Origin of the sequence: Variovorax sp. NFACC27, from assembly GCF_048301545.1 — a bacterium.
In the GTDB taxonomy this organism is placed as follows: Bacteria; Pseudomonadota; Gammaproteobacteria; order Burkholderiales; family Burkholderiaceae_C; genus Variovorax; species Variovorax gossypii.
This window is the reverse complement of the sequence record NZ_CP157613.1, coordinates 6736585-6847028: the sequence shown is the minus strand read 5'-3', so window position 1 is coordinate 6847028 and position 110444 is coordinate 6736585. Positions and strand designations below refer to the sequence as shown.

Genomic DNA, 110444 nt, shown 5'->3' with positions numbered 1-110444 from the left:
CCCGGCATGCCGGCCGGGGACATCGAGCGCATCTTCGAGCCCTTCGCGCGCGGCAACGCCACGGGCACGGCCGCCGCGCCGGGCGCGGGGCTGGGCCTCACCATCGCCAAGATGCTCACCGACCTGATGGGTGGCGAGATGAAGGTGAGCAGCACGCCGGGCGTGGGTTCGCTCTTCTGCGTGCGCCTGTTCCTGCCGCGCGTGCACGACACGGCGACGGGCAGCGGACGCGCGCTGCCCGTTCCGCGCGCGCGACGCGGCTACGAGGGCCCGCGCCGCCGCCTGCTGGTGGTCGACAACGAGGAGGCCGACCGCGACCTGCTGGGCCACCTGCTCGCGCCGCTGGGCTTCGAGCTGCGCAGCGCGGCCAGCGGGCACGACGCGCTCGACCTGGTCGCGGCCGGCTACCGGCCCGACGCGATGTTCGTCGACCTCGCGATGCCCGGCATCGACGGCTGGGAGACCATCCGCCGCGCGCGCAAGCTGGGGCTGACCGAAGCCTCGGTGGCCATCGTCTCGGCCAATGCCTTCGACAAGGGGCTCGACAACGACGTGGGCATCGCGCCCGAGGATTTCTTCGTCAAGCCCGTGCGCCACACCGAGCTGCTCGACTGGCTCGAGCGCAGGCTGGGCCTGCAGTGGACGGACACCGCCGCCAAGCCTGCACCCGCAGCCGCGCCGCGCGCGATGCTGGCGCCCTCGCTGGCCCGGCTGCGCGCGCTGGAGGAGGCCGTGGGCCTGGGTTACTTCCGGGGCATCATGAACCAGCTCGACGACATCGACGCAGCGCAGCCCGAGTGCGCGGCATGGACCGAGGCGCAGCGCGTGCTCGCCCGGCAGTTCCAGTTCGAGGCCATGAGCCGCGCGCTGGCCGAGGCCGTCGAGAGCGCCGCATGATCTCGACCGCGAAGCCATCTCCCGCCATGGAAACCTCATCGCTCGCCAAGACCCTGCGCGAACAGCAGGGCGCCAACAGCGACCTCGTGCTGATCGTGGACGACGTGCCCGACAACCTCGCGGTGCTGCACGATGCCCTCGACGAATCGGGCTACACCGTGCTCATCGCCACCAACGGCGAGCAGGCGCTGCAGCGCGCCGTGCAGGCCAAGCCCGACATCGTGCTGCTCGACGCGATGATGCCGGGCATCGACGGCTTCGAGGTCGCGCGCAGGCTCAAGGCCGATGCCGCGACGGCGCACATTCCCATCGTGTTCATGACGGGGCTCACCGAGACCGAGCACCTCGTGGCCGCGCTGGAGGCGGGTGGCGTCGACTACGTCACCAAGCCGATCAAGCCGAAGGAAGTGCTGGCGCGCATGAACGTGCACCTGCAGGGCGCGCGCCGCGCGAGGCAGGATGCGCGGCAGGCCGGTCAGGCGCGCAACGCGCTCGATGCCTTCGGCTACGCGAGCATCACGGTGCGGCTGCCCGAGGGGCGGCTGATTTGGCAGACGGCGCTCGCGCGCGACCTGCTGCATCGCTACTGCGAGACGCGCGCCCCCGAGACGCCGCCGGCGGTGCTCGAATGGCTGCGCAGCCACACGCCCGCCGCGCGCGAACGGGGCATCGAGCCGCCGGCGCTGTCCATCGTGCAGGGCGCGGGCAGCCTCACGCTGCGGCTGCACCAGCAGACAGGCGGCGACGACGACGGCGACGAGTGGATGATCATCATGAGAGAGGTGTCCGACACGGCGGTGATCGAGGCCATGAGCCTGAGCCTGAAGCTCACGGCGCGCGAGGCCGAGGTGCTCTACTGGGTGGTCAAGGGCAAGACCAACAAGGACATCGGCGAGATCCTCGGCAGCAGCCCGGCCACGGCCAAGAAGCACCTGGAGCGGGTGTACGTGAAGCTGGGCGTCGAGACGCGCACGGCCGCGGCCGGCGTGGCCATCAAGCGCATCCGCGAGCTGCAGCCCCAGTTCGAGATCTGAAGGGTACCCACCGTGCGGCGCCGCGTCATTGCGCCTACTTTCCGCGTCCCTAGAATGGTTCGAGGGCCCACGGGACGCGAGCGATGAACAACAGCAACAGATACGGCAGAGCAACACCCCAGCCACCATGGCGCGGCTGGATGCTCGCGGCCTCCGGCTTGTTCACGGGCCTGGGCGCGCAGGCGGCCGGGCATTTCGACGTGGACGACGCCAGCACGCTCGACCCGGGCCAGTGCCAGTACGAGACCTGGTGGGGCCGCACGGGCGTCGAGCCCGTCACGGGTTTCCACTTCGGGCCGGCCTGCCGCGTCGGTCCCGTCGAGCTGGGCCTGAACTTCGACCGCACCTCGGTCGGCGGCGTGCATTCGGTCACCGGCGGGCCGCAGCTCAAGTGGAACTTCTACGGGCAGGCGGCCGATGCGCCTTTCAGCGCCGCCGTGTCGATGGGCGCGGTCTTCGACTTCAAGCGCGGCGGCCGCGCGGGCGGGCAGTTCGTCGTTCCGCTCACCTGGCGGCCGCTCGACAGCCTGCAGATCCATGCGAACGTCGGCGCCGACTGGGCCACCGGAACCGGCGCCCGCACGCCGCGCGGCGGCGTCGGCGTCGAATGGGCGCTGAACGACACCGTGTCGCTCATCGCCGAGCGCAGCCGGGCGTCGAACGTCTGGACCTCGCGCGTCGGCGGCCGCTTCAGCATCACGCCGCTGATCAGCGTGGACGTGAGCGCGTCGCGCACCGGGCCGCAGGGCGTGCGCGGCTTCGTGATCGGGCTGAACCACGAGTTCACCTGGAAGTAGGCGACCAGCCCTGGCCGGCTAGCGCAGGTGGCGCTGGATGCGCTTCTCGTCCTCGGCCAGCTGCTGGCGCATGAGCGAGATGAAGTCCCGCGCGGTGGCCGAAAGCACCTTGCCCGCCGGCAGCGCCAGCAGGCAGGTGAAGTACACGTCGACCGAGAACCGGCGCACCACCAGTCCGCGCTCCACGTAGTCGAGCGCGGTGATCGGGTTGACCAGCCCCACGCCCAGGCCGCAAAGCGCCATCTCGCACACGCTGGCCGCGTAGGGCGTCTGCACCAGCACGCGCAGGGCCACGCCGTGCGGCGCCAGTGCCGCCTCGAGCCGCTGGTGCGAGGGGTCTTCGGGGTTGAGCGAGAGGAAGGGGGCTTCGGCCAGCTGCTCGGGCTTGATGGTCTTGAAGCGGGCCAGCGCGTGGTTGGGCGGCATCACCACCACGCCGGGAAAGCGCGAGAAGGTGGAGTGGTCGATGCCCTCCAGCGAGAGCTCGTCGGCCATCAGCCCGAAGTCGGAGATGCCCATGGCCACGCGGTCGCGCACGTCCTTGGAGCTCAGCACCTGCAGCGACACCTGCGGCCAGGGGCTTGCGCCCCGATGCGCCTTCAGCCGCGCCAGCGCTCGCGGCATGAAGCCCAGGCCGTAGGCGGGAAAGCTGCTGAGCTCCAGCTGGCTGACGCCGAAGTCGCGCAGGCTGCGCACCTTGTGCTCGATGGCGTCCATGCCGATGAACACCCGCTCCACCTCCACCCACAGCGCGCGCGCCTCGGGCGTGGGCACCAGCCGCCCGCCGGCGCGCTGGAACAGCAGCATGCCGGCCTGCGCCTCGAGCCGCTTGAGCGACTGGCTGATGGCGGGCTGCGTCACATGCAGCAGGGCAGCGGCCTTGCGGGTGGAGCTGCTGCGCATGAGGGCCCGGAAGGTTTCGATCTCGCCGAATCGCATCGATAAGTCTTGTTATCGGTTGAGTATCTGAGGCTGCATAATTTTATTTCCGATTGCATAAGATTTAGTCACAACTTCATCAAACGCGTGACCCCGTGACGACATCGCCCGTTCTGGACTTCAAGTTCGCCGCTCCCCCGCAGGATCCGCTGGCGCATTCCTCCGGCAATCCCCTGGGACTGGTGGTGCGCGACCGCACTCCCAAACCCCTGCGCAACCCGAACCTGCGCGGCCTGCAGTGCCTGCGATGCGACTCGCTCTACCCGGTCACGCTGACGCACGACGGCTGCCCGGCTTGCAAGCGCGCGGGCTTCCACGTGGCGCTGCGCGCCAGCTACCTGCCCGACAGCGCCGAGGTCATGCCGATGCCGTACACCTCCGGCTTCGCGCTGGGCGAGGGGCAGACGCCGCTGCAGGACATGCCCGAGCTGGCGCAGCAGTTCGGCGTGGCGCGCCTCGCGATCAAGGACGAGTCGTGCAACCCCACGGGCTCGCACAAGGACCGCATGACGGCGGTGGGCGTGGCGCAGGCGCTCGACTTCGACGCCCACACGCTGGTGCTGGCCTCCTCGGGCAACGCGGCCGTCTCGGCGGCGCACTATGCATGGGCCGCGGGCCTGGGCTGCGAGGTTGCGACCTACGAGGGCATGCCGGCCACCTACGCGCGGCAGCTCGACGCGCTGGGCGCGCGCCGCTACGTGTTCTCCGACAACGCCGGCCGCTGGGCCTTCGTGCGCGAGCGCTCGCAGCATCCCGGCTACTTCGCGCTGACCAACTACCGCCTGCCCGCACTGGGCAGCGCGCCGCTGGCGATCGAGGGCTACAAGCCCATCGCGCTCGAATGCCTGAACGACGGCGGCCTGCCGGACCACGTGGTGATTCCCACCGCGCGCGGCGACCTGGCGTGGGGCATTTACGCGGGCTTTCGCGACCTGCTGGCGGCCGGGCGCATCGCGCGCCTGCCCAGGCTCTGGCTGGTGGAACCGTTCCCGCGCCTCACGCGCGTGTTCGCGGGCGGCGCCATCAACGGCAGCTACCCGGGGCACACGGCGCAGTTCTCCACGGCGGGGGCCACGGTGACCTATCTGCAATGGCAGGCCGCGACGGCCACGGGCGGCGGTGCCGTGGTCGTGGACGATGAAGAAGCGCGCGCCGCGCGGCGCGTGCTCACGGCAGCCGGCGTGAGCGCCGAGCTGTGCGCGGCCGGCGGCCTCGCCGCGCTGCGGCAACTGCGCGAGAGCAACTCCATCGCTGCGGACGCGCACGTGGTGCTGATGCTGACCGCCAATGCGACCGGCGACCCGAGCTGGCCCGATCGCCCGATCTAAACCTCTTCAGGAATCAGATATGCCGACGATGAATCGCCGGGCCTTCGTGGCCTCCGGCTCTGCAGTCCTGCTCGCTTCTTCCGTCAGCCCCGCGTGGGCGGCCTACCCCGACAAGCCCGTGAAGCTCGTCGTGCCGTGGGCGGCCGGCGGCAGCACCGACGCCATCGCGCGCGCCATGGCGCAGCGCATGAGCCAGACCATCGGCAGCCCGGTGATCGTGGACAACAAGCCCGGCGCCGCCGGCATGATCGGCACCGACGCGGCGGCCAAGGCCGCGCCCGACGGCTACACCATCGCCATCGTCGAACTGCCGCATGCGATCGCGCCGGCGGTGACGGCGAAGCTGCCCTACGACCTGCTGCGCGACTTCACGCCGGTGACCATGATCGGCACCTCGCCGCTGGTGTTCTTCGCGGGCATGGGCGACGACAGCAAGGACTTCAAGACCTTCCTGAAGACCGCGGCGGCGGCCGCGGCGAAGGGCGCGCCGCCGGCCATCGCGCACAGCGGCGCGGGCACGGTGAGCCACCTGGCGGGGGAACTGCTGGCGAACCGCACGAAGATCCCGTTCAACATGGTTCCGTACCGTGGCTCCGCGCCCGCGCTCACCGACGTGGCGGCGGGCACCGTGGCGGGCCACTTCGCGACGCTGGCCAGCGGCTCCAGCCTGCTGGGCGCCAACCGCATCCGCCCGCTGCTGGTGACGAGCACGCAGCGCGTGAAGCTGCCCGGCCTGCAGGACGTGCCGGCGCTCGCTGAGAACGGACTCAGGGGCCTGGAGATCGACCAGTGGTGGGCCATGGTGGCGCCGGCCACCACGCCGCTGGACGTGATCGAGAAGCTGCGCCGCGAGGCCATCGCCGCGCTGGAGCATCCGTCGGTGAAGGAACGGCTGTCGGTGCTCGGCGTGCAGATGAAGGGATCGACGCCGGCCGAGCTGCGCGCCTTCCTGCGTTCGGAGGCCGATCGCTGGCAGAAGGCGGCGCACGAGATCGGGCTGCAGCCGCAATAGGCTTCGGCCGGGCTACTTCGCGTCGCTGTAGACAGTGGCGCGCGACACGCCCATGTGCGCCGCGGCGATCTCGGCGCCGCGGCGGACTTCCAGCATTCCGGCCTTCTTCAGCTCCTGCACCAGCTGCTTGCGGTCGGCCGGCTTCAGCGAGCGCGGCGTGGTTGCGCGCGCGGCCGCGAATTCGTCGATGCGCGCGTGGATCCGGTCCGAATGGTTGCCGCCGGCCTCGAGGTGCTCGTGCACTTCCTTGTCGTCGATGCGCGTGAACTGCGAGATCGCGCCCTGGAAGCTCTGGAACAGCGTGAGGTCGACGTTCAGGCACAGCGCCGCAACGTATTCGCCGCTCTCGTCCTTGATGCCGATGGAGGTGCTCTTGACCTTGCGGCCGTCGGGAAAGGTGTTGGCGTAGTTCGCGATCACCGCCGGGAACTCCGGGTCGCGGATGCGCGCGAGGCCGAGCTCGGTGACCGAATCGCCGACCTCGCGGCCGCTCAGGCTGTTCTCGATCGCGTGGATCGCGTTCTTCGGGTTGCTGAGGTCGTGCACCACCACCTCGCAGAAGGGCGCGAAGGTCTGGCCCAGGCCCTCGGCCATGTTGCTGAGCATGTCGAGCAGTTGCTTGTTCGGCTTCTTCTTCATACCGGGGAATGTATCCAGCTCTGGACGAACAATCTAATTTGTACAAAAAGTACAGTGTTGGATGTATTATCCAGTCTTGTTCGGTTTGATCCAGGAGCCACGAATGACAGAACGCGCACGCTACGTCGATCCCCGCACCGGCAGGCACCACGAGCTGTCCGAGCGCCGCTGGCGTTCGGACGACGGCAATCCCATGCTGGTCACGCCGCTGCCGGGCATCGGGCGTGACGACATCGATTCGCGCACGCGCTCGCTGTGGCGCTACCGCGCGGCGTTGCCCGTGGCCATCGACAGGCCCGCGAGCATGGGCGAGGGCTGCACGCCGCTGGTGCAGAAGCGCTGGGGCGACTTCGAGCCGCATTTCAAGCTCGAATGGTTCAACCCGACCTGCAGCTTCAAGGACCGCGGCGCGGCGGTGATGATGTCCTTCCTGCGCCAGATCGGCGTCGACGCGGTGCTGGAAGACAGCTCGGGCAACGGCGGCGCGGCCATCGCAGCCGCAGGCGCGGCGGCCGGCATGCGCGTGAAGGTGCTCGCGCCGGGCTACACGCCCGCGCCGAAGGTGGCGCAGATCCGCGCCTTCGGCGCCGAGGTGCAACTGGTGCCCGGGCCGCGCGAGGAGTCGGAATACGAGGCCGTGCGGCAGTCGGAATCGATCTTCTACGCGAGCCACAACTGGCATCCGTTCTTCCTGCAGGGCACGAAGACGCTGGCGTACGAGCTGTGGGAAGACCTGGGCTTCGTAGCGCCGGACAACGTGGTGATTCCGACCGGAGCGGGCAGCAACGTGCTCGGCTGCTGGATCGGCTTCAAGGAGCTGCTGGCGGCGGGGCAGATAGCGAAGCTGCCGCGCATCTTCGTCGCGCAGCCGTTGAACTGCTCGCCGATCGACGCGAGCTTCATGGCGGGTGTCGACACGCTGGTGGAGCGCGCCGTGCAGCCGACCATTGCCGAAGGCACGGCGATCAAACGGCCGGTGCGGCTCACGGAGATCATGCAGGCGCTGCGCGAGACGAACGGCAGGACCGTGGCGTTGACCGAAGAGCAGATCGCGGGGGCGGTGCGCCGGCTCGCGGCCTGCGGCCTCTACACGGAGCCGACTTCCGCGTCGGCCGCGGCGGCCATCGACGTGCTGGCGCAGCGCGGCGACATCAAGGCGACGGAAACGACGGTTGCGCTGCTGACGGGCACGGGACTGAAGTCGACGCAGTTCATGACCGAGCTGTTCGGCGACAAGGCGGGTGCAGCCGCCTAGCTGGCTGTCGTCAAAAAAATGGCTCCCATGCCCTGCGGCATGGGAGCCATCTTCATGCTGGCCGATTCAGCTGTCGGCTCTTTCCCTCCCTCATTTCCTCATTTCCACTTCCAGCCCACGCCGGCGTTGAAGCCCCATTCCTTGCCCGTGGTCGAGACACCCGCGCCCCAGGACAGCCTGCCGTCGTCGGTCAGTGCCTTGAAGGTCAGTGCCAGCGCGCTGTAGCCCTTGTAGTTGCCGACGCCCACGCCCACGGTCTTCTCGCCGGGGGACAGCGTCGGCAGGTAGGCGCCCGACATCGCCAGCGCCATGGCGGTGCCCGAGTAGGCGATGCGGGCCACGTCGTCGACCTGACGGCGCACCTGGTTCAGCTGGTTCACGTTGACCGCGTCGGTCGGCAGCACGCCCGGTGCCACGTTGCCGATGCGCGTGCCGCCCGGTGCCTGGCCGTTGCCCAGCGTGACTTGGCTGTAGTTGACCGAGCCGTCCGGATTGGTCGCGTACTGAACGCCGCTGGCCCTGACGGCCGCCTCGGATGCCTTGAGCTGCGCGACGTTGGTCGCGTCGCTGTCGGCCGTGCCTGCCGCCACGCCGGTGATCTGGCGGAACTGGCTGCTTGCCGTGTCGCCCACCGCCACGGCTGCCTGCGTGCTGGTGGTCGCCCTCACTGCTGCCCGATGCTGCGCGGGCGCGTTGCCGGGCAGGTAGCCTGCCACGCCTGCCGCGGTGGAAGCGACCGAGCCGGCGCCCAGTGCCACGCCTTCGCTCTGCTGCACCACCGCGCCGAAGCCGATGGCCGTGCCCTTGGCGACGTTTCGTGCCCGACTCAGCGCAGTGCCGCCGGCATCCGCGTTGTCGCCCAGCGCCGCGCCCCCGCCACCCGCGCGGGAGCTGACGCCGATGGCCTGCGAGCCCGTGGCGAGCGCCCCGGTGCCGATGGCGATCGCACTCGCGCCCGAGGCCTCGGCGCCGAAGCCCATCGCGAGTGCGCCGTTGGCCGAGGCCTTTGCGCCGTTGCCGGCGGCGAGGGCGTTGGGGCCGCTCGCCACCGACTGGGGGCCGATCGCCACGGCCCTGTCGCCGCTGGCCACTGAGTCGCCTGCCGTCGAGTTGGCGTGGAAGTACTTGGTGCCGGTCTCGTAGATGCTGCGCACGGAGGTGCTCAGGCTGCCGAGGTTGCTGTTGGTCGTGGTCAGGCTGGTCGAAAGACTGCCGATACTGCCGGCCAGGGTGTTCAGCCCGGTCGAGGTCGACGTGGAAAGGCTGGCGACGGTGGTGTTCGTCATGCCCAGGGAGGTGGACAGCGAAGCGGTGGCCGTCGAGAGCTGGCTGACGTTGACTGCATCCGTCGGCGCGCCGCCTGCGGCAAGGTTGGTGAGCCTGCGCTCGCTTCCGGTGGCCCCTATGGACACTTCGCCCGCGGGCGTCGCGCCGGAAATGGCTGCGCCCGCGGAAGGCGTGTAGCCGGCCACGCCCTGCAATGCGGCAAGAGAGCCAGCCGTGCTGCTGGCCGCCCCGATGGCAGCGCTGCCGTCGTAGTGCGCAGCCGCTCCGTTTCCGAGTGCTACCGCATCCTGGCCGGCCGCACGGGTCGCCGCACCGATCGCCACGGCCCCGCTGCGGGATACGGTCGCGGCCAGGCCGATTGCCACGCCGGAGGTCGCGCCGCTGGCGACCGAGGACTGTCCCCCGATGGCGAGGCTGTCCGCTGCGGCCGCCTGGGCTCCCTTGATCGAATTGCCACCGATGGCAATGGCGCCGCTGCCCGAGGCGGTTGTGGAATCGGCAGCCGACAAGACAGTGGTTCCGTCGCCGCCCGCGCCGCCGATCGCGATCGAGTTCAGGCTCAGGGCCTGCGAGCCGAAGCCGACCGCGGTGCTGCCGGTGCCCGAGGCATCGGCCGAGAGGCCGACCGCGCTGCCCCACTGGCCGGCGGTGCCGGAGAAGCCGAAAACGGCCGAGCCGTTGCCGGTTCCCTTGGAGTAAGTGCCGAACACCGAGACGCCACTGAGGCCGCCGCCGCTCGTGTCGCAGCCCAGGATATTGGACCAGGTGCCGCTTCCGTCGACAGGCTGGGCATTCGTTCCGATGACGGTCACCCGTCCGATCGTTGCGGAGGTCGTGGTGCTGCAGTTGGCTGGCGCGTAGGTCGATGCGGCGGCGTCCGATGCCGTCAGCTGCAGGCCGGCTGCAAGAGCCGCGGCCGTCATTGCCGACAACTTGAAGCGAGGCTGGCCGGAGGTGCTGCTGCGATAGAGCTTGTTCATGGGATTTCAGGAATTGACGAGGAAAAAATGCAGAAATAGAAATTCCTGCGCGGCGGAGTCGCTGCGTCGAGAACGCAAAGCTCGAAGCCGAAGCAAAGCGCCGGCACGGCAATTGCCGTGTCGGTTCAGTGATTCCGGAAATTCGTGAGGAGGTGACGGCCGGTGTTTCGGCTATCGGGCGGGACTGGATCCCGCGTCGATCACGTGCCCGTGATCGATGCCGCAAGTTGCGGCGGGGAGGCCTGTTTGCAGGGCTCGAGTGAAATCATTCCAACCTCTCTGTTCGTTCGGCAGCGACTGTCATGGAGAGGCGTATTGCCGGATTCGCCATGACCTTTTGGGTGGCGGAATGTAGCGATCGGCAATCGAATTGGACAATGACCGTTGATGTCAACCAATGACGGTCTTCAATAGGCTCGGTGATTCGCCGGAACGCAGGTTGTTTTGTCGACGTGAGAAGAAATTGGCGCGTTCGATTTGTCTTTTCGAACGAGCCGCGCACGAAATCGCGTCAGCTGGTCATTGATGACAAAGGCTGTCGAAAAATGTCGGGTCGACGATGCCAGGAATGTTCTTCCCCCGGCATTAAAAAATTCACGCTTTCAATGCCAGGGAGCCGCGGTGCCGGGCAAGGCACGACGCGTCTTGCCGCTGCGCACGAGCAGCGTCACCAGGGCCAGGCGATGCGCGTGCCGATGCCGGTTTCGGCCGCGCGCGCATGCAGCAGGCGCGCGACGGTCAGATCCTGCAATGCGAGGCCCGTCATGTCGAAGACGGTGATGTCTTCGTGTGCGCGCTCGAAGCTTTCCCTGCCGCTGAGCAGGTCGCCCAGTTCGATGCAGGCGGTGTCGGGTGCCCATTGCGTTTCGCCGATCTGCCGCGCCTGCGTGCGGTCGTCGACGACGAGGCGTGCCCGTTGCAGAAGGCCCTCGGGGAGTTCGCGCTTGCCGCGGGTGTCGGCACCGACGCAGTTGATATGCGTGCCGGGCTGCACGGCATCGAGATCGAACAGCGCGCCGCCGCCCGGTGTGGCGGTGATCACGATGTCGCTGCGGGTCACGGCGGTGTTGCGGTCGGTGGCCGGCGCGATGTCGCAACGGCCGCTGAAATGGGCTTCGAATGCGGGATTGCGCAGGCCGTTCGAGCTCACGTAGAGAACCTCGCGCAGAGAGGGCACGAGGCGCAGCGCGAAGTCGAGCTGGATGCGCGCCTGCACGCCGGTGCCGAAGAGGCACAGTCGCGTGCTGTCGCCCCGCGCGAGCCGCTGCAGGCCGAGCCCGCCGGCCGCGCCCGTGCGCACGGTCGTCACCGTGTTGCCGTCGATCACGCACAGCGGCCGACCGGTTGCCGGGTCGATCAGCATGATCGTCGCCTGGTGGGGCTCGCCGCCGCGCTGCCGGTTGGCCGGCCAGAAGCCGGCCGCCTTGAAACCGAGCAGGCCTTGGGCCTGCACGTCGCCCGACTTGATGCCGAACACGCCGCCGGTGCTCAGCGGCTCGCGCACGACCGGGAAGACGCGGCCCTCGCGCTCGCTGTGCAGCACGAAGGCCTCTTGCACTGCCTGGAGCACTTCGTCGGGGGAGAGGAGGGCGTCGACCTGATTCTTGTCGAGCAGCAGGAGCCGGGCGTCGGCGGGCGCGGTGGAGAATGTCATCTGGAAATATTATCTATCTCCAGACAAAAAATCAAAAATCGACCAGGTCAGCCGATGCCGTCAGCGCCCCGTGTGCACCTTGATCCGAATCGTCGCCACGTTCCAGCCCCGGTTCCTGAGCCGGGTGACGAGCATTGGCGACAGCTGGCGCAGCTTGGCCGCCGCGGCGCTGCCCTTGACCAGCAGGCACCAGACGTCCCCCTCGGCCGGTCCGGCCTGGACGGCTGGGCGCATGGCCGGCGGGATCAGGCCTTCCACGGCCTTCAGCCGCTCGGTGGTGTCGCGCGCACGCGCCATCAGGCTGCCCAGCGTGGGGGCGCCTTCCGCAGCTTCCTGCAGTGAAATGGCGGGGGGAAGTCGGCGATACATGGGTAATACAGGGGTCAGAAACAAGACAGCTAAAATGCCCGGTTTGCCGGCGCTCGCGCTGGAAAAAGGCCGCTTGCTTTCATTGAAAGCGCGCCCAACTGCTTTCACCATATCTTAGGGAATCCGGTCGAAGTGCCTGCCGTATCTCATCAGGCGCCCGCCCATCTCCACCCATGGCAACCAACTTCCTGACCCAGATTTTCGGCAGTCGCAACGATCGGCTGCTCAAGCAGTATCGCAAGACGGTGGAACGCATCAATGCGCTCGAACCCGAGTTCGAGAAGCTCAGCGACGACGCACTGCGCGCCAAGACCCAGGAGTTCAAGGACCGCATCGCCAAGGGCGAAACCCTCGATGCCCTGTTGCCCGAAGCCTTCGCCACGGTGCGCGAAGGCTCCAAGCGCGTCATGAAGATGCGCCACTTCGACGTCCAGCTGCTCGGCGGCATGGCGCTGCACAACGGCAAGATTTCCGAAATGCGCACCGGCGAAGGCAAGACGCTGACCGCCACGCTGCCGGTGTACCTGAACGCGCTGTCGGGCAATGGCGTACACGTGGTCACGGTGAACGACTACCTCGCCAACCGCGACGCGACCTGGATGGGCCGCCTCTACAACTTCCTCGGCCTCACGGTGGGCATCAACCTGCCGCAGATGCCGCGCGAGGAAAAGCAGGCCGCCTACCGCAGCGACATCACCTACGGCACGAACAACGAGTACGGCTTCGACTACCTGCGCGACAACATGGTCTACGAGCCGGGCGACCGGGTCCAGCGCAGGCTGAACTACGCGATCGTCGACGAGGTCGACTCCATCCTGATCGACGAAGCCCGCACGCCCCTGATCATCAGCGGCCAGGCGGAAGACCACACCGATCTCTACCTCGCCATCAACAAGGTCGTGCCGCTGCTCAAGAAGCAGGAAGGCGAAGCCGATCCGCGCACGGGCGAGGGCGTCACGGTGCCCGGCGACTTCACGGTCGACGAGAAGACGCACCAGGTGTTCCTGACCGAGGACGGCCACGAGAACGCCGAGCGCCTGCTCAGCGAGTTCAAGCTGCTGCCCGAGGGCGCGTCGCTCTACGATCCGGCCAACATCACGCTGATGCACCACCTGAACGCGGCGCTGCGCGCCCGTCACCTGTACCACCGCGACCAGCATTACGTGGTGCAGCAGGGCGAGGTGGTGATCGTCGACGAGTTCACCGGCCGGCTCATGACCGGCCGCCGCTGGAGCGACGGCCTGCACCAGGCCGTGGAAGCCAAGGAAGGCGTGGAGATCCAGGCCGAGAACCAGACGCTGGCCTCCATTACCTTCCAGAACTACTTCCGCCTGTATTCCAAGCTCGCCGGCATGACCGGCACGGCCGACACCGAGGCCTACGAGTTCCAGGAGATCTACGGCCTCGAGACCGTCATCATTCCTCCGAACCGCACGAGCAAGCGCGAAGACCAGCTCGACCGCGTCTACAAGACGACGCGCGAGAAGTACGAGGCGGCCATCCAGGACATCCGCGAGTGCTACGAGCGCGGCCAGCCGGTGCTGGTGGGCACCTCGTCCATCGAGAACTCCGAGATCATCGACGGCCTGCTCACCCAGGCGGGCCTGCCGCACCAGGTGCTCAACGCCAAGCAGCATGCGCGCGAAGCCGACATCGTGGCGCAGGCCGGGCGTACGAAGATGATCACCATCGCGACCAACATGGCCGGCCGCGGCACCGACATCGTGCTGGGCGGCAACATCGAAAAGATGATCGAGGCCATCGAGAACGACGAAGGCCGCGACGAGGCAGCCAAGCAGGCCGACATCGCCCACATCCGCGCCGAGTGGAACAAGGACCACGAGTTCGTGAAGTCGCTCGGCGGCCTGCGCATCATCGCCACCGAACGCCACGAGTCGCGCCGCATCGACAACCAGCTGCGCGGCCGTTCGGGCCGCCAGGGCGACCCGGGCTCCTCGCGCTTCTACCTGAGCCTGGACGATCCGCTGATGCGCATCTTCGCGGGCGACCGCGTGAAGGCGATCATGGACCGCCTGAAGATGCCCGACGGCGAAGCCATCGAGGCCGGCATCGTCACGCGCAGCATCGAGAGCGCGCAGCGCAAGGTCGAGGCGCGCAACTTCGACATCCGCAAGCAGCTGCTCGAGTACGACGACGTGTCGAACGACCAGCGCAAGGTGATCTACCAGCAGCGCAACGACATCCTCGACGCGGCCGACCTCACGGCGCAGATCGCCGCGCTGCGCGAAGGCTGCTTCATCGATCTTGCGCGCCAGTACGTGCCGGCCGAATCGGTCGAGGAGCAGTGGGACCTGGACGGCCTCGAGAACAGCCTCTTCACCGAGTGGGGCATCGACATGCCGCTCAAGAAGGAAGTGGAAGCCTCCGAAGCCATCGCCGATGAGGACATCGTCGAGAAGGTGCTCAAGAGCGCCAACGAGACCTTCGACGCCAAGGTCGCGCTGATCGGCCAGGAGAACTTCACCCAGTTCGAGCGCATGGTGCTGCTGCAGAGCATCGACACCCACTGGCGCGAACACCTGGCCTCGCTCGACTACCTGCGCCAGGGCATCCACCTGCGCGGCTACGCGCAGAAGCAGCCCAAGCAGGAATACAAGCGCGAAGCCTTCGAGCTCTTCGGCCAGCTGCTCGACTCGGTCAAGAACGAAGTCACCCGCCAGCTCATGACGGTGCGCGTGCAGTCGAGCGAGCAGCTCGAGCAGGCTGCCGAAGCAATGGAAAGCCGCGGCGAGAACGTCTCGAACATCACCTACTCGGCGCCGACCGAGACGGGCGAGGTCGAGGTTCGCGTCGACGAGGAAAACCAGCGCCGCATCGCGGCAGCCGGCCTGGGCGCGCTCAGCGCGGAAGCCGCGGCCTTCGCCCGCGTCGGCCGCAACGACCCTTGCCCCTGCGGCAGCGGCAAGAAATACAAGCAGTGCCACGGCAAGCTCACCTGAAGTAAACATACTCCCCCAGGCTTGCCGCACTTCGTGTGGCCGCCAACCCCCTCGCCGGGGGCGATACCGGCGGCCCGGCAAAGCCGGTTCCGCGGTATCCCTGGCGACGAAAAGTGCGTCTTGTCGGTGCCGATGAAAAATTGATACGCAAGAAGGAATAAGTGCCATGCCCGTGAACCTGTCAGCCCCTGATCCCGCCGCCTTGTTCGCGGTGCCCGGCGTCCGCATCGGCGTGGCCGAAGCGGGTGTGCGCAAGGCCAATCGCAAGGACCTGACGGTCGTGCTGATCGACGAGGGTTCGGCTGTCGGCGGCGTGTTCACGCAGAACCGCTTCTGCGCCGCGCCGGTGCAGGTCTGCCGCGACCACCTGGCAGCGAACCACGGCATCCGGGCGATGGTCATCAACACCGGCAATGCCAATGCCGGCACGGGCGAAGACGGCCTGATGCGTACGCGCTCCACCTGCATCGCGCTGGCGCGCAAGCTGGAGATCTCGCCCGAGCAGATCCTGCCGTTCTCCACCGGCGTGATCATGGAGCCGCTGCCCGTCGACCGCATCGAGGCGGGCCTGCCCGCCGCCCTGGCCGATGCCAAGGAGGACAACTGGGCGCGCGCGGCCGAAGGCATCATGACCACCGACACGATCCCCAAGGCGTTCAGCCAGCGGGCGCAGGTCGGCGGCGTCACCGTCACCATCACCGGCATCAGCAAGGGCGCCGGCATGATCCGCCCGAACATGGCGACCATGCTGGGCTTCCTGGCGACCGACGCGAAGATCGATCCGTCGCTGATCCAGCCGCTGGCCAGGCAGCTGGCCGACGCCTCGTTCAACCGCGTGACCATCGACGGCGACACCTCGACGAACGACTCCTTCGTGGTCATCGCGACCCAGAAGGCCGCGAACGCGACCATCACCTCGCTCGACTCGGCCGACGGCAAGGCGCTCGTGGCCGCCATGCAGGACGTGGCGCGCAAGCTGGCGCAGGCCATCGTGCGCGACGGCGAGGGCGCGACCAAGTTCATCACCGTGCAGGTCGAAGGCGGCAAGGACGCCGCCGAGTGCAAGCAGGTGGCCTACGCCGTGGCGCACTCGCCGCTGGTCAAGACCGCGTTCTACGCCAGCGACCCGAACCTGGGCCGCATCCTGGCGGCCGTTGGCTATGCAGGCATCGCCGACCTCGACCAGACCGGCATCGACCTGTTCCTGGACGACGTGCATGTGGCCGTCAAGGGCGGGCGCAATCCGTCGTACCGCGAGGAAGACGGCCAGCGCGTGATGAAGCAGAGCGAGATCACAGTGCGCATCGGCCTGGGCCGCGGCAACGCGAGCGAAACCGTGTGGACCTGCGACTTCAGCCACGAATACGTGACGATCAATGCCGACTACCGGTCATGAATGAGCAGTTCCAGAAGCTGATCGAACGCGCCGAACAGCTCATCACCCGCATCGAATCGATTCTTCCGCAACCGCTGGCGGAGCCGGCCGACTGGAACGCATCCATCGCCTGGCGCTACCGCCGCCGCAGCTCGGGCCACGGCGTGCTCGAACCGGTGAAGCACGTGGCTGCGATGTCGCTCGATTCGCTGAAGGAAATCGACGTCCAGAAGGAAAAGATCGCGCGGAACACGCAGCAGTTCGTCGAGGGCAAGCCGGCCAACAACGTGCTGCTGACCGGCGCGCGCGGCACGGGCAAGTCGTCGCTGATCCGCGCCTGCCTGCAGGCCTATGCGCCGCAGGGGCTGCGCCTGATCGAGGTGGACAAGGCCGAGCTCACCGACCTGCCCGACATCGTCGAGGTGGTCTCGCAGCGGCCCGAGAAATTCATCGTGTTCAGCGACGACCTGAGCTTCGACGAAGGCGAGCCGGGCTACAAGGCGCTGAAGTCGATCCTCGACGGCTCCATTGCCGCATCGACGCCCAACGTGCTGATCTACGCGACCAGCAACCGGCGCCACCTGCTGCCCGAGTACATGAAGGACAACCTCACGTACACCCACACCGAGGACGGCGAAGTCCATCCCGGCGAGGTGATCGAGGAAAAGATCTCGCTGTCGGAGCGCTTCGGCCTCTGGGTGAGCTTCTATCCCTTCAGCCAGAACGAATACCTGACGATCGTGGGCCAGTGGCTCTCGTCGTTCGGCGTGGACGAGGCCGCCATCGCGGCGGCGCGGCCCGAGGCGCTCGTGTGGGCGCTGGAGCGCGGCTCGCGCAGCGGCCGCGTGGCCTACCAGTTCGCGCGCGACTACGCGGGGCGGAGCAAGGCGTGAGCGAACAAGCCCGCAAGCACACGGAAGTCGCGGTCGGCGTGCTGATCCGCCTGGCCGACGACGCGCTGCTGCTTTCCACGCGGCCCGAGGGCAAGGCCTATGCGGGCTTCTGGGAGTTTCCCGGCGGCAAGATCGAGGCGGGCGAGACGGTCGAAGAGGCGCTGCGGCGCGAGCTGCAGGAAGAACTCGGCATCACCATCGACGGCGCCGAGGTCTGGAAGGTCACGGAGCACGACTACCCGCACGCGCTGGTGCGCCTGCACTGGTGCAAGGTCACGGCCTGGAGCGGCGAATTCGAGATGCGTGAAGGCCAGCGCATGGCCTGGCAGCAGCTGCCGCTGGACGTGACGCCGGTGCTGCCGGGCGCGTTCCCGGTGCTGCAGTGGCTGTCGGAAGAGCGCGGCCTGCCGTTTGTGCCGCCGCCGGTGGTCGCGCCTGCAGACGCGCCGGCCAACTGATCGTTTGATGCATCCCAAGTACCGTCCGGACATCGACGGCCTGCGTGCAATCGCCGTGGGCTCGGTGCTGGTGTATCACGCGTTCCCGACGGCGCTGATGGGCGGCTTCATCGGGGTCGACATCTTCTTCGTGATCTCGGGTTTCCTGATCACGACCATCATTCTCCAGAGCCTCGCGGCGGGCGATTTCAGCTACCGCGACTTCTATGCGCGGCGCATCCGGCGGATCTTCCCGGCGCTGATCGTGGTGCTCTTCGCCACGCTGTGCGCGGGCTGGTACCTGCTGCTGTCCGACGAGTTCGCCGAGCTCGGCAAGCAGACGGTGGGCGGCGCGGCCTTCGTCGCCAACCTGGTGTTCTGGGGCGAGTCGGGCTACTTCGACACCGCCGCCGAGACCAAGCCGCTGCTGCATTTGTGGTCGCTGGGCATCGAGGAGCAGTTCTACATCTTCTGGCCGCTGCTGCTGGGGCTCGCCTGGCGCAAGGGCTGGCCGATCGTGCGCGTGGTGCTGGCGGTTGCGGCGGTCTCGTTCGTGGTGAACGTGACGACGGTGCACCCGCTGCCGGCGGCGTCGTTCTACTCGCCGGCCTCCCGTTTCTGGGAACTGATGGTGGGCGGCATCCTGGGCTGCATGCGGCTGAAGCCGCCAACGCCGAGCGCCTGGCGCAGCCACCTGCAGTCGATGCTGGGCGTGGGGCTGATCGTGCTCGGGCTGGTGATGATCCGCAGCAACAAGGCCTTCCCGGGCTGGTGGGCGCTGTTGCCCACGCTGGGCGCAGTGAGCTGCATCGCCGCGGGGCCGAACGGCGTGCTCAACAAGTACCTGCTGTCGAACCGGGTGATGGTGTGGATCGGGCTCATCAGCTATCCGCTGTACCTGTGGCACTGGCCGCTGCTGGCCTTTGTGCGCATCGTTGAGGCCGATCCGCTGCATCCCTCGCCGGTCTACCGTGCGGGCGCGATGGTGGCCAGCGTGCTGCTGGCTTGGGGCACGTACCGCTTCGTCGAGCGCCACACCAGAAGCCGCGCCGGCTCGGGCATCCTGAAGGCGCTTGGCGTGGGCATGGTGCTGATCGCCGCGCTGGGCACGGCGATCTTCTTCGGCGCGCCCGGGCCCCGCAACAACAGCGAGCGGCTGCAGATCGTCGCCAACGCCACGCTGGACGCCGACTATTACGCGGGCTTCAAGCTCGACCAGATCGGCGAGCAGCTGGTCTACAAGACCGGGGGCGGGCCGAAGCGCGTGCTCTTCGTGGGCGACAGCCACGTGCAGCAGTACGCGCCGCGCATCATGGAGCTGTCGCGCACGCTGTCGATGCCCGACAAGTCGGCCTGGTTCGTGACCCAGGGCGCGTGCCCGGCGGTGCCGGGCGTGTACGCGGACAAGAACATCGGCTGCGCCGAGCGCCGCGACGCCATGCTGGCCTATGCGATGGGCCCGGAAATCGATTCGGTGGTCATCGGCGGTTGCTGGAACTGCTATTTCGTCGGCCGTGGCGCGCTGGAGTACTACTACCGCGGGCCCGACAAGCAGGTGCATCCCTTCCAGGGCGGCGACGGCATCGAGCGCTCGCTGGCCTCGCTGGAAGCCACGCTGCGCGAGCTGGCGCGCCACAAGAAGGTCTTCCTGCTGCTCGACAACCCCGGCGGCCCCGAATTCACGCCCAAGCGCCTGATCGAAGGCAGCCGCCTGACGCACATGGAGGCCATGACTTCCGCGCCGACGGCGCCGCTGCCGGCCGACCAGAAGCAGCTCAACGACCGGCTGCGCGCCATTGCCGAGGCGAGCGGGGCGGAGCCGATCGACGCGATGGCGGTGCTGTGCAAGGACGGCAGCCATTGCCTGGTCACGCTGCCCGACGGTGCCCCCGCATACAAGGACGCCGACCACCTGCGCCCGCGCTACACGCGCGAAGAGGCGAGCTACTTCGACCGCACCGTGCGCAGCGGGTCCTCGCCCGCCGCGGCTCCGGCGCAGCAGCCGTCGCGCTGAGCGGATCCCGCCGGCCGACCGATCGACCAAGACGCGACCATGCATCCCAAGTACCGCCCGGACATCGACGGCCTGCGAGCCATCGCAGTCGGCTCGGTGCTGGCGTACCACGCCTTCCCGAGCCTGCTGCCGGGTGGCTTCATCGGCGTCGACATCTTCTTCGTGATCTCGGGCTTCCTGATCACGACCATCCTCCTGCAGAGCCTGGCGGCGGGCGATTTCAGCTACCGCGACTTCTATGCGCGGCGCATCCGGCGGATCTTTCCGGCGCTGGTGCTGGTGCTGCTGGCGACGCTGGCCTTCGGCTGGTACGTGCTGCTGCCGGGCGAGTTCTCGCAGCTGGGCAAACAGACCACGGGCGGCGCAGCCTTCTTCGCCAACCTCGTCTTCCTGGGCGAGGCCGGCTACTTCGACGCCACGGCAGAGACCAAGCCGCTGCTGCACCTGTGGTCGCTGGGCATCGAGGAACAGTTCTACATCTTCTGGCCGCTGATGCTGGGGCTGGCCTGGCGCAAGCGCTGGCCGATGCTGCGCGTGGTGCTGGTGGTGGCCGTGATCTCCTTCCTCGTCAACGTGCTGACGGTGCAGGCGCACCGCGCGGCGGCGTTCTACTCGCCGCTGTCGCGCGCCTGGGAGCTGATGGCGGGCGGGCTGCTGGCGGCGATGCGGCTGCAAGCCGCCGCTTCGGGAGCGGCGGATTCGCGCCCGTGGACGAAGCACCTGCAGTCGATCGTCGGCATGGCGCTGCTCGTGCTGGGCCTCGTCATGACGCGCAGCACGAAGGCGTTTCCGGGCTGGTGGGCGCTGCTGCCGGTGCTGGGCGCGGTGAGCTGCATCGCGGCCGGGCCGAACGGCGTGCTCAACAAGTACCTGCTGTCGAACCGGGTGATGGTGTGGATCGGGCTCATCAGCTACCCGCTGTACCTCTGGCACTGGCCGCTGCTTTCGTACGCGCGCATCGTGACCGGCGGAGAGCCGCCGCTGCAGCTGCGCATCGTGCTGGTGGTGGCGTCGGTGGTGCTGGCCTGGGCCACGTATCGTTTTCTCGAGCGCTTCGTCAAGCTGCACCTTTCGCAGGCGATGCTGCGCGGGCTGGCGGGCGCAGGTGCGGCGCTGGCGCTGGCCGGCGTGCTGGTCTTCCTGGGCACGCCATCACCGCGCCACGACAGCCCGGCACTGCAGGCGGTGGCCGACGCGACGCGCGAGGACAACTACTACGGCGGCTTCGAGGAGTCGGCGCTGGGCGACCAGTTCGTCTACCGCGCGGGTAACGGCAAGCACAACGTGCTGCTGATCGGCGACAGCCATGTCGAGCAGTACGCGCCGCGCGCGCTCGAACTGGTGCGCACGCAGCCCGACAAGGCGCGCACCGTGTACTTCGCGACCAAGGGCTCCTGCCCGCCGGTGCCGGGCCTGTTCAGCGGCCCCGACACCGGCTGCGACGAGCGGCGCAAGGCGGTGCTCGACCTGGCGCTCAAGCCGGAGATCGATTCGGTGGTGCTGGGCGCCTGCTGGAGCTGCTATTTCACCGGCGCGGGGCCGACGGTGAACTACTTCGTCGACGACCGGAAGGCGGTGCATCCGTTCATCGGTGGCGACGGCATCGACCGGTCGCTCGAGTCGCTGGGCCAGGTGCTGAAGCGCCTGTCGGCGAAGAAGACGGTCTACCTGGTGCTCGGCAATCCGGTGGGCATGGATTTCGACCCGCTCGGACAGATCCAGGGCAGCCGGCTGGGCAGGATGACGGCTGCCTCCGGGCAGGCCGGGGCGCCGATGCCGGCAGACCAGGCGCAGTTCAACGAGCGGCTGAAGCAGGTGGCGCTGGCCAACGGCGCGCGGGTCATCGAGCCCTTTGCCAGCCTGTGCGCCGATGGCCGTTGCCTTCGCAGCATGCCCGACGACGGTTCGCCGGCGTACAAGGACATCGGCCATCTCCGGCCCCGTTACGCGCGCAGCTTTGCGACGTACATCGACCTGGCGCTGCTCGACGACGGCCCGGCCGGGAAGTAAGTAGCAAGCAGCTACTGGATCTTGGGATCGCCGAAGGGTTCGTCGTCCGGCGGCGCCTCGGCCGGCATGCGGAATTCCTCGCTGGCCCACGCGCCCAGGTCGATGCCCTTGCAGCGGGCGCTGCAGAAAGGCCGGTAGGCGTTGCTCGGCGCGTAGATGCTGTCGCCCCCACAGGTGGGGCAGCGGACGATGCGCTCGCCCTTGCTGTTCACCTGCGTGGTCATGCGCAGAGGGTCAGCTCGAAAGGCGCGTCCTCCGAGCTCTGGTGCAGGCGGTCGTCCTTGTCGTGGCGCATGAGGCGCACCGAGACCATGAGGCGGTTGCCGCTGATTTCAGGGATGAGCCCCAGCTTGGGGTCGATGCGCAGGCGCAGCAGCTGGAAGCTGCGGCCCTGCGGCAGGTTCTGCTGGAACTGGCCGTTGACGGCGATCACCTTGTAGGGCACGTCGGCGTCGCGCAGCAGCTTGAGCAGCAGGTAGATCGACGAGGCCAGGGGCGAAAGCGTGTTCGACCAGCGTTCCAGGTCGGCGCGACGGCTGGCGACGGGGCGGTGCTGCCAGGCGTAGTAGGCGGGCAGGTCGAACTCGCAGGTGCCGCCCGGAATGCCGGCGCGGCTGCGGATGCTCATGAGCCACTCGTTCTCGGTCAGCGCCTGGCCCGCCTTGCCGGCCACGCTGTTGAGGGTGGCGAAGTTGCCTTCGAGCTGGCCGACGACCTGGTCGAGCACGGCTTCGGCGATGGCCGGATTGCCACGGTAGCTGTTGAAGACGTTCTTGTGCTTGTCCAGGTCGCGCAGCACGTCGGCCTTGAGGTCGGCGCGCGCGGCGACGTCCATGATCTCGAAGATCGTGACCAGGGCGTAGTGGTGGGACAGGGGGGACTCGGCCGGCACCAGCTCGCCGAGGCGGCGGAACAGGTGCTCGAGCCGCAGGTACGTGCGGATGCGCTCGTTGAAGGGGTACTCGTAGAGGATCACGCGTATCGGTTTTTCACGTCGGGTTCGGGCTCATTGTGTCTTGGCGACCGGTGGCGGAAACACCTCGCGCACAGCCTCCAGCATACGCTGCCCGAAAAGAATGTAACCCCGGGTCGACACGTGGGTCTCGTTGGCGGGGAAAAGATCCTTCATCTTGAAACGGTTCTGTTCCGCCAGGGCGAACAGGTCAGGGCCGATATTTTGCGGGTTGAACGCGGCGCGGAACGCATCGGCATGGTTTTGTTGCAAATACACGCTGGTCTTGTTCGGCACCACCATCCACACCACCTTGTAGGGCGCGGCGGTGCTCTCGAAGCGCTTCATGAACTGCGCCGACTCGGCCGTCAGCGCATGGTTGACGCGGTCTTCGGCGGTCATCAGCAGCTTGTCGCAGGCGCGGTGGCTGAACTGCTTGCAGCCTTCGGGCACCACGCGGGCGTCGATCAGCGGGCCCCAGCGGTCGGGCGTGTTGGTCCAGCTGTCGGAGGCCAGGATTTCCTTCGTGTTCTGATATGTCAACCAGCCGCTGAGCAACTGGGCGTCCCAGTTGAGCTGGAAGCCGGGGGCGGGCCTGGACGGATTCTCGAAGGGCGGCGGCGTGGGCTTGAAGGCGTGCTTCATGGTCTTGCACGACTGCGATTTCTCGATGCGGTCGTACAGCAGGCGCTCGATGCTCTCGACGATCACCACCTTGCCCTTGAAGCCCGATTTCTCGAGCCAGCCGGAGAAGTCGTCGCAAACGACGCCGCCGAGGTTGTCCCAGTGCGTGGTCGTGACCTTGTAGCCCGCGCCCACGAGGGACGACTGCCATGCGTAGCGCACGGAGAAGCTGTCGCCGATCACGAGAATGTCGGATTCGTTGATGGGCCAGGTCTTCACATCCGCGTCGGGGATGGGCGGCGGCGGCTCGTGCCAGCCGAATTCGCGTTCGGAGATGCGTCCGATGCGGGTCAGGTCGCCGTAGGGGATGGGCGTGAAGAGGCTGACCAGCAGCAGGGCGCAGCACACCAGGTAGCCGGCGGCGAAGATGCGAAGCCAGGTCCTGGCCGATTTCGTGTCTTCCATGTCAGAACTGGAAATAGAGGAAGGGGCTGTAGCTGCCGAACTTCGACACGCACAGGCCAAAAAGATAGACGCAGCCCAGGCCGGTGATCCAGGTGGCCAGGCGCTGCAGGCGCGGGCGCCCGGCCAGGCCGGCGACGCTGGGGATCCAGCGGTCGAGCGTGATGGTGGGCGGCAGCGCCAGGCAGATCACGATGCCGACCAGGAGCGTCTGGAAGAACTCCGGCTTGCGGAACGGCACGCGGAACTCGCTGAAGGCCGACACGGGGGCGCCGTGCATGCCGAGCATGCCCTTGTAGATCTCGATGGCGGCCGTCATGCTGTCGGCGCGGAACACCACCCAGGCGATCATCACGCAGACGAAGGTGATGAACCAGCCGATCACGCGGCCGTACCAGGTGGTTTCGGTCCTGCCGCGCCGCACCTTGGCATTCCAGAAGTGGTTGACCATCAGGTAGAAGCCGTGCAGCGCGCCCCAGATGACGAAGGTCCAGGCGGCGCCGTGCCACAGGCCGCCCAGCAGCATGGTAAGGAACAGGTTGATGTAGCGGCGCGCCGGGCCCTTGCGGTTGCCGCCCAGAGGCACGTAGAGGTAGTCGCGCAGGAAGGTCGACAGCGAGATGTGCCAGCGGCGCCAGAACTCGATCATGTTGGTCGACTTGTAGGGCGACCTGAAGTTGAGCGGCAGCTGCACGCCCACGCACAGCGAGAGGCCGACGGCCATGTCGGAATAGCCCGAGAAGTCGAAGTAGATCTGCAGCGTATAGGCCAGCACCCCGAACCAGGCCGTGTAGAGCGAGGGCATCACGCCTTCGTGCACGCCCTTGAACATCATGTCGGCGTACTGGCCCATCGGGTCGGCGATCAGCATCTTCTTGGCCAGGCCGAAGACGAAGATGCCCAGGCCCAGCGCGATGTTGTTGGCGTTGATCCTGTAGGTGGCCGGGCTGTTGAACTGCGGCATCATCTGCGCGTGATGCAGCACGGGGCCCGCGATCAGGTGCGGGAAGTAGGTCACGAACAGCACGTAGTGGATGAAGCTGCGCTCGTGCACCTTGCCCTGCCAGCAGTCGACCAGGAAGGCGATCTGCGTGAAGGTGTAGAACGAGATGCCGATCGGCAGCACGATGTGCACCAGGTCGATCTGCGGCAGGCCCGCGGCGGCCAGGCCGGCGTCGACGTTCTCGAGGAAGAAGTTGGCGTACTTGAAGACGGCCAGCACCCCGAGATTGACCACCAGCGCGATGATCAGGAGCGTCTTGCGGTGCTTGTCCTCCCGGCCCGGGGAAGGGGTCAGCCGCAGCCCGAACCAGTAGTTGACGCAGATCGATCCCAGCAGCAGGGGCAGCGCCTTGACGCTCCACCACCCGTAGAAGAAGAGGGACGCCAGTGCCAGGAAACCCGCCGCCGACCGGGGACTGCGCGCGCCGATCAGGAAGAAGCCGATCAGGACCAGCGGGAAGAAGACGAAGATGAAGGGATACGAATTGAAAAGCATCGTGAGGGGCGCTTGGGCGTGCGCCGTTTGACGTGGTCGTCGTGTAGCCGTCGCGGCGTCAACCCCAAATTATCGCGTGCTTGACTTAGCCCACCGTTCCCAGAAACCCCGGACCTGCTGAGCGAGTTCCTCCAGGGTCAGGGACTCGTTGTAAATCACGGCGTCGGCGGCGGCCCTGCGCGCCCTGCGCGGAGCCTGCTGGGCGATCACCGCCTTGACCGCCTCGGGCGCCCAACCCGAGCGTGCCACGACGCGCTTCAGCTGCGTTTCCTCGGTGGCGTCGACCACCAGCACCCGGTCGACGATGGCACGCCAGCGGCCGGATTCGACGAGCAGGGGCACGTCGAACACGACGACCGCATCCTCGCCGGCCGCGGCGGCCTGGCGCTGGGTTTCGGCGCCGATCAGGGGGTGGAGGATGGATTCGAGACGGGCCTTGGCGCCGGCGTCGGCGAAGACGATCTGGCGCATGGCGGCGCGGTCCAGGCCTCCGTCCGGGTCGATGATCCCGGGACCGAAGGCTGCTTCGAGGGCGGGCATCGCGATGCCGCCGGGGAGCGCGATGGCTCGTGCGATGGCGTCGGTATCCACCAGGACCGCGCCCTGGGCTACCAGCAGCCCTGCGACGGTGCTCTTGCCGCTGCCTATGCCACCCGTCAGGCCGATTCGCCGCACAACCATGCGGATGTCAATGGATCAATGCGCCGAGGGGAAAGGCGAACGGGATCCACTGCCTCACGAGTTCAGGGCCGGCCACGAGACACACGAGGCCCGCGCCGGCCAGGAAGGGACCGAAGGCGATGGGAATGTCCTTGTGCGCCAGCTTGCCGGCGATGCGAAGAGACACGCCGATCACCGCGCCCACCAGCGAAGAGACGAGGATGATCGCGATGAGGTAGTCGGCGCCGAGCCATGCGCCCAGTGCCGCCAGCAGTTTGAAGTCTCCATAGCCCATGCCTTCCTTGCCCGTGATCAGGCGAAAGCCATGGTACACAAGCCAGAGGCTCAGGTAGCCGAATACGGCGCCCCAGACGGCCGAGCTCAGCGAGACGCCGGTCCAGCCCATGGCCGCGCCGATCAGGCCCAGCCACAGCAGGGGGTAGTTGAGCGAGTCGGGCAGGAACTGGGTGTCGAAGTCGATCAGGAACTGGCAGATCAGAATGACACCGAATGTGGCCCACAGTGCCCCGGCGGGCGTGACGCCGAAGCGCCAGGCGCAAAGGGCGAAGAGGCCTCCGGTGATCAGTTCGACGAGCGGGTAGCGCGGGCTGATCGCGGTCTTGCACGACGAGCAACGCCCGCGCAGTACGGCATAGCTCAGCACGGGGATGTTCTCGTACCAGCGGATCTTGTGCCCGCAGCTTCCGCAGCGCGATGCGGGACGCGTCAGGTCGAAGGGAGGTTGTTTCTCGAGGATCTCGGCCGCCTTGTCGGCTGCTGCTTCCAGTCCGGCGGGCGCCGCGACCTTGGGGCCGAAGGCAAGCGACCACAGCGAGGGCGCGTCCTTCGACGACATGAGGTTGGCGACTGCGTCGGCGAGCCATTCGCGGTACATCATCACCGGCGTGCGGTAGATGACGACGTTCATGAAGCTGCCGATCAATAGCCCCAGGACACCGGCGAAGACGGTGTCGAACTCCCGCGAAACGAGCATCAAACGACCTGGCCGAGCTTGAAGATGGGCAGGTACATCGACACCACGATGCCGCCGATGATGGTGCCGAGGAACACGATGATGATGGGCTCCATCAGACTGGAGAGGCCTGCGACCATGTCGTCGACTTCGGACTCGTAGAAGTCGGCCGCCTTGCCCAGCATATGGTCGATGGAGCCGGACTCTTCGCCGATGGCGGTCATCTGGATCACCATGGAGGGGAACAGGTTGACGTTGGTCATGGCGGTCGTGAGGCTCGTGCCGGTGGAGACCTCCTGCTGGATCTTCGCGGTGGCGTCGCCGTACACGGTGTTGCCGGAAGCGCCGCCCACGGAGTCGAGGGCTTCGACCAGGGGGACACCGGCGGCGAACATGGTGGCCAGCGTACGGGTCCAGCGGGCCACGCAGGATTTTTCGATCAGGGCTCCGAAAACCGGGATTCTCAGCAGGAGGCGGTCCATGGTCCTTTGCACGCGCTCGTTGCGCTTCCAGGCCTGCATGAAGAAGTAGAGTCCGCCACCGATGCCGCCGAAGATCAGCCACCAATAGGACACGAAGAACTCGCTGATGCTGATCACGATCAGCGTCGGTGCAGGCAGGTCGGCTCCGAACGACGTGAACACCTCCTTGAACGCGGGAATCACGAAGATCATGATGATGGCGATCACGATGAATGCCACCACGATCACCGAGATCGGATACATCAGGGCCGACTTGATCTTGGACTTGATCGCCTCGGTCTTCTCCATGTAGGTGGCGAGCCGGTCCAGCAGTTCTTCGAGAATACCGGCCGCTTCACCGGCCTCCACCAGGTTGCAGTAGAGGTTGTCGAAGTACTTCGGAAACTTGCGGAAGGCAGCCGAGAGCGACGTACCGGTTTCCACGTCGCTGCGGATGTCGTTGAGCAGCTTGGCCACGCTCGCGTTCGCGTTGCCGCGCCCGACGATGTCGAAGGACTGCATCAGGGGCACGCCGGCCTTCATCATGGTCGCCAGCTGGCGCGTGAAGATCGCGATGTCCTTGGGCTTGATCGCCTTGCCCGAGCGCATGCGGCGCTTCTTGATCTTGGAGGCGAGCACGCCCTGGCGGCGCAGAGCGGCCTGCACCTGGTTTTCGCCGGCAGCACGAAGTTCGCCTCTTACCAGCTTGCCGTTGCGGTCCTTGCCTTCCCATTCGAAGACAAATTCCTTGTGTGTGGGCTGGGTGCGGGAGGATGCCACTGTTGCCATTCGATCTCCGGTATTCGGTATGTTCGTTATTCGTTGGTGCAGGCCACCACTTCTTCCAGCGAAGTGAGACCTTGCATGACCTTGCGCAGGCCCGACTGGCGCAGCGAACGCACGCCCTCGGCTTCCGACTGCGTGGCGATGTCGAGTGCGCTGCCGTCGCGCAGGATGATTTCCTGGATCGCCTCCGAGATCGGCATCACCTGATAGATGCCGACGCGGCCCTTGTAGCCGCTGCTGCAGGCGGAGCAGCCGACGGGGCGGTAGGGCTTCCAGGAGCCGTCCAGCTCTTCTTCCTGGAAGCCTGCCTCGAGCAGTGTTTCGCGCGGGATGTCGGCCGGCAGCTTGCAGACAGTGCACAGGCGCCGCGCGAGGCGCTGCGCCGTGATCAGGATCACGCTCGATGCGATGTTGAACGGCGCGATGCCCATGTTGCGCATCCGCGTGAGCGTGGTCGGCGCATCGTTGGTGTGCAGCGTGGAGAGCACCAGGTGACCCGTCTGCGCGGCCTTGATCGAGATGTCGGCGGTTTCGAGGTCGCGGATTTCGCCGACCATGATGATGTCGGGATCCTGGCGCAGGAAGGCGCGCAGCGCGGCCGCGAAAGTCAGGCCCGCGCGTTCATTGACGTTGACCTGGTTGACGCCGGGCAGGTTGATTTCCGACGGATCTTCCGCCGTCGCGATGTTGACGCCGGGCTGGTTCAGCAGGTTCAGGCAGGTGTAGAGCGACACCGTCTTGCCGGAGCCCGTGGGGCCGGTGACCAGCACCATGCCGTAAGGCCGGCCGATGGCATGCAGCAGTCGTGCCTTTTCGTCCGCGTCGTAGCCGAGGGCGTCGATGCCCAGTCGTGCGCTGCTCGGGTCGAGAATACGAACGACGATCTTTTCGCCGAACAGCGTGGGCAGCGTGCTCACACGGAAGTCGATCACGCGGTCGGGGCCGATCTTGAGCTTCATGCGGCCGTCCTGCGGCACGCGTTTCTCGGAGATGTCGAGCCTGGAAATGACCTTGATGCGCGAGGCCAGCTTGTCCTTGATGACGGTGGGTGGGCTGGCAACCTCGCGCAACTCGCCGTCGACCCGGAAGCGCACGCGGTAGTTGTGTTCGTACGGCTCGAAGTGGATGTCCGAGGCGCGCATGCTGACGGCGTCGAGCAGCATCTTGTGCAGGAAGCGAACGACCGGCGCGTCCTCGACTTCGGCGATTGCCTGGTCGTTGCTTTCGCTGGCCGTCTCGGCAGAGACCTCGTCGAATTCGAACTCACTGCCGACGATGCTGTTGATGGTTTCCGCAGCGCTGACGGCGGCGGCTTCGATCATTCGCGACAGCTTGTCGTATTCGGCGATGACCCAGTCGACGCCCATCTGGGAGGCGAACTTGATCTTCTCCGCCGCCTGCTGGTCGGATGGATCGGCTGTTGCAACGATCAGACGGTTGTTGCGCTTGCTGAGAACGACGATGCGGTACGCATGGCACAGCTTCTGGTCGACCAGATCCTTCGGCAGGCGCTGGGGGTCGATGGCGTCCAGGTCGAGCAGCGGGGCGCCGAAGGCCGTGGACAGGGTGTGAGCGAGGTCGGCTGCCGAGACGGCGCCGGAGCCGGTCAGCTCCGCGATGAAGCTGGTGCGGCCACTGAGGGACTTCTGGTAGATATCCTCGGCCGCCTTGGCAGGGAGCTTGCCGGCCGAAACCAGGGCACGCGCAAGCCCTGGGAGGGCAATCTGCGAGGGTTCTTTAACAGGAAGTTCGGCAGCGGCCATTCAGCGAGTGAAAAAGATGTGAAAATTTGCTTCACGATCATCGCTGAACACTCCTGTGCTGTAAATCGCTACACAGCAACAGGCATGGCCATTTGTCTATTTATGCCAGCCAAAGGCTGGTCGGGGTGAGAGGATTCGAACCTCCGGCCTCTACGTCCCGAACGTAGCGCTCTACCAGGCTAAGCTACACCCCGATGGTTGCAAGAAAGAAGAAGTCGTCCTAGATGCCAACTCAAAGAGGTGTTCAGGCACGTCGCTCAAGCAACTGAGCCGCCAATTGTAGCAAACCTGAAGCGTGCAAATTGGACGGGAAATCTTTTAATGCATGAATCGCACGCTGCGCTTCGGCTGCGGCGGCGGCACGCGAGGCATCCAGCGCTCCGGTTTCACGAACGATCTCGACGACCTTGCCCAACTGGGCGGTGTCGCCGGCCTCGATGGCGGCGCGCACCAGTTCGCTCTGCGCAGAGGTGCCTCGCTGCATCGCGAAGATGAGCGGCAGCGTGGTTTTGCCCTCGCGCAGGTCGTCGCCGACATTCTTTCCCGTCTCGTTGATGTCGCCTGCGTAGTCCAGCACATCGTCGATCACCTGGAAGGCAGTGCCGAGCGCCTGGCCGTAGGTGGCGCAGGCTTCTTCCACCTCCGGCGTGGCATCTGCCAGCACGGCGGCGAGGCGCGTGCTGGCCTCGAAGAGCTTGGCGGTCTTCGACCGGATCACGCGCAGATAGGCTGCTTCGTCCAGCGATGCGTCGTGCATGTTCATCAGCTGAAGCACCTCGCCCTCGGCGATCACGTTGGTGGCCTCGGCCAGGATCTGCATCACGCGCATGTTGTTGGCGTCCAACATCATCTGGAATGCGCGCGAGTACAAGAAGTCGCCGACCAGCACGCTGGCCGGATTGCCGAACGATTCATTGGCGGTCGCCCGACCGCGTCGCAGGGTCGATTCGTCGACCACGTCGTCGTGCAGGAGTGTGGCGGTGTGGATGAACTCCACGACGGCCGCCAGATTGAATCGCTGCTCGCCCGTGTAACCCAACGCACCTGACATCAGTAGCAGGAGTGCCGGCCGCAGGCGCTTGCCGCCGGCGGAAATGATGTATCTGGAAACTTGGCTGACCAACGGCACGCCTGTGTCGAGGCGGCGGGCGATCACACGGTCGACTTCGACCATGTCGCCGGCAATCAGGTCCAGCACGGTGGCGGTGGGGGAGGTGTCGGCGGCTGGAACTGGCAAGGCGAAGGCGCTGCTTAAGATAAGGGCAGCCCAGTCATGAAAAGGGCCGGAAGGCGCAAATTATAGGGAGCCGGCGTGGTTTGCCAGGGGCGTTTCGAGCCAAGGGTGGTTAGCGAGCACAAACCGCGCTATAATCTTGGGCTCTGCGGAATTCGCCGCGGAGACTCATTTCTAAGAGGTTTACATGTACGCGGTCATAAAAACCGGTGGCAAGCAATATCGCGTTGCTTCCGGCGAGAAAATCAAAGTAGAACAGATTGCTGCGGACGTAGGCCAGGAAATCGTGATCGACCAGGTTCTTGCTGTCGGCAACGGCGCTGAAATCAAGGTTGGCACGCCCCTGGTGTCCGGTGCAACTGTGACGGTCACGGTACTGTCGCACGGCAAGCACGACAAGGTTCGCATCTTCAAGATGCGCCGTCGCAAGCACTATCAGAAACGTCAAGGCCATCGCCAGCAGTTCACCGAGCTGCAAATCGGCGCGATCGCTGGCTAAGGAGCAGGTTCCATGGCACAGAAAAAAGGCGGCGGCTCTACGCGAAACGGGCGCGATTCCAAGCCCAAGATGCTCGGCGTGAAGGCTTTCGGTGGCGAACTGATCAGCGCAGGCTCGATCATCGTGCGTCAGCGCGGCACCCAGTTCCACCCCGGCGTGAACGTCGGCGTGGGCAAGGACCACACGCTGTTCGCCCTAGTCGACGGCCATGTGTCGTTCGGCACCAAGGGTGCGCTCAACAAGCACACGGTCAACGTGACTCCCGCGGCTTAAGCCCCGAGTCAACTCGACCTTCCCGAGGCCCCGCATTGCCGGGGCTTCTTCATTTGTAAACTGGACATCCCATGAAGTTCGTCGACGAAGCCTTCATCGACATCGCCGCCGGCGATGGCGGCAACGGCTGCGTGTCGTTCCGTCATGAGAAGTACAAGGAATTCGGCGGCCCCAACGGCGGCGACGGCGGCCGTGGCGGCCACGTCTTCGCGGTGGCCGATTCCAACCTCAACACCCTGGTCGACTTCCGCTACTCGCGTCGCCACGAGGCCAAGCGCGGCGAGCACGGCATGGGCTCCGACATGTTCGGTGCCGCCGGCGACGACATCACGCTCAAGATGCCGGTCGGAACCATCATTTCCGATGCCGAGACCGGCGAGGTGCTGTTCGAACTGCTGAAGGACGGCGAGGTCATCACCATCGCCAAGGGCGGTGACGGCGGCTTCGGCAACATGCGCTTCAAGAGCGCCATCAACCGTGCCCCGCGTCAGAAGACCCCGGGCTGGCCCGGCGAGAAGCGCAGCCTCAAGCTCGAGCTCAAGGTGCTCGCCGATGTGGGCCTGCTCGGCATGCCGAATGCCGGCAAGTCGACGCTGATCAGCGCCATCTCGAACGCCCGCCCGCGCATCGCGGACTATCCCTTCACCACGCTGCACCCGAACCTAGGGGTCGTTCGCGTCGGCCCCGAGCAGAGCTTCGTGGTCGCGGACCTGCCCGGCCTGATCGAAGGCGCATCCGAAGGCGCCGGCCTCGGCCATCTCTTCCTGCGGCACCTGCAGCGCACGCGCCTGTTGCTGCATGTGGTCGACATGGCTCCCTTCGACGACAGCATCGACCCGGTCGCGCAGGCCAAGGCCATCGTCGGCGAACTGAAGAAATACGACGCCGAGCTCTACGAGAAGCCGCGCTGGCTCGTGCTCAACAAGCTCGACATGGTGCCCGCTGACGAGCGCGCCGCGCGCATCAAGGAGTTCGTGAAGCGCCTGCGCTTCAAGGGCCCGGTGTTCGAGATCTCCGCGCTCACCCGCGAAGGCTGCGAACATTTGGTGCAGGCCATCTACCAGCAGGTCAAGGCGCAGCAGGTGGCCGAGCACCAGCCGGTCGAAGTGGATCCGCGCTTCGTGCCGCTGCCGCCCGACGGCTCCTGAGCGGCACCGGTCGGCCGGTGCCGGACCGATGGAAGACAGCACCCCAAGCAGCATTCAAGACCGTTACAACCCCAAAATGACCTCGTCGAACTCCGGATCCACTGCCTTGCGGGATGCCCGCCGTATCGTCGTGAAGGTGGGGTCCAGCCTAGTGACCAACGAGGGGCGCGGTCTCGACGAGGCCGCCATCGGCGAGTGGTGCCGGCAGCTCGCAGCGCTGGTGCGCGACGGTCGTGAAGTGGTGATGGTGTCGAGCGGCGCGATCGCCGAGGGCATGAAGCGCCTCGGCTGGCGTACCCGCCCGCACGAAGTCCATGAACTCCAGGCCGCGGCCGCCGTCGGGCAGATGGGCCTGGCCCAGATGTACGAGACCAAGCTGCGAGAGAACGAGATCGGCAGCGCCCAGGTGCTTCTGACCCACGCCGACCTGGCCGATCGCGAGCGCTATCTCAATGCCCGCTCGACCCTGGTCACGCTGCTCAAGCTGGGCGTGGTGCCGGTCATCAACGAGAACGACACGGTCGTCAACGACGAAATCAAGTTCGGCGACAACGACACGCTCGGCGCCCTCGTGGCCAACCTGGTCGAAGCCGATGCGCTGGTCATCCTCACCGACCAGAAGGGCCTCTACACGGCCGACCCGCGCAAGGACCCCGACGCGAAGTTCGTGCACGAGGCCGCCGCAGGCGACCCGGCACTCGAGACGATGGCCGGTGGCGCGGGTTCGAGCATCGGCAAGGGCGGCATGATCACCAAGATCCTCGCGGCCAAGCGCGCCGCCGGCTCGGGCGCATCCACGGTCATCGCCTGGGGCCGCGAAGCCGACGCGCTGCTGCGGCTGGCGAAGGGCGAATCCATCGGCACGCTGCTGGTGGCGCAGACCGCCAAGCACCAGGCCCGCAAGCGCTGGATGGCCGACCACCTGCAGCTGCGCGGCTCCGTTGTCGTCGATGCGGGCGCGGCCGCCAAGGTGCGAGCCGAGGGCAAGAGCCTGTTGCCGATCGGCATGACGGGCGTTTCAGGCGAGTTCTCGCGCGGGGACGTGATCGCGGTGCGCGACGTCGACGGCGTCGAGTTGGCTCGGGGCCTCGCCAACTACTCGAGCGTGGAGGCGCGGCTGCTGTGCCGCAAGCCTTCGTCCGAATTCGAACGCCTGCTGGGATACGTCGCGGAGCCGGAGATGGTTCACCGCGACAACATGGTGTTGATGCCGGGCTGAGAGAGAACGAAAAACAAACGGGGCCCATGGGCCCCGTTTTTCATTGCGCTCGACTCGAGCGCAGGTCGCTTACTGCACTTCCCGCACAGGATTGCGGATGTTCTGAACCATGTCGCCCACCGACGCACGCGGCGCGTTGCCTCGGCACAGGGCCTGCGTGGCCAGCTTGCGGGTGTAGCTGGAATTCATGTCGCTCAGGCGTTTCCACTCCGGCTTCGTCACGTCCTGCCAGGTGCCGTTGTTGTAGCGCGCGTAGCTCTTCATCTCGGCCGTGGAGCAGCGGATGCCCTCGTAGAAGGCGTTGGTCGCACCACCGCTGCGGTTCTGGGCCACCACCACGTAGCGCACGATGCCGTCGCCCGTGATTGCGATCGTCTGCGGATCGATACCGAACTTCAGGCTCATGTAGGGCGGCATTTCGATCGGCAGCAGGCGGCTTTCGCTGAAGGCGGGCGGTGGCGGGGTGGCCGTTTCTTCCCACTCCTTGTCCGTCTCGTACCGCTTGGGCGGGGGCGGCATGCCGGCCTGTGCCCAATCGGGGTTGTCGGTGTCGTGGGGGCCCGAGGCGCATCCCGCGAGGATGCCGAAACAGGCCATCAGGAGAACGCGCTCAGCGTTGCGTCGGAAGGGGCGGTGGTGCCTTGTTGTCTTGGACAGGAGGTTCATTGCTCGCAGAAGGAATGTCGGGATGCGGATCGAAACTGCCGCCGGGCGGCAGGTCCAGTCCGGGCGGCGCCCCGGCGTCCGGCGAGTGGCGCTCGAATTCTCGGGCGCGCACGTTGCTGCGCAGGAAGCGGTTGCGGAAGTCCTGCCTCGGCAGGTAACGAGCAAGCTCGGTGAGCGCCATCTCGTAGACGCCGCGCTTGAACTCGACGACCACGTCGAGCGGCACCCAGTAGTCATGCCAGCGCCAGGCGTCGAATTCGGGATGGTCGGTTGCACGCAGGTTGAGATCCCAGTCGTGCCCGATGAGTTGCAGCAGATACCAGATTTGTTTCTGGCCCTTGTAGTGCCCCCGTGCGTCACGGCGGATGAACCGATCCGGCACCTCGTAGCGCAACCAGTCGCGGGTACGGGCCACGATGCGCACATGCTCCGGGTGGAGCCCCACTTCCTCGTGCAGTTCCCGGAACATAGCCTGCTCGGGACTTTCGCCACGGTCGATGCCGCCTTGCGGAAACTGCCAGGAATGCGTGCGTATGCGTTTGCCCCAGAAAACCTGGTTTCTCTGGTTGAGCAGGATGATGCCGACGTTGGGCCTGAAGCCGTCCCGGTCGAGCATAATCAAACCCCAATTTTTGAACTGAGTCGATTATGCATGCCGGGTTGCCCTCGGCAAGCTGCCGATGCCAGGCTCTCAGGGTCTCTCCGGGGGAGCAGTTCCCCACTTCCGAACCTCGAATCCAGCGAATCCATCACCGCAATCCCGATGAAAGCTTCCCGTTTTTTCGTCTCCACCCTCAAGGAAGCGCCCGCTGACGCCGAAGTGGCGAGCCACCGGCTCATGATGCGGGCCGGCATGATCAAGAAGCTCGGCACGGGCATCTACACCTACATGCCCATGGGGCTGCGCGTGATCCGCAAGGTCGAGGCCATCGTCCGCGAGGAGATGAACCGCGCCGGCGCCGTCGAGATGACGATGCCCGTGGTGCAGCCGGCCGAGCTCTGGCAGGAAACCGGCCGCTTCGACAAGATGGGCCCCGAGCTGCTGCGCATCAAGGATCGCCACGACCGCGACTACGTGATCCAGCCGACCAGCGAAGAAGTGGTGACCGACATCGCCCGGCAGGAAATCCGCAGCTACAAGCAGCTGCCGAAGAATTTCTATCAGATCCAGACCAAGTTCCGCGACGAGCGCCGTCCGCGCTTCGGCCTGATGCGCGGGCGTGAATTCATCATGAAGGACGCCTACAGCTTCGACCGCGACCTCGACGCCGCCAAGGCGAGCTACCAGGTCATGGCGCAGGCCTACCGCAACATCTTCGACCGCTTCGGCCTGCGCTACCGTGCCGTGGCGGCCGACAGTGGCACCATCGGCGGCGACCTGAGCGAAGAGTTCCAGGTGATCGCCGCCACCGGCGAGGACGCCATCGTCTACTGCCCCGACAGCGACTACGCCGCCAACATGGAAAAGGCCGAGGCGCTGGCCCCGGCCGGTCCGCGTCCCGCGGCCGCCAAGGCGCTCGAGAAGACGCCGACCCCCGGCAAGAGCACCTGCGCCGACGTGGCCGAGTTGCTGGGCGTGCCGCTGTCGACCACCATCAAGTCGCTCGTGCTCGCCACCGACGTCGTCAATGAGGCCGGCGACATCAAGGGCTCGCAGGTCTGGCTGCTGCTGCTGCGCGGCGACCACGACATGAACGAGATCAAGGTCGGCAAGCTGCCGGGCCTGAACCAGGGCTTCCGCTTCGCGACCCTGGCCGAGATCGAGGACCACTTCGGCTGCAAGCCCGGCTACCTGGGCCCGCTGAACCTGAAGAAGCCCGTGAAGCTGGTGGCCGACCGCGAAGCCGCCGTCATGGCCGACTGGATCACCGGCGCCAACGAAATCGACTTCCACATGACCGGCGTCAACTGGGGCCGCGACCTGCCCGAGCCCGACCTGGTGGCCGACATCCGCAACGTGGTCGCCGGCGACGCCTCGCCAGACGGCAAGGGCGTGCTGGCCATCGAGCGCGGCATCGAGGTGGGCCACGTGTTCGTGCTGGGCACCAAGTACAGCAAGGACATGAACGCCACCTACCTCGACGAAGGCGGCAAGCCGCAGTTCCTCGAGATGGGCTGCTACGGCATCGGCATCACCCGCCTGCCGGCCGCCGCCATCGAGCAGAACCACGACGAGCGCGGGATCATCTGGCCGGACGCCATCGCCCCCTTTACGGTGGTGGTCTGCCCGATCGGCATGGACCGCAGCCCCGAGGTCAAGGCGGCTGCCGAGGCACTCTACGAAGAGCTGCTGGCCAAGGGCGCCGACGTGCTGCTCGACGACCGGGGCGAGCGTCCCGGCGCGATGTTCGCCGACTGGGAGCTGATCGGCGTGCCCCACCGCGTGGTCATCTCGGACCGTGGTCTCAAGGAAGGCCAGCTCGAGTACCAGCACCGTCGCGACACGGCCGCCACCAAGGTGCCCGCGGCCGGCATCGCCGACTTCATCGCCGGCAAGCTCGCCAAATGAGCCTGGAGGGCGGCCTCTCGCGACGCCAGTGCCTGGGCGGCGCCGTGACTGCAGGCGCCCTCACCGTGCTGTCTCTGCCGCAGGCCGCCCATGCAGGCGCGCAGATCGAGGAGCCGCTGATCGACTCGGTGCGCACCGCGCTGAGCTCCGCCATTCACAACAAGGCACCGCCGGTGCCGCAGTTCGCGAGCACCGAAGCCCGGCTCGCCTATCTGCGCTGGCTGGGCGAGATGAGCGAGCGGCTCAAGAAGAAGATCGCCGACGCACCTTCGCGCATCGAATTCCTGCAGACCGTCTGGTACGAAGCCAAGCGCTCGGGGCTCGAAGTGAGCCTGGTGCTGGGGCTGGTCCAGGTCGAGAGCAATTTCCGCAAGTTCGCGGTGTCGAGCGCCGGAGCGCGCGGCTACATGCAGGTCATGCCGTTCTGGACACGCGTGATCGGCGACAGCGACCCGGCCAAGCTCTTCCACATGCAGACCAACCTGCGCTTCGGCTGCGTCATCCTTCGCCACTACCTCGACCGGGAGAACGGCGACCTGTTCATGACGCTCGGCCGCTACAACGGCAGCCGCGGCAAGTCGCCGTATCCGAACGCGGTCTTCGCCAACCAGCGGTTCTGGGTGTTCAACGACAGGGAACGCGAGAAGGAAAAAGAAAAGGACAAGGACCGCTCGGCGGCCTGACGCCTTCCTTTTTTCTGTCTGCTCAGTTCGCCGGCGCCTTCGCGGTGCCCGAGCCCTTGGTGACCATCACCTGGTCGATGCGGTAGCTGTCGACGTCCATCACTTCGAAGGTGTAGCCGCCCCAGCTCACGTTGTCGGTGCGCTTGGGCACGCGGCGCAGCATCACCATCAGGAAGCCGGCCAGGGTCTCGTATTCCTCCGAGTGAGGCAGCTCGTCGATGTGCAGCGCGCGCTGCACGTCCTGGATGGGCGTGACGCCGTCGATCAGCCAAGAGTTCTCGTCGCGCTGGACGATCTGCTCTTCATCGGGCGTGGACACCAGATCGCCCATCACCGTGCTCATCACGTCGTTCAGCGTGATCACGCCCACCACCAGGCTGTATTCGTTGACGATGATCGCGAAGTCCTCGTGCGCCTGCTGGAACTGCTCGAGCACCTCGGTGAGCGACAGTCGGTCCGGGATGACCAGCGCCTTGTGCAGCGGCAGGCCCTGGTCGAAGGCCAGCGGCTGGCCGCTCAGCACGCGCTGGAACATGTCCTTGGCATCGACGTAGCCCAGCACGTGGTCGATGTCGCCGTCGCACACCGGGTAGGCGGAGAAGGGCTCGGCGATGATGCGCGCGCGCAGCACCGACTCGGGGTCGTCGTGCAGGAACCAGGCGATGTTGTCTCGCACCGTCATCACGCTGCTGACCAGGCGCGTGTCGAGCTCGAACACGTTGGCGATCACCTGCTGCTCGCGCACCGCGAGCACGCCGGCCTGCGCGCCGGCCTCGGTCATGGCCAGGATGTCGGCCGAGGTGATCTTGTCGTCGCGCGCCATCGGCATGCCGAGCGCCTTGAACAGCAGGTCGGTGCAGCGCGTGAAGAACCACACCAGCGGCTTGAAGGTGGTGATCAGCAGCAGCATCGGGCCGACCATCCGTATCGCCAGCCGCTCGGGGTTGCTCATGCCCAGCCGCTTGGGGAACAGGTCGGCGAACACCAGGAACACCGCGATGATGATCACGAACGAGCACAGGAATGCCGCGCTGGCCGAGGCCTCGGGGCTGAGCCATTTCTCGAAGATGACCGCGAAGTACGGGCTGAGCGAGCCCTCGCCGACCACGCCGCCGAGTATCGCCACCGCGTTGAGGCCGATCTGCACCACGGTGAAGTAGTGACCCGGCTGCTCCTGCACCCGCAGCACCTTCTCGGCCCTGGGGTCGCCCTCGTCGGCCATCTGGCGCAGGCGCAGGCGGCGCGAGGCGGCCAGGGTGATTTCGGCGAGGGAGAAGAAGGCGCTCAGCGCGATCAGCAGCGCGATGATGAGCAGGCTTTGGGTGAGGGTCATGTTGGCACGTCGAAGACGGCCACCATGGTGCCATGACTCGGCACCCGAAAAGCGTTCAGACCCCGCCGTGGGGGTGAGTGGGGTCGACCCAGAGCACCGATTCGGGCTTCTCGACAGGCTCGATGTCGAGGTTCACCGCCACCGCCTCGCCGTCGCTGCGGCACAGCACGCATTCGAGCGTCTCGGTCGCGCTGGCGTTGATTTCCTGGTGCGGAACGTACGGCGGCACGTAGATGAAGTCGCCCGGTCCGGCCTCGGCCGTGAACTCGAGCTTCTCGCCCCAGCGCATGCGGGCCCGGCCGCGCACCACGTAGATCACCGATTCGAGATGCCCGTGATGGTGGGCGCCGGTCTTGGCGTCGGCATGGATGGTCACCGTGCCGGCCCAGAGCTTCTGCGCGCCCACGCGGGCGAAGTTGATGGCTGCTGCCCGGTTCATGCCGGGCGTCTGGGCTGTGTTGGCGTCGAGCTGGTTGGCCGGGATCACACGCACGCCGTCGTGCTTCCAGGCCGGGGCGGCACTGTCGCTGCCGTCTTCAGGGGAGTGGTCGTGGTCCGCGTGATCGTGGCTCATGACCGTTCCCCAGGCTTCAGGCGTTGGCGCCGTTCACCACCTGCTGCAGTTCGCCCGATTCGTACATCTCCATCATGATGTCCGAGCCGCCGATGAACTCGCCCTTCACGTAGAGCTGCGGGATCGTGGGCCAGTTGCTGTATTCCTTGATGCCCTGGCGGATGCTGTCGTCGTCGAGCACGTTCACGGTCTTGAGCGTCTTGGTGTCGACGCCGACCGCTTTCAGGATCTGGATCGCGCGGCCCGAGAAGCCGCACATCGGGAAGCTTGCATTGCCCTTCATGAAGAGCACGAGGTCGTTGGTCTTGACGAGGTCGTCGATGCGTTGCTGGGCGTCGGACATGGGGACTCCTGAAAAAATAGGCTGGGGGGATTATTTCACCGTGCGCCAGATTCCGCCGGAGCAGCGCTGGATGCCGGCGAGGTCGTCGCGGCTTTGCACTTCGGCAAAACCGCGCGCGGCGAGCAGTTCGCGCACCGCCGCGGCCTGGTCGTGGCCGTGCTCGAGCAGCAGCCAGCCGCCCTCGGCGAGATGGGCCGGGGCGTCTTGCACGATGCGGCGGATGTCGTCGAGGCCGTCTGCGCCCGAGATCAGCGCGGAAGAGGGCTCGTGGCGCAGGGCGGGCAGGTGCGGGTCGCCGGCGGCGATGTACGGCGGATTGCTGGCGATGACCGTGTAGCCGCTGGCAGCGCCGTCGAGCCAGTCCGCCTGCGCGAAGCGCACCGGCAGGCCGAGCTTCCGGGCATTGGCCTGCGCCACGGCGAGCGCATCGGCGCTGGCGTCGACCGCGTCGACTTGCGTGTCGGGCCGGGCGTGCTGCAGTGCAAGGGCGATCGCGCCGCTGCCGGTGCCGAGGTCGAGCACGCGCGGGGCGGTCTGGCCTTCGAGGCATTGCAGCGCCCATTCGACCAGCGTTTCCGTGTCGGGGCGCGGCACGAGCACGCGGGCATCGACCTGCAGGTTGAGCCCGTGAAATTCTTTTTCGCCCAGCAGGTAGGCGACAGGCTCTCCAGCACGGCGGCGCGACAGCTGCGCGGCCAGTGCGGACCATGCGGCATCGGGCATCGCATCGGTGTCGTGCGCCAGCAGCCAGGCCCGGTCATGCGGCGCGCGGCCCAGCGCGTGCAGCAGCAGCAGCTGGGCGTCGAGCCTGTCCACACCCAGCGCGAAGGATGCAGCCAGCGCCTGCGCCACTGTGGCCGGCTGCGGGTTCTCGATGGCGCTCATGCCGGCAGGCTCGATTCCAGCTCGGCCAGCTGCTCGGCTTCGCGCGCGGCGCGCAGCGCGCCCAGCACGTCGCCGAGGTCGCCTTCCATGATGGCGAGCAGCTTGTAGAGCGTCAGGTTGATGCGGTGGTCGGTGAGCCGCCCCTGCGGGAAGTTGTAGGTACGGATGCGGTCGGAGCGGTCGCCGCTGCCGATCAGACCCTTGCGCATGGCGGCGTCCTTGGCGGCGCGCTCGCTGCGCTCCTTCTCCTGGATGCGCGCCGACAGCACCTGCAGGGCCTTGGCCTTGTTGCGGTGCTGGCTGCGATCGTCCTGGCACTCGGCCACGATGCCGGTCGGGATGTGCGTGATGCGCACCGCCGAGTCGGTCTTGTTGATGTGCTGGCCGCCCGCGCCGCTGGCACGGTAGGTGTCGATGCGCAGGTCGGCCGGGTTGATCTGCACCGCCACCGTCTCGTCGGGCTCGGCCAGCACGGCCACCGTGCAGGCGCTGGTGTGGATGCGGCCCTGGGTCTCGGTGGCGGGCACGCGCTGCACGCGGTGGCCACCCGATTCGAAGCGCAGGTGGCCGAACACGTCGTCGCCCACCACGCGCACCACCACTTCCTTGTAGCCGCCGAGCTCGCTCTCGCTCTCGCTGACGATTTCGCAGCGCCAGCCGGCGCGCTCGCAGTAGCGCGTGTACATGCGCAGCAGGTCGCCCGCGAAGAGGGCCGATTCGTCGCCGCCCGTGCCGGCGCGGATTTCGAGGAAGGCGTTGCGCGCGTCGTCGGGGTCCTTGGGCAGCAGCAGGCGCTGCAGCTCGTCCTCGAGCTGCACCAGCTCGGCCTCGGCGCCGGCGATTTCCTCCTTCGCCATCTCGGCCATGTCGGGGTCGTCGAGCATTTCCTTCGCGCCGGCGATGTCGGCCTCGCGCTGCCTGTAGCGCTCGTAGCGGCCGGCGATCTGCGTGACCTCGGCATGCTCGCGCGAGATGGTGCGGTACTGCGCCATGTCGCTCATGATGTCTTCGCGCGAGAGCAGGAAGTCGAGCTCGCCCAGGCGCTGGGCGTAGCGTTCGAGTTGGTGGCGCAGAAAGGATTTCACGACGGAAGAAGCTCGGGATGAATGGAGGAAAAGGCCGCGATGCAGCGGCGATGCGCATGAAAGCCGCGGCCTCTGGAGCCGGGCAGCGGACCAGCGCCGCTAACGCTCTTTGCGCAGGAAGAGACGCGAGATCGTCTGCGCCGTCTGCTCGCGCGAAGCGGCATCGCCCGCGTGCAGCTCGGCCATCGCGCCGTGCATCATCTTCTGCGTGAGGCCGCGAGACATGGCCTCGAGCACGGCCTCGACCGATTCGCCCTTGGCCAGCAGCTTGCGCGCGCGCGCCATCTCTGCGGCGCGCCACTCGTCGGCCTGCGCGTTGAGCTGCTGGATCAGCGGCACGGTGCCGCGCTGGCCCAGCCAGTGCATGAAGCTCTGCACGCCGGCATCGATGATCACCTCGGCCTGTGCCACGGCGGCCTGGCGGTTGGCCTGGCCCTGCTGCACCACCTGGGCGAGGTCGTCCACGGTGTAGAGATAGATGTCTTCGAGCGCCTTCACTTCGGGCTCGATGTCGCGCGGCACGGCCAGGTCGACCATGAACATCGGGCGGTGCTTGCGCGCCTTGAGCGCGCGTTCGACGGCGCCCAGGCCGATGATCGGCAGCGTGCTGGCGGTGCAGCTCACGATGATGTCGAACTCGGCCAGCCGCGAGGGCAGGTCGGCCAGCCGCATCGCCTCGCCGCCGAAGCGCGAGGCCAGCTTCTCGCCGCGCTCGAGCGTGCGGTTGGCGATGGCGATGGCCTTCGGTTCCTTGGCCGCGAAGTGCGTGGCCGCGAGGTCGATCATTTCGCCCGCGCCGACGAACAGCACGCGCGTCTTGCGAAGGTCTTCGAAGAGCTGGCCGGCCAAGCGGACCGCTGCGGCGGCCATGCTGATGGAATGCGCGCCGATCTCGGTGGCGGTGCGCACTTCCTTTGCCACCGCGAAGGAGCGCTGGAACAGCTGGTTCAGCGTGCTGCCGAGGGCGCCGGCCGTTTCGGCGGCGCGCACGGCGTCCTTCATCTGGCCGAGGATCTGGGCTTCGCCGAGCACCATCGAGTCGAGCCCGCTGGCCACGCGGAAGGCATGGCGGGCGGCTTCGCCGTCATGCAGGGTGTAGGCGTGCGAGCGCAGCAGGGCAGGGGCGACGCCGCCGCTTTGCGCCAGCCAGCCGAAGGTGTGGTCGAGCGCGGCGTGCTCCGAGGCGCAATAGATCTCGGTGCGGTTGCAGGTGGAGATGATCGCGGCCTCGACCTGGGGATGGCGGCCGGAGGCGAAGGAACTGCGCAGGCTCTGCAGCGTGGGGGCGATCTGGTCGAGCGCGAACGCGAAACGACCGCGCAGATCGAGCGGCGCGGTCGTGTGGTTCAAGCCGAGGGCCCAGACTGACATGCCCGTGATTATAAAATCAGCAGCCGCACGAGGCTGGCCAGGGGACAAATGGCTTTCCCTATGACAGCCATAACCCCGGACGCATGATCCGGCGAGTGCGCAACCCCCTCCGATGGACCTGCTGGCCCTCCTGAACCACCTGCTTAATTTTGTAGCACCCGCGGCTTTCCTGGCCCTGGTGCTGGCCTTTGCCGGGCGCTTCCTGGGCGGCGGGCGCGCCGGCGTCCCGCGCTGGTGGGTGCAGTTCGCGCTGACCTTCGCGGCCGGCGTCGGGGTGCTGGTTGCCGGACTCGTGGTGTTCGGGCGCGACGGGTCGATGGCGACCTATGCCGCGCTGGTCGTGGTCTGCGGCGTCGTCCAGTGGCTGGCGATGCGCGGCTGGCGCCGCTGAAGGCCGGCCTTCAGCCCAGCCGGCGGATCATGTAGACCGATTCGCCCGGATAGGTGGCCAGGCGAGCCTCTTGCCCCGGACCGTCGGGCGGCGTGGCCTCATAGCCCTGCCGCTGCCAGAAACCCACCGACGACTGCACCGACACCAGCGTCGAATGCCGCCAGCCGGCCTGCAGCGCGTGGGCCCAGGCATGGCGCACCAGCCGGGGGCCCAGCCCAAGGCCCGAGGCGCCCGGGTCCACCGCGAGGTCGTGCAGGTAGAGCGAATCGGGCCGCTGCGCCACTTCGAACTCGCCGTGCAGCGGCGTGAGCTTGCCGGCCACTGACGGATAGCCCACCAGGTAGGCCCGCACGCCGCCTCGATGCTCGACCACCCATCCCGTGTGCGGCGCCGCGGAGAGGCGCCTCGCGATCAGCGCACCGTCTTCCACGAAGCCCGCGCCGTAGCACGCGAGCTGGATTGCCAGCACCGCGTCGAGGTCGTCGGCGCGCATGCCGCGCACGATGACGGCGTCCGGCTCCATCAGGCCAGCAGCAGCTTGTCGTCGTCCAGCTTCTCGCCGCGGGTCTGCTCGAACATGCGCAGCAGGTCTGGCACGTCGAGCCCCGAGCGCTGCGGACCGGCCACGTCGAGGATCACCTGGCCCTCGTGCAGCATCACCGTGCGCGAACCGTAGTCCAGCGCCTGGCGCATGCTGTGCGTCACCATCATCGCGGTGAGCTGGCCGGCCTCGACGATCTTGGCCGTGAGCTCCAGCACGAAGGCGGCGGTCTTGGGGTCGAGCGCGGCCGTGTGCTCGTCGAGCAGCAGGATGCGCGAGGGCTTGAGCGACGCCATCAGCAGGCTCACAGCCTGCCGCTGCCCGCCAGAGAGCAGGCCGATGCGGTCGGCCAGGCGGTTTTCCAGCCCCAGCTTCAGGATCGACAGCTTCTCGCGGAACAGCTCGCGCAGGTTGCGGTTGAGCGCGAAGCCGAAGGCCCGGCGCTCGCCGCGCTTCCAGGCCAGCGCCATGTTCTCCTCGATGGTCAGCGCCTCGCAGGTGCCGGCCATCGGGTCCTGGAACACGCGGGCCACCATGCCCGAGCGCTGCCAGGCGTTCATGCGCGTCACGTCCTTGCCGTCGATCTCGATGCGGCCCTTGTCGACGATCAGGTCGCCGCTCACCGCATTCAGAAAGGTCGACTTGCCCGCGCCGTTCGATCCGATCACGGTGACGAACTGGCCGGTGGGAATCTCCAGGCTGAGCTCGCGCAGCACGCGGTTCTCGATCGGCGTGCCCGGGTTGAAGGTCATCTCGAGTTGTTGGGCGCGCAGCATCAGTTCTTCCCCTTGAACAGGCCACCCAGCCTGCGCTTGTAGGCGGGCACCAGCAGCGCGAAGGCCACCAGCACGGCGGTCACCAGGTTCAGGTCCTGCGCCTGCAGGCCCATGAAGTCGGTGTTCAGCGCCATCGCGATGAAGAAGCGGTAGAGCAGCGCGCCGATGATGCAGGCCAGCGTGGTGATGACCATGCTGCGCGCCGGTATCAGCGTCTCGCCGATGATCACCGCCGCCAGGCCGATCACGATCGTGCCCACGCCCATCGAGATGTCGGCCGTGCCCTGGCTCTGCGCGAACAGCGCGCCGGCCAGCGCCACCAGCGCGTTCGAAAGCGCCAGGCCCGCCATGGTGTGGAAGTCGGTGGAAATGCCCTGGGCCCGCGCCATGCGCGCGTTGCCGCCAGTGGCGCGCATCGCGAGCCCGGCTTCGGAGGCGAAGAACATGTCGACCAGGATCTTCGCCACGATCACGATCAGGAGCAGCAACAGCGGCTTGGCCCACTGCTCCGGCATGCCGCCGAAGCTGGCCATGCTGAACACGGTGGGTTCGGTGATGAGCGCCACGTTGGGCTTGCCCATCACGCGCAGGTTGATGGAGTACAGCGCGATCATCACCAGGATGCTCGCGAGCAGCTGCATGATCTTCAGCTTCACGTTGAGCCAGGCCGTGACCCAGCCCGAGGCTGCGCCGGCCACGCAGGCCACCGCGGTGGCGGCGACCGGGTTCCAGCCCGCGACGATCAGCGTCGCGGCCACGGCGGCGCCCAGCGGGAAGCTGCCGTCCACCGTGAGGTCGGGGAAGTTGATGATGCGGAACGACAGGAAGACGCCCAGCGCGACCAGCCCGAATATCAGGCCGATCTCGATGGCGCCCAGCGAAGCGATGAGGGACATGGAATGCTTCCGGCAGGCGGCAAGTCGACGAGGGGCCCGTGCCGGCGGCCGAAGCCGCGGCGAGGGCCCCTCGAGGCTCGCTTACTTGGTGTTGACGACCTTCGCGGTCTTCAGCAGCTCGTCGGACAGCGTCACGCCCTGCAGCTTGGCGGCGCCGGGGTTCACCACCAGCTCGAAGTTGGCGCTGGTCTGCGAGGCGATGGCGCCGGGCTTCTCGCCCTTGAGGATGCGCACCACGACCTTGCCGGTCTGGCGGCCGATGTCGGTGTAGTTCAGGCCCAGGGCGGCCACGGCGCCGCGTTCGACGGTGGCGGTGTCGGCCGCCACCACGGGCAGCTTGGCCTGTTGCGCAACCTTCACGATGCCCTCGAAGGCCGAGACCACGTTGTTGTCGGTGGGCGTGTAGATCACGTCGGCCTTGCCGACCAGGCTCTGCGCGGCGGTCGGCACGTCCACCGTGCGGGCGGCGGCGGCCTCGACCACGGTCATGCCGGCGGCCGAGGCGGCCTTCTTGAGCGAGTCGACGATGGCCACCGAGTTGGCTTCGCCGGGGCTGTAGATCACGCCCACGCGCTTGGCATTGGGCACCACCTGCTTGATGAGGGCGATGTGCTTTTCCAGCGGCGACAGGTCGGACACGCCCGTCACGTTGGTGCCCGTGGGCTCCCAGCTCTTCACCAGCTTGGCCGCCACCGGGTCGGTGACCGCCGAGTACACCACCGGAATGCTCTTGGTGGCGGCCACCACGGCCTGCGCCGACGGCGTGGCGATGGCGACGATCGCGTCGGGCTGGTCGCCCACGTACTTGCGGGCGATCTGGGCGGCGGTGCCCACGTTGCCCTGCGCGCTCTGGTAGGTGAACTTGAGGTTCTTGCCTTCCTCGTAGCCCGAAGCCTTCAGCTCGGCCTTCACGCCGTCGCGCACCGCGTCCAGCGCCGGATGCTCGACGATGGCGGTCACGGCCACCGACTTGGTGTCGGCCGCGAACGAAGGCGCGGCGGCCAGCATGCCGAGGGCCAGGGCCACTGCGCTGAAGGGGGTGCGAAGCAAAGCGTTTTTCACGGGAAAGGGTCTCCGGGTGGGGGATTGGATGCGTCTGAAGCCGCCGGCGGGTGCCGGCGGCGGGGTATTCAGCGGCCGGGGTTCGCGGCATGCGGCCCGGGCGCCACGGAGTCTAGATCGTACTTTGCACAATTAAGGTGCATGAAAGCCTCGGGCTTACCCCGCTTTGCGCCATAAAATTGCATTAACTTGGTGCAAGGGGAGAAGAAATTGCATGACATCGCACTGGACCGGATCGACCGGAAGATTCTCGAGCACCTGCAGGCCCACGGCCGGGCCTCCAACCTGGAGCTGGCGGAGGTGGCCAATCTCTCTCCTGCCCAGTGCCTGCGGCGCCACCGGCGGCTGGAGGAGCTGGGGCTCATCCACGGCTACGCGGCGCGGCTGAACGCGCGCCACGTCGGGCTGGGCGTGATCGCCTTCATCCACGTGACCATGGCGCGCGGCCATGTGGACGAGCTGCCCAAGTTCCAGGACCTGATCGCCGACATGAAGCAGATCCTGGAGTGCTATTCGGTGACGGGCGACTTCGACTACGTGCTCAAGGTGGTCGCGCAGGACCTGGAGTCGCTCTCGCAGTTCCTGATGCACACGCTGATGCACATGCCCGGCGTGTCTGCGGTGCGCTCGAGCGTGTGCCTCAACGAGATCAAGTTCACCACCGCGCTGCCGCTGGAGTGAACGGCCGGCCTGCTCAGGCCGGCGGCACGCCCGGAATCGGCGAGGCCGGCGACGAAGGCACGGCCGCCGGCGCGGCGGGCATTTCGGGCGCGGCGGCCATCACCATCGTCGGCACCGCCAGCGGCAGCGAGGCCTTCTTCAGGTCGTCGAGGATCGTGAACAGCAGGTCGCTGCGCACGCCGCCCGCCAGCCGAGGACTCGCCACGTAGGCGATCGCCTGGAAGATCAGCAGCCCGTTCTCGATGCCCTCGAGCGTGAGCGAGGGCGCCGGAGTTTCCAGCACGCCCTCGTGCGCCTTGCAGGCCGCGAGGATCAGCTCGCGCACGCGCTGCGCGTCGGTGGTCAGCGGCATCGGCAGGCGGATCAGCACGCGGCCCTCGGCGTTGGCCAGCGTCATGTTGCGCACGGTCTTGGTGATGAACTCCGAGTTCGGCACGATCAGCGTCGAGCGGTCGCCCAGCTGGATCTCGGTGGCGCGCACGTTGATGCGCCGCACGTCGCCCTCGGCCGTGCCCAGCACGACCCAGTCGCCCACCTTCACCGGCTGCTCGGCCAGCAGGATCAGCCCCGAGATGAAGTTCTGCACGATGGCCTGCAGCCCGAAGCCGATACCCACCGACAGCGCGCTCGCCACCCACGCGATGCGCTCGATGCCGATGCCCAGCGCCGACAGCGAGAAGGCGATCACCAGGATGCCGCCCACGTAGCCCAGCAGCGTGGTGATCGAGCTCTGCATGCCCGGCTCGAACTTGGTGTTCGGCAGGTAGCTGCCCGCAAGCCAGCGCTTGAAGATCCGCAGCAGGATGAAGCCCACCACGGCCACTCCGACGGCGCTCAGGATCGCGCCCGGCACCAGCTGGAACTCGCCCACCTTCATGCCGGTGCCGATCTTGCCGCCGCGCTGGAACACCTCGCCCGGCCCCGTGCCCAGCGGCGCGGCCAGCGCCACCAGCATGTAGAAGAAGAGGGCCACCCGGCTCAGCGCCGACAGCACCGTGGCTGCCTGGTCCAGTGTCTGCGGCGCGAGGTTGAAGCTCTTCTGCAGCCGCTGGCCGAAGCCGGCGCGCGAGGACACCGTGGCCATGAACACGTCGTCCGCGAACTTGAACAGCACGTAGAACGCGGCCGCGACGATGCCGCTCCAGGTCAGCTGCGAGGCGAGGAAGCTGGCGAGCGCCACGTAGCCGATGGCCACCAGCACCCAGATCGCGATCATCAGCGCGCCGATCAGCGCCACGAGCAGACCGACCCACATCGGCCGCTCGGGCAGGCCCGCCTCGGCCGCGTCGGCGCGCAACGGCTTCACGACATAGAGCACCGTGGCGACCAGCGCCGTCAGCACCAGCGCCGTGAGCACGTGCGTGGCCACCACGGCCGCGAAGCTCGCGTCGATCAGCGAGTTGACCTCCGCGGGCGTCCAGGCCAGCGCGGCCACCAGCGCCACCAGCCAGGGCAGGGCAGCCAGCCGCGTGGCCATGGCGTCGGGAATCGGCGGCAGGCGCCACGAAGGCCGGCTGGTGGCAAGGAGCCCGCGGCCCAGCCCGATCACGAAGGCCATGAACACCAGCGCCTGCGCCGTCGAATTCAGCACCTTGCGCGCCTGCGGCTCCCAGGTGGCGAACTCCTTCAGCACCTCGACGAAGCCGTGCGCGGCGATGGCAACGAGCAGCACGTGGCTCGCGACGATGCCGATCACCAGCAGCGAGCGCCTAAGCCGCCCCGCCGGCAGGAAGCGCGCGGCGAGCCAGACCAGCAGGGCCTCCGCCGCCCAGTTGCCGAACACCGCGAGCAGCAGCGCGGCGACCAGCGCCGCGATCACCTGCAGGCTCGTCTCTGGCTGCATGGCGGCCTCCAGGCCGTCGTTCACCGAGGAAACCATCGCCTTCAGGCGGACCAGGTCGTCGGGCCAGGCCTCGCGCAGGTCGCTCCAGAACTCGGCCGTCAGCGGCGAGGCCGCGCGCTCCGTGAGCTGCGCCTCGAACAGCGCCCGGCGCTGCGTGACCAGCTCGGTGCCGCGCTGCCGCACGTCGACCGAGAGCAGGCGGGCGAGGCGAATGTCGGCGTCCAGCGCGTTGCGCTCCTTGGTCAGGCGGGCGCGCTGGCGGGTGATGTCAGGGTCTTCGGTGGCGCCGGCGGCGGGAGGATTGCCCAGTTCGCCGAGCTTGGCGTTCAGGTCGGAGAGCTCGCCGGTGCGCGCCGTGACGAACTTGTCGGCCTGCTGGCCGATGTCGTTGATCTGCGCGAGCAGCTTGCGCGCGTCCTCGTCGGTTTCGGCCGCGGTGCTGAGCCTGGTGAACTGGGCGCGCAGTTCCGCCACGGTGGGGGCGGGAGGCGTGGCGGCCGCCGCGGCGCTGTTGGCGTTGCCGCTGGTGCCGAGGTCCGGCTGGGCCAGCGCGCCGCCGCACATGCACAGGGCCGCGAGGCAGAAGCTCGCGAAGCGTAGGGTCCAACTCATGGCCGCATCATAGAAGCCGCCATGTCGTAAGGGCCGGTAAGAAGTGCAGCCCCGGAGTGCAGCCCCGGTTCCGCAGCGTCAGCCGGCAGGGCTGAACAGGTCGACCTTGTCCGTGATGATGCCGTCAGTGCCCAGGTCGATCAGCCGCTGCGCGGCCTTGTCGTCGTTCACCGTGTAGCTCAGCGCACGCATGCCCGCGCCATGAACCAGCGCCACCACCGCCGCGTCCCACAGCGGGTGGTTGCAGACGATGGCCGAGCAGCCGAGTTCCTTGGCTGCTTCGAGCCAGCGGTCCCAGAGCTTGTCGAGCAGCAGGCCGCGAGGCAGTTCAGGCTGCACCGCTTGCGCGCCCTTGAGCGACTCGACCTGGAAGGACGTGAGCAGCGGCGGCACGGCCGCGTCTTGCCACAGGCGGGCGGCTTCGCGTGCCACGACTTCCCCGGTCTCGCGCTCGGCGCCGGGCGTGGGCTTGATCTCGATGTTGAGCAGGTAGCTGTTGGCCAGGCAGAAGCGCGCGAGGTTCTCCAGCGTGGGCAGCGGCTCGCCCGCGTAGGCGGTCGAGTGCCAGCCGCCCGCGTCGAGCTGTGCCAGCGCGCTCCAGGCTTGCTCTCCGCCGGTGCCATGGCCATTGGTGGTGCGGTCGAGCGTGGCGTCGTGCATCAGGAAGACGACGCCGTCGGCGCTGAGCTTGGCGTCGCACTCGAACATGCGATAGCCGTGCGAGGCGCCGAGACGGAATGCGGCGAGGGTGTTTTCGGGGGCGAGCTTGCCGGCGCCGCGGTGGGCGACCCAGCGGGGATAGGGCCAGGAATTCATGATTGTTTTTTGAGTTGGTCCCCGGCTCCTTCGTGGGGCACCGCCGAACCGGCTTTGCCGGGCCGCCGGTGCCGCCCCCGGCAGGGGGTTGGCGAAGCGACACGAAGTGCGCGCAGCCCGGGAGCGAGCATTGGCTAGTCTGCGCGCTTGCCGGAGCCGGCGTCGAACCAGTGCAGTTTTTCTTCGCGCGCGGCGATCTTCACCGTGTCGCCGGCAACTGGCGGGTGGTCTGCCTCGTCGGTGCGCATGATGATCTGCTCGTCGCCGATGCGGCCGTACACCAGCCGCTCGGCACCCAGCAGCTCGACGTGCTCGACCTGCACCGACCAGCCGTTCTCGTCGAGCACCAGATGCTCGGGACGGATGCCCAGGATCTGGCCGGGGCGCACGCCCGGTGCGTGCTTCAGCAGGTTCATCGGCGGCGAGCCGATGAAGCTCGCCACGAAGGTGGTGGCGGGGCGCGAGTACACCTCTTCCGGCGTCGCGAACTGGTCCATCACGCCGCCGTTCATCACGATGATGCGCTGCGCCAGCGTCATGGCCTCGACCTGGTCGTGCGTGACGAACAGCGAGGTGATGCCGAGCTCGCGGTGCAGCTTCTGGATCTCGAAGCGGGTCTGGGCGCGCAGCTTGGCGTCGAGGTTCGACAGAGGTTCGTCGAACAGGAACACCTGCGGCTGGCGCACGATGGCGCGACCCATGGCCACGCGCTGGCGCTGGCCGCCGGAAAGCTCGCGCGGCTTGCGCTCCAGCAGGTGGCCCAGCTCGAGGATCTTCGCGGCCTTGTCGACGCGCACCTTGATCTCGGCCGGCGGCACCTTCGCGATCTTCAGGCCGTAGGCCATGTTCGCGAACACGCTCATGTGCGGGTAGAGCGCGTAGTTCTGGAACACCATGGCGATGTCGCGCTCGGAAGGCTCGAGCTGGTTCACGACCCTGTTGCCGATGGCGATCTCGCCGGCGGAAATTTCTTCCAGGCCGGCCACCATGCGCAGCAGCGTCGACTTGCCGCAGCCCGAAGGCCCGACGATGACGATGAACTCGTGGTCGGCGATCTCGGCGCTCACGCCGTGGATGACCTGGTTGGCCTTGGGCCCGTGGCCGTAGCGCTTGATGACGTTGCGTAGGGAAAGAGCAGCCATTCTTTATTTCTCGGTATCAACAAGGCCCTTGACGAACCACTTTTGCATCAGCACCACCACCAGCGCGGGCGGCAGCATCGCGAGGATGGCGGTGGCCATCACCACGTTCCATTCGTTCTGGCCGTCACCGCCGGCGATGAGCCGCTTGATGCCGACCACGATCGGGTACATGTCTTCGTTGGTGACCGCCAGCAGCGGCCACAGGTACTGGTTCCAGCCGTAGATGAACTGGATCACGAAGAGCGCGGCGATGCTGGTCTTGGACAACGGCAGCAGCACGTCGAAGAAGAAGCGCATCGGGCTCGCGCCGTCCATGCGCGAGGCCTCGGTGAGCTCCTCGGGCACGGTCAGGAAGAACTGCCGGAACAGGAAGGTGGCCGTGGCCGAGGCTATCAGCGGCACCGTCAGGCCCGCGTAGCTGTTCAGCATGCTCAGGTCCGACAGCACCTTGTAGGTGGGCAGGATGCGCACTTCCACCGGCAGCATCAGCGTCACGAAGATCGCCCAGAAGCAGATCTTCTTGAACGGGAAGCGGAAGTACACGATGGCGAAGGCCGACAGCAGCGAAATGGTGATCTTGCCGATGGCGATGACCAGCGCCGTCACCAGGCTCACCCACATCATGTGGGCCACCGGGGCGTTGGAGCCCGCGCTGCTCGCGCGGCCGAAGAGCGCGCCCTTGTAGCTGTCGAGCATGTTCGAGCCGGGCAGCAGCGGCATCGGCCGCTGCACGATCTCCTGCGCGGTGTGCGTGGACGCCACGAATGCGAGGTAGATGGGGAAGGCGACGATCAGGACGCCGAGGATCATCACCACGTGGGCCAGGATGCCCTGGGTGCTTCTTCTTTCAACCATGTCAGTACTGCACCTTCTTTTCGACGTAGCGGAATTGCACGATGGTGAGCGCGATCACGATCACCATCAGCACCACCGACTGCGCTGCCGAGCCGCCAAGGTCCAGGGCCTTGAAGCCGTCGTGATAGACCTTGTAGACGAGGATTTCCGTGTCCTTGCCCGGGCCGCCTTCGGTGGCAGCGTGGACGATGGCGAAGGTGTCGAAGAACGCGTAGACCACGTTCATCACCAGCAGGAAGAAGGTGGTGGGCGACAGCAGCGGGAACTGCACCGTCCAGAAGCGGCGCCACGGGCGCGCGCCGTCGATGGCGGCCGCCTCGATCAGCGACTTGGGAATGGACTGCAGGCCGGCCAGGAAGAACAGGAAGTTGTAGGAGATCTGCTTCCACACCGCGGCCATCACGATCAGCGTCATCGCGTGCTTGGAATTGAGCAGGTGGTTCCAGTCGATGCCGATCTTGCCGAGCGCATAAGCGACCACGCCCAGCGAGGGGGAGAACATGAAGACCCACAGCACGGCGGCCACCGCGGGCGCCACGGCGTACGGCAGGATCAGCATGGTCTTGTAGAACATGCCGCCGCGCACGATGCGGTCGGCGAACACCGCCAGCGTCAGCGACAGGGTGAGGCCGATGGTCGCGACCAGCACCGAGAAGACGGCGGTGGTCTTGAACGACTCGCCATAGGCCGGGTCTTCGAACAGTTCCTTGAAGTTCTGCAGCCCGACGAAATCGACGGAGGTGCCGAACGCGTCCTGCTGCTGCAGCGACTGCAGGAGGGCCTGCCCCGCCGGCCAGAAGAAAAACACGAATATCACCGCCATCTGCGGTGCAAGCAGCAGCCAGGGCAGCCAGCCCGAGCGAAAGAAAACGCGTTTTTCCATGAACCCTCTACGTAAAAAATCCCGCCGCGCCCGCTCTTTCTCAAGAGCGGACGGGGGCGGGCGATATTAGCCGGACACGGAAGCTGTCCGGCGGCCGGGCGTCAGCCCTTGTTGGCCTTCTGGAAGCGTTCCAGCTGCTCGTTGCCACGGGTCACGATGGCGTCGAGGGCTTCCTTGGCGGTCTTCTTGCCGTTCCAGACCTGTTCGAGCTCTTCGTCCTCGATGGCGCGGATCTGCACGTAGTTGCCCAGGCGGATGCCGCGGCTCTTGTCGGTGACCTTGCGGATCATCTGCGTCACGGCCACGTCGGTGCCGGGGTTCTGCTTGTAGAAGCCGGAGTCCTCGGTGAGCTTGTACGAGGCCGTGGTCACGGGCAGGTAGCCCGTGCGCTTGTGGCTGGCGGACTGCACTTCAGGCGTCGAGATGAAGCTGAAGAACTTGGCCACGCCCTTGTACTCGGCCGGCTTCTTGCCCGACATGACCCACAGGCTGGCGCCGCCGATCACGGTGTTCTGCGGTGCGCCCGGCACGTCAGGGTAGTAGGGCAGGGGAGCCAGGCCGTAGGCGAACTTGGCGTTCTTGGCCACGTTGCCGTAGAAGCCCGAGGACGTGTTGATCATGGCGCACTCGCCCGACACGAACGAGGCCTCGGGCACGTTGCCGCGGCCCTTGTAGATGAACAGGCCCTGCTTGGCCATGCTGGCCAGGTTCTCGATGTGGCGCAGGTGCAGCGGCGAGTTGACCTTCAGGCGGGCATCCAGGCCCGACAGGCCGTTGTTCTTGCTGGCGAATTCCACGTTGTGCCAGGCCGAGAAGCTCTCGACCTGCGTCCAGTTCTGCCATGCCGTGGTGAACGGGCACTTGTGGCCGCTGGCCTTGAGCTTGGCGGCGGCGGCGACCACTTCGGGCCAGGTCGACGGCGCCTTGTCGGTGGGCAGGCCGGCGGCCTTGAAGGCGTCCTTGTTGAAATAGAAGATGGTGGTCGAGCTGTTGAACGGGAAGCTCAGCATCTGGCCGTTGGGGGCGGTGTAGTAGCCGGCCACGGCGGGGATGTAGGCGGCCGGGTCGAACTTCTCGCCCGCGTCCTTCATGACCTGGCCCACCGGCACGATGGCGCCCTTGCTGGCCATCATGGTGGCGGTGCCCACCTCGAACACCTGCAGGATGTGCGGTGCATTGCCGGCGCGGAAGGCCGCAATGGAGGCCGTCATCGATTCGTCGTAGGTGCCCTTGAAGGTCGGGACGACCTTGTATTCCTTCTGGCTCTCGTTGAACTGCTTGGCCAGGTCGTTGACCCACTCGTTGTTGACGGCGGTCATGGAATGCCACCACTGGATCTCGGTCTGGGCCTGCGCCACGTTGAAGAGCGTGGTGGCGGCCAACGCCGATGCCAAGGCGAGCGTCTTGAATCGCATGAAGACTCCTGAAGGGAAAAATGGAAAGCGCGGATGCTAGGGCATGTGGATGACACAGCCGCGTCACATTGGCGCACGGAGCACGGGTTTCCTCCAATCGGGGAAACCCCTTTGGCGCCGCTGGCTCCTTGGCCCTGTTCGCATCAGGCCGGCACGGGGTGCGGCCCCGCATGCTGCGCCGCACCATGCTAGCATCGCCCTCCCTTTTTTTGGCCTAGCCTGTCGCCATGGCCGGGGCTTCCAAGAGACCTCCATGAGCAGCAAAACATCCCTCGACAAAAGCAGGATCAAGTTCCTCTTGCTCGAAGGCATCCATCCCTCGGCCGTGGAGGTGCTGCGCGCCGCCGGCTACACCAACATCGAGTCGCTGCCCGGCGCGCTGCCCGATGCCGAACTGAAGGCGAAGATCGCCGACGTGCACTTCCTGGGCATCCGCTCGCGCACCCAGCTCACGGCCGATGTGTTCGCCGCCGCCCACAAGCTGGTGGCCGCAGGCTGCTTCTGCATCGGCACCAACCAGGTCGACCTGGAAGCCGCCCGCGAGCATGGCGTGGCGGTGTTCAACGCCCCTTATTCCAACACCCGCTCGGTGGCCGAACTGGTGCTCGCCGAAGCGATCCTGCTGCTGCGCGGCGTGCCCGAGAAGAGCGCTGTTGCGCACCGCGGCGGCTGGCTCAAGTCGGCCGACAACGCATACGAAATCCGCGGCAAGACGCTGGGCATCGTGGGCTACGGCTCCATCGGCGCGCAGCTGTCGGTGCTGGCCGAGGCGCTGGGCATGCACGTGGCCTTCTACGACGTGGTCACCAAGCTGCCGCTGGGCAATGCGCGCCAGGTGCGCGACCTGCACCAGCTGCTGGCCCAGAGCGACATCGTCACGCTGCACGTGCCCGAGACGCAGGCCACGCAATGGATGATCGGCGCGGCCGAGATCGCGGCGATGAAGCCCGGCTCGATCCTCATCAACGCCTCGCGCGGCACGGTGGTCGAGATCGAGCCGCTGGCCGAGGCCCTGAAGGCCCGCAAGCTGCTGGGCGCCGCCATCGACGTGTTCCCGGTGGAGCCGCGCAGCAACAAGGACGAGTTCCAGTCGCCTCTGCGCGGCCTCGACAACGTGATCCTGACGCCGCACATCGGCGGCTCGACCATGGAGGCGCAGGCCAACATCGGGCTGGAAGTGGCGGAGAAGCTGGTCAAGTACAGCGACAACGGCACCTCGACGTCTTCCGTCAACTTCCCCGAGGTGGCGCTGCCGGCGCACCCGGGCAAGCACCGCCTGCTGCACGTGCACCGCAACGTGCCCGGCGTGCTGTCGGAGATCAACAAGATCTTCTCGGACAACCAGATCAACATCTCCTCGCAGTTCCTGCAGACCAACGAGAAGATCGGCTACGTGGTGATGGACATCGACGCCGCCTCTTCCGACCTGGCCCTGGAGAAGCTCGCGAAGGTGAACGGGACGATCCGCAGCCGCGTGCTGTTCTGATCCGGGCTGATCCGGAGCCGGCGGCAGGGGGGGCGGGGGCCCGGATAGGGGCGGGATCCCCGGAAAGCTGCGCCTAGCACAAGGTCGCAACCACCGCCACGCGGCAAGACCCCAAGCCCTGCAATAAAATCCCCAGCCCGGCTATGGGCGCGCAGCGTCCGGCCGAGGCGCCCCACCCGATGAATGCTCCGACTGCGTTGAACACGCTGTTGTCGCAGGCCGCAGAGCCTGTACGACTGCGCGAGATCCCGTACAACTACACCAGCTTCTCCGATCGCGAGATCGTGATTCGCCTGCTGGGCGAACGCGGCTGGGAACTGCTCCAGACCCTGCGCGCCGAGCGCCGCACCGGCCGATCGGCGCGCATGCTCTACGAGGTGCTGGGCGACATCTGGGTGGTCCAGCGCAACCCCTACCTCGTCGACGACCTGCTCGACAACCCCCGCCGCCGCGGCCAGCTGGTCGATGCCCTCAGGCACCGCCTGGCCGAGGTGCAGAAGCGCCGCACCCCCGACAGCGACCTGCCGCGCGACCAGCTCGTGGGCGAGCTCACCGGCCTCGTGGGCGAGGCGGTGGCCGCCTTCGACACCAAGTTCCGCGACGTCGCCGCCCTGCGCCGCAAGGCCACCCGCGTGCTGGGCCGCCTCACGGCGAAGGACAACATCAAGTTCGACGGCCTCTCGCGCGTGGCCCACGTCACCGACGCCACCGACTGGCGCGTGGAGTACCCCTTCGTCGTGCTGTGCCCCGACAGCGAGGCCGAGATGGCCCTGCTGGTGAAGGGCTGCATCGAGCTGGGCCTGACCATCATCCCGCGCGGGGGCGGCACCGGCTACACCGGCGGCGCCATCCCGCTGACCTGGAACAGCGTCGTCATCAACACCGAGAAGCTCGAGGCGATGACCGAGGTCGAGCACGTCGCGTTGCCCGGGCTGGCCGACCCCGTTCCGACCATCTGGACCGAGGCGGGCGTCGTCACCCAGCGCGTGGCCGATGCGGCCGAGCGTGCCGGCTTCGTCTTCGCGGTCGACCCGACCTCCGCCGAGGCCTCTTGCGTCGGCGGCAACGTCGCCATGAACGCGGGCGGCAAGAAGGCCGTGCTGTGGGGCACGGCGCTGGACAACCTCGCCTCGTGGCGCATGGTGACGCCGCAGGCCGAATGGCTCGAGGTCACGCGCATCGGCCACAACCTCGGCAAGATCCACGACGTCGACAGTGCCGTCTTCGAGCTGCAGTACTACGCCGCCGACGGCAGGACGAAGCTGCGCAACGAGCGCCTCGAGATCCCGGGCCGCACCTTCCGCAAGGAAGGCCTCGGCAAGGACGTGACCGACAAGTTCCTCTCGGGCCTGCCCGGCATCCAGAAAGAGGGCTGCGACGGCCTCATCACCAGCTGCCGCTGGGTGGTGCACCGCATGCCGGCGCACACGCGCACCGTGTGCCTGGAGTTCTTCGGCAACGCCAAGGACGCCGTGCCCAGCATCGTCGAGATCAAGGACTTCATGTTCGCCGAGCAGAAGCGCTCGGGCGTGCTGCTGGCCGGCCTCGAGCACCTGGACGACCGCTACCTGAAGGCCGTGGGCTACGCCACCAAGTCGAAGAAGCACGGCGGCCTGCCGAAGATGGTGCTGTTCGGCGACATCGCCGGCGACGACGCCGACGCGGTGGCCCGCGTCACCTCGGAAGTGGTGCGCATCGCCAACTCGCGCAGCGGCGAAGGCTTCATCGCCATCAGCCCCGAGGCGCGCAAGAAGTTCTGGCTCGACCGCAAGCGCACGGCCGCCATCAGCCGCCACACCAACGCCTTCAAGATCAACGAGGACGTGGTGATCCCGCTGCCTCGCATGGCCGAGTACAGCGACGGCATCGAGCGCATCAACATCGAGCTGTCGCTGCAGAACAAGCTCGCGCTCACCGACGAGCTCGAAGCCTTCCTGATGCGCGGCAATCTGCCGCTGGGCAAGACCGACGACGCGCACGAGATCCCCGCGGCCGAGCTGCTGGAAGACCGCGTCGCGCAGGCCGTGGCGCTGGTGCAGGAAACGCGCGCACTGTGGGCCGGCTGGCTGGAAAACGTCGACACGCTGTTCCCGCAGCTGCAGGATCATTCCCTGCGCGCGAGCTGGAAGACCCAGTTGCGCCAGCCGCTGCAGGCCATCTTCACGGGCGCCGAGTTCGCGCCCATCCTGGCCGAGTGCGCGGCCATCCACAAGCGCGTGCTCAAGGGCCGCGTGTGGGTCGCGCTGCACATGCACGCGGGCGACGGCAACGTGCACACCAACATCCCCGTCAACAGCGACAACTACGACATGCTGCAGACCGCGCATGCCGCGGTGGTGCGCATCATGGCGCTGGCGCGCAGCCTCGACGGCGTGATCTCGGGCGAGCACGGCATCGGCATCACCAAGCTCGAGTTCCTGAGCGACGAGGAGCTGCGCCCCTTCACCGAATACAAGGCCAAGGTCGATCCCGAGGGCCGCTTCAACAAGGGCAAGCTGCTGCGCGCGCCCGCCGGCAAGCCCGAGACGCTGCACGCCGACCTGACCAACGCCTACACGCCGAGCTTCGGCCTCATGGGGCACGAGTCGCTCATCATGCAGCAGAGCGACATCGGCGCCATTGCCGACAGCGTGAAGGACTGCCTGCGCTGCGGCAAGTGCAAGCCGGTGTGCGCCACGCACGTGCCGCGCGCCAACCTGCTCTACAGCCCGCGCAACAAGATCCTCGCGACCTCGCTGCTGGTGGAGGCCTTTCTCTACGAAGAGCAGACGCGGCGCGGCGTGAGCATCAAGCATTGGGAAGAGTTCGAGGACGTGGCCGACCACTGCACCGTGTGCCACAAGTGCCTCACGCCCTGCCCGGTGAAGATCGACTTCGGCGACGTGTCGATGAACATGCGCAACCTGCTGCGCAAGATGGGCCAGAAGAGCTTCCGTCCCGGCAACGCGGCCGCGATGTTCTTCCTCAACGCGACCAATCCGCAGACCATCAAGGCGGTGCGCGCGGGCATGGTGGGCGTGGGCTTCAAGGCTCAGCGACTGGCCAACGACCTGCTGCGTGGCCTCGCGAAGAAGCAGACCTCGGCGCCCCCGGCCTCGCTGGGGCCGGCTCCCGTCAAGGAGCAGGTGATCCACTTCATCAACAAGAAGATGCCGGGCAACCTGCCGAAGAAGACGGCGCGCGCGCTGCTCGACATCGAGGATGCGGACTACGTGCCGATCATCCGCAACCCGAAGGCGACGACCTCCGAGACGGAGGCTGTCTTCTACTTCCCGGGCTGCGGCTCGGAGCGGCTGTTCTCGCAGGTGGGCCTGGCCACGCAGGCGATGCTCTGGCATGCGGGCGTGCAGACCGTGCTGCCGCCGGGCTACCTGTGCTGCGGCTATCCGCAGCGCGGCAGCGGTCAGTACGACAAGGCCGAGAAGATGATCACGGACAACCGCGTGCTCTTCCACCGCGTGGCCAACACGCTCAACTACCTCGACATCAAGACGGTGGTGGTGAGCTGCGGCACCTGCTACGACCAGCTGCAGGGCTACCAGTTCGACAAGATCTTCCCGGGCTGCCGGATCATCGACATCCACGAGTACCTGCTCGAGAAGGGCATCACGCTGGCCGATGCGGCCGGTGGCGGCTACCTGTACCACGACCCCTGCCACTCGCCGATGAAGCAGCAGGACCCGATGAAGACGGTGAAGGCGCTGGTGGGCGACAACGTGCTCAAGAACGACCGCTGCTGCGGCGAGTCGGGCACGCTGGGCGTGTCGCGGCCCGATATCTCCACGCAGATCCGCTTCCGCAAGGAAGAAGAGCTGAAGAAGGGCGAGGCTGCGCTGCGCGAGGCCGGCAAGGTCGGCGAGAAGGACAACGTGAAGATCCTCACCAGCTGCCCGAGCTGCCTGCAAGGCCTCTCGCGCTACGGCGGCGACCTGAACAACGGCCTGCTCGAAGCCGACTACATCGTGGTCGAGATGGCCAACAAGATCCTGGGTGAAGACTGGATGCCCAACTACGTTGCGGCAGCCAACCAGGGCGGCATCGAACGGGTGCTGGTGTGACGAAGGTGCAAGGCTGCGTGCTGTGCGAAGGTCCGGGCGGGCGCCTCGTGTTCGAGGGCGCGAAGCTGCGCGTCATCCATGCGGAGGAAGCGGGTTTTCCGGCTTTCTATCGCGTCGTGTGGCGCGATCATGCGGCCGAGTTCTCCGACCTCGACGCGGCCGACCGCGCGCTGTGCATGGATGCGGTGACGGTGGTCGAGCAGTGCCTGCGCGAGCACCTGAACCCGACCAAGATCAATCTCGCCGCGCTCGGCAACATGGTGGCGCACCTGCACTGGCACGTCATCGCGCGCTTCTCGACCGACAGCCATTTCCCGGGCTCGGTGTGGGCGCCGGTCCAGCGCGAGCGCGATGCGGCGCAGGAAGCGGAGATTGCCGCGCGCCTGCCCGCGGCCGAAGCGGCGATGATCGAGCGCCTGGGCAACAGGAGTTTCTGATGGCAGGCTTGAAACCGGGCGCACCGACGCCGCAATCGATCACCGTGCACGGCCAGTCGCGCGTGCTCGAGGTGGGCTTTTCCGACGGCGCCACCTTCCGCATTCCCTTCGAGTTGATGCGCATCTATTCGCCATCGGCCGAAGTGCAGGGCCACGGCCCGGGCCAGGAAGTGCTGCAGACCGGCAAGCGCGAGGTCGAGCTCGTCGACCTCGAGGCGGTGGGCAACTACGCCGTGCAGCCGACCTTCAGCGACGGCCACAACACCGGCATCTACTCGTGGGACCTGCTCTACGAACTGGGCGAGAAGCAGGCCGAGCTGTGGGCCGCCTACGAACGCCGGCTCGCCGAAGCGGGCGTCGATCGAGACGCGCCGATGATCGAGAAGGGCGGCCACGCCTGCGGCAGCCACTAAGCTCGCCAGTTCGCCCGAAACTCCGCGCGTGCTATTGAAAAGATAGCCCTACGACCAGAAAGGGCGGGGCTGAAAAAGCAACAAATGTCCGCCGTGCGCGCGGGGTCGTCGACTTGATGTGCAGGCTTCCGGCCTAACATCGGTCGCATGAGTACCACACACTTCGGCTTCGAAACGGTCGACGAAAGCGAGAAGGCCGGCCGCGTTCGCGGTGTCTTCGATTCGGTCGCATCGCGCTACGACATCATGAACGACCTGATGTCGGCCGGCCTGCACCGCGCCTGGAAGGCGTACACCGTCATGGTCGCAAACGTGGGCGAAGGCTCGCGCGTCCTCGACATCGCGGGCGGCACCGGCGACCTCGCGCTCGCCTTCGCGAAGAAGGTCGGCGCCAGCGGCCAGGTGGTCCACACAGACATCAACGAGGCCATGCTGCGCACCGGCCGCGACCGCCTGCTCGACGCCGGCGTGGTGCTGCCCACCATGGTCTGCGACGCGGAGAAGCTGCCCTTTCCCGACAACCACTTCGACGTGGTCACCGTGGCCTTCGGCCTGCGCAACATGACGCACAAGGACGCCGCGCTCAAGGAGATGAACCGCGTGCTCAAGCCGCGCGGCAAGCTGCTGGTGCTCGAGTTCTCAAAGGTCGCGAAGCCGCTCGCGAAGGCCTACGACTGGTACTCCTTCAACGTGCTGCCGAGGCTCGGCAAGCTCGTGGCCGGCGATGACGCGAGCTATCGCTATCTCGCCGAATCGATCCGGATGCATCCCTCGCAAGAGGAGCTCAAGACCCTCATGAAAGAGGGCGGTTTCGGACATGTGGACTATCACAACATGACTGGGGGAATCGCTGCCCTCCATGTTGGAATCAAGTGTTGACAAGCGGATCTTTCGCTCGAGAGGAGACGACGATATGAAGAGTTTGAGTTCTTTGTTCCTGGCAGCCGCATTGGTACTGGTCAGTGTCCAGGCCGAGGCTGCGCGCATCGGTGGCGGCAAGTCGGTGGGTCGCCAGTCGTCCAACGTGACGCAGCGCGAGTCCGCGGCACCGTCCGTGCCCGCGCAGCAGAGCGCGACCAACGCCGCGGCGGCCAAGCCCGCGACGCCCGCACCGGCAGCAGCAGCGCCGAAGCGTCCGTGGGGCGCGATGCTCGGCGGCCTCGCCGCCGGCCTGGGTCTCGCATGGCTCGCCAATTCGCTGGGCCTCGGCGCCGGCTTCGCCAACATCCTGCTGATCGGCCTGCTCGTGCTGGCCGGCGTGGTGGTGTGGCGCATGATCAAGTCGCGCTCGCAGCCCGTCGCCAACCGCCAGGGCGGCTTCGCCTTCCAGGGCGCTGGTGCCAGCCCGAGCAACGCGAGCGCTCCGGCGCAGTACAGCCCGAACAACGTGGGCAACGACGCATCGGCGCGTCCTTGGGAGCGCAACAACGCTGCCTTCGACGCCACGCCGCACGGCAGCAGCCTCTCGGCGGCTGGCGCAGCGGCAGGCGGCAGCATGATCGGCTCGGCGCTCGGCGGCTCGCAGTCGTGGGGCATCCCCGCCGGTTTCGACGTCGACGGCTTCCTCGGCGCCGCAAAGCGCAACTTCGTGACCCTGCAGGACGCATGGGACCGCGCCGACGTGTCGACGCTGCGTTCGATGATGACCGACGGCATGGTCGACGAGATCCGCTCGCAGCTGGCCGATCGCGCCAGCCACACCGGCGGTGCCTCGAACAAGACCGAAGTCGTGATGCTCGACGCCAAGCTGCTCGGTATCGAGGAGCTGCCCGACGCCTACATGGCCAGCGTGGAGTTCTCCGGCATGATCCGCGAAGACGCCTCGGCCGGCCCGGGCCCGTTCCGCGAAGTCTGGAACATGACCAAGCCCGTCAGCGGCAACAGCGGCTGGCTGGTGGCCGGCGTGCAGGCACTGCAGTAAACGTCAGGCAGGCAAGAAAAACCTGGAACGCGGCCCTCTCGGGGCCGCGACGCAGGCGGGATAATGGGGACATGGCCACACCATCGTCCCCATTTTCTTTTCTAGGCGACCTCTTCAACACCATTGGCGAGCGCCTGCAGCCCCCGGACTGGGCGGTCCACGAGATACAGAACCGCGCGGTCCTGTTCCTCAATCATGTGCTCCAGCAGGAGCCCGAGGCCCAGCAGCGGCTGCTGCGCCAGCAGGGGCGGGTGGTGCGCTTCCAGTGGCGGTTCGTGACCATGGAGCTGGTGGCCACGCCGGCCGGCCTGCTCGACCTGGCGCCCGCTGGCTCGGTGCCCGAGCTGACGCTCACCGTCACCGACGATTCCCCCTTCGACATTGCCCGCGCCGCGCTTCGCGGCGACAAGCCTGCCGTGCAGATCATCGGCGACGTGCAGCTGGCGGCCGAGGTCAACTGGCTGGTCGATCACGTGCGCTGGGACATCGAGGACGACCTCGCCCGCGTGATCGGCGACGTGCCCGCGCACACGCTGGGCAACGGCGTGCGGCGCGTGGTGGGCGCGCTGCGCCAGTTCGTGGGCGACCGCACGGCCAAGGCTGGCTCGGCGAGCAACGCCGAATGAGGCGCTTCTACCGCGGTCTGTTCATCGTCTGGGTCGCGCTGCGCTACGGCCTCGACGAGCTGGTGCTCTCGAGCTTCCAGAAGCCCTGGCTGCGCGTGGTCACGCGCGTCGTTTCCTTCGGGCGCAACCTCGACGCGCCGCGAGGCCAGCGACTGCGCGAGGCGCTCGAACGCCTCGGCCCCATCTTCGTGAAGTTCGGCCAGGTGCTCTCGACGCGCCGCGACCTGCTGCCGCCCGACATCGCCGACGAGCTGGCCTTCCTGCAGGACCGCGTGCCGCCGTTCCCCTCGTCGGTGGCCATCGCCACCATCGAGCGCGCGTTCCGCCGGCCGGTGAGCGACGTGTTCGTGCAGTTCGACGAGACGCCCATCGCCAGTGCGTCGATCGCGCAGGTGCACTTCGCGACCATCCGCACCAACCAGGGCGAGGAGCGCGAGGTGGCGGTCAAGGTGCTGCGTCCCAACATGCGCGGCGTGATCGAGAAAGACCTGGCGCTGATGGCCATGATGGCCGGCTGGCTCGAGAACCTCTCGGCCGACGGCAAGCGCCTGAAGCCGCGCGAGGTGGTCGCCGAGTTCGACAAGTACCTGCACGACGAGCTCGACCTGGTGCGCGAGGCCGCCAACGCCGCCCAGCTGCGCCGCAACATGGCCGCGCTCGACCTGGTGCTGATCCCCGAGATGTTCTGGGACTTCTGCCACCCCGAGGTCATCGTGATGGAGCGCATGAAGGGCGTGCCCATCGCGCAGATGGACCGCCTGCGCGCCGCCGGCGTCGACATTCCCAAGCTGGCGCGCGACGGCGTGACCATCTTCTTCACGCAGGTGTTCCGCGACGGCTTCTTCCACGCCGACATGCATCCCGGCAACATCCAGGTGAGCCTGGAGCCCGAGACCTTCGGGCGCTACATCTCGCTGGACTTCGGGATCATCGGCACGCTGACCGAGTCGGACAAGGAGTACCTCGCGCAGAACTTCGTGGCCTTCTTCCGGCGTGACTACAAGCGCGTGGCCGAGCTGCACCTCGAAAGCGGCTGGGTTCCCGTGGGCACCCGTATCGACGAGCTCGAAGCGGCCATCCGCACCGTGTGCGAGCCGTACTTCGACCGGCCGCTGAAGGAAATCTCGCTGGGCATGGTGCTCATGCGGCTGTTCCAGACCTCGCGGCGCTTCCACGTCGAGATCCAGCCGCAGCTGGTGCTGCTGCAGAAGACGCTGCTCAACATCGAGGGCCTGGGCCGCAACATCGACCCCGAACTCGACCTCTGGGCCACGGCCAAGCCCTTCCTCGAGAAGTGGATGGTCGACCAGATCGGCCCCAAGAAGCTGTTTCAGCAGCTCAAGGCCGAGGCGCCCAGGTACGCCAAATTGCTGCCCCAATTGCCTCGATTGCTGCACGATTTCCTGGAAAATCGCCCGGTCGACAACCGCCGCGAGCTGCTCGAACTGCTGGCCGAACAGAAGCGCACCAACCGGTTGCTGCAGACCATCGTCTACGGTGGCATAGGTTTTGTATTGGGGTTGCTCGCCATGCAATTGCTGGTGCGCGTGCGTCTGTTCTAGAGGAGTCTCCGCCGTGTTGTTGACGCTGGTCATCGTCTATCTGCTTGTCACCATCGCGATCGGCCTCTATGCCGCCAAGCGGGTGAAGAACACAACCGACTTCGCCATCGCCGGGCGGCACCTGCCGCTCTACATGATCGTCACGACCACCTTCGCGACCTGGTTCGGCTCCGAAACGGTGCTCGGCATCCCGGCCAAGTTCATCGAGGGCGGGCTCAACGGCGTGGTGGAAGACCCGTTCGGCGCGGGCACCTGCCTGATCCTGGTGGGCCTGTTCTTTGCCGGCAAGCTCTATCGCATGACGCTGCTGACCATCAGCGACTACTACCGCGAGCGCTACGGCCGCGGCGTCGAGGTGGCCTGCTCGCTCATCATCATGCTGAGCTACCTGGGCTGGGTGTCGGCGCAGGTCACGGCGCTGGGGCTGGTGTTCAACCTGCTTTCGGGCGGCGTGGTCAGCATTCCGGTGGGCATGGTGATCGGGGTGGTCTCGATCCTGGCGTACACGCTCTTCGGCGGCATGTGGTCGGTGGCCGTCACCGACTTCATCCAGATGATCATCCTGGTGGCCGGCCTGGCCGTGATCGCGATGTTCGCGGGCAACATGGCCGGCGGCGCCGACAAGGTGGTGGCCTTCGCGGTCAGCAAGGACCTCTTCAAGTTCTGGCCCGAGCCGAGCTGGCACGACATGGTGTTCTTCTTCGCCGCGGCCATCACGATGATGCTGGGCTCCATTCCGCAGCAGGACGTGTTCCAGCGGGTGATGTCGGCCAACAGCGTCAAGGCGGCCCGGCGCGGCCCGGTGATCGGCGGCGTCGCATACATCCTGTTCGCTTTCGTTCCCATGTTCCTGGTGGCGAGCGCGCTGCTGATCATGCCGGAGCAGACGGCCGCGCTGCTGAAGGAAGATCCGCAGAAGGTGCTGCCCACGCTGGTGCTCGAGAAGATGCCGTTCGTGATGCAGGTGCTGTTCTTCGGTGCGCTGCTGTCGGCCATCAAGTCGACCGCCTCGGCCACGCTGCTGGCCCCCAGCGTCACCTTCACCGAGAACATCTGGCGCCAGTTCCGGCCGGCCGGCACCGACCGCCAGAACCTGATGACGATGCGCATCACGGTGCTGCTCTTCAGCGCGGCCGTGCTGGCCTATGCGATCCGCATGCAGGGCACGTCGATCTACGAACAGGTGTCGAGTGCCTATCAGGTGCCGCTGGTGGGGGCCTTCGTGCCGCTGGTATGCGGGCTGTACTGGCGCCGCGCCACCACCCAGGGGGCCGTCGCTTCCATCGTCCTGGGCATCGGCGTTTGGCTGCTGTTCCTGAAGGTTTCATCCTGGGGCGCCGTATTTCCGGCCCAGCTGGCGGGCGTGCTGTGCTCTTTCGCCGGCATGGTGGTCGGCTCGCTGCTGCCGCAATGGTTGGCGAACACTCACACGCCGCACCGGCCGCTGGCCACTGAACCGGCCTGAAGCCCGGGCCCGGCGGTCGGGCTGGGCGTCCTTTGGCGGGGGCGCCCCTATAATCGAGGGCTTTGCGAGCGGCCGTTGCGCCGCTTTTAGACCCCATTTCCCCATGCCCATCTACGCCTACAAGTGCAGCGCCTGCGGCTTCGCCAAGGACGCTTTGCAGAAGATGTCCGATGCGCCGCTCACGGTGTGTCCGGCGTGCGGCGCGAGTGCGTTCGAAAAACAGGTCACGGCCGCCGGCTTCCAGCTCAAGGGCTCGGGCTGGTACGTGACCGATTTCCGCGACGGTGGCGGCAAGAAGTCCGAGCCGGCCACCTCGCCCGCGTCCGGCGAGTCGTCGTCTTCGTCCTCCTCTTCCACCACGACCGCCGCGCCGAGCCCCGCTCCGGCGCCCGCCGCACCGGCTCCCGCGCCGGCCGCGGCCAGCGGCGACTGAAACACCCCTGACCGCCATGCTCGCCCTGCGCAAATGGTTGCTGTCCGGCCTGCTGGTCATCGTGCCGCTGGTCATCACGCTCGGCGTGCTGAACTGGATCATCGGCACGCTCGACCAGACGCTGTGGCTGCTGCCCGAGCAGTGGCAGACCTGGCTCAGCGACCACAAGGTGCGCGGCCTGGGCGTGCTGCTCACGCTGGCCATCCTGCTGGTGGTGGGTGCCACGGCCAGCAACTTCGTCGGCAAGCGCCTGCTCGGCTGGGGTGACGCCGTGGTGCGGCGCATCCCGGTGGTGCGCTCGATCTACTCCAGCGTCAAGCAGGTGTCGGACACGCTGTTCTCCGAGAACGGCAATGCCTTCCGCACGGCGGTGCTGGTGCAATGGCCGCGCGAAGGCGTGTGGACCATCGCCTTCGTGACCGGCGCACCCGGCAACGAGGTCGCCGCGCATCTCGGCGAGGGCGAGTTCCTCAGCGTCTACGTGCCGACCACGCCCAATCCCACGGGCGGCTACTTCGTGATGCTCAAGCGCAGCGACTGCATCGAACTGAAGATGAGCGTGGACGAAGCGCTCAAGTACATCGTCTCGATGGGGGTGGTCGTTCCAGGCGGCCCCACCACGGTGGCGGTGAAGTCTTCCAACTCATAAAAGAACGAACGCGCCCCCGAGGCGCCGGAATGGATTCCTATGGCCATGCGTACTCACTATTGCGGTCTCGTGACCGAAGCCCTGCTGGGCCAGACCGTCACCCTTTGCGGCTGGGTCAACCGTCGCCGTGACCACGGCGGCGTGATCTTCATCGACGTGCGTGACCGCGAAGGCTACGTGCAGGTGGTGTGCGACCCCGACCGCGCCTCCACCTTCGCCGTGGCCGAGAACCTGCGCAACGAATACTGCGTGCAGATCACCGGCCTGGTGCGCGCGCGTCCCGAAGGCACGACCAACGACCAGCTCAAAAGCGGCAAGATCGAAGTGCTGTGCCACGAGCTGAAGGTGCTGAACCCCTCGGTCACGCCCCCGTTCCTGCTGGACGACGACAACCTGTCGGAAACCACCCGCCTCACGCACCGCGTGCTCGACCTGCGCCGCCCGGCCATGCAGCGCAACATGATGCTTCGCTACAAGGTGACGATGGAAACGCGCAAGTTCCTCGACGCCAATGGCTTCATCGACATCGAGACGCCGATGCTCGGCAAGTCCACGCCCGAGGGCGCGCGCGACTACCTCGTGCCCAGCCGCGTGCACGACGGCAGCTTCTTCGCGCTGCCGCAGTCGCCCCAGCTCTTCAAGCAGCTGCTGATGGTGGCCGGCTACGACCGCTACTACCAGATCGTGAAGTGCTTCCGCGACGAAGACTTGCGCGCCGATCGCCAGCCCGAGTTCACGCAGATCGACATCGAGACCTCGTTCCTCGCCGAGGAGGAAATCCGCGAGATGTTCGAGGGCATGATCCGCAACGTGTTCCGCAACGCCGCTGGCATCGACCTGCCGGTGTTCCCGACCATGACGTACGCCGACGCGATGTTCAAGTACGGCTCGGACAAGCCCGACCTGCGCGTGAAGCTCGAGTTCACCGAACTTACCGAGCTGATGAAGCGCGTCGAGTTCAAGGTGTTCTCCAACGCCGCCACCATGCCCGGTGGCCGTGTCGTGGCGCTGCGCGTGCCCGGCGGCGGTGCCGAGGGCGGCCTGTCGCGCGGCGAGATCGACGCCTACCAGGAGTTCGTCAAGATCTACGGCGCCAAGGGCCTGGCCTACATCAAGGTCAACGACGCGCAAGCCGGCCGCGAAGGCCTGCAGAGCCCGATCGTGAAGAACCTGGACGACAACGCGCTGGCCGAGATCATCGCCCGCACGGGTGCGCGCAACGGCGACATCCTGTTCTTCGGCGCCGACAAGGAAAAGGTCGTCAACGACGCCATCGGCGCGCTGCGCATCAAGATCGGCCACAGCGCCTTCGGCAAGAAGAGCGGCCTGTTCGACGATCGCTGGGCACCGCTGTGGGTGGTCGACTTCCCGATGTTCGAGTTCGACGAGGAAGGCCAGCGCTGGAGCGCCGTGCACCACCCGTTCACCGCGCCGAAGGACGGCCATGAGGACCTCATGGACACCGCGCCCGAGAAGTGCATCGCCAAGGCCTACGACATGGTGCTCAACGGCATCGAGATGGGCGGCGGTTCGGTGCGTATCCACCGCGAGGAAGTGCAGAGCAAGGTGTTCCGCGCGCTGAAGATCAGCGCCGAGGACGCGCAGCTCAAGTTCGGCTTCCTGCTGGACGCGCTGCAGTACGGCGCGCCTCCGCACGGCGGCATCGCCATCGGCCTGGACCGCCTGGTCATGCTCATGACCGGCGCCGAGTCGATCCGCGACGTGATCGCCTTCCCCAAGACCCAGCGCGCGCAGGACCTGCTGACGCAGGCTCCGAGCCCGGTCGACGAGAAGCAGCTGCGCGAACTCCACATCAAGCTGCGCAACGCCCCCCAGGCAACGGCCTGATGCGGCCATGACGACCAGCCCCCGGCCCTGGAAGATCCCGGAGTCGGTGCTGGTCGTGATCCACACGCCGGCGCTCGATGTGCTGCTGATCCGGCGTGCGGATGCCGAGACCGACTTCTGGCAGTCGGTCACCGGCAGCAAGGACGTGGCCGACGAGCCGCTCGCGCTCAGCGCGGCGCGCGAGGTGGCCGAGGAAACCGGCATCCGGTGCGGCGAAGGCACGCCGCTGGCCTCGCAGCTGGTCGACTGGCAGCTACGCAACGTCTATGAGATCTACCCTCGCTGGCGCGCCCGTTACGCGCCCGGCGTCACGCACAACACCGAGCACCTGTTCGGCCTGCGCGTGCCCGAACGCATCGTGCCCACGCTCGATCCGCGCGAGCACACCGACTGGCGCTGGCTGCCGTACCGCGAGGCGGCCGACGCCTGCTTTTCCCCGTCGAATGCCGAAGCCATTCTGTTGCTGCCAGAATTTGCGCGATGAACCAGCCGGCAGCAGCAGCGGTGCAGAACCTCCGCGTCGCGACCTACAACATCCACAAGGGTGTGCAGGGCATCGGACCTGCGCGGCGGCTCGAGATCCACAACCTCGGCCATGCCATCGAGCAGCTCGACGCCGACATCGTCTGCCTGCAGGAAGTGCGCAAGATGAACCGGCAGGCGGCGGCGCGTTTCGCGCGCTGGCCCGAGCTGCCGCAGGCCGACTTCCTCGCGCCCGAGGGCTACACGGCCGTCTACGAGACCAATGCGGTCACGCGCCACGGCGAGCACGGCAATGCGCTGCTCACGCGCTGGCCGGTGCTGGGCACCAACCACCAGGACATTTCCGACCACCGCTTCGAGCAGCGCGGGCTGCTGCACGTGGTGATCGACGTGGAAGGCCGGCGGGTGCACGCCATCGTGGTGCACCTGGGGCTCATCAAGGGCAGCCGGGTGCGGCAGATCGCGAGGCTGCGGGAGTTCATCGACCGCGAGGTGCCGCCCGGCGAGGCCGTGGTGGTGGCGGGCGACTTCAACGACTGGGGCGCGCGCATGCGCTACGCCATGAACGCCATGGGCCTGCGCGACACCAGCGACCTGCGCGGCCCGCGCACGCTCACGTACCCCTCGCGCCTGCCGGTGACTCAACTCGATTTCGTTTATGGGCGCGGGCTGGCGCCGCAGGCCTGCGTGGTGCCGCGCGGTCCGATCTGGGCACGCATGTCCGACCACCTGCCGCTGGTGGCCGATTTCGCGCTCCTCAATTGATAGCATTGCTCCGAGAAGGGACGGGCGTTGCGGGCCCGAATGTCCGGAGCCATTCACTGGTACGATCCCCGCCATGCTGAGGAAAACCGACGTCGACCCGCGCCCCGATCGAAATGACGATGACGAGGGCACGCCCGTCTCCGTGAAGATCCGCGAGCGCATCACCGCCGCGCGCAAGCGCTTCAATGCCAACGACAACATCTCCGAGTTCATCGAGCCCGGCGAGCTCGAGAAGCTTCTCGACGAGGTCGAGGTCAAGATGAAGGGCGTGCTGCAGAGTCTTGTGATCGACGTCGAGAATGACCACAACACCGACAACACCGCGCGCCGCGTCGCGAAGATGTACCTGAACGAGGTGTTCCGCGGCCGCTACGTGGCTCCGCCCTCGCTCACCGAATTCCCCAACGCAGAGCACCTGAACGAGCTGATGATCGTCGGCCCGATCACCGTGCGCAGCGCCTGCTCGCACCACTTCTGCCCGATCATCGGCAAGCTCTGGATCGGCGTGATGCCCAACGAGCACACCAACGTGATCGGCCTGTCGAAGTACGCGCGCCTCGCCGAGTGGGTCATGGGCCGTCCGCAGATCCAGGAAGAAGCCGTGGTGCAGCTGGCCGACCTGATCCAGGAAAAGACGCAGCCCGACGGCCTCGCCCTCGTCATGGAGGCCGAGCACTTCTGCATGGCCTGGCGCGGCGTGAAGGAAATGGACAGCAAGATGATCAATTCCGTGATGCGCGGCGTGTTCCTGAAAGACCCGAGCCTGCGCCGCGAATTCCTGTCCCTCCTGCCCAGAAAGGACTGAGCCATGCTGGTCCGACTCCTCTACGCCAGCCGCGCCGTCGACACCAGCCCCGAGGCCGTCGAGGCGATCCTCGCGCAATCGCGCTCGCACAACACGACCTGCGGTATCACCGGCATCCTCTGCTACGGCGCCGGCACCTTCCTGCAGGCCATCGAGGGCGGGCGCATGGCGGTCAGCGAGCTCTACGGCCACATCCAGCGCGATGCGCGCCACAAGGACGTGGTGCTGCTGCACTACGAAGAGATTTCCGAGCGCCGTTTCGGCGGCTGGACCATGGGGCAGGTCAACCTGTCGAAGCTCAACGCCTCGACGCTGCTGAAGTATTCCGAGAAGCCCGAGCTCAACCCGTACGCGGTGTCGGGCAAGGTCTCATTGGCGCTGCTCGAGGAACTGATGGCCACGGCCGCCATCGTCGGCCGCCACTGACCGCGGAGTGCCGCTCTCCGCATTCGCACTGATCCTGCTCGCCGGGATCATCCACGCAAGCTGGAACATCGCCGCCAAGAAGGCGAACGGCGATGCGCGCTTCAGCTTCCAGGCCAGCGTGTTCAACATGTTCATCTGGGCGCCGGTGGGCATCGCGCTGGGATGGAACGTGGTGCCGGGCTGGGGCGTGACCGAGTGGGGCTTCGTCGTGCTCAGCGGGGTGCTCCACGTCCTGTATTTCATCGTGCTGCTGCGCGGCTATCGCAAGTCGGACCTGACGGTGGTCTATCCGCTGGCGCGCGGCTCGGGGCCGATGCTGTCGTCGCTGGTGGCGGTGCTGTTCCTCGGCGAGAAGATCAGCCTCGTCGGCGTGGCGGGCATCGTGGGTGTGGTGGCCGGCGTGTTCCTGATCGCCGGCGGTCCGCGCCTGTGGCAGAAGGCGCACGACCCGGCGCAGCGCGCGCGGGTGCACAAGGGCATGCGCTACGGCGTGCTCACCGGCGCCTTCATCGCGGCCTACACGGTGGCCGACAGCTACGCGGTCAAGTTCCTCATGATGTCGCCGATCCTGCTCGACTACATGAGCAACTTCGTGCGGATCGGGCTGCTGCTGCCCGCGGCGCTGCAGGACCGCGCGACCACCGTGCGCATGTGGCGCGAGCAATGGAAGTACGCGCTGCTGGTGGCGGCGATCAGCCCGGTGTCGTACGTGCTGGTGCTCTACGCGGTGCAGCAGGCGCCCATCTCCCACGTCGCGCCGGCGCGCGAGGTGTCGATGCTGTTCGCCGCGCTCATCGGCGGCCACCTGCTGCGCGAGGGCGACCGGCTGCTGAGGCTGCTGGGCGCGATGTTCATCGCCGCCGGCGTGGTGGCGCTCGCGATGGGCTGAGGCCGTGCTGCTGTTCGGCTGCGACTTCTCCAGCGCGCCGACGGCACGCAAGCCGATCGCGGTGGCGACCGGAGAGCCGGACGGCGTCGACCGCGTGAGGCTGACCGGCCTCCAGCGCTTTGCGACGCTCGACGCATGGGGCGAATGGCTGCGTGCCACGCCGGCCTGGACCGGCGGCTTCGACTTTCCGTTCAGCCTGCCGCGCGAACTCGTCGAGCACCTGCGCTGGCCGCTGCAATGGGAGCCGCTGATGGCCCACTACGCCAGCCTGAGCCGCGCGGAAATCCGCGAGACCTTCGCCGCCTTCTGCGCGGCGCGTCCGGCCGGCGGCAAGTTCGCGCACCGCGCGACCGACGGGCCCGCGGGCTCCAGCCCATCGATGAAATGGGTCAATCCGCCGGTGGCCTACATGCTCCATGCGGGCGTGCCGCGCCTCCTGGCCGCGGGCGCGCGTATTCCGGGCCTGCACGCCGGGCGCAATGCGGATCGCGTGGCGCTGGAGGCCTATCCGGGTCTGCTCGCGCGTGAGCTGATCGGCCGGCGCAGCTACAAGAGCGACGATCTGCAGAAGCAGACACCCGAGCGCCGCGCCGCGCGCGTCGACCTGCTGGCCGCGCTCGAGACCGGATCGGCCCGCCTCGGGCTGAAGCTCGTCCTCGCCGGGCCGCAGCGGGCCGAACTGCTGGCCGATGCCCGCGGCGACGACATCGACGCGGTGCTGTGCCTGCTGCAGTCCGCCTGGGGCCGGCAGCGCGCCGGCAGCCCCGGAGCGGGCCACGGCTTGCCGGAAGACATCGATCCGCTTGAAGGATGGATCGTCAGCGCCTGAGCCTCGTTGTCCTACACCGCTTCGGGGCTCCGTCGGCATTCGCCGTCACCGGCCCGAGCCTAGATTGAAACCAGTGGGCTGATCCGGCCCACGAATTTCATCACTCCCATCAGGAAGGAAGCGACATGAACAAGGACCAAGTGGCAGGCCGCGTCGAGGAAGCCAAGGGCAAGCTGAAGGAAGTCGCCGGCAAGGTCGTCGGCAACGAGAAGCTCGAGGGCGAGGGCATTGCCGACCAGGCAGCCGGCAAGGTGCAGAAGACCTATGGCGACGTCAAGGAAAAGGCCAAGGACGCGATCAAGTCGGGTGCCGACAAGCTGTGAGCGTCGAAAGGCCCGGCTGCCGGCGCTCCGCCAGGCCTTCGCGGCCTTTCCGCTTTTCCATTTCCCCGAGCAACAGGAGGATTCCATGAACAGATCGACCCAACACATTGCCATGCCGCATTCGCGCGCATGGCTTGCCGTGCTCGTGGCCGGCGCGGCGCTGACGCTGGCCGCCTGCGACAAGTCCGACAACCGCACCGCGGGCGAGAAGCTCGACAGCGCCGTTGCCAAGACCGAGCAGGCCGCCGACACCGCGGCAGCGAAGACCGGCGAGGCCGTCAAGGACGCCAAGGCGAAGATCGAGTCGTCCAGCACCACCGCCGAGGTGAAGGAGGCCGCCAAGGACGCCGGCGCCGCGGTGAGCGCGACGGTGAACGATGCCGCCATCACGGCTTCGGTGTCCGCGGGCCTGGCCAAGGACCCGGACCTGAGTGCGCTCAAGATCAACGTCGACACCAAGGCCGGCGCGGTGAGCCTGAAGGGCCCGGCGCCCACGGCCGCCGCCAAGGCGCGTGCCGAGGAGATCGCCAAGGGCGTGCAGGGCGTGACGTCGGTGGACAACCAGCTCGAGGTGAAGGGCTGATCGTCTCCATCCCGTCTCCGCTTCGTCCATGAAAAAAGCCCGGCGCGAACCGGGCTTTTTTCATGGGGGCGGGGCCGATGCAGCCCCGGGGCGGCTTAGTGGCCCAGCCAGTCCTTCAGTTCGTCGGCATGCTCTTCCTCGTCGGAGAGGATGTCCTCGAGCATGCGGCGCGTGGTCGGGTCCTTGTCGCCGATCAGCGCGATCATCTGGCGGTACGACTCCACCGCCACGCGCTCGGCGATCAGGTTGGCGCGCACCATCGCCTGCAGGTCGGTCGATTCGTCGTACGCCGCGTGGCTGCGGTCGAGCAGGTGCGAGGGCGCGAAATCGGGTTCGCCGCCCAGTTGCACGATGCGCTCGGCGATGCGGTCGGCATGGGCCGATTCCTCGTTGGCGTGCACCAGGAACTCGTCGGCGATGGCGGGCGATTCGACCCCGTTGGCGGTGAAGTAGTGGCGCTTGTAGCGCAGCACGCAGACCAGCTCGGTGGCCAGCGCATCGTTGAGCAGCTTGAGGACGTCGTCGCGCCAGGGGCCGTAGCTCGGGGTGACGGCGCCGTCGTCGAGGCTCTTGCGCGCGGCGTCCAGTCCGCCCTGGTCGAGTTCCAGGTGCTTGTGCGCGGCGGCCTTGGAAGAAGACGAGGAGGAAGAAGAGGAAACATCGGTTTTCATGGAGTGTCCTTTCGTGGGGAGCGGGGAGGGTGAGGGGGGCTCTGTGGCTTGCGCATCAGCGTGTTGACGAGGTCTGCCACGTCGGATGTCTTCAGTACCGCCGCCAGCACCGCGGTGGCCGACAGCAGCCGCCACGGCCTGGCGAGTACCAGCAGGGCGCCGGTGGCGGCCGCGGCCGCCATCAGCTTTGCCGGTTCCTTGCGCGCGTAATGCTCGAGCACCGGGCGCGCCAATTGGCCGACCGCATGCGCGGGGTGCCTGCGCCACCAGCGTTCCACCACGCTGCGGCCCACGGCGAGCCACACGTTGTCTCTTCCTCCTCTTGCTCCTCCTTGTTCTCCTCTTCCTCGAGCATGGCCTGTATGGCCCTGATGCCGTTCATCCGGTGCGGAACCGGCTTGCGCGTCGTGGTGCGCGTATTCCAGGTCGTCCAGTTCCCCCAGCTCCTCGTCTTCCGCCGGCGCGCCCGCGTCCTCGTTCAGCTGCCGCACCAGCGCACGGCGCGAGAGGGCCAGGCGCTGCAGCGGAGTGAGAGGCGAGGGAAGGCGGCGGTCAGCGGCCATGGGGGGCTCCGGCTTCGCGCAGGGCCTGCAGGTCGGCGTCGAGCTGCGTGCGCAGGTCGTCGAAGCCGTAGCTCGGCGCCGGGCGCGTCGCGTACCAGGTGCAAATGAGCGCGATCACCACCGCCACGGCCGGCACGGCCACCAGCACCCAGTGAAAGCTGCCGTGCATCACGCCGAGCAGCACGGCCACGCCGATCAGCCCGAGCGCCAGCGTGGCGCTGGCCACTGCCAGCACGCCCGCGACGATGCGCGCGGCAATGCCGCGTCCCGCTTGCGCGGACTCCTGGCGGACGAGGGCGGCGTAGTTGGCGAGGTGTTCAGCGACGAGTTCCGGATGCCCGAGCACCGTGGAAAAAATCGGATGGAGCATGGTGCCGGGATCGGTCGACGACGGACGCTTCGTGGATCAGTAGTCGTCCCGGCTGCGGCGGCTGGCCAGCACGATGAGCGCGGTGATGGCTGCGCCGGCGGCGGCCGCGAGCAGCACCGAGCGCACGGGCTGGTCGGAGATGTAGCGGCCGGTGACGTCGGCTGCCTGCTCCAGGCGGCGCTGGGCGCGCGCGCTGGTGGTGGAGGCGGCGTCCAGGCCGCGCTGAACGGCTTGCTGCACGCGGGCCGCGAGTTGTTCGACGGCCGGTTCGGATTCGCGCTGCAGGTCGCGGACCTTTTCGCCCGCCGCATTCACCGCGTTCTGTGCGTAGGCGCGGGTGGTTTCGACCGCGTCACGGGCGGTCTGGCGCGCTTCGTCGGCGATTTGCGATGGGGTCTTGGTCGTGTTCATGTGAAGGTCCTTTCCGGAAAAATGAAATGCGCAAGCCTGTTGATCGTAACGACGCTACTTGCGTCGTAGCAAGCCGGCAAGGAAGCTCGCGATCGCGAGGATCACGAAGATCACGAAAAGGATCTTGGCGATGCCTACCGCGCTGGCGGCAATGCCGCCGAACCCGAAGAGGGCCGCGATCAGGGCGATGACCAGAAACACCACGGCGTAATGCAGCATGTGGAACTCCTTCGAGGCTTGCCTCGCTGTGTCTTGGAAAACGTCGGAACGTCGTACCCGGCAACCCCCGAGGGGAAGAAACGGAAGAAACCGGATGGCACGGGGTCAACCTTAAGCGGAGGCCCGTCCCGGACCTGTCAGCGGCCGGGGTTGGGGTGCGTAGGAGACGGCCGAGTCGCCCCGGGGAAGTGTGTGCAGGAGTTCCGGAGAGGAGCCGGGCAGGAGCGCGCGGGGAATCGGGATCAGGCCGAGGCCGAGGCGGCCTTGACGATCGGCAGCATCGCGCTCAGCCGCGTGCCCTTGCCCGGCGCGGACCACACCGTGAGCCGGCCGCGCGCGGCCTCCACCCGGTGCCGCATGCCCGCGAGGCCGTGCGTCGAGGGGCGCACGCGCTGCGTGTCGAAGCCCTTGCCGTTGTCCGCCACCTCCACCACCACGTGGTTGTCGTAGTTCTTGAGAACGATGGTGGCCTCGCTCGCCTCGGCGTACTTGCCGATGTTGGTGAGGCTCTCCTGCACCATGCGGTAGATGGTGAGCTGGCGCGACTCGTCCATGGTCACGGGCTCCAGCACCATCTCGACCTGCAGGCCGGAGCGTTCCCCGAACTCGCGGCCCAGGATCTCCAGCGATGCGACCAGCCCGAGGTTGGCCAGCGACGAGGGCCGCAGGTCCTCGATGATCCGGCGCTTGAGCGCGATGCCGCTGTTGAGCAGCTCGGTCAGATGCTGCAGCCGCTGGATCGCGTCAGGCGCGTCCGCCAATCGCGACTTCAGCCGCGCCACGTCGAGCTTGGCGGCGGTGAGCAGCGAGCCCAGCTCGTCGTGCAGCTCGCGCGCGAGGAAGCCGCGCTCGGTCTCGCGCACGTCCTGCAGGTGGGTGGCCAGCTCGGCCAGCGAGGCGGTGCGCTCGCGCACTTCGTCTTCCAGCGCGTTGCGTTCGCGTTGCAGGGCCTCCTGCTGGCGCTCGCCGATGGAGCGCAGCACGTGCGTCTGGCGCAGGTACAGGAAGAAGGCGAACAGGGCGGCCAGCGCCACGATGGCGGTGCCGATGCGCGCCAGCTGCAGCGAGCGCAGCACCTGCGCCTGGCTCTGGCTCAGGGTGGCGTTGCTGACCTTCACCAGATCGCCCGCCGTCGCGCGGATGGCCTCCATCTCCTCCTGGCCCACGTCGGTCGTGATGACGAACTTCCAGGCGTCGTCCTTGCCGTCCTGGCGCAGGCGCACGCTCATGTCCATCTCGGCCACCTTGCGCAGCACGTGCTTCGACAGCTCGGCCAGCCGGGTGAGCTCGGCCGGTCGGTCGGCATACAGCCGGCGCAGCGTGGCGAGGTGGCCGTCGACCTGCTTGACCGCCTCGTCGTAGGGTTTTCGGTAACTCGCCTCGCCGGTCAGCAGGTAGCCTCGCTGGCCGGTCTCGGCGTCCAGCATGTTCTGCAGGATCTTGTTGAGCGTGCCCCGCACCTGCTGCGCCTCGTCGATGTCGGCGAGGGCGCGGGTGGACTGCCGGTAGCCGGCCTCGTTGATGCCGACGAGGGCCAGTGCGGCCAGCGCCGCGAGCAGCAGGCTCACGGCCATTCTTGGTGGGGCTAACCAGTGCATGAAACTTTCAAGGCTGCTTGCGGCGCAAGTTCGTGAATAATTGACAACAATCAGGGACCAGGCAGGTTGCGGCTTGCGTGCGCAACACTCAACGAAAGTAGCAAATGATCAAAATCGGAATTGTGGACGACCACGCCATCGTGCGATCGGGCCTCCGGCAGTTCTTCTCCGAGCACGTGGACCTGCGCGTGGCGGGCGAGGCAGCCAGCGGCCGCGAAGCCATCGAACTGGTGCGCACCACGGAGCTGGACGTGCTGGTCATGGACCTTTCGATGCCCGGGCAAAGCGGTATCGACGCACTCGCCATGATCCGCGCCAAGGCTCCGGACGTGGGCATCCTGATCCTGAGCGGCTACCCCGAAGAGCACTACGCGATGAACCTGATCCGCCAGGGCGCGAGCGGCTACCTCAACAAGGAATGCGATCCCATCGAGATCGTCAACGCCATCCGCACCATCGCGCTGGGCCGGCGCTACATCACGCCCGCCGTTGCCGAACTGCTGGCCCGCCAGCTCGACCGCAAGGACGACGCGGCCCCCCACGAGCAGCTCTCGGAGCGCGAATTCCAGGTGTTCCTGAAGCTCGCCAAGGGCGAGACCGCCGGCGACATCGCCAAGACGCTGTCGCTGTCTGTGAAGACCGTGAGCACCTACCGCACGCGGCTGATGGAGAAGATGAACCTGTCCTCCAACAGCGACCTCACGTACTACGCGCTGAAGAACAAGCTCATCGACTGAGGCCGGTCGGCGGGCAGGGAAGGGGTCCAAGGCGGCTTCTTTCTTCTCAGCCCGCACCGGGCGCTGGGCGCGAGGCCCGGTCACGGGCCTGCACCAGGCAGAACTCCACCAGCGCGTCGATCTCGTTCGACTTGTCGAACACCGCGTCGACGCCGAACTCCGCGCAGCGCCGCCGGATGTCGGGCGTAGCGTAGTTGCTGAGCACCACCACCTTCTGCACCGGCTTGCGGGCCTGGCAGGCCTGGAGCACGCCCAGGCCGCTGCCTTGCTTGAGGAAGAGGTCGACGATGACGAGATCCCACTCGCCGTCATGGCCGAGCAGCCAGGCGCGGGCGCCGCTTTCGGTTTCGGCGAAGCCGACGACGGTGGCGCAGGTGAGTTCTTCCAGCGTGCCAATGAGGTTTTCACGGATCGTGAGGTTGTCTTCGACGACGTAGGTCTGCAATCTGGAGTCCATGCCGAACCGCGCTTCCTCTCTGGTTGGCAGGCGCACTCGCGGCGCCCCGTTGGCTGGGAAAGCCTGCCAACGAACTGTGCGGCTTCCCCGTTCCACATCATGCAAGCTTCGGCGCGGCACGGCTGTAGGCGGGTTCCCACGCATGCATCCGCGAGCCGTTTCGTAGGCAATGCCTCACGGTTTCTGCGGCCCGCCGCCGACCGGAGAGAGGCCATCATCGGAGTTACAAGGAGCCATGGAAAAGAACGAGACCACGAACAGCATCCCGCGCAAGCGGCCGCTCTGGCCGAAGCTGCTGGCGGGCCTGGTGCTGCTGTTCGCGGCGCTGGCGGTGGGGCTCGCCTTCTTCCCGTGGGACGTGCTGCGCGAGCCGGTCAACCGCTATGTCAGCGAGAAGACGGGGCGCAAGTTCGAGATCACGCGGCGGCTCGACGTGGGGCTCGGGTGGCGGCAGGCCACCGTCAGGCTCGACGGCGTCGAGTTCGCCAATCCCTCGTGGGCGCGCGACCCGTACCTAGTGAAGGCCGAGCGCGCCGAGTTCGAAATCAGCCTCTGGCCGCTGCTTTCCAGCAGCATCGTCATTCCGCGGCTGGCGCTTTCCTCCCCCACGGTGGGGCTGCAGATGGAGTCCGACGGCCGCCGCACCTGGGCGCTGGGCAAGGACACCTCCGACGGCGGCACCGTACCGACCATCGGCCAGATCCAGGTCGACAGCGGCGCGGTCGACTTCCTCGCGAAGCACCTGGGCGTCGACGTGCACGCCGACCTGAACTACGACAGCAGCCGCGGCGAGATGCCGCTCGACTACCGCATCAAGGGTCGCTACAAGGGCCAGCCGCTGACCGCCAGTGGGCGTACCGGCAACGTGCTGCAGATCAGCGCCGCCGGCGCGCCGCCTTTCCCGCTGGAAATCCGCGCCGCCGCCGGCCAGACCCAGCTGAAGGCGACGGGCACCGTGGCGCGCCTCTCGGACCTGGACGGCATCGACGCCAGGTTCGAGATCAAGGGCCAGACTTTGGGCGCCCTGTTCCCGCTGCTGGGCATCGCGCTGCCGCAGACCTCGCCCTACATGCTGAGCGGCAAGCTCGACAAGCGCGGCAAGCTGTGGGAGGCCTCCGGTCTCAAGGGGCGGCTGGGCCTGTCCGACATCGCCGGCGACATGCGCTTCGACCAGGCCGGCAAGCTGCCGCACCTGGCGGGCGACCTGCGCTCGAAGGTGATGGACATGGACGACCTCGGCCCGCTGATCGGCCTGCCGCCCACGGCGCGTACCGCCGCCACCGTGGAAGGCGTGGCGCCGCCGCCCACCGTCACCCAGGTCAAGCGCCCCGGCGGCAAGGTGCTGCCGACGGCGCCGCTGGACTTCGAGCGCCTGCGCGCCATGAACGCCGACGTGAAATACACGGCCGACCGCATCCGCAACGTGCGCGACGTGCCGCTGGAGCGCGGCAGCGTGCAGGTGAAGCTGGCCGAGGGCGTGCTCACGCTCGACCCGCTCGACCTGGGCGTGGCCGGCGGCAGGCTCAGCGGCGCGATCCGCATCGACGGCTCGAAGAACCCGGCGGACATTCGTGCCTCGCTCGACGCACGGGCCATGCAGCTGGCCCGGCTGTTCCCGAAGCTCGAAACCACCGGCAACAGCGTCGGCCGGCTGGACGGGCGCATCAACCTCTCGGGCTCCGGCAGCACCGTGGCCAACTGGCTCGGGGGCGTATCGGGCGACGTGGCGGTCATCTCGGGACGCGGGCAGTTCGGCAACCTGCTGCCGGTGTTCGCGACGCTGGTGGGCGGCGACATCATCAAGTTCATGCTGCGCGGCGACCGCAACGTGGAACTGCGCTGCGCGGCGCTGGCCTTCGACGTGAACAAGGGCCTGATGACCGGCCGCACGCTGGTGGTGGACACCACCAATGCCGTCTTCATCGCCACCGGGCAGGCCAATCTGGCGACCGAGGGGCTGGATTTCGTGGTCCGTCCGGAGCCTAAGAGCAAGAGCATCCTCTCCATCCGCACTCCGCTGGTGGTGAGCGGCACCTTCGGCGATCCGAAGGGCGGCCTGGAGGTCGGACCGCTGGCCGGGCGCGGATTGGCCGCATTGGCGCTGGGCGCCATCAATCCGCTGCTGGCGCTGGCCGCGACCATCGAGCCGGGGCCGGGCGAGGACTCCGACTGCAAGGGCGTGGTGGCGCAGGCGAACAAGCCCTCCGCAGGAGCCGCGGCCAAGGGCGCCGCCCGGGCGAAGGGCGCGAAGCAGCCTTAGTTGGAGGGGGGGCGCTGAGCGCAGACGCTGCAGTGCGGGTCGCGCGCCACGCGCAGCGTGTCGAAGGAAGTGCTGCGACCGTCGAACATCAGCAGCCTGCCCGCCAGCGACGGCCCGATGCCGGCCAGCAGCTTCAGGGCCTCGCTGGCCTGCAGCGTGCCGATGGTGCCCACTACCGGGCCGAACACGCCGAGCACCGCGCAGCGCGTTTCCTCGAAGGTCGCATCGGGCGGGAACAGGCAGGCGTAGCAGGGCGATGCGTCGTCCCGGGTGTCGTAGACGCTCAGCTGCCCGTCGAAACGGATCGCCGCACCCGCCACCAGCGGCTTCGAATGAGCCACGCAGGCGCGATTGACGGCCTGCCGGGTGGCGAAGTTGTCGCAGCAATCGACCACCACGTCGGCTTCGGCAACCAGGCGCGACAGCAGCGCCTCGTCGGCGCGCAGCGCATAGGTTTCGATGGCGATGTCGGGATTGATGCCGCGCATGGCCTGGGCGGCTGATTCGACCTTGGGAAGGCCGACCCGGTCATGGGAATGCGCCACCTGGCGCTGGAGATTGGTGAGATCGACCTCGTCGTCGTCGACCAGCACGATGCGGCCGACCCCTGCTGCAGCAAGGTACAGGGCCACCGGCGAGCCCAGCCCGCCGGCGCCTATGACGAGAACCCGTCCGGCGCTGACGCGGGCCTGGCCGTCGATGCCGAATTCTTCGAGAAGGATGTGGCGCGAATAGCGCAGCAGCTCGCTATCTTCCATGCGCCACCGGGCTCAGTTTTCCTTCTTCTCTTCCTTGTTGTCGACGATGACCTGCGTCTTGCTGACCAGCACCGGCTGGCCCTTCAGGCGGTTGAGCGCCTGCACGAGCGGGAAGTCCTTGTCGGTGCCGAACTCGGGCACCTTGCGGTCCTGCGGCGGCTTCTTGGCTTCTTCCTCGAGGCGCTTGCGGGCTTCGTCGCGGGCCTTCTCGCGTTCGGGGTCCTTGACTTCGGGGCCCTGGCCGCTGGCCAGGTGCTTCTCGAGGTCGGCCTCGCGCATGCGCAGGGCGGCGAAGGGACTGCCCTCGGCGCTTTCGTCGACCAGCACGTTGGGCACGATGCCCTTGGCCTGGATCGAGGTGCCGCTGGGCGTGTAGTAGCGCGCGGTGGTGATCTTCAGGCCGGTGTCGGGGCCGAGCGGACGCACCGTCTGCACCGAGCCCTTGCCGAAGGTCTGGCTGCCCATGATGGTGGCGCGCTTGTGGTCCTGCAGGGCGCCGGCGACGATCTCGCTGGCCGAGGCCGAGCCTTCGTTCACCAGCACCACCAGCGGCACGCTCTTGAGCGCGGCCGGCAGGCTGCGCAGCGGGTCGCTGCCCGAACGGCGCTGGTAGAACTCCGGCGCCGCCTTGTAGACCGACTTGCTCTCGGCCAGCTGGCCGTCGGTGGTGACCACCGTGACGTTCTCGGGCAGGAAGGCCGACGACACCGCCACGGCAGCGTCGAGCAGGCCGCCCGGGTCGTTGCGCAGGTCGAGCACCAGGCCCTTGAGGTTCGGGTCTTCCTTGTACAGCTCGTCGATCTTCTTCACGAAGTCGTCGACGGTGCGTTCCTGGAACTGCGACAGGCGGATCCAGCCGTAGCCGGGCTCGATCATCTTGCCGCGGACCGACTGCGTGCGGATCTCTTCACGCGTGATCGTCACGGGGAAGGTGCGGCTCTCGTCCTTGCGGAAGATGGTCAGCAGCACCTTGGTGTTGGCTTCGCCGCGCATGCGCTTGACCGCCTCGTTCAGCGACAGGCCGCGCACGGCGGTGTCGTCGATCTTGGTGATCAGGTCATTGGGCTTCAGGCCCGCGCGGAAGGCGGGGGAGCCCTCGATGGGCGAGACGACCTTGATCAGGCCGTCTTCCTGGGAAATCTCGATGCCCACGCCGACGAAGCGGCCGGTGGTGCCTTCCCTGAATTCCTTGAAGGACTTCTTGTCGAAGTACTGGGAATGCGGGTCGAGCCCGGCGACCATGCCCGAGATGGCGTCCGAGATGAGCTTCTTCTCGTCGACCGGCTCCACGTAGTCGCTCTTGACCATGCCGAAGACGGCTGCGAGCTGCTGCAATTCCTCGAGCGGCAGCGGCGCGAGCGAGCCGCGCGCGACTGTCTGCAGCGAGACGGTGGTCAGGACGCCTGCAACGGCGCCGGCGGCGACCCAGCCGGTGATCTTCAATTTCTGGCCCATCATGAGTGGTTGTCCTTGTCGGCGGCTGTCAATCCAATATACACAGCTTGGAAGCAAATTGTTTGCCGGGGTTCCACGGGTGGAGTGCCGGACGGGGGCTTTTACAGGGCAGTCCCGGGGCCTTTTTTCAGCCCTTGCCCTGCGACGCCACCGCGGCGGCGGCCTTTTCGGCGGCCGCGGCATCGCCGAGGTAGTAGTGGCGCAGGGGCTTGAGGTCGTCGTCGAGCTCGTAGACCAGCGGAATGCCGTTCGGGATGTTCAGGCCGACGATGTCGTCGTCGGAGATGCCGTCGAGGTATTTCACCAGGGCGCGGATCGAGTTGCCGTGGGCCGCCACCACCAGCCGGCGGCCGGTGCGGATGGCCGGCGCCATCGATTCGTTCCAGAAGGGCAGCACGCGCGCCACCGTGTCCTTCAGGCACTCGGTCAGCGGGATCTGCTCGGGCGAGAGCTTGGCGTAGCGCACGTCGCCGCGCTCGCTGCGCGGGTCGTCGGCTTCCAGCGGCGGGGGCGGGGTGTTGTAGCTGCGGCGCCAGACCAGAACCTGCTCGTCGCCGTACTTCTTGGCGGTTTCGGCCTTGTTCAGGCCCTGCAGGCCGCCGTAGTGGCGCTCGTTCAGGCGCCAGGAGTGCACCACGGGCAGCCAGGTGCGGTCGAGCTCGTCGAGCGTGTGCCACAGGGTGCGGGTGGCGCGCTTGAGCACGCTCGTGTAGGCGACGTCGAAGTCGTAGCCCTCGGCCTTGAGCAGCCGGCCGGCCTGCTTGGCCTGTTCGACGCCGGTTTCGGTCAGGTCGACGTCGGTCCATCCGGTGAAGCGGTTTTCCAGATTCCAGGTCGATTCACCGTGACGGATCAATACCAGTTTGTGCATGTGGGAGGCCTTTGGCTGCGCTTGCGAAACCTCGCATTCTAAAATCCCCGGTTTGCCATTCAAGGAACCCCCCGTGAAATTGATCGAATTCGTCACCGCGAACTGGATGCTGATCCTGATCGCGCTCAGCTCGGGTGCCATGCTGGCCTGGCCGCTGGTGCGGGGGGCGGGCGGCGGAACGCTCACGGCGCAGGGCGCCGTCCAGCTCATCAACCGCGAGCGCGCGGTGCTGGTCGACGTGCGCGAACCTGAAGAATTCGCCACCGGCCACATGATCGGCGCCAAGAACGTCCCCCTGAACCAGCTCGAGGAAAAACTCGCCGGCGCGGTCAAGAACAAGAACGTGCCGCTCCTGCTGGTGTGCGCCACCGGCGCCCGCGCCCAGCGCGCCGTGGCCATGGCCAAGAAGCTGGGTTACGAGCAGGCCCAAGCCGTGGCCGGCGGACTGAAAGCCTGGAAAGACGCTAACCTGCCCGTTGAAAAGGCCTGAAATCCCCCGAGATGGAGCGTATGCAAGCAGTCAAGATGTACACCACCGCCGTTTGCCCTTACTGCATCCGCGCGAAACAGATCCTGAAGTCCAAGGGCGTCGAGCAGATCGAGGAGATCCGCATCGACACCGATCCCCAGGCCCGCAACACCATGATGGAGGTCACCCAGCGCCGCACGGTGCCGCAGATCTTCATCGGCGACACCCACGTGGGCGGCTGCGACGACCTGATGGCGCTCGACAGCCGCGGCGGCCTCGTTCCGCTGCTGCAGGCCGCCTGAAACCGGTCCTGCCCCGGAACCGTCTTCCGGCCGGGCCATAATCGCCAGTTCACTCATCTGCAGCCCGCTGCGGGACCCTCTCCCCGGCGGGCATTGTTTTGATCCTCGAAAGTTCAGCCATGGCCGACCAGCAAGCCCAAGATCCCGTCTTCCAGATCCAGCGCGTCTACCTCAAGGACCTGTCGCTCGAACAGCCCAATTCGCCGGCGATCCTGCTGGAGCAGGAGCAGCCCACCGTCGACATCCAGCTCGGCGTGGACGCCCAGCCGGTGGCCGAAGGCATCTTCGAGATCACCGTGGCCGCCACCGTGCAGACCAAGATCGGCGACAAGACCGTGTTCCTGGTCGAGGCCAAGCAGGCCGGCATCTTCGAGATCCGCCACCTGCCGGAAGAGCAGATGGGCGCCATCCTCGGCATCGCCTGCCCGCAGATCGTCTACCCGTACCTGCGCGGCAACGTGGCCGACGTGATCCAGCGCGGCGGCTTCCCGCCCGTGCACCTGGCCGAAATCAACTTCCAGGCCATGTACGAGCAGCAGCAGGCACAGGCAGCCGGCCAGGCTGCGCCCTCGCTGGCACAGTAATCGCGGCATTGCAGCCGTAGCAGCCACAGACGCCGATGAAGATCTGCGTTCATGGCGCCGGTGCCTGGGGCACGGCGGTCGCCGTCAACGCGGCGGCCCGCCACGAAGTGACGCTCTGGGCGCGCGACGCCGCCCAGGCCGACGCCATGTCGGCCGCGCGAGAAAACTCCCGCTACCTGTCCGGGCTGGCCCTGCCGGCTTCGCTGGCCGTGCGCGCCGGCGACATCGCCCAGGCGCAGGCCGGTGCCGACCTCGTCATCGTTGCCACGCCCATGGCGGCCCTGCGCGAGCAGCTCGTCGCGCTGCGCGGCACCACCGCCGCGGTGGCGTGGCTGTGCAAGGGCGTCGAGCCTGCGCTCGACAGTTCCTCCCCCGCATCCTTCGGCCTGCTGGCCCACGAAATCTGGGCGCAGGTTGCTCCTGATTTGAGAGCGGGCGTGCTCAGCGGCCCCAGCTTCGCGCAGGAGGTCGCCGAAGGGCGTCCGACCGCGCTGGTGGCCGCCAGCCCGCACGCCGCCGTGCGGGACATGCTGGTCGACGCCTTCCACGGCCCCGCGCTGCGCGTCTACGCCAACGAGGACATCGTCGGCGTGGAAGTGGGCGGCGCGGTCAAGAACGTGCTGGCCATCGCCACCGGACTGTGCGACGGCCTCGCGTTGGGGCTCAACGCCCGCGCGGCGCTCATCACGCGCGGCCTCGCCGAAATGACGCGCTTCGGCCTCGCGCTGGGCGCCCGCGCCGAAACCTTCATGGGTCTTTCGGGCCTGGGCGACCTGGTGCTGACCTCCACCGGCGACTTGTCGCGCAACCGCAAGGTCGGCCTGCTGCTGGCGCAGGGCCGCACGCTGGCGCAGGCCGTCGATTCGCTGGGCCACGTCGCCGAGGGCGTGTACTGCGCCCGTACCGTGGTGCAGCGCGCGCGCGGCCTCGGCGTCGAGATGCCGATCGCCGAAGGCGTGGTCGCGCTGCTCGACGGCCTTGTGAGCCCGCAGGACGCCGTGGCGGCGCTCGTCGGCCGCGACCCGGTGCCGGAATCGGTCGTCCAGCCGGGCGCCCCGGCCGCGCCCCGCCATTCCTCCTAATTAAAAAACGCAGAGACAAAGAGCCATGAGCCTTCGCTTTGATTTTTCAGCGTCGGCCGTGGCCGCGCTGGCCCTGTCCGATGCCACCCGCGCATTGCAGGAAGACGTCGCCGGCGGCGACCTCACCGCTTCGCTGGTCGATCCGGCCCGCAGCGCCCGCGCTCGCGTGCTGGCGCGCGAGGCCGCCGTCGTGTGCGGCGCCCCCTGGGTCGAGGCCACGCTGCGGCAGCTCGACCCGCAGGTACGCATCCAGTGGCTGTGCGCCGAAGGCGAGCGCTGCGTGGCCGACCAGACCGTGCTCGAGATCGAAGGCTCGGCCCGCGCGCTGCTGACCGCCGAGCGCACCTCGCTCAACTTCCTGCAGCTGCTGAGCGCGGTAGCCACCAAGACCGCGATCTACGCCGATGCCGTGCGCGGCACCCGCGCGCGCATCGTCGACACCCGCAAGACCATTCCCGGCCTGCGCCTTGCGCAGAAGTACGCCGTGCGCACCGGCGGCGGCCTGAACCACCGCATCGGCCTGTACGACGCGGTGCTCATCAAGGAAAACCACATCGCCGCGGCCGGTGGCGTGGCCGCGGCCCTGCGCGCCGTGGCCCCCGTGGCCTCGCAGGCCGAGTTCGTCGAGGTCGAGGTCGAGACGCTGGCCCAGCTGCGCGAGGCGCTCGATGCCGGCGCGCGCATGGTGCTGCTCGACAACATGGACCTGCCCATGCTGCGAGAGGCCGTGCGCATCAACGACGAGGCCGGCGAAGACCGCAAGGCCGTGCTGGAGATATCCGGCGGCGTCACACTGGAAGGCCTGCGCGCCCTGGCCGAAACCGGGGTCGACCGGATTTCCGTCGGTGCCCTGACCAAGGACGTCAAGGCCATCGACTACTCGATGCGTTTCCAGGAAGGCTGATCCGCCCATGTCGTCCACGGTCATCGACGTCGACTACGAACAGCCCGCCGAAACCACGGCCGGCGCCGTCTGCGACACCCGCCACGCCTGGGCCCGCGTGCCGCCCGAGCCTTCGCCCGACGAGCGCGTCGCGCTGAAGGAGCGCATCCGCCGCCTGCTGCGCGAGCGCAATGCCGTGATGGTGTCGCACTTCTACGTGCACCCTGACCTGCAGGACCTCGCCGAGGAAACCGGCGGCATCGTGAGCGATTCGCTCGAAATGGCGCGCTTCGGCCGCGACCACGCCGCGCAGACGCTGGTGGTGTCGGGGGTTCGCTTCATGGGCGAGACCTCGAAGATCCTCTCGCCCGAGAAGCGCGTGCTGATGCCCGACCTCGACGCGAACTGCTCGCTCGACCTGGGCTGCCCGGTCGACCAGTTCAGCGCCTTCTGCGACCAGCATCCCGACCGCACCGTGGTCGTCTATGCCAACACCAGCGCGGCCGTGAAGGCGCGGGCCGACTGGCTCGTCACCTCCAGCTGCGCGCTCGACGTGGTGAACGCGCTGCACGCGGCGGGGCGGAAGATCCTCTGGGGCCCCGATCGCCACCTGGGCGACTACATCCGCCGCCAGACCGGTGCCGACATGGTCAGCTGGAACGGCGCCTGCATCGTGCACGACGAGTTCAAGGCGCTGGAACTCGAGCTGCTCATGAAGGAGCATCCGAAGGCGAAGGTGCTGGTGCACCCCGAGTCGCCCTCGGACGTGATCGCGCTGGCCGATGCGGTGGGCTCCACCTCGGCCATCCTGAACGCGGCGCAGCGCATGGACGCGACCGAGTTCATCGTCGCCACCGACAGCGGCATGCTGCACAAGCTGCGCACGCTGAACCCCGGCAAGGTCTTCATCGAGGCGCCCACTGCCGGCAACGGCGGTACCTGCAAGAGCTGCGCGCATTGCCCGTGGATGGCGATGAACGGGCTGGTGGAGCTGGCGAATGCGCTGGAGACGGGGGCCGGGGAGATCCATGTCGATCCGGCGCTTGGGCTGCGGGCCCGTGTGCCGATCGACCGGATGCTGGCGTTCACGGCCGGGCTGAAGAACGGGCAGGCGCCGGGAAGCCTGGTCGCTGGCATCGGCGCCGCCTGACCCTGTCTTTCTCCTTCCCCCTCTGGGGGAAGGTTGGGATGGGGGCAGGCAGAGCGCTCGATGGTGGCGCCGCTTGCCCCCACCCCGGCCCTCCCCCAGAGGGGGAGGGAGAAAGAAAAACCTAGAAGTCCACGGTGCAGGAGTCGCCGAGCGCCTCGCGCCACACGCGCACGCGAGCCAGCGAGGGCCGCAAGTCCGGCAGCGCATCCGCAATGAACACGCACAGGTTCTCCAGCGTCGGCGGATGCAGCCCCGCCACGTCGTCCAGCAGGTGATGGTCGAGCTGCTCGCGCACGTCCTCCAGCCGGCGGCGCAGCAGCCCCAGGTCGATCACCATCCCCGTCACCGGGTCGCGCTCGCCCGTGAGCCACACCTCCGCGTGGTAGGTGTGGCCGTGGATACGGCGGCTGCCTTCGACTTCGATCTCGCGCTTGAGCGTGTGGGCGGCATCGAAGAAGAAGCGTTGGCTGATGGTGAATCGCATCGTCAAAGGAAAAACTCGGGGAACTCGGGGAAAAGGGCGGCCGCCTCAACGGATGCCGGTGATCTTGTGCGTCTGCACGCTGAGGCGCCACGCAGGCTGCTTCATGCATTCGGCAATGCAGAGCTCGGTGTTCGCGACGCGATCGGGCCCGTCCATGGGCTGCAAAAAACGGTGCGTGAACTCGCCGGTGCGCGCCATCGTGTCGAGGTCGAATTCGGCCTGCGGCCACACCAGCTTCAGCTCCTGGCCGCGTTGCTGCACCCACGGCGCGCCGGCCTTGGGGCTGATGCACAGCCAGTCGATGCCCTCGGGCGCCTCGACCGTGCCGTTGCTCTCGACAGCGATACGGAAACGGCGCGCATGCAGCGCGTCGACCAGGGCGGCGTCCACCTGCAGCAGCGGCTCGCCGCCGGTCAGCACCACCAGCCGGTGGTCGGCATCGGCGGCCGGCCATTGCGCAGCGATGGTGTCGGCGAGCAGGTCGGCGGTCTTGAACTTGCCGCCCAGCGTGCCGTCGGTGCCGACGAAATCGGTGTCGCAGAAGCGGCAGATGGCGGAGGCGCGGTCTTCCTCGCGGCCGGTCCAGAGGTTGCAGCCCGCGAAGCGGCAGAACACGGCCGGCATGCCGGCCTGGCCGCCTTCGCCCTGCAGCGTGTAGAAGATTTCCTTGACGCTGTAGGTCATGGGGCCGGAGTCTCGATCTCGAGGTTGTCGATCAGCCGCGTGGTACCCAGGCGGGCGGCGGCCAGCGCCACCAGAGCGTCGCCCGCGGCGGGTGCCTGCAGGTCGGAGCGGCGGCGCAGCACGAGGTAGTCGGGCTGCCAGCCGCGCCCGGTCAGCGTCTGCATGGCGCGTGCCTCTATGGCCGACAGGTCGCGCTCACCCGAGCGCACCGCCTCGGCCATCGCCTTCAGCGCCTTCGACAGCTGCACGGCCTCGGCGCGCTCGCTCTCGCTCAGGTAGCCGTTGCGCGACGACAGCGCCAGGCCGTCGCCGGCGCGGAAGGTCTCGCCGCCCACGATCTCGATCGGCAGTGCGAACTGCCGGACCATGTGGCGGATCATCATCAGCTGCTGGTAGTCCTTCTTGCCGAACACCGCCACGCGCGGCTGCACGCACTGGAAGAGCTTCATCACCACCGTGCAGACGCCGATGAAGAAGCCGGGGCGGAAGTGCCCTTCGAGGATGTCGGCCAGCGCCGGGTCGGGGTGCACCTTGCAGGTCTGGGGCTCGGGGTAGAGCGCCTTCTCGTCGGGCGCGAACAGCACGTCGCAGCCGGCGGCGCGCAGCTTCTCGCAGTCGCTGTCCCAGGTGCGCGGGTAGGTGTCGAAGTCTTCGTGCGGCAAAAACTGCAGGCGGTTCACGAAGATGCTGGCCACGGTCACGTCGCCCAGCGGCCTGGCCTGCTTCACCAGGGCCAGGTGGCCGTCGTGCAGGTTGCCCATGGTGGGGACGAAGGCGGGGCGCCCGAAGGCGGCCAGGTGGCTGCGCAGGTCGTCGATGGTGTGTGCGATGTGCATGAGGGGTTTCCTTCCTTACCAGGCGTGGAGTCGGTCGTCGGGGAAGCTGCCGTCCTTGACGGCCTGAACGTAGGCCTTGAGCGCGGGCAGCACGCCCGGCGCGTCGGCCATGAAGTTGCGCACGAACTTCGGCATCTTCCCGAGGTTGATGCCCAGCATGTCGTGCAGCACGAGCACCTGTCCGGCGGTGGCCTTGCCGGCGCCGATGCCGATGGTGGCGCAGTGCTTCAGCTCGGTCGTGAGTTCGGCGGCCAGCGCAGCCGGCACCATTTCGAGCACCAGCATCGCGGCGCCCGCGTCCTGCAGCGCATGGGCCTGCTGCTTCAGCAGCGCGCCGGCGGTGTCGCCCTTGCCCTGCACGCGGTAGCCGCCCAGCGCATGCACCGTCTGCGGCGTCAGGCCGAGGTGGGCGCACACGGGAATGCCGCGCTCGACCAGGAAGCGCACGGTCTCGGTGGTCCAGCCGCCGCCTTCGAGCTTGACCATGTGCGCGCCGGCCTGCATCAGCACCGTGGCGCTGCGCAGCGCCTGTTCGCGCGACTCCTGGTAGCTGCCGAAGGGCAGGTCGGCGATGAGCCAGGCCGTGCCCTGCACCCGGCGCAGGCCGCGCGAGACGCTGTCGGTGTGATAGCGCATGGTGTCCAGGCTCACGCCCACGGTGCTGTTCAGGCCCTGGCAGACCATGCCGAGCGAATCGCCGACCAGCAGGCAGTCGACGCCGGCCGCGTCGGCCATGGCCGCGAAGGTGGCGTCGTAGGCCGTCAGCATCGCGATCTTCTCGCCGCGAGCATGCATGTCGGCCAGTCGCGGCAGGCTCACGGGCTTGCGCGATGCGGGCGGAGAGGCCGGCGGCAGAGTGCCGTAGGGCGAGGCCGGCGGTGCTTCAGTGGCGGCGGTGGTGGGCGTGGTGTTCGACATGGTTGGGTTTCTCCCTGCGGGCGTCGGTGGCCGGGCATCCTTGAGTGAAGAAAAACGAACGGGTGAGGGTTATCGGTCCGCCGGAGGCGCCAGCACCGTGGGCGCTGTGGGCTCGGCGAGCGAGGGGTAGTCGCGGCTGAAATGCAGGCCACGGCTCTCGTGGCGGGCCTGCGCGGAACGAACGATCAGCTCGGCCACCTGCACCAGGTTGCGCAGTTCGAGCAGGTCGCGCGTGACGTGGAAGTTCGCGTAGAACTCCTGGATCTCTGCCTGCAGCAGCGCGATGCGGTGGCTCGCGCGCTCCAGGCGCTTGTTGGTGCGCACGATGCCGACGTAGTCCCACATGAAGCGGCGCAGTTCGTCCCAGTTGTGGGAGATGACCACGGCCTCGTCGGCGTCGGTGACGCGGCTGTCGTCCCAGGCGGGCAGCTCGGCGCGTTCACGCACCGGCGCCGAGGCAATGGCCCCCGCCGCGGCGCGCGCGAACACCATGCATTCGACCAGCGAGTTGCTGGCCAGCCGGTTCGCGCCGTGCAGGCCGGTGCAGGCGGTCTCACCGATGGCGTAGAGGCCCGGGATGTCGGTGCGCCCGCTCAGGTCGCTCAGCACGCCGCCGCAGGTGTAGTGCGCGGCCGGCACCACCGGGATGGGCTCGCGCGTGATGTCGATGCCCAGCTCCAGGCAGCGCGCCAGGATGGTGGGGAAATGCTCCTTCAGGAACGCGGCCGGCTGGTGCGAGATGTCGAGATGCACGCAGTCGAGGCCGTGCTTCTTCATCTCGAAGTCGATGGCGCGGGCCACCACGTCGCGCGGCGCGAGTTCGGCGCGCTCGTCGTGCTTCGGCATGAAGCGGGTGCCGTCGGGCAACTTCAGCAGCCCGCCTTCCCCGCGCACCGCCTCGCTGATCAGGAAGGACTTGGCGTGCGGGTGGTACAGGCAGGTCGGGTGGAACTGGATGAACTCCATGTTCGACACCCGGCAGCCCGCGCGCCACGCGGCGGCGATGCCGTCGCCGGTGGCGGTGTCGGGGTTCGTCGTGTACAGGTACACCTTGCCCGCGCCGCCCGTGGCCAGGATGGTGTGCGGCGCACGGAAGGCCAGCACCTCGTCGGTCTGGTCGTCGAGCGCGTAGAGGCCAAGGCAGGCCGGGTCTTCCAGTCCGATCTTGGGGCCGGTGATCAGGTCGACCAGCGTGTGGTGCTCGAACAGCGTGATGTTCGGCGTGCGCCGCACGCGCTCGATCAGCACCTGCTGCACCGCCGCGCCGGTGGCGTCGGTCACGTGCACGATGCGGCGCTGGCTGTGGCCGCCTTCGCGCGTGAGATGAAGGTCGCCGTCTTCTTCCGAGAAGGGCACGCCCAGCTCGCGCAGCCAGCCGATGGCCTCGGGCGCGTGCTCGACCACGAAGCGCGTGGCCTCGGGGTCGCACAGGCCAGCGCCAGCGATCAGCGTGTCTTCCACGTGCGCGTCGAAGCTGTCGCCGGCCGCCAGCACCGCCGCGATGCCGCCCTGCGCCCAGGCGCTGGAGCCGTCGTTCAGCGCGCGCTTGGTCAGCACGGCCACGCGGTGCGTGGGCGCCAGGTGCAGCGCCGCCGAGAGGCCGGCGAGGCCGCTGCCGACGATGAGGACGTCGAAATCGCGCACGGCGGAAGTCACTGGCATTGGAAAACGGGGTGGATCAGGCGGGCGAGTAGGCCAGCCGGACGTAGATGGGGGCGAAGGCTTCCGCCTGCGTGATTTCGATCAGCGTCTCCTTCGCGAGCTCCAGCATCGCGATGAAGGTGACGATCAGCACCGGCACGCCGCGCGACACGTCGAAGAGCCTCTCGAACTCGACGAAGCGCTGCCCCTGCAGGTGGCGCAGCACGATGCTCATGTGCTCGCGCACGTTGAGTTCCTCGCGCGAGATCTTGTGGTGCTGCACGAGCTTGGCGCGCTTCATGATGTCGGCCCACGCGTCGCGCAGCTCGATCACGTCCACGTCGGGAAAGCGCGGCTTGAGCGACTGCTCGATGTAGACCTGAGCCTTCCAGAAGTCGCGGCCGTACTGCGGCATGGCGCTGATGGCGGCCGCCTGCAGCTTGGTCTGCTCGTACTCGAGCAGGCGGCGCACGAGCTCGGCGCGCGGGTCTTCCGCCTCTTCGCCGTCGGCCACCTTCTTGGGCGGCAGCAGCATGCGCGACTTGATCTCTATCAGCATCGCGGCCATCAGCAGGTACTCGGCCGCGAGCTCGAGGTTCGTCTGGCGGATCTCGTCGACGTAGCTCAGGTATTGCCGCGTGAGCCCCGCCATCGGGATGTCGAGGATGTTGAAGTTCTGCTTGCGGATCAGGTAGAGCAGCAGGTCCAGCGGGCCTTCGAAGGCCTCCAGGAACACCTGCAGCGCCTCGGGCGGGATGTACAGGTCCTTCGGCATCGCGAAGAGCGGCTCTCCATAGAGCCTCGCGAGCGCGACCTGGTCGACCACCTCGGGCATGTCGACCACCAGCGTGCCGTTGTCCTCGTCGCCGTTCATCGGGTTGATGCTACTTTTTCAATAGCGGCCGACGCAGTGCGGACGGGGGTATGCTGCCAATTCGGCATCGGGGAAGGGCTTACTTGGCCTGGGTCTGGTAGACGTAGGGCTGCATCGGCACGCGGGCTTCGCTGTACTCCTCGAGCAGGCTGCGGTCGAGGTGCTTGTCCCAGAGCAGGGCGCGGCCGGCGCGCTGTTCGGCCTCCAGCGTCGGCTTCTTTTCCTTCATCTCCTCGATGAAGTTCGTGATCTCGGAGGTGTAGTGGGGGCGGCGGAAGATGGACATAGACTGGACCTTTGTTGGCGCGAATTTTACCGGGGACGGCATGAAGCGAATTCAGGGTTGGCGGATCGGCATGGTTACGGGGTGTCTGGCGGCGGCGATCGGGCTCGCCGCCTGCGACCCGAAGAACATCAGCGAGCTGGAGGAAGGCGTGTCCACGGAGGCCGACGTCCGCGCGCGCTTCGGCGAGCCCGAGAACATCTGGGACGCCCCCGGACGCGGCCGCGTGTTCGAGTACAACCGCCAGCCCGCGGGCCAGAAGAACTACATGATCACCATCGGCCCCGACGGCAAGATGAGCGCGTTGCGCCAGGTGCTCACGCCCGAGAACTTCGCGAAGGTTCAGCCCGGCATGATGATGGAAGACCTGCGCAAGATGCTCGGCAAGCCCGCCAAGGTCACCCCCTATGCGCTCAGGCGCGAGACCGAATGGGAGTGGCGCTGGGTGCAGCCGCCCAACTCCGCCATGGTCTTCACCGCCACGCTGAACGACGACCAGCGCGTGGTGCGCAGCGGCTCCTCGCCCGACCGGGGCACCGAGGCCCCGTAACGCTGCAGCTACCCGCCGTGGGACGCGCCGGGCCTGCCCGTCGTCAGCTCCTCGGCAAAGCCCGATCGTTCCAGCACCTCCAGGGGCTGCGGCTGCAGCGACTCGATGCGAAGCACCCCGTCGCGCGCCAGCACCGCCCGGTGCAGCTGCCGCAGGGCGTCGACGCCGGTTGCGTCGATGTAGATGAGGTGCGTGGCGTCCAGCACCAGCGTCATGCCGCGCGGTGCGCGCTCGGCGGCGTTCACCGTCTCGTCGAGCTTGGCTGCCGCGCCGAAGAACAGCGTGCCGTAGAGCCGGTAGGTGAGCACCGGCGGCTGCAGGGTGACCAGCTCGACTTCGAAGAGCCCGCTCATGCGCCGGATGAAGAGCGCGCAGGCCAGCACGATGCCCACCTGCACCGCCACCGTCAGGTCGAACACCACCGTGAGGAAGAAGGTGCCCAGCATCAGCAGCCGGTAGTGGCGGCTGAAGTGCCGCAGCTGCGTGGGCGTGAACTCGCGCCATTCGCCCATGTTCAGGCCCACGAACACCAGGATGCCCGCCAGCACCGCGAGCGGCACGTGGCGCGCCAGCGGCGCTGCCAGCAGCACCACGACCAGCAGCGTCAGCGCATGCACCATGCCCGCGACCGGCGAGCTGCCGCCCGAGCGGATGTTGGTCACGGTGCGCGCGATGGTGCCCGTGGCCGGCATGCCGCCGAAGAAAGGCGTGACCACGTTCGCGATGCCCTGCGCCATCAGCTCCTGGTTGGGGTCGTGGCGCGGCTGGCCGCTGATCTGGTCGGACACGCGCGCGCACAGCAGCGACTCGATGGCGCCGAGCAGCGCGATGGTCAGCGTCGGCGTCACGAGCTGCTTGACCGTCTCCCACGAGAAATCGGGCAGCGCGAAAGCCGGCACGCCCTCGGGAATTCCGCCGAAGCGCGTGCCGATGGTTTCCACCGGCAGCTCGAAGCCCCATGACACCAGCGTGAGCGTGACCAGCGCCACGATGGGCCCCGGCATGCGTGCGCCCACCTGCACGGCCCGCATGCGCGCCACCGGGCCCACGAGGCGCAGCACCGCGCTGCCCACCTTCGAGTTCTCGCGCAGCAGCAGCGGCCACAGCAGCAACCCGCCCACGCAGGCGATGCCCAGCGCGAAGGCATACGGGTTGAAGGTGCCGATCTGCAGCGCCATCGCATGCAGCTGCGAGAACACGTCGGCCGGCATCTTCGCCACCGTCAGCCCGAGCAGGTCTTTCAACTGCGACAGCAGGATCAGCACCGCGATGCCGTTGGTGAAGCCCACCACGATCGACAGCGGCACGAAGCGCACCAGCCGCCCCAGCCCGAACAGCCCCGCCAGGAACAGCAGCACGCCCGCGCAGGCGGTGGCGATCAGCAGGTTCGCCACGCCATAGCGCTCGACGATGCCGTAGACGATCACGATGAACGCGCCCGCCGGCCCGCCGATCTGCACCGCCGAGCCGCCCAGCAGCGAGATCAGGAAGCCCGCGATGATCGCCGTCCAGATGCCAGCCTCGGGCTTGAGCCCCGAGGCGATGGCGAAGGCCATGGCCAGCGGCAGCGCAACGATGCCCACCGTGGCGCCTGCGCCCAGGTCCTTGAAGAAGCGCTCGCGGTCGTACCCCGCGAGCGCGTCCAGCAGGCGCGGACGGAAGCGGGTGAGGTTCAGCGGGGAGTGCATGGAGCGCTCATTCTGGACTGGCCTCGAGCGCCCGGGCTACTTGCGCAGCTTGTGGATGAGGAACGCCTCCAGCAGTTCCACCGCCTTGCGCCCCGGCAGCGGCGCCGTGGCGAGCCACACCTCGGAGTCGGGCAGCGATGGCATGCCCTCCTTCGCGCCCAGGATCTTCAGCCGCTTCGAGATGGTGGCCTCGCGGAACACGCCCACCGCGATGCCCGCGCGCACCGCCGCCTCGAGCCCGGTGACGCTGGTGCTGGTGTAGGCGATGCGCCACGGAATGCCCGCGCGGTCCAGCGCGCGCGTGGCCCAGTCGCGCAGCATCGCGCCCTCGGGGTTCAGCGCCAGCGGCAGCGGCCGCTGCAGGTGCGTGGTCGACGAGGCGGTGGAGGCCCAGACGATGCGCGACTTCGTCAGCCGCAGCCCTTCGCCCGAGCCCACCGCGCCCACGCCGATCACCATGTCGTAGCGCGAGCCCAGCTCCGCATGCATGGCCGACGACACGCCGTGGTGCAACTCCACGTGGATGCGCGGGTGCTGCCTGCAGAACTCCGCGATGAGCACCGGCAGCACGCGCGTGGCGTAGTGCTCGATGGAGCCGATGCGGATGCTGCCCGACACCTCCTGCCTGTCGACGTCGTGGAAGAGCTGGTCGTTCAGGCCCAGCATCTGGCGTGCCAGCGGCAGCAGCTGCAGGCCCTCGGGCGTGGGCGCGAGCTGGCGCGTGTCGCGCGCCACCAGCTGCACGCCGAGCTGCTCCTCGAGCCGGCGCAGCTGCATGCTCACCGCCGACTGCGTGCGCGACAGCGCCTTGGCGGCGGTGGTGAAGCTGCCGATGCGCACCACCGTGTCGAACACGCGCAGCAGGTCGATGTCCACCGTGTGGCTGCGGGGTGCGACGTGGGCGGGGCGGATGTTCCTTGCGGGCATGGGCGTCTTCCGGGAGGGCTTCAGGTCATCAAGGAACGTGATGGAAGAGATAAGAAACCATCACGTTTCGCGCTGGATTGTGGGCCAAGAATCCGGCTCACGACAACGCAAACGGAGACAAGACATGCCCTATCCGATGGTTTTCATCCCGCGACGGCGGCGCCTGCTGCAGGGCGCGCTGGCCGCTTCGGTCGCGCCGGTGCTGGCCTTTCCGGCACGGGCCGCCGCGCCCTGGCCGCAGAAGGCCGTGCGGCTGGTCGTCGGCTTCCCGCCGGGTTCGTCGCCCGACGCGCTGGCACGCGCCGTGGCCGACCCGCTGGCGCAGGCGCTGGGCCAGCCGGTCATCGTCGAGAACAAGGTCGGCGCGGCCGGCACCATCGGTGTCAACGCGGTGGCGAAGGCCACCGACGGCCACACCATCGGCCTCACCGGCAACGGCCCGCTCACCACCGCGAAGGCGCTCAACCCCGCCACGCCCTACGACGTGGCGCACGACCTGCGCCCCATCTCGCTGGTGGCCAGCAGCCCCTTCGTGCTGGCCGGCAGCTCCGACATGCCCGCCACCGACCTGCGCGGCCTGCTGGCCCACGCCAGGGCGCAGGGCGACCGCCTGAGCTACGGCTCGGTCGGGCCCGGCTCGGGCTCGCACCTGGCGATGGAACTGCTGAAGACGCTCACCGGCATCCAGGCCGTGCACGTGCCGTTCCCCGGCTTCCCGCAGGTGGCGACGGCGCTGATGGGCAAGCAGATCGACCTGTCGTTCATGATCCCGTCGATCGCCGCGCCGCAGGCGAAGAACGGGCGGCTGCGCATGTACGGCGTGAGCACCGCCGCACCCTTCGCCGCCTTCGCCGAGGTGCCGCCGATCCAGCCCGCGCTGGGCGCCGGCAAGGCCTTCGACGTGGCGTCGTGGAACGCCGTCTTCGGCCCGGCGGGCATGCCGCAGCCGGTGGCGCAGCGGCTGTCCGACGAGATCGCGCGCATCCTGAAGGCGCCCGACATGCGCCAGCGCCTGTTCGACCAGGGCTGGCAGGCGCTCGGCACCGCGCCCGACGCGCTGGCCCGCAAGATCGTCGACGACACGGCGATGTGGGGCGACGTCATCAGGCGCACCGGCGCGCGCAGCGAGTAGGCGGGCCGGCATGAAGCGCAGGAACCTCTTTGCAGGTGTCGCGGGTGCGGCGGGCATCGCCGCAGCCGGGCTCGTCCCGTCGTCGCAAGCGGCTGGCCGGCCCTCGACCTTCGTGCTCGTGCACGGCGCGTGGCACGGCGGCTGGTGCTGGTCGCGCGTGGCATCGCGGCTGCGCGCCGCCGGCCACACGGTGTTCACGCCCACGCTCACCGGGCTGGGCGAGCGCCGGCACCTCATCTCGCCGCAGGTCAACCTCGACACGCACATCGACGACGTCGTCAACCTGCTGCAGTTCGAGGAGCTCGAGCGCGTGGTGCTGGTCGGCCACAGCTACGCGGGCATCGTGATCTCCGGCGTGGCCGACCGCGCCGCGGCGCGCCTGCGCCAGCTGGTGTTTCTCGATTCGCTGCTGCTCGATTCCGGCAAGAGCCTGTTCTCCGACTTTCCGCCGGCGGTGGTGGAGCAGCGCCTGAAGGCCATCCGCGACACCGGCGGCGGCGTGGGCGCGGCCGCCGCCCTGCCGCCCGCCGCCTTCGGCGTGAAGGACCCGGCCGACGCGGCCTGGGTCGCGCGCAATCTCACGCCGCAGCCCGTGGGCACCTACCTGCAGCCGCTGCTGTTGAAGGCCCCGCAGGGCAACGGCCTGCCGAAGACCTACATCGAGTGCACCGGCGATCCCATCGCCACGCTCGAACCCACAAAGGCGCGCGTGCGCGCCGACGCCGGCTGGCAGCTGCGCACGCTGGCCACCGGCCACGACGCGATGGTCACGGCGCCCGGGCCGCTGGCCGAGCTGCTGGCCGAACTCGCCGCATCCACTTCATCCACCTGAAAGCTCCACGATGGGAACCCTGACCCCCGAAGAACGCCATTTCTTCCGCTCCGACGTCAACGCGCGCGACAGCGAACGCAAGCAGCGCCAGCCGCAAGGCCACATCACCGAGCCGGCGCGCCAGGTGCCGGTGCACGAGCGCTGCGACGTGCTGGTGCTCGGCGGCGGGCCGTCGGGCGTGGCGGCCGCGGTCGCGGCAGCGCGCAGCGGCGCACGCGTGGTGCTGCTGGAGCGCTACAACCACCTGGGCGGCCTTTCCACCGGCGGGCTGGTGATCTGGATCGACCGCATGACCGACTGGTCGGGCCGGCACGTCATTCACGGCCTGGCGGCCGAGTTCATGGAGCGCCTGGGCCGCGACGCCGTGGCCGGCCCGCCGCGCGAGGACTGGGGCTCGCGCGATACCGCGAAGGCCGACTACTGGTCGCTGCGCACCGCCGCATTCCACGGCGTGGTCACGCATTCGCCCACCATCGACCCCGAGATGCTCAAGGGCGTGTACCACCAGATGGTGCGCGAGGCCGGCGTCGACCTGATCCTGCACGGCTGGATGGTCGCGCCCATCGCCGAAGAAGGGCGCGTGAAGGGTGCTGTGTTCGAGAGCAAGCAGGGCCGCCGCGCCATTCTTGCCAGCGTGGTGGTCGACACCACGGGCGAGGGCGATCTCTACGCGGCGGCGGGCGCGGCGTTCTCGTCGGACATCGACGCGCACGACATCCACCACTGCATCAACACCTCGTGGCTGTTCGCGGGCGTGGACATGCGGCGCTGGCTGGACTTCCGCGCGCACGAGCCGCAGGCCTACTCTGCATTCCTGGCGCGCGGGCGCGAGACGCTGGGCAGCTTCGAGAAGCCCATCGTCTCGTGGCGCGACGACGTGGCCACCTTCCTCGGGCCACGCAAGTCGGGCTTCAGCGCGCTCGACGTGGACGAGATGACGCAGGTCGAGTGGGAGTCGCGCAAGAGCATGGCCGAGCACCTGGCCTTCTACCGCGCGCATGCGCCGGGCTTCGAGAACGCCTGGCACATGCTGATGGCGCCGCAGATCGGCACGCGCCACGGCCGGCGCCTGGTGGGCGTGAAGAGCGTGCGGCGCGGCGCGTGGGACGCGGGCGCGGTGGAGGCCGACGAGGTGGGCATCAGCCCGAGCCCGTCGCCGAAGTTCCCGAACATCTCCGTGCCCTACGGCGCGCTGGTGCCCGAGAAGCTCGACGGCGTGCTCGCGGCGGGCAAGCACATCTCGTGCGACACCAACTCGCACGGCTTCATGCGCGAGATTCCTCAGTGCTGGCTGACGGGGCAGGCTGCCGGCACGGCGGCGGCGCTCGCGGCCGACGCGGGCGTGCTGCCGCGCGACGTGGACGTCAAGCGGCTGCAGGCGCTGTTGACGGCACAGGGTGTGCCCCTGAGGCAGGCTGCGGCCGAAACGCCGCGGGCGCACACTGCCGAGGCATGAACTTCCGCCTGTCGCTCGCCCACCTCGGGATGCTCGACGCCACGCCGCCCCGGCTGGTGGAGGCCGCGCACGCGGCGGGCTTCGCGGGCGTCGGCATCCGCCTGAACCCCGCGCGCCTTGGCGAGGCGCCGTTCCCGATGGCCGTGGGCGGCGAGATGCTGTTGGAGACCTCGGCGCGCCTGCGCGACCTGGGCCTGCGCGTGCACGACGTCGAGATCGTGCGCATCGGGCCAGGTTTCGACGCGGCGCCGCTCGCGGGCGTGCTCGAATCGGCCGAGGCGCTGGGCGCGCGCTGCCTCATGGTCAACGTGGACGACAGCGACGCCGCGCGCGCGGGGGACAGCCTCGCGGCGCTGGCCGAACGCGCGCGGCCGCACGGGCTCGCGCTCGGCGTGGAGTTCATGATCTACACGGCCGCGCGCTCGCTGCGGGCGGCGCAGCAGCTCGTGGCCGCGTCGCGGAGCGACACGGCTCGCGTGGTGATCGACGCGCTGCATTTCTTCCGCGCCGGCTGCGTGCCCGACGACATGCGAGGCACGCACATCGACCGGTACTTCATGCAGATCAACGACGCGCCCGCCCGGCGCCATCCGGGCCTGTCGCCCGGGGAAGAGGGGCGGGCGCACCGACTCTTTCCCGGCGAGGGCGAACTGCCGGTGCATCGCCTGCTCGCGCATCTCGCGCCCGATGCGCTGCTGTCGGTCGAGGCCCCCAGCGCGATCCGCATGGCACGCTCGATCCGCATGCGCGAGCCGCCGCGGCCTTCCGCGCCACCACCGAATTCCTTCACAGAAACGGCCATGCCCATGCCTGACGACATCCTCTCCGACACCTCCCTCGACTGGAGCGGCCTGAAGCTCGACGGCAGGACCGCCGTGCTCGGCATCATCGGCGACCCCGTCGCGCAGGTGAAGGCGCCGCTGCCGCTCACCAGGCTGCTGCAGCGGCGCGGCATCAACGCGGTGCTCGTGCCGCTGCATGTGCGGGCGGCCGATGTGGCGCCGCTGCTGCAGACGCTGCTCGCGGTGCGCAACGTGGCGGGCGTTGTCGTCACCGTGCCGCACAAGCAGCTCGTGGCCGGCTTGCCCATCGAAACGCTGCGCGCCGCGCGCGAGGCGCGGGCGGTGAACGTCGTCCGCCGAAAGGGCGATGCGTGGCAGGGCGACCTGCTCGACGGCGCGGGCTTTGTCTCGGGGCTCGTGCGCAACGGCTTCGACGTGAAGGGCCGCAGCGTGGGGCTCGCGGGCGCGGGTGGCGCGGGCAACGCCATCGCCTTCGCGCTGGCCGCCGCCGGCGCGGCGCGCATCGACGTGCGCGATGCCGACGACGCGAAACGCGCGGACCTCGTCGAGCGGCTGCGCGCGCTGGGCCATGCCGCGGGCGACTGGGACGCCGCGAGCCCGCGCGACCTGCTCGTCAACGCCACGCCGGCCGGCATGCGCGATGGCGATCCGCTGCCCATCGCGCCATCGGCGATCCGCGCCGGCCAGACCGTGGCCGACGTCATCATGGAGCCGCACACCACGCCGCTTCTCGCGCTGGCCCAGCGCCAGGGCGCGCGCATCGTGCATGGCCGCCACATGATGGACGAGCAGCTGGAGCGCATGGCCGACTTCTTCGCCGAGGCCCTGCAATGAGCCGCGCGCCGTTCTTCCCCGGCTTCGCGGTGCACGACGTGCCGCTGGGCGACGCCGTCATCCACGCCGAAGTCGGCGGCAGCGGACCGCCGCTGCTGTTGCTGCACGGCTATCCGCAGACGCACGTGGCCTGGCATCGCATTGCGCCGACGCTGGCCCGGCATTTCACCGTGATCGCGCCCGACCTGCGCGGCTATGGCGACAGCACCGGCCCGGCCGGAGACCCGCTGCACGTCAACCACAGCAAGCGCACGCTGGCGGCCGACAAGCTCGCGCTGATGCGCGCCCTGGGCTTCACCCGCTTCGCCGTGATGGGCCACGACCGCGGCGCGCGCGTGGGCTACCGGCTGTGCCTTGATTCGCCGGAGGCGGTGAACTGCTTCGTCTCGCTCACCGTGGTGCCGACCGAGGAAATGTGGAAGCGCGCCGGCATGGCCTTCGGGCTCAAGGCCTTCCACTGGTACCTGTTCGCGCAGCCCTTCGACCTGCCCGAGCGCATGCTGCGCGCCGACCCGGCCTACTACCTCGACTGGGCGCTGCGCAACGCGGTGCAGAAGGTCGATGCCGTCACGCCGCAGGCGCTGGCCGAATACCACCGCGCCTTTGCAAAGGAGTCGGTGCGCCACGCGATCGTGGAGGACTACCGGGCCGCAGCCTCCATCGACCTGCAGCACGACCGTGACGACCTTGCCGCGGGGCGCCGCATCGCGTGTCCGGTGCAGGTGCTGTGGAGCGCCTCGAACACCGCGAAGCCCGATCCGCTCGAGATCTGGAAGACCTGGGCGGACGAGGTCGAAGGCGGGACCATCGACTGCGGCCACCAGATGGCGGAAGAGGCACCCGACGAGGTGCTGGCGCGGGTTCTGCCGTTCCTGCTGCGGCACGCCCGGTCAGCCTGATCGGCCTGATCGCTGAAGGAAAACTTTCGGTCGACTTATTCAAAACAAAGGATGCAGATACATTTTTGACATTCATTGACATTTCGTCACCGACATTACCGGGGCCGTCAGATGCACATCCTGCTTGTCGCGAGCGCGTTCAACAGCCTGACGCAGCGGGTGCTGGCGGAACTGCAGGATCGGGGCCACACCGTCGGCGTGGTGCTGGCCCTCGGCAATGACGACGAAATGCGTGAAGCCGTGCGGGCGCAGGCGCCCCAGCTCATCGTGGCGCCGATGCTCACCAGCGCGATTCCAGAGGACATCTGGCGCGCCCACACATGCCTGATCGTGCATCCCGGCCCGCCGGGCGACCGGGGCCCCTCGTCGCTCGACTGGACGCTGCAGGGCGGCGCCGAAAGCTGGGGCGTCACCGTGCTCGAGGCCGTGGCCGAGATGGACGCGGGCGATGTCTGGGCGTGGTCGCCGCTGAAGGTGCCCCCGCACGCCGGCAAGAGCGACCTCTATCGCGGCGAGGTGGCCGATGCGGCGGTCGACGCGGTGCTGCTCGCAGTGGAGCGCTTCGCCTCGGGCAGGCACAAGCCGCAGAAGCAGGAACCCGCGGCGCTGGCCGCCGGCTGGCGGCCCTTCATGAAGCAGGCCCGGCGGCGCATCGACTGGACTTCCGACACCGCCGAGACGATCCTGCGCCAGCTGCGCGCGGCCGATTCGCAGCCCGGCGTGCTCGACGAACTGCTGGGCGCGCAGTGGTACCTGCACGGCGGCCATCCCGAGGACGAGCTGCGCGGCGACAAGCCCGGCGAGCTGATCGCCACCCGCGCCGGCGCCATCTGCCGCGCCACCGTCGACGGCGCGGTGTGGATCCGGCAGCTGAGGCCCTGGCGCGAGCCCGGTTCGAGGCTGCCCAGCTACAAGCTGCCCGCCACCGAGGCGCTCGGCGAGCTGCTGCCTTCCACGGTGCCCGAGGTACCGGCACCACTGGAGCTGCCGGCCGGGCGCCGTACCTTTTCCGACATCCGCTACAGCGAGCAGGGCGCGGTCGGCGTGCTGAACTTCTCCTTTCCCGGCGGCGCGATGAGCACCGCCCAGTGCCGGCGGCTGCTGGAGGCCTATCGCTTCGCCTGCACGCGAGAGACATCGGTGCTGGTGCTGGGCGGCATGCGCGACTTCTTCTCCAACGGCATCCATCTCAACGTGATCGAGGCGGCCGAAGACCCGGCCGAGGAATCGTGGGCCAACATCCACGCGATGAACGATCTGGTCGAGGCCGTGCTGGGCACCACCGACCGGCTCACCGTGTCGGCGCTGGGCGGCAACGCCGCGGCCGGCGGCGTGATGCTCGCGCTGGCGGCCGACGAGGTCTGGTGCCGCGACGGCGCCGTGCTCAACCCGCACTACAGGCTGATGGGCCTGCACGGCTCGGAGTACTGGACCTACATCCTCCCGCGCCGCGTGGGCGAGAGCGAGGCGCTGCGGCTCACGCAGTCGGCGCTGCCGGTGAGCGCGAAGCGCGCGGTCGAACTCGGGATGGCGGAGCGCGTGCTGCGGGCCGCGCCGGAGGAATTGGGCGACGAGGTGGCCCGGCTCGCCGCCGAACTGGCCGCTTCGTCCGACTTTGCCGAACGTGTCGCCCGGAAGAAGGCGATCCGCGAGCAGGACGAATCGCTGAAGCCGCTGCAGCGCTACCGCGACGAGGAACTGGCGCACATGCGCCGCAACTTCTTCGACGCCCGCGAGCCGCACGCGGGGCTCAGGTCTGCCTTCGTGCGAAAGGAAAGGGCGTCGCACACGCCGCCGCACATAGCCCGCCTGGGCCTGGCGGACTGAGCTGCGCGAGAGCCTTACTGGCTGTCGGGAATCACCGCATCCGCCGCCGCGCCCACGGCCTTGCCCGTGATGCGCGCGGTGCCGATGGCCGCATCCGCCGCCAGCCCGACCGCGCCGGCTCCCACGCTCACCGCCGTGCTGGCCACCGTCACCACCGCGCAGCCGCCGAGCAGAGTCGAAAGCGAGGCGAGCAGAAAGGCGCGGCGCAGCAGGGTGGTCATGGCGGTTTCTTTTTCGAAGTCGATCAGCGAACCCGCATGCCCGGCGTAGCGCCCGGCCAGGGTTCGAGCACGTGGATGCCGGGGTGGGCCTTCTCGTCGCCGTGGCTGGCGGCCAGCACCATGCCTTCGCTCACGCCGAACTTCATCTTGCGCGGCGCGAGGTTGGCGACGAGCACGGTGAGCTTGCCTACGAGCTGCTCGGGCTGGTAGGCCGAGGCGATGCCGCTGAACACGTTGCGCAGAACTGGACTCCCCTGCGGGTCGGTGCCTTCACCGGCGTCGAGCGTCAGGCGCAGCAGCTTGGTCGAGCCCTCGACCTTCTCGCAGGCAACGATTTTGGCGATGCGCAGGTCGATCTTCGCGAAGTCGTCGATGGTGATGGTCGGCGCGATGGCTTCGCCGCCCGGCAGTTCCTGGGGCTGTGCGGCCACGGGGGCTGCGGCAGGTTCCGGAGCGTCGAACAGCTTGTCGACCAGCTTGACGTCGGCGCGCTGCATCAGGTGCTTGTACTCGCCGATGGCGTGGCCGACGGGCAGCGGCTGCGCGGCGTCGGTCCAGGCCAGCGGCTGGATGTTCAGGAAGGCCTCGACGTTCAGCGCCAGCGCCGGCAGCACCGGCTTCAGGTACAGCGTGAGCAGGCGGAAGGCCTCGATGCACACGGTGCACACGTCGTGCAGGCGCGCCTCGGCGCCTTCCTTCTTGGCCAGCTCCCATGGCTTGTTCTGGTCGACGTACTCGTTGACCTTGTCGGCCAGCGCCATCACCTCGCGCAGCGCGCGGGCGTAGTCGCGGCCGTCGTAGAGCGAATGCAGCTGCGACGCCGCGTCGCGCAGCGTGAACAGCAGCGCGTCGCCATCGGCCGACACCTCGCCCAGCTTGCCGCCGAAGCGCTTGCCGATGAAGCCCGCCGCGCGGCTGGCGATGTTGATGTACTTGCCCACGAGGTCGCTGTTGACGCGAGCGACGAAGTCCTCGGGGTTGAAGTCGATGTCCTCGTTGCGGCCGTTGAGCTTGGCGGCGATGTAGTAGCGCAGCCATTCGGGGTCGAGCCCGATCGACAGGTACTTGAGCGGGTCGATGCCGGTGCCGCGGCTCTTGCTCATCTTCTCGCCGCTCACCGTCAGGTGGCCGTGCACGTACACGGCGTCGGGCGCCTTGCGGCCGCTGAAGTGCAGCATCGCGGGCCAGAACAGCGTGTGGAAGGTGATGATGTCCTTGCCGATGAAGTGCACCTGCTCCAGGTCGGGGTCGGCCATGTACTCGGTGTACGAGATGCCGTCGCCGCCGAGCTCGATGCAGCGCTTGTCCAGCAGGTTCTTCAGCGAGGCCAGGTAGCCCACGGGGGCGTCGAGCCACACGTAGAAGTACTTGCCCGGCGCATCGGGGATCTCGATGCCGAAGTAGGGTGCGTCGCGGCTGATGTCCCAGTCGCCGAGGCCGCCCTTGCCCTCGTCGTCCTTGTAGAGCCACTCGCGGATCTTGTTCTGCACCTCGGGCTGCACGTGGCCGGCGGCGGCGGTCCATTCCTTCAGGTAGGCCTCGCAGCGCGGGTCGGAGAGCTTGAAGAAGAAGTGCTCCGAGCTGCGCAGTTCGGGCTTGGCGCCCGACAGGGCCGAGTAGGGGTTGATCAGCTCGGTGGGCGCGTACACGGCGCCGCACACCTCGCAGTTGTCGCCGTACTGGTCCTTCGAATGGCAGTTGGGGCACTCGCCCTTGATGAAGCGGTCGGCCAGGAACATGCCCTTTTCAGGGTCGTAGAACTGCTCGACGCTCTTGGTGCTGATGAGGCCGTTGGCGCGCAGGTCGCGGTAGATATCCTGCGCCAGCTGGTGGTTCTCGGGCGCGTCGGTCGAGTGCCAGTTGTCGAAGGAGATGTAGTAGCCGTCGAGGTACGGCTTGCGGCCGGCCGCGATCTCGGCCACGAAGGCCTGCGGCGTCACGCCGGCCTTGTCGGCCGCGATGGTGATGGCCGCGCCGTGGGCGTCGTCGGCGCACACGAAGTTGACGTCGGCGCCGTTCATTCGCTGGTTCCGCACCCAGATGTCGGCCTGGATGTATTCCATCATGTGGCCGATGTGGAACTTGCCGTTGGCATACGGCAGGGCGGTGGTGACGAAGAGCTTGCGCGGGGCGGACATCGGGGAGGGCGCTTTCGGGAGTGGCTGACGGGAGAACCGGGCATTTTAGGTTGCGGCGTCCCGGGGCGGGTCTGGTGGCAGCATCGACCCCATGCCGCACGCCATCGAACTCGCCGCCTACATCGCCGGATTCGCCGGCTCTCCCCTTGCGCCATGGGCTGCCTCGCTGCCCTGGGAATTGCCGCCGCACGCCCCGGAAATCGTGCGCCGGCTGCTGGCCGGGCTGCCTGCCGGCGACTATGCCGTCGAGGGCGAAGTGGCCATTCACCGCAGCGCAAGGGTCGAGCCGGGCGCGGTGCTCAAGGGGCCGCTGATCCTCGGTCCGGGCTGTTTCGTGGCCGCAGGGGCCTACCTGCGCGGCGGCAACTGGGTCGACGCCCGCTGCAGCATCGGGCCGGGCGTGGAGCTGAAATCGTCCTTCGTCTTCGAAGGCACGGCGCTGGCCCACTTCAACTTCGTCGGCGATTCGGTCATCGGCGCGGGTGTCAACATGGAAGCCGGCAGCATCGTCTGCAACCACCGCAACGAGCGCGCGGACAAGCAGGTCTTCGTGCGCGGCGGCGAGGGCGGGGCGCTGCAGGGCACGGGGTGCGAGAAGTTCGGGGCGCTGGTCGGCGACGGGGTGCGCATCGGGGCCAATGCGGTGATCGCTCCCGGGGCGCTGCTTGCGCCGGGCCGCGTCGTGGGCCGGCTGGCGCTGGTGGACGACGAACTGGCGCAGAAGGTGGCCTGAGCGTGGGGGCACTCGGCGGCGGGCTGTCGCGCGGGCGACGTATGCTCCA

General features: G+C 67.8%; 109 protein-coding genes and 1 tRNA gene (1 of these 110 running past the window's edge). 56 read left to right on the top strand and 54 right to left on the bottom strand.

Features of this window, described 5'->3' with window-relative positions:
- From ABL840_RS32025 to ABL840_RS32015, 3 genes are all read left to right on the top strand, one after another.
- Positions 1-897 carry the 3' end of an ATP-binding protein gene (locus ABL840_RS32025; RefSeq protein ID WP_093302425.1) on the top strand. It extends 2691 nt beyond the left edge of the window, so the window shows 897 of its 3588 coding nt (coding positions 2692-3588); its start codon lies beyond the left edge, outside the window; it ends in the stop codon at positions 895-897.
- A gap of 26 nt (positions 898-923) precedes the next feature.
- Positions 924-1931 (top strand): response regulator transcription factor, encoded by a 1008-nt coding sequence (locus ABL840_RS32020; protein ID WP_093198506.1) that lies wholly within the window; start codon positions 924-926, stop codon positions 1929-1931.
- Positions 1932-2014: 83 nt separating this feature from the next.
- A complete protein-coding gene (locus tag ABL840_RS32015; RefSeq protein ID WP_418116076.1) occupies positions 2015-2728 on the top strand; it encodes a hypothetical protein in 714 nt (237 codons plus the stop codon).
- Positions 2729-2746: 18 nt separating this feature from the next.
- On the opposite strand, the gene ABL840_RS32010 is transcribed toward ABL840_RS32015, so the two are convergent.
- On the bottom strand, positions 2747-3667 hold the full coding sequence (locus ABL840_RS32010) for a LysR substrate-binding domain-containing protein (protein WP_093198384.1): 921 nt from the start codon (positions 3665-3667) through the stop codon (positions 2747-2749).
- 95 nt (positions 3668-3762) lie between these two features.
- On the opposite strand from ABL840_RS32010, the gene ABL840_RS32005 reads away from it, so the two are divergent.
- Both ABL840_RS32005 and ABL840_RS32000 read left to right on the top strand, forming a co-directional pair.
- A complete protein-coding gene (locus ABL840_RS32005; RefSeq protein ID WP_093198380.1) occupies positions 3763-4995 on the top strand; it encodes a threonine synthase in 1233 nt (410 codons plus the stop codon).
- A 19-nt stretch (positions 4996-5014) separates the two neighbouring features.
- Positions 5015-6007 (top strand): Bug family tripartite tricarboxylate transporter substrate binding protein, encoded by a 993-nt coding sequence (locus tag ABL840_RS32000; RefSeq protein ID WP_093198377.1) that lies wholly within the window; start codon positions 5015-5017, stop codon positions 6005-6007.
- Positions 6008-6019: 12 nt separating this feature from the next.
- Here ABL840_RS32000 and ABL840_RS31995 read toward each other — a convergent pair whose 3' ends face one another.
- The gene (locus ABL840_RS31995) at positions 6020-6646 is read right to left on the bottom strand and encodes a helix-turn-helix transcriptional regulator (RefSeq protein WP_093198374.1); all 627 of its coding nucleotides are present in this window, start codon (positions 6644-6646) and stop codon (positions 6020-6022) included.
- Positions 6647-6749: 103 nt separating this feature from the next.
- Here ABL840_RS31995 and ABL840_RS31990 point away from each other — a divergent pair, with 103 nt between their 5' ends.
- Positions 6750-7901, top strand: coding sequence for a threonine synthase (locus ABL840_RS31990; protein WP_093302422.1), 1152 nt, complete (start codon positions 6750-6752; stop codon positions 7899-7901).
- 98 nt (positions 7902-7999) lie between these two features.
- Here the strand turns inward: ABL840_RS31990 and ABL840_RS31985 are convergent, their stop codons facing one another.
- The 3 genes from ABL840_RS31985 to ABL840_RS31975 form a co-directional block, all read right to left on the bottom strand.
- A complete protein-coding gene (locus tag ABL840_RS31985; protein ID WP_093302420.1) occupies positions 8000-10168 on the bottom strand; it encodes a YadA family autotransporter adhesin in 2169 nt (722 codons plus the stop codon).
- A gap of 667 nt (positions 10169-10835) precedes the next feature.
- Positions 10836-11822, bottom strand: coding sequence for an ornithine cyclodeaminase family protein (locus tag ABL840_RS31980; protein WP_093302417.1), 987 nt, complete (start codon positions 11820-11822; stop codon positions 10836-10838).
- Between the two features lie 60 nt (positions 11823-11882).
- Positions 11883-12191 (bottom strand): hypothetical protein, encoded by a 309-nt coding sequence (locus tag ABL840_RS31975; protein WP_093198364.1) that lies wholly within the window; start codon positions 12189-12191, stop codon positions 11883-11885.
- 173 nt (positions 12192-12364) lie between these two features.
- Between ABL840_RS31975 and secA the strand changes: the two genes are divergently transcribed.
- The 6 genes from secA (at position 12365) to ABL840_RS31945 (ending at position 21880) form a co-directional block, all read left to right on the top strand.
- A complete protein-coding gene (gene secA, locus ABL840_RS31970; protein WP_093198362.1) occupies positions 12365-15151 on the top strand; it encodes a preprotein translocase subunit SecA in 2787 nt (928 codons plus the stop codon).
- A gap of 166 nt (positions 15152-15317) precedes the next feature.
- A complete protein-coding gene (argJ, locus tag ABL840_RS31965; protein ID WP_093302415.1) occupies positions 15318-16547 on the top strand; it encodes a bifunctional glutamate N-acetyltransferase/amino-acid acetyltransferase ArgJ in 1230 nt (409 codons plus the stop codon).
- Positions 16544-17419, top strand: coding sequence for an ATP-binding protein (locus ABL840_RS31960; protein WP_093302412.1), 876 nt, complete (start codon positions 16544-16546; stop codon positions 17417-17419). Before argJ ends, ABL840_RS31960 begins: the two co-directional genes overlap by 4 nt.
- The gene (locus tag ABL840_RS31955; protein ID WP_093198355.1) at positions 17416-17877 is read left to right on the top strand and encodes an NUDIX domain-containing protein; all 462 of its coding nucleotides are present in this window, start codon (positions 17416-17418) and stop codon (positions 17875-17877) included. Before ABL840_RS31960 ends, ABL840_RS31955 begins: the two co-directional genes overlap by 4 nt.
- Before the next feature lie 7 nt (positions 17878-17884).
- Entirely contained in the window at positions 17885-19870 is a 1986-nt protein-coding gene (locus tag ABL840_RS31950) for an acyltransferase family protein (protein WP_093302409.1), read from the top strand.
- Positions 19871-19909: 39 nt separating this feature from the next.
- Positions 19910-21880 (top strand): acyltransferase family protein, encoded by a 1971-nt coding sequence (locus tag ABL840_RS31945; RefSeq protein WP_093302408.1) that lies wholly within the window; start codon positions 19910-19912, stop codon positions 21878-21880.
- An 11-nt stretch (positions 21881-21891) separates the two neighbouring features.
- Here the strand turns inward: ABL840_RS31945 and ABL840_RS31940 are convergent, their stop codons facing one another.
- From ABL840_RS31940 to ABL840_RS31895, 10 genes are all read right to left on the bottom strand, one after another.
- The gene (locus ABL840_RS31940) at positions 21892-22104 is read right to left on the bottom strand and encodes a DNA gyrase inhibitor YacG (protein WP_093302405.1); all 213 of its coding nucleotides are present in this window, start codon (positions 22102-22104) and stop codon (positions 21892-21894) included.
- Entirely contained in the window at positions 22101-22856 is a 756-nt protein-coding gene (gene zapD / locus ABL840_RS31935; protein WP_093198345.1) for a cell division protein ZapD, read from the bottom strand. The genes ABL840_RS31940 and zapD overlap by 4 nt, the downstream gene beginning before the upstream one ends.
- 30 nt (positions 22857-22886) lie before the next feature.
- Positions 22887-23921, bottom strand: coding sequence for a hypothetical protein (locus tag ABL840_RS31930; protein WP_093198342.1), 1035 nt, complete (start codon positions 23919-23921; stop codon positions 22887-22889).
- A 1-nt stretch (position 23922) separates the two neighbouring features.
- Entirely contained in the window at positions 23923-25416 is a 1494-nt protein-coding gene (locus ABL840_RS31925) for an MBOAT family O-acyltransferase (RefSeq protein WP_093302402.1), read from the bottom strand.
- A gap of 69 nt (positions 25417-25485) precedes the next feature.
- Complete coding sequence (gene coaE / locus ABL840_RS31920) at positions 25486-26097, bottom strand: dephospho-CoA kinase (protein ID WP_176947478.1); 612 nt, start codon at positions 26095-26097, stop codon at positions 25486-25488.
- A 7-nt stretch (positions 26098-26104) separates the two neighbouring features.
- The gene (locus ABL840_RS31915) at positions 26105-27070 is read right to left on the bottom strand and encodes a prepilin peptidase (RefSeq protein WP_093302399.1); all 966 of its coding nucleotides are present in this window, start codon (positions 27068-27070) and stop codon (positions 26105-26107) included.
- A complete protein-coding gene (locus ABL840_RS31910) occupies positions 27070-28299 on the bottom strand; it encodes a type II secretion system F family protein (protein ID WP_093302396.1) in 1230 nt (409 codons plus the stop codon). The genes ABL840_RS31915 and ABL840_RS31910 overlap by 1 nt, the downstream gene beginning before the upstream one ends.
- A gap of 26 nt (positions 28300-28325) precedes the next feature.
- Positions 28326-30059, bottom strand: a complete 1734-nt coding sequence (gene pilB / locus ABL840_RS31905; protein WP_093198333.1) for a type IV-A pilus assembly ATPase PilB — start codon at positions 30057-30059, stop codon at positions 28326-28328.
- A 117-nt stretch (positions 30060-30176) separates the two neighbouring features.
- A tRNA-Pro gene (locus ABL840_RS31900) sits at positions 30177-30253 on the bottom strand.
- Positions 30254-30303: 50 nt separating this feature from the next.
- Positions 30304-31296, bottom strand: coding sequence for a polyprenyl synthetase family protein (locus ABL840_RS31895; protein ID WP_093302393.1), 993 nt, complete (start codon positions 31294-31296; stop codon positions 30304-30306).
- Positions 31297-31480: 184 nt separating this feature from the next.
- Here ABL840_RS31895 and rplU point away from each other — a divergent pair, with 184 nt between their 5' ends.
- The 4 genes from rplU to proB all read left to right on the top strand — a co-directional run bounded on the left by rplU (position 31481) and on the right by proB (position 34432).
- Positions 31481-31792 (top strand): 50S ribosomal protein L21, encoded by a 312-nt coding sequence (gene rplU, locus ABL840_RS31890; protein WP_057592097.1) that lies wholly within the window; start codon positions 31481-31483, stop codon positions 31790-31792.
- A 12-nt stretch (positions 31793-31804) separates the two neighbouring features.
- On the top strand, positions 31805-32065 hold the full coding sequence (rpmA, locus tag ABL840_RS31885) for a 50S ribosomal protein L27 (RefSeq protein WP_093057448.1): 261 nt from the start codon (positions 31805-31807) through the stop codon (positions 32063-32065).
- Positions 32066-32136: 71 nt separating this feature from the next.
- Positions 32137-33213 (top strand): Obg family GTPase CgtA, encoded by a 1077-nt coding sequence (gene cgtA / locus ABL840_RS31880; RefSeq protein WP_093302390.1) that lies wholly within the window; start codon positions 32137-32139, stop codon positions 33211-33213.
- Between the two features lie 76 nt (positions 33214-33289).
- Positions 33290-34432: a glutamate 5-kinase gene (gene proB, locus ABL840_RS31875; protein ID WP_093302387.1), complete on the top strand. Its 1143-nt coding sequence runs from the start codon at positions 33290-33292 to the stop codon at positions 34430-34432.
- 69 nt (positions 34433-34501) lie between these two features.
- Here the strand turns inward: proB and ABL840_RS31870 are convergent, their stop codons facing one another.
- Together ABL840_RS31870 and ABL840_RS31865 are read right to left on the bottom strand one after the other, a co-directional pair.
- Positions 34502-35029, bottom strand: a complete 528-nt coding sequence (locus tag ABL840_RS31870) for a CNP1-like family protein (RefSeq protein ID WP_093302384.1) — start codon at positions 35027-35029, stop codon at positions 34502-34504.
- A gap of 13 nt (positions 35030-35042) precedes the next feature.
- A complete protein-coding gene (locus ABL840_RS31865; RefSeq protein ID WP_093198323.1) occupies positions 35043-35714 on the bottom strand; it encodes an RNA pyrophosphohydrolase in 672 nt (223 codons plus the stop codon).
- 147 nt (positions 35715-35861) lie between these two features.
- On the opposite strand from ABL840_RS31865, the gene ABL840_RS31860 reads away from it, so the two are divergent.
- On the top strand, positions 35862-37607 hold the full coding sequence (locus ABL840_RS31860; protein ID WP_093302381.1) for a proline--tRNA ligase: 1746 nt from the start codon (positions 35862-35864) through the stop codon (positions 37605-37607).
- Entirely contained in the window at positions 37604-38290 is a 687-nt protein-coding gene (locus ABL840_RS31855; RefSeq protein ID WP_093198318.1) for a lytic transglycosylase domain-containing protein, read from the top strand. The genes ABL840_RS31860 and ABL840_RS31855 overlap by 4 nt, the downstream gene beginning before the upstream one ends.
- Positions 38291-38312: 22 nt before the next feature.
- On the opposite strand, the gene ABL840_RS31850 is transcribed toward ABL840_RS31855, so the two are convergent.
- From ABL840_RS31850 to hemA, 6 genes are all read right to left on the bottom strand, one after another.
- A complete protein-coding gene (locus tag ABL840_RS31850) occupies positions 38313-39623 on the bottom strand; it encodes a hemolysin family protein (protein WP_093302379.1) in 1311 nt (436 codons plus the stop codon).
- A gap of 55 nt (positions 39624-39678) precedes the next feature.
- Positions 39679-40197, bottom strand: coding sequence for a cupin domain-containing protein (locus ABL840_RS31845; protein WP_093302376.1), 519 nt, complete (start codon positions 40195-40197; stop codon positions 39679-39681).
- A gap of 16 nt (positions 40198-40213) precedes the next feature.
- Entirely contained in the window at positions 40214-40540 is a 327-nt protein-coding gene (gene grxD, locus ABL840_RS31840; RefSeq protein ID WP_093198312.1) for a Grx4 family monothiol glutaredoxin, read from the bottom strand.
- A 30-nt stretch (positions 40541-40570) separates the two neighbouring features.
- Positions 40571-41425 (bottom strand): peptide chain release factor N(5)-glutamine methyltransferase, encoded by an 855-nt coding sequence (prmC, locus tag ABL840_RS31835; protein WP_093302372.1) that lies wholly within the window; start codon positions 41423-41425, stop codon positions 40571-40573.
- Complete coding sequence (gene prfA, locus ABL840_RS31830) at positions 41422-42510, bottom strand: peptide chain release factor 1 (RefSeq protein ID WP_093302369.1); 1089 nt, start codon at positions 42508-42510, stop codon at positions 41422-41424. Before prfA ends, prmC begins: the two co-directional genes overlap by 4 nt.
- 99 nt (positions 42511-42609) lie before the next feature.
- Positions 42610-43881: a glutamyl-tRNA reductase gene (hemA, locus tag ABL840_RS31825; protein ID WP_093302366.1), complete on the bottom strand. Its 1272-nt coding sequence runs from the start codon at positions 43879-43881 to the stop codon at positions 42610-42612.
- Between the two features lie 112 nt (positions 43882-43993).
- Between hemA and ABL840_RS31820 the strand changes: the two genes are divergently transcribed.
- The gene (locus ABL840_RS31820) at positions 43994-44272 is read left to right on the top strand and encodes a hypothetical protein (RefSeq protein WP_093302363.1); all 279 of its coding nucleotides are present in this window, start codon (positions 43994-43996) and stop codon (positions 44270-44272) included.
- Positions 44273-44282: 10 nt separating this feature from the next.
- Here the strand turns inward: ABL840_RS31820 and ABL840_RS31815 are convergent, their stop codons facing one another.
- From ABL840_RS31815 to ABL840_RS31800, 4 genes are all read right to left on the bottom strand, one after another.
- Positions 44283-44795: a GNAT family N-acetyltransferase gene (locus tag ABL840_RS31815; RefSeq protein WP_093302361.1), complete on the bottom strand. Its 513-nt coding sequence runs from the start codon at positions 44793-44795 to the stop codon at positions 44283-44285.
- The gene (locus tag ABL840_RS31810) at positions 44795-45589 is read right to left on the bottom strand and encodes an ABC transporter ATP-binding protein (protein ID WP_093302357.1); all 795 of its coding nucleotides are present in this window, start codon (positions 45587-45589) and stop codon (positions 44795-44797) included. Before ABL840_RS31810 ends, ABL840_RS31815 begins: the two co-directional genes overlap by 1 nt.
- Positions 45589-46485, bottom strand: a complete 897-nt coding sequence (locus ABL840_RS31805) for an ABC transporter permease (protein WP_093302353.1) — start codon at positions 46483-46485, stop codon at positions 45589-45591. The genes ABL840_RS31810 and ABL840_RS31805 overlap by 1 nt, the downstream gene beginning before the upstream one ends.
- An 81-nt stretch (positions 46486-46566) precedes the next feature.
- Positions 46567-47493 (bottom strand): ABC transporter substrate-binding protein, encoded by a 927-nt coding sequence (locus ABL840_RS31800; RefSeq protein WP_093302492.1) that lies wholly within the window; start codon positions 47491-47493, stop codon positions 46567-46569.
- A gap of 264 nt (positions 47494-47757) precedes the next feature.
- Between ABL840_RS31800 and ABL840_RS31795 the strand changes: the two genes are divergently transcribed.
- Positions 47758-48228: an Lrp/AsnC family transcriptional regulator gene (locus ABL840_RS31795; protein WP_093302351.1), complete on the top strand. Its 471-nt coding sequence runs from the start codon at positions 47758-47760 to the stop codon at positions 48226-48228.
- Between the two features lie 13 nt (positions 48229-48241).
- Here the strand turns inward: ABL840_RS31795 and ABL840_RS31790 are convergent, their stop codons facing one another.
- The 6 genes from ABL840_RS31790 to ugpB form a co-directional block, all read right to left on the bottom strand.
- Positions 48242-50683, bottom strand: a complete 2442-nt coding sequence (locus ABL840_RS31790) for a DUF3772 domain-containing protein (RefSeq protein WP_093302347.1) — start codon at positions 50681-50683, stop codon at positions 48242-48244.
- 78 nt (positions 50684-50761) lie between these two features.
- Positions 50762-51499 (bottom strand): glycerophosphodiester phosphodiesterase, encoded by a 738-nt coding sequence (ugpQ, locus tag ABL840_RS31785; protein ID WP_093302345.1) that lies wholly within the window; start codon positions 51497-51499, stop codon positions 50762-50764.
- Between the two features lie 134 nt (positions 51500-51633).
- A complete protein-coding gene (ugpC, locus tag ABL840_RS31780; RefSeq protein ID WP_093198285.1) occupies positions 51634-52641 on the bottom strand; it encodes a sn-glycerol-3-phosphate ABC transporter ATP-binding protein UgpC in 1008 nt (335 codons plus the stop codon).
- Between the two features lie 3 nt (positions 52642-52644).
- A complete protein-coding gene (ugpE, locus tag ABL840_RS31775; RefSeq protein WP_093198282.1) occupies positions 52645-53496 on the bottom strand; it encodes a sn-glycerol-3-phosphate ABC transporter permease UgpE in 852 nt (283 codons plus the stop codon).
- Position 53497: 1 nt separating this feature from the next.
- Positions 53498-54379, bottom strand: coding sequence for a sn-glycerol-3-phosphate ABC transporter permease UgpA (gene ugpA, locus ABL840_RS31770; protein ID WP_093198280.1), 882 nt, complete (start codon positions 54377-54379; stop codon positions 53498-53500).
- 101 nt (positions 54380-54480) lie between these two features.
- Positions 54481-55794 (bottom strand): sn-glycerol-3-phosphate ABC transporter substrate-binding protein UgpB, encoded by a 1314-nt coding sequence (gene ugpB, locus ABL840_RS31765; protein WP_093198277.1) that lies wholly within the window; start codon positions 55792-55794, stop codon positions 54481-54483.
- Between the two features lie 253 nt (positions 55795-56047).
- Here ugpB and serA point away from each other — a divergent pair, with 253 nt between their 5' ends.
- The 20 genes from serA (at position 56048) to ABL840_RS31665 (ending at position 75795) form a co-directional block, all read left to right on the top strand.
- Complete coding sequence (serA, locus tag ABL840_RS31760; protein ID WP_093302342.1) at positions 56048-57280, top strand: phosphoglycerate dehydrogenase; 1233 nt, start codon at positions 56048-56050, stop codon at positions 57278-57280.
- Between the two features lie 179 nt (positions 57281-57459).
- Positions 57460-61338: a DUF3683 domain-containing protein gene (locus ABL840_RS31755; RefSeq protein WP_093198493.1), complete on the top strand. Its 3879-nt coding sequence runs from the start codon at positions 57460-57462 to the stop codon at positions 61336-61338.
- Positions 61335-61775, top strand: coding sequence for an HIT family protein (locus ABL840_RS31750; protein WP_176947476.1), 441 nt, complete (start codon positions 61335-61337; stop codon positions 61773-61775). Before ABL840_RS31755 ends, ABL840_RS31750 begins: the two co-directional genes overlap by 4 nt.
- Entirely contained in the window at positions 61775-62188 is a 414-nt protein-coding gene (locus ABL840_RS31745; RefSeq protein WP_093198270.1) for a gamma-butyrobetaine hydroxylase-like domain-containing protein, read from the top strand. Before ABL840_RS31750 ends, ABL840_RS31745 begins: the two co-directional genes overlap by 1 nt.
- Positions 62189-62335: 147 nt before the next feature.
- On the top strand, positions 62336-63067 hold the full coding sequence (gene ubiE, locus ABL840_RS31740; RefSeq protein WP_093302338.1) for a bifunctional demethylmenaquinone methyltransferase/2-methoxy-6-polyprenyl-1,4-benzoquinol methylase UbiE: 732 nt from the start codon (positions 62336-62338) through the stop codon (positions 63065-63067).
- A 34-nt stretch (positions 63068-63101) separates the two neighbouring features.
- Positions 63102-64109, top strand: a complete 1008-nt coding sequence (locus ABL840_RS31735) for a Tim44 domain-containing protein (RefSeq protein ID WP_093302336.1) — start codon at positions 63102-63104, stop codon at positions 64107-64109.
- Between the two features lie 71 nt (positions 64110-64180).
- A complete protein-coding gene (locus ABL840_RS31730) occupies positions 64181-64735 on the top strand; it encodes a ubiquinone biosynthesis accessory factor UbiJ (RefSeq protein WP_093198264.1) in 555 nt (184 codons plus the stop codon).
- Positions 64732-66297 (top strand): ubiquinone biosynthesis regulatory protein kinase UbiB, encoded by a 1566-nt coding sequence (ubiB, locus tag ABL840_RS31725; RefSeq protein WP_093302334.1) that lies wholly within the window; start codon positions 64732-64734, stop codon positions 66295-66297. Before ABL840_RS31730 ends, ubiB begins: the two co-directional genes overlap by 4 nt.
- A 13-nt stretch (positions 66298-66310) precedes the next feature.
- Positions 66311-67762 carry a sodium:solute symporter family protein gene (locus ABL840_RS31720; protein WP_093302332.1) on the top strand — a complete coding sequence of 484 codons (1452 nt, stop codon included), beginning with the start codon at positions 66311-66313 and terminating at the stop codon, positions 67760-67762.
- Between the two features lie 103 nt (positions 67763-67865).
- Entirely contained in the window at positions 67866-68195 is a 330-nt protein-coding gene (locus ABL840_RS31715; protein WP_093302329.1) for an FmdB family zinc ribbon protein, read from the top strand.
- A gap of 16 nt (positions 68196-68211) precedes the next feature.
- On the top strand, positions 68212-68844 hold the full coding sequence (locus ABL840_RS31710) for a DUF502 domain-containing protein (RefSeq protein ID WP_093198254.1): 633 nt from the start codon (positions 68212-68214) through the stop codon (positions 68842-68844).
- Between the two features lie 39 nt (positions 68845-68883).
- Positions 68884-70692 (top strand): aspartate--tRNA ligase, encoded by a 1809-nt coding sequence (aspS, locus tag ABL840_RS31705; RefSeq protein ID WP_093198252.1) that lies wholly within the window; start codon positions 68884-68886, stop codon positions 70690-70692.
- A gap of 7 nt (positions 70693-70699) precedes the next feature.
- Positions 70700-71176 (top strand): dihydroneopterin triphosphate diphosphatase, encoded by a 477-nt coding sequence (nudB, locus tag ABL840_RS31700; RefSeq protein WP_093302327.1) that lies wholly within the window; start codon positions 70700-70702, stop codon positions 71174-71176.
- Positions 71173-71940, top strand: a complete 768-nt coding sequence (locus ABL840_RS31695) for an endonuclease/exonuclease/phosphatase family protein (protein WP_093302324.1) — start codon at positions 71173-71175, stop codon at positions 71938-71940. The genes nudB and ABL840_RS31695 overlap by 4 nt, the downstream gene beginning before the upstream one ends.
- A gap of 73 nt (positions 71941-72013) precedes the next feature.
- Positions 72014-72745 carry a GTP cyclohydrolase I gene (gene folE / locus ABL840_RS31690; RefSeq protein WP_093198244.1) on the top strand — a complete coding sequence of 244 codons (732 nt, stop codon included), beginning with the start codon at positions 72014-72016 and terminating at the stop codon, positions 72743-72745.
- A gap of 3 nt (positions 72746-72748) precedes the next feature.
- Positions 72749-73171: a BLUF domain-containing protein gene (locus ABL840_RS31685; RefSeq protein ID WP_093198241.1), complete on the top strand. Its 423-nt coding sequence runs from the start codon at positions 72749-72751 to the stop codon at positions 73169-73171.
- Between the two features lie 7 nt (positions 73172-73178).
- Positions 73179-74060, top strand: a complete 882-nt coding sequence (locus ABL840_RS31680; RefSeq protein WP_093302323.1) for a DMT family transporter — start codon at positions 73179-73181, stop codon at positions 74058-74060.
- Between the two features lie 4 nt (positions 74061-74064).
- The gene (locus ABL840_RS31675) at positions 74065-74889 is read left to right on the top strand and encodes a DUF429 domain-containing protein (RefSeq protein ID WP_093302321.1); all 825 of its coding nucleotides are present in this window, start codon (positions 74065-74067) and stop codon (positions 74887-74889) included.
- A 125-nt stretch (positions 74890-75014) separates the two neighbouring features.
- On the top strand, positions 75015-75212 hold the full coding sequence (locus ABL840_RS31670) for a CsbD family protein (RefSeq protein WP_093198234.1): 198 nt from the start codon (positions 75015-75017) through the stop codon (positions 75210-75212).
- A gap of 85 nt (positions 75213-75297) precedes the next feature.
- Positions 75298-75795 carry a BON domain-containing protein gene (locus ABL840_RS31665; RefSeq protein ID WP_093198231.1) on the top strand — a complete coding sequence of 166 codons (498 nt, stop codon included), beginning with the start codon at positions 75298-75300 and terminating at the stop codon, positions 75793-75795.
- Between the two features lie 95 nt (positions 75796-75890).
- Here ABL840_RS31665 and ABL840_RS31660 read toward each other — a convergent pair whose 3' ends face one another.
- The 6 genes from ABL840_RS31660 to ABL840_RS31635 all read right to left on the bottom strand — a co-directional run bounded on the left by ABL840_RS31660 (position 75891) and on the right by ABL840_RS31635 (position 79603).
- On the bottom strand, positions 75891-76466 hold the full coding sequence (locus ABL840_RS31660) for a ferritin-like domain-containing protein (protein ID WP_093198229.1): 576 nt from the start codon (positions 76464-76466) through the stop codon (positions 75891-75893).
- Positions 76463-77029: a hypothetical protein gene (locus ABL840_RS31655; protein ID WP_093302318.1), complete on the bottom strand. Its 567-nt coding sequence runs from the start codon at positions 77027-77029 to the stop codon at positions 76463-76465. Before ABL840_RS31655 ends, ABL840_RS31660 begins: the two co-directional genes overlap by 4 nt.
- A complete protein-coding gene (locus ABL840_RS31650) occupies positions 77019-77399 on the bottom strand; it encodes a phage holin family protein (protein WP_093198223.1) in 381 nt (126 codons plus the stop codon). The genes ABL840_RS31655 and ABL840_RS31650 overlap by 11 nt, the downstream gene beginning before the upstream one ends.
- A 36-nt stretch (positions 77400-77435) precedes the next feature.
- Entirely contained in the window at positions 77436-77810 is a 375-nt protein-coding gene (locus ABL840_RS31645; protein WP_093198220.1) for a hypothetical protein, read from the bottom strand.
- Between the two features lie 54 nt (positions 77811-77864).
- Positions 77865-78029, bottom strand: a complete 165-nt coding sequence (locus ABL840_RS31640; protein ID WP_093198217.1) for a DUF1328 domain-containing protein — start codon at positions 78027-78029, stop codon at positions 77865-77867.
- A gap of 242 nt (positions 78030-78271) precedes the next feature.
- Positions 78272-79603 carry a CHASE3 domain-containing protein gene (locus tag ABL840_RS31635; protein WP_093198213.1) on the bottom strand — a complete coding sequence of 444 codons (1332 nt, stop codon included), beginning with the start codon at positions 79601-79603 and terminating at the stop codon, positions 78272-78274.
- Between the two features lie 128 nt (positions 79604-79731).
- Here ABL840_RS31635 and ABL840_RS31630 point away from each other — a divergent pair, with 128 nt between their 5' ends.
- Positions 79732-80364: a response regulator transcription factor gene (locus ABL840_RS31630; RefSeq protein WP_019656595.1), complete on the top strand. Its 633-nt coding sequence runs from the start codon at positions 79732-79734 to the stop codon at positions 80362-80364.
- A gap of 46 nt (positions 80365-80410) precedes the next feature.
- Here the strand turns inward: ABL840_RS31630 and ABL840_RS31625 are convergent, their stop codons facing one another.
- Entirely contained in the window at positions 80411-80821 is a 411-nt protein-coding gene (locus ABL840_RS31625; protein ID WP_093198211.1) for a response regulator transcription factor, read from the bottom strand.
- A gap of 235 nt (positions 80822-81056) precedes the next feature.
- On the opposite strand from ABL840_RS31625, the gene ABL840_RS31620 reads away from it, so the two are divergent.
- Positions 81057-83081: an AsmA family protein gene (locus tag ABL840_RS31620; protein ID WP_093302316.1), complete on the top strand. Its 2025-nt coding sequence runs from the start codon at positions 81057-81059 to the stop codon at positions 83079-83081.
- Here the strand turns inward: ABL840_RS31620 and ABL840_RS31615 are convergent.
- The 3 genes from ABL840_RS31615 to gpmA all read right to left on the bottom strand — a co-directional run bounded on the left by ABL840_RS31615 (position 83078) and on the right by gpmA (position 86165).
- On the bottom strand, positions 83078-83839 hold the full coding sequence (locus ABL840_RS31615) for a HesA/MoeB/ThiF family protein (protein WP_093302314.1): 762 nt from the start codon (positions 83837-83839) through the stop codon (positions 83078-83080). The two genes, ABL840_RS31620 and ABL840_RS31615, sit on opposite strands and share 4 nt — an antisense overlap.
- A gap of 12 nt (positions 83840-83851) precedes the next feature.
- Positions 83852-85294: a S41 family peptidase gene (locus ABL840_RS31610; protein WP_093198490.1), complete on the bottom strand. Its 1443-nt coding sequence runs from the start codon at positions 85292-85294 to the stop codon at positions 83852-83854.
- Positions 85295-85421: 127 nt separating this feature from the next.
- Positions 85422-86165 (bottom strand): 2,3-diphosphoglycerate-dependent phosphoglycerate mutase, encoded by a 744-nt coding sequence (gene gpmA, locus ABL840_RS31605; RefSeq protein ID WP_093302311.1) that lies wholly within the window; start codon positions 86163-86165, stop codon positions 85422-85424.
- A gap of 106 nt (positions 86166-86271) precedes the next feature.
- On the opposite strand from gpmA, the gene ABL840_RS31600 reads away from it, so the two are divergent.
- From ABL840_RS31600 to nadA, 6 genes are all read left to right on the top strand, one after another.
- A complete protein-coding gene (locus ABL840_RS31600) occupies positions 86272-86655 on the top strand; it encodes a rhodanese-like domain-containing protein (protein ID WP_371287158.1) in 384 nt (127 codons plus the stop codon).
- Positions 86656-86675: 20 nt separating this feature from the next.
- Positions 86676-86936: a glutaredoxin 3 gene (grxC, locus tag ABL840_RS31595; RefSeq protein ID WP_093198197.1), complete on the top strand. Its 261-nt coding sequence runs from the start codon at positions 86676-86678 to the stop codon at positions 86934-86936.
- A 119-nt stretch (positions 86937-87055) separates the two neighbouring features.
- Complete coding sequence (gene secB, locus ABL840_RS31590; RefSeq protein ID WP_093198195.1) at positions 87056-87520, top strand: protein-export chaperone SecB; 465 nt, start codon at positions 87056-87058, stop codon at positions 87518-87520.
- Positions 87521-87555: 35 nt separating this feature from the next.
- Complete coding sequence (locus tag ABL840_RS31585; RefSeq protein WP_093302307.1) at positions 87556-88602, top strand: NAD(P)H-dependent glycerol-3-phosphate dehydrogenase; 1047 nt, start codon at positions 87556-87558, stop codon at positions 88600-88602.
- A 25-nt stretch (positions 88603-88627) separates the two neighbouring features.
- Complete coding sequence (nadC, locus tag ABL840_RS31580) at positions 88628-89506, top strand: carboxylating nicotinate-nucleotide diphosphorylase (protein ID WP_093302305.1); 879 nt, start codon at positions 88628-88630, stop codon at positions 89504-89506.
- A gap of 7 nt (positions 89507-89513) precedes the next feature.
- Complete coding sequence (nadA, locus tag ABL840_RS31575) at positions 89514-90635, top strand: quinolinate synthase NadA (protein WP_093302302.1); 1122 nt, start codon at positions 89514-89516, stop codon at positions 90633-90635.
- A gap of 121 nt (positions 90636-90756) precedes the next feature.
- Here nadA and ABL840_RS31570 read toward each other — a convergent pair whose 3' ends face one another.
- From ABL840_RS31570 to ABL840_RS31540, 7 genes are all read right to left on the bottom strand, one after another.
- Positions 90757-91119, bottom strand: coding sequence for a 6-pyruvoyl trahydropterin synthase family protein (locus tag ABL840_RS31570; RefSeq protein ID WP_093198488.1), 363 nt, complete (start codon positions 91117-91119; stop codon positions 90757-90759).
- A 45-nt stretch (positions 91120-91164) separates the two neighbouring features.
- The gene (gene queE / locus ABL840_RS31565; RefSeq protein ID WP_093198184.1) at positions 91165-91803 is read right to left on the bottom strand and encodes a 7-carboxy-7-deazaguanine synthase; all 639 of its coding nucleotides are present in this window, start codon (positions 91801-91803) and stop codon (positions 91165-91167) included.
- Positions 91800-92639 carry a pantoate--beta-alanine ligase gene (gene panC / locus ABL840_RS31560; RefSeq protein WP_093302300.1) on the bottom strand — a complete coding sequence of 280 codons (840 nt, stop codon included), beginning with the start codon at positions 92637-92639 and terminating at the stop codon, positions 91800-91802. The genes queE and panC overlap by 4 nt, the downstream gene beginning before the upstream one ends.
- 15 nt (positions 92640-92654) lie before the next feature.
- Positions 92655-93557, bottom strand: a complete 903-nt coding sequence (panB, locus tag ABL840_RS31555; RefSeq protein WP_093198179.1) for a 3-methyl-2-oxobutanoate hydroxymethyltransferase — start codon at positions 93555-93557, stop codon at positions 92655-92657.
- Positions 93558-93626: 69 nt separating this feature from the next.
- Positions 93627-95219, bottom strand: coding sequence for an L-aspartate oxidase (gene nadB / locus ABL840_RS31550; protein WP_093302298.1), 1593 nt, complete (start codon positions 95217-95219; stop codon positions 93627-93629).
- Positions 95220-95235: 16 nt separating this feature from the next.
- The gene (locus tag ABL840_RS31545; protein ID WP_093302296.1) at positions 95236-96072 is read right to left on the bottom strand and encodes a segregation and condensation protein A; all 837 of its coding nucleotides are present in this window, start codon (positions 96070-96072) and stop codon (positions 95236-95238) included.
- Between the two features lie 79 nt (positions 96073-96151).
- On the bottom strand, positions 96152-96358 hold the full coding sequence (locus ABL840_RS31540; RefSeq protein WP_093058036.1) for a DUF3460 family protein: 207 nt from the start codon (positions 96356-96358) through the stop codon (positions 96152-96154).
- Between the two features lie 70 nt (positions 96359-96428).
- On the opposite strand from ABL840_RS31540, the gene ABL840_RS31535 reads away from it, so the two are divergent.
- Positions 96429-96905 carry an outer membrane protein assembly factor BamE gene (locus ABL840_RS31535; RefSeq protein ID WP_093198171.1) on the top strand — a complete coding sequence of 159 codons (477 nt, stop codon included), beginning with the start codon at positions 96429-96431 and terminating at the stop codon, positions 96903-96905.
- Between the two features lie 8 nt (positions 96906-96913).
- Here ABL840_RS31535 and ABL840_RS31530 read toward each other — a convergent pair whose 3' ends face one another.
- Both ABL840_RS31530 and ABL840_RS31525 read right to left on the bottom strand, forming a co-directional pair.
- Entirely contained in the window at positions 96914-98593 is a 1680-nt protein-coding gene (locus tag ABL840_RS31530; protein ID WP_093302293.1) for a SulP family inorganic anion transporter, read from the bottom strand.
- Between the two features lie 36 nt (positions 98594-98629).
- Positions 98630-99520: a LysR substrate-binding domain-containing protein gene (locus tag ABL840_RS31525; protein ID WP_093198166.1), complete on the bottom strand. Its 891-nt coding sequence runs from the start codon at positions 99518-99520 to the stop codon at positions 98630-98632.
- A gap of 124 nt (positions 99521-99644) precedes the next feature.
- Between ABL840_RS31525 and ABL840_RS31520 the strand changes: the two genes are divergently transcribed.
- The 6 genes from ABL840_RS31520 (at position 99645) to ABL840_RS31495 (ending at position 107303) form a co-directional block, all read left to right on the top strand.
- Positions 99645-100652: a Bug family tripartite tricarboxylate transporter substrate binding protein gene (locus ABL840_RS31520; protein ID WP_418116075.1), complete on the top strand. Its 1008-nt coding sequence runs from the start codon at positions 99645-99647 to the stop codon at positions 100650-100652.
- 10 nt (positions 100653-100662) lie between these two features.
- Positions 100663-101484: an alpha/beta fold hydrolase gene (locus ABL840_RS31515; RefSeq protein ID WP_093302291.1), complete on the top strand. Its 822-nt coding sequence runs from the start codon at positions 100663-100665 to the stop codon at positions 101482-101484.
- Between the two features lie 10 nt (positions 101485-101494).
- Positions 101495-102940: an FAD-dependent oxidoreductase gene (locus tag ABL840_RS31510; RefSeq protein WP_093302289.1), complete on the top strand. Its 1446-nt coding sequence runs from the start codon at positions 101495-101497 to the stop codon at positions 102938-102940.
- Positions 102937-104577 (top strand): TIM barrel protein, encoded by a 1641-nt coding sequence (locus ABL840_RS31505; protein ID WP_093302286.1) that lies wholly within the window; start codon positions 102937-102939, stop codon positions 104575-104577. The genes ABL840_RS31510 and ABL840_RS31505 overlap by 4 nt, the downstream gene beginning before the upstream one ends.
- Positions 104574-105476, top strand: coding sequence for an alpha/beta fold hydrolase (locus ABL840_RS31500; RefSeq protein ID WP_093302284.1), 903 nt, complete (start codon positions 104574-104576; stop codon positions 105474-105476). The genes ABL840_RS31505 and ABL840_RS31500 overlap by 4 nt, the downstream gene beginning before the upstream one ends.
- 111 nt (positions 105477-105587) lie before the next feature.
- Positions 105588-107303: an enoyl-CoA hydratase-related protein gene (locus tag ABL840_RS31495; RefSeq protein WP_093302282.1), complete on the top strand. Its 1716-nt coding sequence runs from the start codon at positions 105588-105590 to the stop codon at positions 107301-107303.
- Between the two features lie 14 nt (positions 107304-107317).
- Here the strand turns inward: ABL840_RS31495 and ABL840_RS31490 are convergent, their stop codons facing one another.
- Together ABL840_RS31490 and metG are read right to left on the bottom strand one after the other, a co-directional pair.
- Positions 107318-107524, bottom strand: a complete 207-nt coding sequence (locus ABL840_RS31490) for a hypothetical protein (RefSeq protein ID WP_093198151.1) — start codon at positions 107522-107524, stop codon at positions 107318-107320.
- Between the two features lie 23 nt (positions 107525-107547).
- Positions 107548-109662: a methionine--tRNA ligase gene (metG, locus tag ABL840_RS31485; RefSeq protein ID WP_093302280.1), complete on the bottom strand. Its 2115-nt coding sequence runs from the start codon at positions 109660-109662 to the stop codon at positions 107548-107550.
- 91 nt (positions 109663-109753) lie between these two features.
- On the opposite strand from metG, the gene ABL840_RS31480 reads away from it, so the two are divergent.
- Positions 109754-110395, top strand: a complete 642-nt coding sequence (locus ABL840_RS31480) for an LpxA family transferase (RefSeq protein ID WP_093302277.1) — start codon at positions 109754-109756, stop codon at positions 110393-110395.
- Positions 110396-110444 lie beyond the last annotated feature (49 nt).

Excerpts from the sequence above, each read along its gene's own strand:
- ugpC (WP_093198285.1), bottom strand. The coding sequence starts at position 52,641 with ATGGCTGCTCTTTCCCTACGCAACGTCATCAAGCGCTACGGCCACGGG.
- ABL840_RS31865 (WP_093198323.1), bottom strand. The coding sequence starts at position 35,714 with ATGCTCGACCGGGACGGCTTCAGGCCCAACGTCGGCATCATCCTGCTC.
- nudB (WP_093302327.1), top strand. The coding sequence starts at position 70,700 with ATGACGACCAGCCCCCGGCCCTGGAAGATCCCGGAGTCGGTGCTGGTC.
- ubiB (WP_093302334.1), top strand. The coding sequence starts at position 64,732 with ATGAGGCGCTTCTACCGCGGTCTGTTCATCGTCTGGGTCGCGCTGCGC.
- ABL840_RS31645 (WP_093198220.1), bottom strand. The coding sequence starts at position 77,810 with ATGAACACGACCAAGACCCCATCGCAAATCGCCGACGAAGCGCGCCAG.
- ABL840_RS31490 (WP_093198151.1), bottom strand. The coding sequence starts at position 107,524 with ATGACCACCCTGCTGCGCCGCGCCTTTCTGCTCGCCTCGCTTTCGACT.
- ABL840_RS31600 (WP_371287158.1), top strand. The coding sequence starts at position 86,272 with ATGCTGATCCTGATCGCGCTCAGCTCGGGTGCCATGCTGGCCTGGCCG.
- ugpA (WP_093198280.1), bottom strand. The coding sequence starts at position 54,379 with ATGGAAAAACGCGTTTTCTTTCGCTCGGGCTGGCTGCCCTGGCTGCTG.
- ABL840_RS31800 (WP_093302492.1), bottom strand. The coding sequence starts at position 47,493 with ATGCTGGCCGCCGCGCCTTCGTTCGCGGCCGACACCAAGTCGGTGGCC.
- ABL840_RS32020 (WP_093198506.1), top strand. The coding sequence starts at position 924 with ATGGAAACCTCATCGCTCGCCAAGACCCTGCGCGAACAGCAGGGCGCC.
- ABL840_RS31515 (WP_093302291.1), top strand. The coding sequence starts at position 100,663 with ATGAAGCGCAGGAACCTCTTTGCAGGTGTCGCGGGTGCGGCGGGCATC.
- nadB (WP_093302298.1), bottom strand. The coding sequence starts at position 95,219 with ATGCCAGTGACTTCCGCCGTGCGCGATTTCGACGTCCTCATCGTCGGC.
- prmC (WP_093302372.1), bottom strand. The coding sequence starts at position 41,425 with ATGAGCGCCATCGAGAACCCGCAGCCGGCCACAGTGGCGCAGGCGCTG.
- ABL840_RS31505 (WP_093302286.1), top strand. The coding sequence starts at position 102,937 with ATGAACTTCCGCCTGTCGCTCGCCCACCTCGGGATGCTCGACGCCACG.
- ABL840_RS31710 (WP_093198254.1), top strand. The coding sequence starts at position 68,212 with ATGCTCGCCCTGCGCAAATGGTTGCTGTCCGGCCTGCTGGTCATCGTG.
- ABL840_RS31850 (WP_093302379.1), bottom strand. The coding sequence starts at position 39,623 with ATGACCCTCACCCAAAGCCTGCTCATCATCGCGCTGCTGATCGCGCTG.
- folE (WP_093198244.1), top strand. The coding sequence starts at position 72,014 with ATGCTGAGGAAAACCGACGTCGACCCGCGCCCCGATCGAAATGACGAT.
- ABL840_RS31855 (WP_093198318.1), top strand. The coding sequence starts at position 37,604 with ATGAGCCTGGAGGGCGGCCTCTCGCGACGCCAGTGCCTGGGCGGCGCC.
- ABL840_RS31660 (WP_093198229.1), bottom strand. The coding sequence starts at position 76,466 with ATGAAAACCGATGTTTCCTCTTCTTCCTCCTCGTCTTCTTCCAAGGCC.
- nadC (WP_093302305.1), top strand. The coding sequence starts at position 88,628 with ATGAGCCTTCGCTTTGATTTTTCAGCGTCGGCCGTGGCCGCGCTGGCC.
- ABL840_RS31540 (WP_093058036.1), bottom strand. The coding sequence starts at position 96,358 with ATGTCCATCTTCCGCCGCCCCCACTACACCTCCGAGATCACGAACTTC.
- ugpQ (WP_093302345.1), bottom strand. The coding sequence starts at position 51,499 with ATGAATTCCTGGCCCTATCCCCGCTGGGTCGCCCACCGCGGCGCCGGC.
- ABL840_RS31615 (WP_093302314.1), bottom strand. The coding sequence starts at position 83,839 with ATGGAAGATAGCGAGCTGCTGCGCTATTCGCGCCACATCCTTCTCGAA.
- ABL840_RS31790 (WP_093302347.1), bottom strand. The coding sequence starts at position 50,683 with ATGAGTTGGACCCTACGCTTCGCGAGCTTCTGCCTCGCGGCCCTGTGC.
- ugpB (WP_093198277.1), bottom strand. The coding sequence starts at position 55,794 with ATGCGATTCAAGACGCTCGCCTTGGCATCGGCGTTGGCCGCCACCACG.
- ABL840_RS31810 (WP_093302357.1), bottom strand. The coding sequence starts at position 45,589 with ATGCTGCGCGCCCAACAACTCGAGATGACCTTCAACCCGGGCACGCCG.
- panC (WP_093302300.1), bottom strand. The coding sequence starts at position 92,639 with ATGCACATCGCACACACCATCGACGACCTGCGCAGCCACCTGGCCGCC.
- ABL840_RS31915 (WP_093302399.1), bottom strand. The coding sequence starts at position 27,070 with ATGCTCGTTTCGCGGGAGTTCGACACCGTCTTCGCCGGTGTCCTGGGG.
- ABL840_RS31845 (WP_093302376.1), bottom strand. The coding sequence starts at position 40,197 with ATGAGCCACGATCACGCGGACCACGACCACTCCCCTGAAGACGGCAGC.
- ABL840_RS31715 (WP_093302329.1), top strand. The coding sequence starts at position 67,866 with ATGCCCATCTACGCCTACAAGTGCAGCGCCTGCGGCTTCGCCAAGGAC.
- ABL840_RS31665 (WP_093198231.1), top strand. The coding sequence starts at position 75,298 with ATGAACAGATCGACCCAACACATTGCCATGCCGCATTCGCGCGCATGG.
- ABL840_RS31500 (WP_093302284.1), top strand. The coding sequence starts at position 104,574 with ATGAGCCGCGCGCCGTTCTTCCCCGGCTTCGCGGTGCACGACGTGCCG.
- ABL840_RS31980 (WP_093302417.1), bottom strand. The coding sequence starts at position 11,822 with ATGACATTCTCCACCGCGCCCGCCGACGCCCGGCTCCTGCTGCTCGAC.
- ABL840_RS31480 (WP_093302277.1), top strand. The coding sequence starts at position 109,754 with ATGCCGCACGCCATCGAACTCGCCGCCTACATCGCCGGATTCGCCGGC.
- ABL840_RS31945 (WP_093302408.1), top strand. The coding sequence starts at position 19,910 with ATGCATCCCAAGTACCGCCCGGACATCGACGGCCTGCGAGCCATCGCA.
- queE (WP_093198184.1), bottom strand. The coding sequence starts at position 91,803 with ATGACCTACAGCGTCAAGGAAATCTTCTACACGCTGCAGGGCGAAGGC.
- ABL840_RS31940 (WP_093302405.1), bottom strand. The coding sequence starts at position 22,104 with ATGACCACGCAGGTGAACAGCAAGGGCGAGCGCATCGTCCGCTGCCCC.
- nadA (WP_093302302.1), top strand. The coding sequence starts at position 89,514 with ATGTCGTCCACGGTCATCGACGTCGACTACGAACAGCCCGCCGAAACC.
- argJ (WP_093302415.1), top strand. The coding sequence starts at position 15,318 with ATGCCCGTGAACCTGTCAGCCCCTGATCCCGCCGCCTTGTTCGCGGTG.
- ugpE (WP_093198282.1), bottom strand. The coding sequence starts at position 53,496 with ATGGTTGAAAGAAGAAGCACCCAGGGCATCCTGGCCCACGTGGTGATG.
- ABL840_RS31635 (WP_093198213.1), bottom strand. The coding sequence starts at position 79,603 with ATGGCCGTGAGCCTGCTGCTCGCGGCGCTGGCCGCACTGGCCCTCGTC.
- ABL840_RS32010 (WP_093198384.1), bottom strand. The coding sequence starts at position 3,667 with ATGCGATTCGGCGAGATCGAAACCTTCCGGGCCCTCATGCGCAGCAGC.
- rplU (WP_057592097.1), top strand. The coding sequence starts at position 31,481 with ATGTACGCGGTCATAAAAACCGGTGGCAAGCAATATCGCGTTGCTTCC.
- ABL840_RS31685 (WP_093198241.1), top strand. The coding sequence starts at position 72,749 with ATGCTGGTCCGACTCCTCTACGCCAGCCGCGCCGTCGACACCAGCCCC.
- ABL840_RS31610 (WP_093198490.1), bottom strand. The coding sequence starts at position 85,294 with ATGGGCCAGAAATTGAAGATCACCGGCTGGGTCGCCGCCGGCGCCGTT.
- ABL840_RS31510 (WP_093302289.1), top strand. The coding sequence starts at position 101,495 with ATGGGAACCCTGACCCCCGAAGAACGCCATTTCTTCCGCTCCGACGTC.
- ABL840_RS31640 (WP_093198217.1), bottom strand. The coding sequence starts at position 78,029 with ATGCTGCATTACGCCGTGGTGTTTCTGGTCATCGCCCTGATCGCGGCC.
- ABL840_RS31960 (WP_093302412.1), top strand. The coding sequence starts at position 16,544 with ATGAATGAGCAGTTCCAGAAGCTGATCGAACGCGCCGAACAGCTCATC.
- ABL840_RS31925 (WP_093302402.1), bottom strand. The coding sequence starts at position 25,416 with ATGCTTTTCAATTCGTATCCCTTCATCTTCGTCTTCTTCCCGCTGGTC.
- rpmA (WP_093057448.1), top strand. The coding sequence starts at position 31,805 with ATGGCACAGAAAAAAGGCGGCGGCTCTACGCGAAACGGGCGCGATTCC.
- ABL840_RS31585 (WP_093302307.1), top strand. The coding sequence starts at position 87,556 with ATGAAGATCTGCGTTCATGGCGCCGGTGCCTGGGGCACGGCGGTCGCC.
- hemA (WP_093302366.1), bottom strand. The coding sequence starts at position 43,881 with ATGTCAGTCTGGGCCCTCGGCTTGAACCACACGACCGCGCCGCTCGAT.
- ABL840_RS31805 (WP_093302353.1), bottom strand. The coding sequence starts at position 46,485 with ATGTCCCTCATCGCTTCGCTGGGCGCCATCGAGATCGGCCTGATATTC.
- ABL840_RS31525 (WP_093198166.1), bottom strand. The coding sequence starts at position 99,520 with ATGCCCGCAAGGAACATCCGCCCCGCCCACGTCGCACCCCGCAGCCAC.
- ABL840_RS31570 (WP_093198488.1), bottom strand. The coding sequence starts at position 91,119 with ATGCGATTCACCATCAGCCAACGCTTCTTCTTCGATGCCGCCCACACG.
- ABL840_RS31950 (WP_093302409.1), top strand. The coding sequence starts at position 17,885 with ATGCATCCCAAGTACCGTCCGGACATCGACGGCCTGCGTGCAATCGCC.
- ABL840_RS31930 (WP_093198342.1), bottom strand. The coding sequence starts at position 23,921 with ATGGAAGACACGAAATCGGCCAGGACCTGGCTTCGCATCTTCGCCGCC.
- ABL840_RS31910 (WP_093302396.1), bottom strand. The coding sequence starts at position 28,299 with ATGGCAACAGTGGCATCCTCCCGCACCCAGCCCACACACAAGGAATTT.
- secB (WP_093198195.1), top strand. The coding sequence starts at position 87,056 with ATGGCCGACCAGCAAGCCCAAGATCCCGTCTTCCAGATCCAGCGCGTC.
- cgtA (WP_093302390.1), top strand. The coding sequence starts at position 32,137 with ATGAAGTTCGTCGACGAAGCCTTCATCGACATCGCCGCCGGCGATGGC.
- ABL840_RS31530 (WP_093302293.1), bottom strand. The coding sequence starts at position 98,593 with ATGCACTCCCCGCTGAACCTCACCCGCTTCCGTCCGCGCCTGCTGGAC.
- ABL840_RS31695 (WP_093302324.1), top strand. The coding sequence starts at position 71,173 with ATGAACCAGCCGGCAGCAGCAGCGGTGCAGAACCTCCGCGTCGCGACC.
- ABL840_RS31620 (WP_093302316.1), top strand. The coding sequence starts at position 81,057 with ATGGAAAAGAACGAGACCACGAACAGCATCCCGCGCAAGCGGCCGCTC.
- grxD (WP_093198312.1), bottom strand. The coding sequence starts at position 40,540 with ATGTCCGACGCCCAGCAACGCATCGACGACCTCGTCAAGACCAACGAC.
- coaE (WP_176947478.1), bottom strand. The coding sequence starts at position 26,097 with ATGGTTGTGCGGCGAATCGGCCTGACGGGTGGCATAGGCAGCGGCAAG.
- ABL840_RS31735 (WP_093302336.1), top strand. The coding sequence starts at position 63,102 with ATGAAGAGTTTGAGTTCTTTGTTCCTGGCAGCCGCATTGGTACTGGTC.
- serA (WP_093302342.1), top strand. The coding sequence starts at position 56,048 with ATGAGCAGCAAAACATCCCTCGACAAAAGCAGGATCAAGTTCCTCTTG.
- metG (WP_093302280.1), bottom strand. The coding sequence starts at position 109,662 with ATGTCCGCCCCGCGCAAGCTCTTCGTCACCACCGCCCTGCCGTATGCC.
- ABL840_RS31755 (WP_093198493.1), top strand. The coding sequence starts at position 57,460 with ATGAATGCTCCGACTGCGTTGAACACGCTGTTGTCGCAGGCCGCAGAG.
- ABL840_RS31820 (WP_093302363.1), top strand. The coding sequence starts at position 43,994 with ATGGACCTGCTGGCCCTCCTGAACCACCTGCTTAATTTTGTAGCACCC.
- ABL840_RS31995 (WP_093198374.1), bottom strand. The coding sequence starts at position 6,646 with ATGAAGAAGAAGCCGAACAAGCAACTGCTCGACATGCTCAGCAACATG.
- aspS (WP_093198252.1), top strand. The coding sequence starts at position 68,884 with ATGGCCATGCGTACTCACTATTGCGGTCTCGTGACCGAAGCCCTGCTG.
- ABL840_RS31815 (WP_093302361.1), bottom strand. The coding sequence starts at position 44,795 with ATGGAGCCGGACGCCGTCATCGTGCGCGGCATGCGCGCCGACGACCTC.
- ABL840_RS31650 (WP_093198223.1), bottom strand. The coding sequence starts at position 77,399 with ATGCTCCATCCGATTTTTTCCACGGTGCTCGGGCATCCGGAACTCGTC.
- ABL840_RS31535 (WP_093198171.1), top strand. The coding sequence starts at position 96,429 with ATGGTTACGGGGTGTCTGGCGGCGGCGATCGGGCTCGCCGCCTGCGAC.
- ABL840_RS31730 (WP_093198264.1), top strand. The coding sequence starts at position 64,181 with ATGGCCACACCATCGTCCCCATTTTCTTTTCTAGGCGACCTCTTCAAC.
- grxC (WP_093198197.1), top strand. The coding sequence starts at position 86,676 with ATGCAAGCAGTCAAGATGTACACCACCGCCGTTTGCCCTTACTGCATC.
- gpmA (WP_093302311.1), bottom strand. The coding sequence starts at position 86,165 with ATGCACAAACTGGTATTGATCCGTCACGGTGAATCGACCTGGAATCTG.
- ABL840_RS31745 (WP_093198270.1), top strand. The coding sequence starts at position 61,775 with ATGGCAGGCTTGAAACCGGGCGCACCGACGCCGCAATCGATCACCGTG.
- ABL840_RS31985 (WP_093302420.1), bottom strand. The coding sequence starts at position 10,168 with ATGAACAAGCTCTATCGCAGCAGCACCTCCGGCCAGCCTCGCTTCAAG.
- ABL840_RS31870 (WP_093302384.1), bottom strand. The coding sequence starts at position 35,029 with ATGGCCTGTTTCGGCATCCTCGCGGGATGCGCCTCGGGCCCCCACGAC.
- ABL840_RS31545 (WP_093302296.1), bottom strand. The coding sequence starts at position 96,072 with ATGAACGGCGACGAGGACAACGGCACGCTGGTGGTCGACATGCCCGAG.
- ABL840_RS31625 (WP_093198211.1), bottom strand. The coding sequence starts at position 80,821 with ATGGACTCCAGATTGCAGACCTACGTCGTCGAAGACAACCTCACGATC.
- ABL840_RS32015 (WP_418116076.1), top strand. The coding sequence starts at position 2,015 with ATGAACAACAGCAACAGATACGGCAGAGCAACACCCCAGCCACCATGG.
- ubiE (WP_093302338.1), top strand. The coding sequence starts at position 62,336 with ATGAGTACCACACACTTCGGCTTCGAAACGGTCGACGAAAGCGAGAAG.
- pilB (WP_093198333.1), bottom strand. The coding sequence starts at position 30,059 with ATGGCCGCTGCCGAACTTCCTGTTAAAGAACCCTCGCAGATTGCCCTC.
- secA (WP_093198362.1), top strand. The coding sequence starts at position 12,365 with ATGGCAACCAACTTCCTGACCCAGATTTTCGGCAGTCGCAACGATCGG.
- ABL840_RS31975 (WP_093198364.1), bottom strand. The coding sequence starts at position 12,191 with ATGTATCGCCGACTTCCCCCCGCCATTTCACTGCAGGAAGCTGCGGAA.
- ABL840_RS31630 (WP_019656595.1), top strand. The coding sequence starts at position 79,732 with ATGATCAAAATCGGAATTGTGGACGACCACGCCATCGTGCGATCGGGC.
- ABL840_RS31495 (WP_093302282.1), top strand. The coding sequence starts at position 105,588 with ATGCACATCCTGCTTGTCGCGAGCGCGTTCAACAGCCTGACGCAGCGG.
- ABL840_RS31520 (WP_418116075.1), top strand. The coding sequence starts at position 99,645 with ATGCCCTATCCGATGGTTTTCATCCCGCGACGGCGGCGCCTGCTGCAG.
- proB (WP_093302387.1), top strand. The coding sequence starts at position 33,290 with ATGACCTCGTCGAACTCCGGATCCACTGCCTTGCGGGATGCCCGCCGT.
- ABL840_RS32000 (WP_093198377.1), top strand. The coding sequence starts at position 5,015 with ATGCCGACGATGAATCGCCGGGCCTTCGTGGCCTCCGGCTCTGCAGTC.
- ABL840_RS31860 (WP_093302381.1), top strand. The coding sequence starts at position 35,862 with ATGAAAGCTTCCCGTTTTTTCGTCTCCACCCTCAAGGAAGCGCCCGCT.
- ABL840_RS31670 (WP_093198234.1), top strand. The coding sequence starts at position 75,015 with ATGAACAAGGACCAAGTGGCAGGCCGCGTCGAGGAAGCCAAGGGCAAG.
- panB (WP_093198179.1), bottom strand. The coding sequence starts at position 93,557 with ATGTCGAACACCACGCCCACCACCGCCGCCACTGAAGCACCGCCGGCC.
- ABL840_RS31655 (WP_093302318.1), bottom strand. The coding sequence starts at position 77,029 with ATGGCCGCTGACCGCCGCCTTCCCTCGCCTCTCACTCCGCTGCAGCGC.
- ABL840_RS31990 (WP_093302422.1), top strand. The coding sequence starts at position 6,750 with ATGACAGAACGCGCACGCTACGTCGATCCCCGCACCGGCAGGCACCAC.